The sequence below is a fragment of the Paenibacillus sp. J22P169 genome (genome assembly GCF_059691995.1).
On the sequence record NZ_JCAUAO010000002.1, the window covers coordinates 403,699 to 519,041 of the forward strand.

Sequence of the window (115,343 nt, forward strand, 5' to 3'; positions counted from 1 at the left end):
TCGCCGGTAAACCTGTTAAGGAGAACCTTACCTTATATTATGGAGTCAAATCTTTATGTTTCCGCAAGAGAATTCGCTAGTTGGGGATTACTAATAACAGGACTAACAATTTTAGTTATTCCGGAATACAATCTTGTTGTAGCGAAAATGTTTAATAAAAGGTATAACTACTAGCAACATTATTGTTGTTTCACATAATCTTCGTATTGTTCTTTTGAACCAATAAATAATGTTGCAACTGTTTGATTATCTTCGCTTCCACTATGCGAAGACACCCCGTGAAATTGTTCATTGCTTACTTTCTTACGCTGACCCTGATTGTCAACATAGTATACCTTAACAGCTCCACTTTCCATGGTGTTTGAGGTTTTCAACTTACCTGACTTAGGTATGTTATAAATAAATGTATTTCTTTCTTTGGGAAGTGGTGGGTAATCCGATTGGTCAAAAGTAACTTCTACTTCTCCAACAATATTTTCGGGTAAGAGGTAAATATGGAGTGGGTTTTTATTTGTTGTAGGTAGTAGAAAGATTAAGCCTACTACCACAAGTACAATGATTGTTAATGCTACAAATACATACTTGTTCAATGAAACTCCCCCTTTCAATGAGATAGTACATTATTTTTGACGCACAAATATATAAAAAGTTACCAATTTCTAAAATAAGGAGTTTTGTGGACAACAATACGTTGTAAATTGGTGAAAAACCAATAAACTAACAAAGAACGATAGCTGAATAAAACAGCAGAAGGATCCGCCGTGGCGGATCCTTCTTACATCTTCTCAAATTATTGGGCAGAATAGCGAACTAATTTTGGTTAAAAAGAAGTTAGCGACGTAAACTGTGCGGAAAATTATTGTTGTAAACAATTAAAATGCCGCAATAACCTGCGGCTCTCATCAAGTGGTTAGTTTTCTCCAGATTCAACTAGGCCATTCAATTGTTCGGCATAGGCACGTATCAGATCGTAATCGTGATTAATCTCAACTTCTGCTATGCGTACAGTCTCTTGCTCTTGTGAAATTGTTGTCTCATCCTCCACTCTGTCCACCCCTTCCTGATATTAGGGGATAGGATCTCCTATATCGGATTTGATATCCATTCCCTTAAGAGAATGTTATTCGAGGAACGCCGTAAATAATCCATCATTAGGAAACTAAAACCGATGGATTTCCCCGCCAATAACGGGAATCGATTGGATAATCTGATATACTTCAACTTTCTCAACAAGAGCGGAGGAAGCCATTTCGATACAGAACAGTAGATCGCCAGGTGGTCGTGATATTCCGCTGGTATGACGTTGATGGAGAAACCGTAATTGGTGTGTTTCATGGTGGAGGAAAGTAACAAAAAAGCATGTTCATGTGTTACGCTAACGGAAAACGTTTGTTTAAACTAAAGGGAATTCAAAAACATTGGTTGCGCAAGTGTTCCGAATCAGCGATCGAACAAAAATAGAAACGTTTTCCATTTAATTCAGTTATATAATATATATATAGCGTTCGAATGGAGTGATTCATACGGGGACATTTGGAAGAGGATGTTTATACATTATTGTAGGTATAGTCATTATTACTATTCTTGCCTTCATTACAAGTAGCACAATAAATATACCTTGGTTTATTTTCATTCCACTCATTATTCTGGCGTTCTGGGTTGCAAGTAAGAAAAGTAAATGAATATGTAAAAGAACAAGAAAAAGGCAGCCGACCTAGTGTTCGGTTGCCTTTTCTCAACTAATGGGCAGATAAACATATGTCCACATGGCAGTAACGAAAACTGTGATTGTAACCTGCATCTTGGATCCAAGCTAAAATTAATATGATTGAAATAAACAATATTGCTGATGTGTTCCATAACTTACCAGGTTTTCAATGAAAGGCTAAACGAAAAGATCATTTACTAAGCTATCGCGAAACGATAGTGCAATAACTTTTGAGAGTCATTGTCTGTATAATAATAATTACTTCCGTGGTTACAATACAATACTGGGCGAAACATGTGTTAATCAAAGTAATGTTGTATACTTTATGCAATAAATCATCTATAAATAATTTTTTATTGGAGGAAATATGAAACTGGGCGCATTCTCTGTAAGTTTAAGTGTAAAGGACATTTACAAATCAAAATTATTTTACGAAAATCTTGGATTTCTAATCTTAGGAGGCGATATTACCCAAAATTGGCTCATTATGAAGAATGAAAGCTGTATAATTGGTTTATTCCAAGGAATGTTTGAAAAGAATATTCTGACCTTTAATCCAGGATGGAATGAAAATGCCGAAAATCTTAACTCGTTTACGGACATTCGAGATATTCAAAGACAGCTGAGAGCAAACGGAATTAAATTACAAACTGAAGCAGATGAAACAAGCGAAGGCCCAACAAGTTTTACAATCGAAGATCCTGATGGTAATCCCATTCTAATAGATCAACACAGATGAAGTTGAGTACATCAGTGCTTTCAAATAGAAGGATATGCAGGGAGCAGATCGCCAAGGGCAGCTGCTCCCTGTTCAATAAGTTTGAGAAAAGTTGAGTTGAGATGAGAGAGGGAGCTGAGATGAGCCGATTTAAAGGTGTTTTTTTTGATTTGTGACGGTACTTTAATTAATAGTGAGGGACTGGGTACAGAAGTCCTGTTCCTTTATTACAATTAGCTGAAAAACTTAATATACAGCCAAAGCAGTGTTTGTATGTTGGAGACCAGCCGACAGATATACAAGCCACACATGCCGCAAACATGACTAGCGTTGCGGCTCTTTGGGGAGAAGGTAAACTTGGAAGGCTTATAGACAGATTATTGCAAGGGTCATTGGGAAATAAGAAAAGCCCCAGTTTAGGGCTTTTTGCATTTTAATTATGTATCGGAGCCTTACCCCTTATTTACTTGAGGCTATCTTCATCAGCGATATCAGATTGTGCAGTCCGCGCTTCTGCTAATTGTGCATGGGCTTGGTCAAGTTGCTCGTTCGCATTTTGTATAGACTGTCGTCGATTATTACTTACCGATTGTGCTTGATTCAATTCGCTTAATGCATCAGCTACGGCATTATGAGCCGCTGTTACTGCATCTTGCTGTTCGGATTGTTGGTCAGACATATATACACCTCTATTTCTTGATTATTTGTGCAATCTTAATTTTTCCAAAATTTCACTGATTTATTCAGCACGAAATATATTGGAAATGACATTCACCAATAAGCTTTGTGTGAATGTAAATTCAGTAAGAATCAATGAAGTACGAGAGCTAAAAGGTAACGATCTGAACACTGGGTGCTGAATGACAGAAGCAGCTTTCTCAGCTAAGGTTCAGTATAACGGAGTGGTACAAAGAGGAATTTGATTGGTGTATGATGGTATTAATAATATATCTTGTTGTTTTTTGGAGACAGTAACTTCCATTATAAATGTCATTTCAGAGTTGGATAAAAATCTTTTTGATTGGAAGGGAATTTGTGAGAACAAGAGGGAAGTACCTTCTAGCAGTATTGGTATGCATAATGCTTGGGATCGGTTCGAGGATGAATACCTCCGCGCTGCCCGATTTTGTGGTGAAACATTTCGGTGATGCTCTCTGGGCGGCTATGATTTATTTCGGCGTTCGTGCACTATTCATCCGTATGTTATCTATGAAAGCCCTGGTGCTTAGTCTTGGGTTCTGTTTTGTCATTGAATGCAGCCAATTGTACCAAGCAGAATGGATAATCAACTTACGAAACACTCTATTTGGCGGGCTAATACTTGGAAAAGGATTCCTATATGCAGATTTGGTCCGATATATTGTAGGCGCTATAGCGGCTTATGCATTGGACCGTTTGCTAAAAGAGACAGAACAGCCTTAAGGGCACAGTGAGTAAACTCTAATGATGCTTGAAGTAGAGTTAACCGTGTTTGACTAGCGGAAACGATAGTTCCATGACACATGCTGCCAACATCATAGATAGCCTAGTTTAAAAGTACTGGAGGAGAATAGAAATAGTGCGGACCAAGTTTCAACTATGGGTAGAAAACTGATCGCTAACGGCAATTCAGTTAGACGTTCCCTATTTTGCAGAAGTAACAGGTAATTTACCGCATTGACGGAATATTCAAGCAACAGTATACTTTTAGCGTAAGTAAAATAATACCAATTGGAGGGATTTGAAGTATGAGTCAGGAAGTTACGGCCTACATAGACAATCTGCCGAAATGGCAAGCAGATATCAGTTCGACCCTGCGGAACATGGTTCATGAGACGATTCCGGAAGCCGTAGAACGCATTCAGTACAAGAAACCACACTTTCTGAAGAATGGACATTATGCAGCCGTCATTTCGCCTTCCAAAGACGCGATTGCCTTTATGATCATGAATGCAAACGGAATTGACTTTCCGAAAGAATTCGAAGGTCCTGCTGAACGAAAGTGGATTAAATTAAAGGAAGGGAGCACTCCAGATCTCCTCACGTTGTCCGGGCTTCTGAAGCAAGCCTCCGTCACGTTATAAATTCGACCGTAGTAACAATGGTAAAATATTAAGGGAGCAGCTCGCCGCGGCCGGCAGCAGCTCCTTTTTCATTTAAGTAAACGGGCAGTTATGTTAAATGATGTATAAGGTTTTTTCGTTTTATAACAGTTAAAAGAATGCAGTATAACGGTTGCTTCTCTATAAACAGGGGAGTGATTTTTTGTTGTCACAAATTCAGAATTCCCGATAGATCAATTCTAATGGTAAAGGACTGATATACCGGTTATTCAAAATTCTTGATGATCCCGAAATCAAATCACTTTTACCGGAGGTAATACTACGTATTTATAAGAAGTCAGCAAATACACAAGCCATAATAGACTATACGGAATATGAATGTATAAAATTCATCAGAAGAGGAGGGGGAAGCTATTCTTGGCTCGACAGAGGTCATTTCAAAAGAAGCAGAACCAGCTCGCCCCAAAATTTCAGTTATCGTAACTGTATACAATACTGGGGAATTCCTCAGTAAGTGTTTGCAATCAATAATTAACCAAACATTATGGAGTGTCATGGAGTTAGTTATTATCAATGATGGTTCATCAGACCATTCTTCCGAAATTATTAAAGAGTTCGTGAGACAGGAGCCTGAACGGATAATAAGTATACACTATGCTGAAAACCAAGGTGTAGGTAACTCTCGGAATGTAGGGATTGCTCAGTCTAGAGGTGACTATATCGGTTTCGTTGATTCGGATGATTGGATTGCTAACAATATGTTTGAGATATTGTATACGAAAGCTTTAGATGGGCATGACATGGTGATTTGTGATTATTTTAGTAGGTATGAAGATGAAGATCTGACTATTCCAGAGAAGGGATACTCACAAGACATCTTTACGCAAAAACAGGCTATTCTTTACGCTCAAGTGGTTCCTTGGAATAAGCTCTACAAAAAGGAATTACTACAAAAAATTCAGTATTTGAATATTTGGTATGAGGATGTTGCATCAACTCCAATTTTGATCAGTCTAGCGAATATACCAGCTTATTTAAATATTCCCTTATATTATTATAAAAGGTCTAGACCAGGTTCTATCGCAAATAGCAGCGGACCCAAAGTGTTAGATATTTTACGAGCCTGGGACCGTTTAATCGAACATGCACACTTGAATGATAGTTTTAAAGAGGAAATTCTCTTTTTTGTAACCAAATGTATTAATTATTATATTGATTTCAAACCGGAGTATGCTGAGCATTTCTGGGATTATGCAAGGAAGCATCGAGAACTATTAAGCGGTGGAGAATACAATCGCAAAGCAGTTGAAACTAAAGAGATTCGTGACTTATTTGGTTTATTTAATAAGAGTACGCCAATGCATGCAACAAAGTATGAAACGAAATATGCAACAAAATATGCACCTCAAAAAAAGCGAACTTTGAGAATCATACAAGTCATTTCACCAATCTGTGAGCCTGTATCAGCTGTTGACACAGCTGGAACAGAGAAAATGGTTTACGAAATTACGCAAGAATTGGTAAAACGTGGACATAAGGTTGTTTTATATGCACCTAAGGGAAGTAAAGTTTCAGCAAAGTTAGTACCCTTCCCCAAATATTTCGAAGATCGCCACGTACCCGCATTTATTCGTAAAACAAGACCTTCGAGAGTAGATCTGATTCATGACCACACTTTTTCATCTATTGTCAGATTAAGAAGAATGGGAATTCCCGTGTTACCCACTCATCATTTACCTTCCAATAAAGCATTCCGTGATTCCGTTTATGTCAGTCACGCTGCTCGGGAAATTGCCAGCGCCAAGGGGCAAGTCGTTCACAACGGAATTAATCCGGATGAATACGAGTACAGCGAAGGAAAAGATGACTATTTATTGTTTATCGGGAGGATACTCCCCGACAAAGGTGTCATTCATGCAATTGAAGTGGCTGAACGCAATCACCAAAAGCTCATAATAGCCGGACCCATTAAAGATGAAGAATATTTCCGGAACATTTTACAGCCTCGTATTGATCGTAATGAAAACATTCAATATATTGGCGCTGTTGCAAGCAAACAAAAGCAGGAGCTCCTTAAGAGAGCTCGATGTGTCCTCTTTCCGTCTATTTGGAAGGAGCCTTTTGGACTTGTTTTGATTGAGGCTATGATTTCAGGCACCCCTGTATTAGCCTTGAACAATGGTGCCGCTTTAGAGGTACTTGAAGGCTTTCCTCAGTTAGTTTGCAATAGCATAGATGAACTTGCCCACAAAGCTTTAAATGAGTCATTCCCGCCTTCACATGCCCTAAGAGAATATGTGCTTAACAAGTTCACGACTTCTACAATGGTGGACCAATATATCACGTTGTATGAACAGAAAATTAATGAATTTATGAAAAGACGAGTAAAACTTAAACTGCTAAGAAGAAGAAAATTTAAATTGTTAAGAGGAAGAAAAAATTTAAAATTGCTAAGAAGAAGAAAAAATTTAAAACTACGAAGAAGAAAAAATATAAAACTGCTAAGAAGAAAAAGATACATCTTAAAGAAAAGGATATCAGCTAAACGAAGTGTAAGAAAGCGAATGAAAACAACTAAAAGAAGTGTAAGAAAGCGAATGAAAACAACTAAAAGAAGAGTTAACAAAGCAAAAAAGAGCATAAATAGACAAGTGAAAAATTAATAAGAGAATGTTTAAAAAAGCTCGCTATAGGGCTTCTTTTTTTTGAACATGTAACTGCAACCGCGCCTAATTCCAATATCACCCCCCAAAACGCTTCAGACTTAGCTATTGCGTATATGACATCATGGGGTTCAATGGTGAGGTTGAAGTTAGGAATAACAGAAAACTGCATTCTCTATTTAGGAGGAACGGTTTTTTTTATTCCTTCCATCAAGCAGCAATGACATATGTCCAAGCAATCACTATGTAGGGAGCATATGTGTATATCGTAATGAAAATTCACTGAGGGGAATGAGTAAATATGAGCGGAGTAGGTACTAGCGCAGCAGCTGTTTTGGTTCTTTTTATTCTTTTGGTAATCATCTTATCAGTAACTTGTGTGTTCTAAAATTCTTTAATCCAACACGAATATCGAGAAAAACAAAAACGGTTCCTATCGCGAATAGATGCGCCATAGGAACCGTTTTTTCTCGTTGTTGGAAACTAAAAAACACCTTCTCGTAAAGAGAGAGATGTTTTAAATGAGAGGCTGACAGAGACGAGTGTACTGGTAATATACAATATATGTTCAAGTGGATAGTTCTGCATTAGGTCAATACCCCATTTCGATACCCATTTCACTATTCCTTCCAACAAGCAGCTGTAGCCGATCCGATATCCCACCGCTTACCGTTACGATAAAATTGCTAATGTAAAATTTTTTTTTTGCGAATGGTGCCAACAATCCACAATAATAACGGTATGACTATGATATTTATAGGAAATATCACGGAAAGCCAAAACTTCGCGTAATTCATGGAGTCGTTAGTGTTTCGCGGAAGCAGAGAAATTACAAAGACAATAGGCGCTATCCACCAAATGGTATGTTTCCATTTCTTTATGTGAAAGAATTGTGCGGTACCATAACTGGTTATGAATAAATAAAGGGATAGTTTGATAAAAATACCGAGGATCCAAAGTGAGACAGCCAAAACATCGACGTTCTGGATAAATTCCATTACCGAAATATAGGTTACAGCGGAATAAAGAGGATAAATAAGTTTAGCCGGTAAATTCGGACCAAAGATCATAATTACTATCATTGTCATCGCCAAAACGGCGACTGAAGCGGCTGCAACCCCGAATAAGGAAGAGATCAGAGCTCGCTGGGGTTTAGACATAAAGGGTATTAACATGACCACCATAAAGGATTCTCCCAGGAAGGAGGCAGGACCTACGCTTCCTTTAATAATGGGTAAAATTCCCGTGTTGGAATAAACCGGAAGTATTCTTAACCAGTCCCAATCCTTCACACTAAAAATAATGATGAGAATAGTGCCTACCACGGTAATAGGACCGATGATTTCGCTGCAACGACCGATACTTCTAAGGCCTCCATTATAGGTGACATATACGATAGCACCTAACATTATGAGAATAATAATCCATAGTGGCGTCGAAGTAAATAAGGTAAGGTAGACAAAATCCGCAAATTCCCTTAAAATGATTCCGGTTACGGAAAGCCACATCAAAAAGTAAGGAATTAGCATGATTTTTCCTAGCCACTTTCCGAGAATCGACTGACTGTATTGAATAAAGGTTTGCTCCGGGTAAAGGAGGCTTAATTTAACTGCAACAAATGTAGTGAATAAGCTTATCAGGGTTGCGAGGATCATTGAAATCCAAGTGTCTTGTTTGGCAATTAATACAGTGCCCGTTAGGGTGAAAATTGCCGTCATCCCGAATTCCATCGTGAAAATCAGCCAAAATAGCTGGTATCCGGATATTTTCATTATTTAATCTCACTTTCCTTAAATTGGAGCGGTGGCCCGACTAAGCCAATATATTTTAAATTCATATTCACATTGACCGTGACTTCTATGTCTGGAAAAATAGTATCCCACTGTCCCTTTAATTTGTTCCATTCACTTGGATGCTGACGATTCAAGGTTTGATTGAAACCTAATACATCAGTGCCATATTGTTTTTGAACTTTAGTAACCATTTCAAGAACATGCTTGCTAGTTTCCTTGTTGATTTTGTTCTGTACAAGTTTCAAATTTTTCTGCTGGCTAAGATCCCAATTCGTATTGTTCTCTCCAACTTGTCCCAGTCCACTTAACTCTATCTCCATCTTTACCTTATTGTCAGGTGATATGCTGCTCTTAAGTTTGCTTCCAAACTTTGTAACAATGACGCCAACACTCCCACCTGCTTCCGGAATACGTTCCTCTAAGTCAAAGTAAGATATTCCTTTGAGAATCCACTGCCTATAAGCGCCTTCAACAAAATTTAAATAACCAACTAATTTATAATCGTGGTTAAATATAGCGCGACCATAAAATAGGATCGTTTTTTGCGAAGAGATCCCCTTTACGATGTCTATTACAGGTAAAGTTGGGCAGCTTCCTTCGGCACTAGAGGCCATCATAAAGTCGAGATAGGAAGTGCCGGTAGTACCTCCAATAGCATTATATATTTTGACTGGTGCAACAGAAGGAATTTTCTCCAGAGGGTAGGGTACTTGCAAAGCTTCCAGACCTGTATTTCCCTTGACTACCCACATGTCCATTCGAATTCGATTGCCCGGATCTCGAGAGAATGCATCCAGCATATCTTTAATTCCATTTTTAGCTAGATCCTCTCCTATGTAATAATTGCGTCTATGACCACGGGTTATGATTCGAGAAAGCTTTTGTCGAGCTTTTTGAATGGATTCAAGAGTGCTTTTACCGCTGCCTGTCTCAATAAAGTAAGGTTTGTCGCCACCGGCTTCTCCTTTTGAGTCTACTTTGGAGGGGACTATAAATTGACCGGCCGTTAAATACGTTCCATCTTTGTTCAGATCTGCCGAGGCGGCAAGATTAAATGCTCGGTCTGAAAGTTCTACACGATCCCAACAACCTGTAGTAAAAGCTAAACAGAGAAGCAATAAAATCAATGCTGTCGGGCGATGGTTCATTCTGCTTCGTCTCCTTGCTTCGTACTTGGCTTTTGACCTTTGGGAATTCGCATTTTTTTTCGGGTAGAGCCGGATAACGGGATTGTATGCATACCCCACCTTGGCGCGCGGATTAATACATCCTTTAATTCAGTTCTTGTCAGTGGAGCTATCGGACTTAAATAAGGGACGCCAAATGACTCCAGATTCGTAAGGTGAATGAGAAGGAATAATAGTGCCATAGTAACTCCATATAATCCGAACATCCCTGAAAAAATGAGCATTGGAAAACGGAGCATTCGAAAAGCCATTCCCATACTGTATCTGGGGGTGATGAGAGAAGCAACTCCTGTCAGAGAAACAACAATGACCATCGGAGCAGATACGATCCCTGCTTGAACGGCTGCTTGGCCAATAACTAGAGCCCCCACAATACTAACTGCTGAGCCACCGGGCCTCGGCATTCGTATTCCAGCCTCGCGTAAGCCCTCAAATAAAAATTCCATCATTAAAGCTTCAATGACCGCCGGAAAGGGAACCCCTTCACGAGCAGACGTAATGCTGAGCAAAAAATTAGTGGGTAACAATTGTGGATGAAACGTCGTGATTGCAACATAAATAGAAGGTAAGAATAGCGAAGTTATAATCAATAGCATTCTCAACCAGCGGATAAGGGTTGCGTATATAAATCGCTCATAATAATCATCAGCCGACTGAAATGCGGTCCATAAGGAACAGGGGACGATTAGCACAAAAGGTGTGCCATCGATGAAAATCGCTACTTTTCTTTCTGCGAGGCTTGAGGCCACAATATCCGGGCGTTCGGTGTTCTGCACTTGTGGGAATAATGTGAACGGGTGATCTTCTATGAACTCCTCAATATAATTCCCGCCAAGCACGGTATCGATTTGAATTTGACTGATACGTTTTCGAACTTCTTCGATGATCGAATCTTTTGCAATGCCTTCTATGTAGGCGATGACAATAGTAGTTTTCGATAGAGTGCCAGCGGTCAAGGACTCCATTTTAAGCTTAGGGCTATGAATTTTCCTGCGAACTAGGCTTGTATTCACAGAAATGTTCTCAGTAAAGCCCTCTCTTGGACCCCTAATAGTAGTCTCACCTGAGGGCTCTTCAATGGCTCGCTGCTCGAAGCCCTTCAATTCAGCGATAACTGCTTGGTTTACTCCATCTGATAAGATAACTACATTTCCAGTCAAAATACTTTGTACAACTTCATCCATTATCTCTGTTGTTTTTGTTTTTGCGATGGAAACCAGCTGTTGTTCTAACATCAAATGTACAGAGTTTAGCTCCACCAATCCTGGTCGGGGAGTTTCTAGCATCCAAGGTTTTAGCAAAATGTTATCTAATGCCTTGGTATCCACCAAACCATCCAAATAAACCAATAAAACATGGATTTGACCGAAAATTTGTACACGTCGATAGGCAATATCATAACAATTAGTAAATGTATTTCTGATAATGAGTTCATTTTTCTCTAAAGATTCGCTTATTGGTTCACAGAGTGCGTTTTCAGGAGATGTACTGTTAGAACTTGAATTATGTGCAGTAGGCATGGCATTCCTCCTCCATTAGAACGTATGCGATACAAATGAACTGGTGATTATTAGAAATATTTTTTTATTCTTCCACAAACAACTTTGGACTATGCATATTTTGGAAGAACGAGTTTGACATCCCATTTTAATTTGGCGCAAAGTCTGACCGTCCCATATAGCACTTAGGTAACTTCGTGTCGTTAAATCTGACATGGATTGAGGAGACCATTCGGGGAAAGATTTTATCGTTGGCTACCACGTAATGGGGGATAGGCCTATGCCGGTTCCTTTTTTTTCTGGGCAAATGTCGGATTACATAAGATTCTATAGGTTCACCTTATTATTTAAGTAGATCAATTGTCAGTTTACATAACAAGAAGTTTACATAACAAGAAATTTACATTAATAGAGATTCATCGAAGGGGGGGTTCCATTGATCTCATTTCGTCAAGTAGAGAAGCATTACGGCGATTTTCATGTACTCAAAGGAATTAATCTTCAGATTCAGCAGGGCGAAGTCGTTGTTGTCGTTGGTCCATCCGGTTCAGGCAAAAGTACACTGCTAAGGTGCATTAATCGTCTTGAGACTATCACAAGTGGGGAACTTGTCGTGAATGAGTACAAGGTCAGCGACAAGAAGATAGATATGAACAAGCTGCGTCGAGATATCGGCATGGTATTCCAGCATTTCAATTTATATCCGCATAAGAAAGTGATCGATAACATTACGCTTGCGCCGATGAAGGTGCGAGGTATGACTAAGAAAGAAGCCGAAGAGGTCGCGATGTACTATCTGGATAAGGTAGGTATTCAGGATAAGGCGCACAGCTTTCCTTCGCAGTTGTCCGGTGGTCAGCAGCAGCGTGTTGCCATTGCAAGGGGGCTTGCGATGAAACCGCAGATCATGTTGTTCGATGAGCCGACTTCAGCCTTGGATCCGGAAATGGTTGGTGAAGTTTTGGATGTAATGAAAACGCTCGCCCATGAAGGGATGACGATGGTTGTGGTCACACACGAGATGGGTTTTGCCCGAGAAGTAGCCGATCGCGTCGTATTTATGGATAAAGGTCAGATTGTCGAAGAATCGCCTCCAGATGAATTTTTCGTTAACCCGCGTGAAGAAAGAGCGAAACTATTTCTGAATCGCGTACTTAACCATTAAATAAGGAGATGAACGAAACTATGATGTCAAAAAAGTGGAATTTCATGTTTATGTTGGTAACCATATTCGCATTGGCAGGGTGTGCCTCTACAACGAGTAAAACAGGGGGCGAATCGAGCACTCCGGCAGCAAGCACTGCTCCAAGCACTACGAAGCCAGCTGGTGGGACAACTGTTCTGGATGAGATCAAAAGTAGAGGCAAAGTCGTCGTTGGTGTGAAATATGATACAAAGCTGTTCGGTTTGAAAAACCCGACCGGAGGCGAGGTTGAAGGCTTCGACATCGACATCGCAAAAGCACTAGCCAAAGAAATTCTCGGCGATGAGAAGAAAATTGAGTTAAAAGAAGTAACGTCCAAGACACGCATTCCGATGCTCGATAACAAAGAAATTGACATGATTGTTGCGACAATGACGATTACCGAAGAGCGTATGAAGCAAGTTGAGTTTTCTCAGGTGTATTTCAAAGCGGGACAGTCATTGCTCGTCAAAAAGGGCAGCCCTATTAAGAGTGTCGACGATGTTAAAAAAGGAACGAAGGTACTGGCTGTAAAAGGTGCCACATCCGTTGCCAATATTAAAGCGAAATCTCCGGATGCCACCATACTGGAGTTTGATAATTATCAAGATGCATTCAGCGCTCTGAAAGCAGGTCAAGGCGATACATTGACCACGGATAACGCCATCCTCTATGGCATGATGGAACAGGATAAGAACTTCGAAGTAGTGGGTGAACCGTTCACAGATGAACCTTACGGTATCGCGATAAAAAAAGGTGAAACAACGCTTCAAGCCGCAGTGAATGAAGGACTGAAGAAGCTGGAGTCAAGCGGTCAATACGCGAAAATTTACGAGAAATGGATCGGCAAAGCGCCATCCAAATAACAGGAATAAGAGGAGAGATGGGTGGCTGCCGCTGCCCATCTTCTGTCTATGAGGGGGGAGCGCATGCTGGATTTCTCGATTTTTACCGACTATTTTGATATCTATATGAAGGGCTTCTTTAACACGATCATTGCCAGCGTTATAGCTTTAATTGGCAGCTTTGTGCTGGGTACGATCATTGCAATTTTTCGTATCGGATCGGTGAAACCGCTGCAATGGTTAGGTACGGCCTATGTGGAGTTCATTCGAAACATTCCACTCTTGCTTGTTGTTTTTGTGTTCTTCTATGGGTTGCCCTCTATGGGCATTACCCTTAGTGGATTCGTATGCGGAACTTTAGGTCTTACGGTATATACGGCATCTTTTATCGCGGAAGCGATCCGAGCAGGTATTATGTCAGTGCCTAAAGGTCAGTCTGAGGCTGCACAATCCTCTGGACTAACGTATCTTCAAACGATGTGGCATATCGTCCTTCCGCAAGCAATCAAAATTGTGATCCCCCCGCTCAGCAACCAATTCATTAACCTAGTTAAGAACTCGTCCGTACTAGGCGTATTCGCAGGCTTTGATCTCATGTATTTCGGCGATCAGGTTGCAAGTGAGACTTTTGCTACGTTCGATACCTATATCTTTGTTGCTGTGCTTTATCTGATATTGACGCTGCCTTTAAGTTACATGGCTTTGCGACTGGAACGTAAATTAGCTCGTACGGACTGACTTTAAGAGGGGGTGAACGAATGGATATTATGCATGCTTTTTCAGCAGATAATGTAAGATTTGTATTTGAAGGCTTCTACATGACGCTTAAAGTCGCTGCGATCTCTATTGTTTTGAGCTTTATCGTGGGATGTGTCGTCGGCACAATTCGGTATACGAAGCTGACGGTGGTATCCCCAATTCTAGCCATCGTGGTCGAGCTCATACGCAATTTACCTTTACTGTTAATCATATTTTTCGCGCGATTCGCCTTACCGGATATCGGTATCAAGCTTGGAGCCATGAATGCAACTATTGTTGCTTTAACGTTATTTGAAGGCGCAATGATCGCAGAGATTGTGCGAAGCGGCCTAAATTCCATCGATAAAGGGCAGATTGAAGCGGCGCGTTCTTCAGGACTAGGCTATGTACAAACACTCTGGCATATCGTCCTCCCGCAGGGACTGCGCCGTATGGTGCCACCACTGGTGAGTCAATTTATTTCCTTGTTGAAAGATACTTCTCTTGCGATTGTTATTTCCTTGCCTGAATTGATGCATCATGCGAAAATAGTAATTGGACAAAACTATAGTTATACCATGCCCATTCTATTTTTAGTGGCTCTTCTGTATTTTACTGTGAATTATGCACTATCGTTAGCAGCTCGCAGGATGGAATCAAGAATGGTATAAGATGTATGGGATTTACTGTAGGGGGTGAGCGCCTGGGACGATTGAAGAATGAAGGGCTACAAATGATTCTCATCGCTATTGTGACGGCAATTGCCGGGGAGTTTAAAATAACACCTTTCAGTGGTGAAGTGTTTCGCATCGGACTTGGCAGCAGTGCCTTTCTTCTCTGCTTGTTGTTGATGAGGCATCTGCCTTATGTGTATACAGGTATCATTACTGGCATCACTGTTCTGCTATTTCGGATGATAGAGGATGGCATTATTTCGCATGGAGCCCTATCTTTCAGCGCGAGCGCGCAAATGCATTTATCAGCCACGTTCTATTATATAGCCTATGCGGTTGCCATGAGCTTGATTAAGCACAAATGGGAACACTTCCATCCCTTTATATTGGGATTATTCTTATCTGTTATTGACCTCATGTCAAATGAGCTGGAATTACTGGCGCGCAGCTTCATTTTTCATTCACCTTACATGTTTTCGGAGCAATTAGTGTTCATTACCGTGACCGCTGTCGTACGAAGTTACTTTGTGGTCGGCATCTACAGCAGTGTAACCATTAATCAGATGCGTGTCCTGCATAGTGAGCAGCAGAAGCGAATTGAGCAAATGCTAAATACGAATAGCGGTTTGTATGGCGAGGTATTTTACTTACGAAAGTCAATGGAAACCATCGAGCAAATAACGGCGAAGAGCCATAACTTATATGAAAAAGTTAATGGTACGGGGTTAAAAAGCTATGCTCGCACCATCTTGGGAATTACCCAGCAAATTCACGAAGTAAAGAAGGACTCTCAACGCATCCTAGCTGGTTTGTTAAAGCTGTTTGATCGGGATTTCGCTGCCGAAATGAGGTTGGCTGAAGTTGTGGAATTCGCCATCAAGTCCAACCTTGGATACAGTACCATGATCGGAAAAAAGATTCAAATTACAAGCGACATTCAAACGGACTACTACTCGGATCAATATATCCCGCTTTTAACCGTACTCAATAATCTCGTATCTAATGCTGTGGAAGCCATTGAAGATCAAGGATCAATCCGTGTAGGGGCTTATGAGCAGGGTTTTGAGACCATCTTGACCGTATCCGACACGGGTGTTGGCATTTCTGAGCAGGATAAAGAGATGATTTTTGCACCTGGTTTCACAACGAAATTCAATCAAGAAGGCTTTGCAGCGACAGGGATTGGCCTCTCTCACGTTCGAGATATTGTTCATTCTTTAGGTGGGGACATTCTTTTGCGCTCTGACGAGCTGGGTTCTCAGACCTCTTTTGTGATTACCTTATTGACCAATACGTTGAAAAAAGGAGCATAGAGATCATGCTGTCATTCGGAATAGTAGATGATGATGCGGTAAGCAGACGGATGCTGCAAAAGATCATTGAAAAAGGTGGTCTAGGCGAAGTCGTAGGGACAGCAGATAGCGGCAGCGAAGGAGAAAAAGTTCTTCTGGAAACGACGCCGGATGTCGTGCTCATTGATTTACTAATGCCGGATCAAGATGGAATTGAGACCATTATTCGATTGAAGGAGCGCGGTTATCAAGGGAAGTACGTAATGATTTCGCAAATTGAAAATAAAGAAATGATTGGTAAGGCTTATCAAGCTGGTGTTGAATTCTATATTCAGAAGCCGATCAATAAGATTGAAGTCGAAGCAGTGCTGTCCAAGGTTAACGAGCAGTGGAAGATTAGCCGCTCCTTAAAGGAAATTCAGGAATCTTTAACCAAGCTAAGTCTACTGCACACAGGTTCTGAGAGTACGCGTAAAAAACGAGGCGTCCGTGAAATCCTACAGCCGATTCTCATGGATATAGGGATAGTAGGTGACAGCGGCAGTCGCGATGTGATGGACATTATGGAGCATCTCATTCGTCATCATAAAGGGGATGGAATCCCACCGCTGAAGGAACTTTATGAAACTGTGGCCCGCTGTCACAAGGTAAATGAAGCGGACGTTGAGAAAGAAGGCAAAGCTGTCGAACAGCGAATTCGTCGAACCGTCATGGCTGCGTTAACCCATATAGCGAGTATCGGCTTGACCGATTACGGCAACCCCAAGTTTGAGCATTATGCACCTCTTTATTTTGATTTCCAGGATGTGCGTATGAAGATGAAAGAAATCGATGAGAATTGGAAGCCGGAGAAGTGTAAGGTTAATGTTAAAAAATTTCTCCAAGTCCTCTACCTGGAAGTCACCGACAAAATGCGCAGCGAGCATTAGATTTGACATTTGTTTGATATCAAACTATAATGTTGCTATGGACACTAAAGATGCAATTTCATTAATATCCAAAGTTAGGGAAAAGGTAAATCGGCTTATTGTAACTGAGATGATGAAGTATGGAATAGAGGGTATTGGCACTTCGCATGGTGATATCTTCTATGCGTTATTTAAGAATCCAAGACTCACTATGGCGGACATTTCTAAAAAGATTAATAAGGATAAATCTACAGTCACAGCACTTGTTGACAAGTTGGTCCGGCTTGGATATGTGAAAAAGGAAAGGGACACAGAGGACACGCGGGTTGTTTATGTTGCTTTAACCTATAAGGGGAGTGAACTTAAACCGATCTTTGAATCCATATCTAATGAATTGTTAGATGTGTTTTACTTAAACATATCTGAGAAAGAAAAAGAAGATCTGGTTAACGTTTTAAAAAAGATATATAGCAACTTATAAATTTTTTTAACTAAATAGTTTGATATCAAATTAAATTATGAGGAGGAAATAATAGTGAGAGATTATACGAAAGAATTGCCCGAACATGCGGTGAAATACATCGGAGAAAATGATTTGTTTTTAGAGATATTCGAGGGGGAAAACCTCCCGAAATCAACGAAACAAAGACCCCCTTTGCTTTTTGTACACGGTGCCTACACAGGAAGTTGGATGTGGAGCAAATACATTCCTCACTTCATCAGTGAAGGATGGGAATGCTATGTCATGAACTTGAGAAGTCATTACAAAAGCAGATTGCAGGATATGACTAAGATAACTTTCGAGGATTATTTGGAGGATATTAAAGAGGTTATTGCTGAGTGTAGTGTTCCGCCGATTCTTATCGGATTTAGCATGGGGGGGATCTTGTGCGAGAAGCTGGCTGAAAGCGTAGAGATTGCCGGGTTGGTGTTAATCGATTCAGTCATAAGCAGAGAAGTTTTTGAAGTAGTACCATATAAAGAATTAAACCAGATGATACCTAGTCTTATATTGCCTGCACCAGTCCGTGTAGAGCGTTCAAGCATGGATGAAAACGCAGATGACATTGAATTTCAAAGAAAGTATCTGACAATGGAGTCATCGAAGGCATTTAGTGCTTTTGTTTTCTCAAAAGAAGCAAAGGGTATATCCATAGACAGCAGTTCGATTACTTGCCCATGCTTGGTTGTCAAAGCAGTAAACTGTTCCGATGACGATCGTCGGGGTAGCGTGACAGCGGAGCACCTCCGTGCTGAGTATAAAGGCCTTTGGAACACAACCCATACCGGTGTGCTCGTAGGGCAGAGATATATGGAATCGGTAGATACAATCATGGATTGGTTAAAAAGATTATAAAATGAGCGCCAAGCTAGTTGATATAGAAAGTGGTAAGACATAACGATGGCTGAATCGGCGTCCACACGATCTGGGAAAAACATCATAAGCTGAAACCAAATAGTTATTTAGCTAGGAGGTTCAGACCGATGATGAAAAAGGACCAACGCCCTGTAACGAATCGGTATATAACAATTGCTATATTACGTCAAGCAGCTGCACGAATGATTCCCTTGTATATTCGAATTGCGCGTAATCGAAAATATGCGGAAGCCTGGACAGCAGCCTTACGGAAAGGAGACATACCCCAACGCTTGTTAGATAAAATTGGCATAAGTCTTAACGATAAGGACATTTTCTCCTTTGGTGGTACCTATAATTCCTATTCCGTTGATTTCGAAGCACCTTATCCGATCGTTGCCTTCTCCACTGGCATTTCAATGAGCCGTAATGCTCCGAGAACATCATTCAAAACCAGCCATCATCAGATAATTGCGGGTGCCATTCTCCCTTTATACCATAAAATTGCTGCTAATCAAGCTTTTGCTAGAAGTGTGGTTAAAGCGAATAAGACTGGAAATCATGAGCTATTGTTGCGATTAGTTAGAAGCAAAGTGAACTCGAAAGCATTTCGCGCTGTTCAAATTACGAAGACAGGCTTCCAAATCGTTTTTCAATTTGGGGCAAGTCCAATTGCTTATTATAACGAGTTTTATCGCGGGGTAGATTTTTAGGGATAAAGCCATAACTAACGGAAGACCCTCAGCCCGGTGCTGGGGGTCTCCTTTTGCTAATCACTAATGGCCAGTATATTTGAACAATAATACAATTTATTTGTTTAGTACGACCTTGGAAGGAATATCCTTATTGTAAGGGAACTTAATAATTCGGTTAATATAAATGGGATTGGCGGTGTTACTGTGATTTTCCATAAATTAAAAGTTATTGAAACGATGACTGAAGGAAATGGACTATGTAATGTATTTGATGACCTCATGATTCAAGGGGTTTCCATTGACTCTAGAACAGTACAGACACGAAATTTATATATCCCAATCATAAGAAAATTGGACGGTCATGATTACGTGGAAGAAGCAATATCCAAAGGAGCGATAGCTTCTTTATGGCAAAACGATCATCCTAATCCTCCTATTCATTTACCGCTAATTTATGTTGATGATTGCTTGAAAGCACTTCAAATTCTGGCTGCTAATTATCGAAGGGAATTATCAATAAAAGTAATTGGTGTTACGGGTAGCAATGGTAAGACAACTACAAAAGATATGATAAATGCTGTGTTGCAGACCAAATACCGAGTTCATAAAACAGTAGGGAATTTAAACAGCCAAATTGGAGTTCCCTTGACCATACTAGAGATAGATAGGAACTCAGAAGTTGCTGTGATTGAAATGGGGATGAGTGAGCGTGGTCAAATAGATCGACTCTCCCGTATAGCTCAGCCAGACGTTGCTGTCATAACAATGATTGGTGTGTCTCACTTATCTAGTCTTGGATCAAGGGAAGAAATTGCTGCCGCGAAATTAGAGATTGTAAATGGTTTGCAAGATAATGGTGTTCTAGTCTACAACGGGGATGAACCGCTGTTAACCAATGGTCTTAAAGAAATTAGTGCCAAGAAACCGCTCTCTGCTATTTGCTTTGGGGAAGGCGATACTAATGACTATTACGTCGGAACCACGCAAACAAACTCAGAAGGGTCCTTCTTTACAGTCGGTGACGATAAGTTTTACATACCTCTTCTTGGTACACATAATGTCTCAAATGCTCTAGCGACAATTGCTGTCGCATCAATAACAGGTATAGGTTCTACCGAAATGGATGCGGGTTTTAGAAATTTGAAAATAACCGGTATGAGAATGGAGAAAGTAGTCTCACCATTTGGATTTACCATAATAAATGATGCATGGAATGCTAGCCCCAATTCCATGACCGCTGCAATAAAAACCTTTGAAGAATTAACCGGTTACGCAAGAAAATTTTTAGTCATAGGAGATATGCTTGAGCTAGGTGAACAAGAGCAAGAATTTCATCGGGACATAGGGAGGAATATTAATTCGACAAAAATTGATTTTATTTATACGGTCGGCACGCTCGGGAAGCATATCGCATTAGAAGCAGAAAAAAGGTTTCACAACGGCAGTGTCCAGGCATTTTTGGACAAAGAAGAGTTAACTAAGAAATTAAAGAACATGGTAAAGCAAGACGATGTAATCCTGTTGAAGGGATCGAGGGGTATGCAATTGGAGACGATATTGCAGAATTTATTGTAATACAAAGCGACTCGATGTGTACCTTGGGGTCAAGGGTGTTTAAGGAGAGAGATGGATAAAATGGCAGACAGCGGGAGAAAGTAAATGGGGTGAGGTAAACTTTATTGGAATTGAGAGAGGACGAAGTTAACATGCCAGATATTCAGTCACAGATGACTCAAACAACATCCGATCGCAATGTACTTACAGACAAGGAACTCTCCTACGTGAAAGACTTTTTGTCTTGGGAGCTGCTTGCGATGAAAAAATGCAATGATACCGCTAATCGGTGCACAGATCCGCAAATTAAAGCTCTTATCAACCAAACTGGACAAAAACATCTCGACCACTACAATTCGCTGCTTACACTGCTTCATTAGTAATTTGCGACATCTACAGGAGGTAAAGCTATGAGTCAAGAGCTCGCCATGCCCCAATCGGGACAACTTCCGCAAGTAAAGGGGCCGGAATTAAACGATCGCGATTTTTTAAATGAGATTTTAACAAATGAGAAATACTTGTCCTCCGGGTACAATACGGGACTTCTGGAAATGCAAAATCCAAAGTTACATGAAACGGTGCAAGGCATTTTGAGCGATACGCATAATACACAGTACCAGTTGTTCAACCAGATGTTTCAAAAGGGCTGGTACAAAATGAAAGTCGCGGATCAACAGGAAATTCAGCAAACGAAAACGCAATTTACGAATTATCAAACGCAGTTTCCGACGTTTCATTAGTGAAAAAAACGGAGCCGTTGCACCCAAGTGCAGTGGGTTCCGTTTTTTTAGTAAATAAAACAAAGAACAGTATATAACGAGAAATACTGCTCTTTGCTATACATGGAAGAGATTAAGTTATTAATTCAGGTCGAAACGATCCGCATTCATTACTTTTACCCAGGCAGCTACAAAGTCGCGAACAAACTTTTCTTTGTTATCATCTTGCGCATAAACTTCTGCAATGGCACGCAGAATGGAGTTTGAACCGAACACGAGGTCAACCGTAGTCGCTGTACGAACGACTTTACCAGTATTGCGATCGCGTCCTTCAAATACATCTCCGCCTATAGGGTTCCACTGTACGCCCATATCGAGCAAGTTAATAAAGAAGTCGTTCGTGAGAGTGCCTGCACGATCCGTGAATACACCGTGTTTAGTGCCTCCGAAGTTTGTGCCTAGAACACGCATGCCGCCAACGAGAGCTGTCATTTCTGGTGCAGTCAAGTTCAGCAGGTGTGCCTTGTCTACAAGAAGCTCTGCTGAGCTTACACGATATTGCTTCTTCTGATAATTACGGAACCCATCGGCAATAGGCTCTAGAACGGCGAAGCTTTCTGCATCGGTTTGCTCTTCTGATGCATCACCGCGACCAGAAGTAAATGGAACTGTTATAGGAAAGCCTGCATCACGTGCAGCTTTTTCCACTGCGGCGCTGCCACCAAGCACGATCAAATCAGCGAGGCTCACTTCAACATCCAGGTCTTCTTGAATGCCTTCTAGGATCGTAAGTACTTTAATAAGTTGATCTGGTTGATTCACTTCCCAATCATTCTGTGGTTCAAGCCGAATGCGAGCACCGTTCGCGCCGCCACGCATGTCAGTACCGCGGAAGGTGCTAGCCGAAGCCCAAGCCGTAGTTACCAGTTCACTGACTGTAAGGCCAGAGTCAAGAATCTTTGTTTTAAGATCTTCTACTTCAGAGTCAGTCAATGAATATGTAACTGCAGGCACAGCATCTTGCCAGATCAGAATTTCTTCAGGAACTTCCGGCCCAAGATATCTTGCAAGGGGACCCATGTCACGGTGTGTGAGCTTAAACCATGCACGTGCAAATGCATCTGCAAATTCTTCTGGATTCTCATAAAAACGACGAGAAATTTCCTCGTATGCTGGATCCACACGCAATGCCATATCCGCGGTAGTCATGATTGTCGAAACACGAATAGATGCATCTTCTGCGTCTGGTGCGAGATGCTCTTCAGCTGGATTAACTGGCGTCCACTGATGTGCGCCTGCAGGGCTCTTCGTAAGCGTCCATTCGTATCCGAATAGAAGTTCAAAATAACCATTATCCCACTGTGTCGGATTCGCAGTCCAAGCCCCTTCAATACCACTGGTGATGGTGTCGCGACCTTTGCCTGAGCCGTGCGTGCTGAGCCAGCCTAAGCCTAGTGCTTCGATAGCAGCTGCTTCCGGCTCTGCACCTACATGCGCAGCATCACCCGCACCGTGTGCTTTGCCGAATGTATGTCCACCGGCTACGAGGGCAACAGTCTCTTCATCGTTCATACCCATCCGTTTAAATGTATCGCGGATGTCGCTAGCACTTGCAAGCGGATCTGGTTTGCCGTTCGGACCTTCTGGATTCACATAGATAAGTCCCATCTGAACGGCAGCAAGCGGATTCTCAAGCTCGCGATCGCCTGTGTAACGCTTATCTCCCAGCCATTCTGTTTCTACTCCCCAGTAGATATCTTCTTCGGGGTGCCACACGTCCGCACGTCCGCCGCCGAAACCAAATGTTTTGCCGCCCATCGATTCAATAGCGACATTACCAGTTAGAATGAACAAATCTGCCCAAGAGATTTTATTGCCGTACTTTTGCTTAATCGGCCATAGTAGTCGACGAGCTTTATCTAGATTGCCGTTATCAGGCCAGCTGTTTAGTGGAGCAAAACGCTGTGTGCCGGTTCCAGCCCCTCCGCGACCGTCACCTGTACGATAAGTCCCTGCGGAGTGCCAAGCCATACGAATAAAGAAGGGACCATAATGTCCGTAGTCAGCAGGCCACCAATCTTGACTGTCCGTCATGAGATTACGAAGATCCTGTTTAAGTGCTTGGTAGTCTAATTTTCCGAATTCCTCGGCATAATCAAAGTCGTCGCCAAGAGGGTTCGATTTACGATCATGTTGGTGAAGAATGTTCAAGTTCAACTGATTTGGCCACCAGTTTCTATTCGTCGTACCACTAGATTTGTGACTTGTAGCGCTTCCATGCGAGAACGGGCATTTTCCTGAGTTAGCAGTATCCATAGAATTCATTTCTACCTCTCCAATCAAATTAAATTAATTTTTAAATAATAATTATTATAAATAAATATATAATACAATTGGGGCAAAAATCAACGACTTTTTTGTACAAACCAAAGCCATTTATCTCTTCATAATGGTTGTCTCTCCAAATTATATTGCTATAGTTGAAAATGAATTCCTTATTATTAAACTATTCGAATTTCGAGTTCCTGTTGTAGTGAGGGGGAGTGTGAATTAGCGCTCATCTCTCTAAATTCCTGAGGCGTTAAGCTGTTGCTTCGCTTTCTCTATCCGCATATCACTGATAGTGTGGTGAACGCAACGGTGACGAATGATGTGTATGAATTGCCGCGATACTTCTCAAAGCGGATGAACGGCAGGTGAGTGCCTTTTGTTTGCGAGAGAGTTTCGCTTAAAACTTAGAATTGTAGCAATACCCAAAAGAAGCTAGAATGAAAAATATGGTAATTATTGATAATCGAATTGGGGTGGATGCAGTGCAACGAATGTCCGATAAATCTGAGCAGATTCTGCAACAAGAATCCTTGGTTAGTTTCTGGGATTTTCAAGAAGCGGCTGGTGAGGCGCGAGTAGCTAAAGGGTCTTTTCCCTATGCGCTGCAGGAAATGGAAGGGCCAATCGAGCGGGTAGAAGAGGGAGTGTTCGGGGAATATGCGGCTAAGTTAGCATTTGGTCAATGGTTCAATTTGGTGAGAAAAGAATGTTCTGCTCTTGATTTCTATGGACCGGATGCAGAACTAACGACCTTGGCCTGGCTCAAACGAGACAATCGCGACAATCAACAATGCCAAGCCATTGCCGGCATGTGGAATGAAACAGAGAAGAAGCGCCAATATGCAATGTTCCTTGACTTGAGGATTTGGCAAAGTGCCAATCAAGTAGGTGGACATGTCTCCGCAGAAGGAGGACCGACACCGGGACATCCCTGGTGTATGTCAACCGCAATTGGAGCTACGCCTCTTTTGAAAGAAAAGTGGTATGCACTTGCGTTCACGTACGATGGCACTTATGCGAAAGTATATATCGATGGCGTACTCGACAGACGAGATGTGTACAACCCATACATATACGACAAGGGCTTATTTGATGGTGGATCCACAGGTGCTGACTTTACGGTTGGCGCTGTGCATCGGTCCGGAGAGATGGGCAATTTCTTTGCTGGTCTGTTGGGTGGATTGGCTGTATTTAAGAAAGCTTTAACAGACGAGGAGATTATGTTGCTATCCAAGTAAGAGTGCCAGGAGCCCTTCATACATCCGCGAATGCGGGCTGCGATTTACGGGGCATTAGACTAACCGAAACTGTGGACCTGGCCTTATTGGCTGGGTCATTTTTGTGTATAGTTCCTCCCCTTATGGAGGAACTAGTGGTGTGTCTAAGGAGGAAGACCTATTTATTCCAAATATGAAGTGAAATAGGAGGATACTCTTTACAGCCGCTCAGAGTTAGCTTAGGATGTAGAGAATAGTGAAATGATAGCGGTTACTTGGAAGTAACATCCAGTGGGGAGGGATTCAGGGGATGTTAAGAACGGCGGATGTGCAAAAAAAGAAGTTTTTCACCAAAGTGTATCTCATATGCATCTTGATTGTGTTTTTATACGCCAGTATTGCTGTTGGCTTCCTGATCTATAAGAATATGGAGTCCCTCAACCAGAAGTGGGATGCTAATGCCACAAGATCCGTGGAACAGATGCGGGAACAGATGGATATTCGGCTGCAGGTGGCCTTTAATTTGGTGTACCAATTGAAGCGAACGGAGCATTTTCTGAATTACAGCAACGATGCAACGCGCAATTACGCCAACATTACGTTGGTGCTGGAACAGCTAAAGAAAAATAGGGAAGCTTTTGAGAACTATGGCTATCGTATCGATGTGATGAAACCTGATGACAATTTGGTTATTACGACGTTTGGAACCATCGATAAGGACAAGTACTATAAAGAAATGGCGTTGAAAGGCACAGACATTGAGCAGATCGATGGGTACATCAAAGATTCGAAGTACTCCAATGTCGTGCTGGTACAACAACGATTGTCCGAAACGGAGAACTACGGGTACGATACGATCTCATTTGTGAAAAAAGAGCTTACCGGCAGGAACGATCTCATGTTTGTTATTTCCTTTTTCCAGGGTGGGTTTTACCCGGACTTACTCAAATTAGATACCCAGGTGAACCGTATCGGCGTACTATCTGGTGATCAATTGGTGGATGTCAAAGAAAATGAGGCTAACGGCGGGATTCCAGATGAGGTGCTGGCTCAGGTGAAGGAGCGGAGAGCTCCTTATGTCGAACAATACGGCGATGATCAGGCGCATCTCGTGAGTTCTTCTGTGCTGCCGAATGTCAGATATCTGTTTATGCTGTCGGGGTATGCTTGGCAGCCGCAATTGTCCGGCCTGTTGTTTCATTCGTTATTGTTGTTCGGGCTGCTGCTTGTGATCGGTGCCGGGGTAGCTTTCCTGGCTTCACGAAATATTTACCAGCCTATTCATAATGTGCTGACGATTTTCAAGGGATTGGATCAGGGCAGGAGAGGTGTCGGCGAGGAAGCGCTGGAGAGCACCGATGATATGTCCTTTATTACGGCAACCGCTGTGAACATCTCCCGCATGAACGATAGCCTGAAGGAAACCATCCAGAACAATCGGTTGTCCCTGCGTGATCATTTTTTACGCAACATGCTTTATGGGATTACCGGGGAGGCGGAGGTCAGGAACAATGCGGATAAATACGGGCTGGAGCACGTGCAGCATGACGTTACCGTTGTCGTGATGGAGCTCGTGGACGCACAAGACTTGGAGGCGCAGTTCCCAGTTGAGACGGTGCTAGAGATCAAAGCCGGGATATTCCGGATGATTCTGGAGGCTGTGAAGAAAGAATTTGACTACGAACAGGTAGAGCTGGAGCACAAGCGGCATGTTCTCATCGTCAAAGAGCAGCAGATTGATCGGATGAAACGGATTTTCACCCATATTCTGTCCGGCATTGAAGCCGACACGGAGATTCGAGTGGTCGCTGCCATCGGCCGTCCGGTGGTTTCCTTAGGAAACAGCGCCGAGTCTTACCAGGATGCAGTACATTTACTGGAGCGACGGTTCTCGCTGGAAAAGAATACAGTCATCACCGTGAATGATGTAGTGCTGCAAAGTTCAGATATGTACACCTATCCACTAGAGCTCGAGCGTGAACTGATTACCTTTGTCCTACAAGGGAAGACAGACCAGGTACAGGCTATTCTGTCTCGTATTCTGGATGAGCACATGGAGGAAAGGTACACCGGCGGCGAGAAGCTGGCCCGCTTTGTGCTTGCTGTCGATGTAACGGTGCATCGGATACTGAATCAGATGAATAAGAGCTATAGGGAGTTATTTGGCCAAGACTCACTCTATGACGAGCTGAAGCAGGCTGGGAACCGCAAACGGGTGCGGGAAAGAATCTATGAAGTGTTTGCCGTCATTATGGCGAGTATGGCCAACCGCAGTGAGAAGCAAGACCATACCGTAGCAGAGCAGCTTCTGGCGCACATTCATGCACATTTCAATGAGGATATTTCGCTGTCTGATATTGCTGAGCAATTCAACCTCTCATTGGGCTACATCAGTCTGTTGTTCAAAAAGTTCACGGGGGAGAATTTCAAGGAATACTTGAACCAATACCGAGTAACGAAGGCGAAGGAATATTTAAATGCCGAGGAAGTATACAGCATCAATGATGTGGCAGGCAAAGTAGGCTGTAACAACGTCAATACCTTCATCCGCATTTTCAAAAAATACGAGGGTGTATCTCCTGGCCAGTATGCCAAGCGAAATGAAATAACCTAATGTAATAGAAGTTATGGAAACCAAGCCCCGGCACATGCCGTGGGCTTTTGTGTATAGAAATAGCAATGCCGAATTTAATGTAAGCGCTAACAATAAAGTCGAGATGATCAAAATAATCATGATTGTGCTCCAATCAAAATTATCGAGATACAGTAAAATAATAAGGATTTACTGATAATGGAAGCCGATGCTACACTTCAACCGTGAGAACCAAGCAGCATGAGTAAGAGAAGGAGTGGGAAGTGTCCATGAGTATGAAAACTGCAATATGGGAACCAGGAGCACATGCGAGGGCAAGCACACGGCACAGGATTTTGCGCAATCTAAAAAGAGACCGCTTTCTTTACTTGCTTATTGTTCCTTTTATCGTCTGGTACATTGTCTTTCAGTATTATCCTATGTTGGGGTTGCAAATGGCTTTCAAAAAATACAGTATATACAAGGGACTATCTGGAAGTCCTTGGGTAGGTTTTGATAATTTTGTAACTTTTTTCAAAGGTCCCTACTTCTTAAGAACGTTAAAAAATACGATCTTGATCAGCGTATACAGCCTAATTTTCGCTTTTCCGGCGCCGATTATATTGGCTTTGCTGCTGAATGAAGTGAAGAGCATGCTGTTCAAACGTACTGTACAGACGCTCACCTACTTGCCGCATTTTATATCCATTGTCATCGTAGCGGGTTTTGTTACTAACTTTTTATCTCCGACTAATGGGATTATAAACCTGCTGTTAGCGAAGCTGGGCCTGGAAAAGCTGTACTTTCTGGTGGTCCCGGAATATTTTCGGACCATCTTCATCTCCATGAATATATGGCGGGAAGTCGGGTTCGGCTCCATCATTTACATTGCTGCGCTCTCCGCTATTCATCCTGAACTTCATGAAGCCGCTGTCATTGACGGGGCAAACAAGTGGAAGCGAGTGCTGCACGTAACCCTGCCAGGCATTATGCCTACGATAATGATTATGCTGATTCTGAAAATCGGCAATTTGTTGGATGTCGGATATGAGGCCATCATTTTATTGTATCAGCCCTCTACGTATGAGGTTTCCGATGTGATCAGCACGTATGTGTATCGGACGGGATTGCAAGATGGCCGTTATGATATCGGCACCGCCGTAGGCTTGTTCAATTCGGTTGTCGGCCTTGTGTTGGTGATCTGTGCGAACAAATTAAGCAAAAAATATACCGAAAGCGGTTTATGGTAGGAGATGACCTATGAAATTCCTGACACCTGGAGAAAAGGTTTTTACATTGTGCAACTATATATTTCTATCCCTTTTGGCTGCAGCTACCTTGTATCCATTCCTGTATGTCGTCTCAGCCTCTTTAAGCTCCTCAACTGCCGTTTTATCTGGAGACGTGGTGCTGTTTCCCAAAGAATTGACGCTGCAGGCTTTCCGGCAGGTTTTGACGGAAGCGGGCATTTGGCGGGCATATGGGAATACGGTATTCTATACGGTAGCTGCAACCTGTCTGCAGATCGTCTTCACCATTATGGGAGCGTATCCATTATCCAAAAAAAGATTCATGGGCAGAACCCCGATCAGTTTCTTTATCGCATTTACCATGCTATTCAATGCGGGGATGATTCCTTTCTATTTGACAATCAAAGAGCTTGGCCTGTTGAACACCAGATGGGCATTACTGATTCCCTTTGCCGTAACCACCTTTCTGGTCATCCTGCTGCGCACGAACTTCCAGTCCGTACCGGAAGAGATGGAAGAGGCCGCTAAGGTGGACGGAGCGTCAGATTTTCAAATTTTGACCCGCATCTATTTGCCGATATCCAAGCCTGCTTTGGCCACCATTTCACTGTTCTATGCAGTGGGCACTTGGAATTCCTATTTCTGGGCCATGGTGCTGATCCAAGATGAGAGCAAGATTCCGTTGCAAGTGCTTTTACGCAGACTAGTCGTATCTATGAATCCTACGGAAGGCATGATGGCTACGACCGATACAACCGTGCTGTTCTCTCAAGAAACCGTTATTTACGCAACGATTGTTATCGCCATCCTTCCAGTTATTGTTGTCTACCCTTTTATTCAAAAATATTTCACCGCCGGCGCTATGGTGGGCTCCGTCAAGGGGTAAGTGGAAGGGACTCATGAACAGAAAGGGAGGTGGTGCCTCCTCGAAAGGCACTAGTCGTAGAGAAATTTGATTATAATCTTTTTATACATTCCTAGGGAGGTTGCATGTCAATGAAACGCAAAGCATGGAAGACCGCAGCAGCTGCAGCTGCATTATCCGTCAGTATGATCACAGGTTGTTCATCGGACAAGGAACAGACACAAGCTTCTCCATCTGCACAGGCATCACCACAATCCGCTTCGGCTGCTCCGGCAAGCCCTCAATCCTCACAAGCCAGCTCCAAACCGATTACTTTAAGCATTCATATGCACTACGGTAATGGCGGTGGCGGGGATAAGGTTTTCAATGACGAGTGGCCTGTCTTCAAGAAGGCGGCGGAGCTAACCAATGTTACCTTAAAGGGTACCGCTTCCAAAACACTGACCAACAGCGCTGAAGCATATAATCTGATGCTGGCGTCAGGTACGTTATCCGATATTATTCATTTCGGCAAGAAAGAAGATGCCAACAAGCTTGGAGGCGAGGGAGGCCTCGTTGCGCTTAATGATTTAATTGATAAAAATGCGCCCAACATCAAGAAGTTTTTGGATAGCCGCCCGGACGTACGCAAATATTTGACTTCCGCAGATGGCAAAATCTATTATGTCTCCTTTGTTCCAGACGGAGCGGCCTCCACGGGATGGTTTATTCGCCAGGATTGGCTCGATAAACTGGGGCTTAAAAAGCCGACTACCGCAGATGAGTATTACAGTGTCTTGAAGGCTTTCCGGGATAACGATCCGAATGGAAACGGCAAGAAAGATGAGATTCCTTATTTTAACCGTCAATCCTTTGGGGTGTACTCGCTGCTTAACCTATGGGATGCCGGTACGGGTTATAAAGTAGACCCGAAAACGGATTCCGTTGTCTATGATCCGATCAATCCTACCTACAAAACGGGGATGACGAACCTAGCCAAGTGGTATGCGGAAGGGCTGATCGACAAAGAAATTTTCACCCGCAAAGGCGACACTAGGCTGGTTATGCTATCGGATAACCTCGGCGGCTCCACGCATGACTGGTTCGCTAGTACGTATGGCTACAATGTGAAAGCTAAGGATAAAGTGCCGAATGTGAATTTGGCGCCAATCCCGCCTGTGGCCAGCATTACCGGGGATACCTCCTGGTTCGATTACCGTGCGACAGTGAGTCCATCTGGCTGGGGAATTGCCAGCTCCAACAAGAATCAAGTAGAAACAATTAAGTACATGGATTTCTGGTTCAGCGATGAAGGGCGTCGACTTGCGAACTACGGTTTGGAAGGTCAAACCTATGACATGGTAAGTGGCAAACCGGTTTTCAAGAAGTCGCTGCTGGATACTGGTAACGTGCTGCTCAATCTGCAGAAGATGGGCGCGCAACAAGAAATCGGCTTCTATCAGAATTTTGATTATGAGAAGCAATTTACGCCAGAAGGTGTATTGGCTTCCATCGATGAGTATAACGCGAAGTATATTAAGAAAGTCAGCGTGCCGAATCTGAACTTTACTGTGAAAGAGCAAGAGCGCTTGAAAGAGTTGGAAGGTCAGATTGAAACTTACCGCGTGGAGACGGGGCAGAAGTGGTTGTTAGGTGCGGAATCCGTTGAAGCCAAATACGACGATTTCGTCAAACAACTGAAAACACTGGGAATTGACGAAGTATTGAAGATTAAGAACGATGCGTACGCGCGCTATAAGAAAGGCTGATCAATCAACTTGTATCCGGGCTGTGCGTCTTGCGGCAGCCCGGCTGTGCGATGAACTCCACCAAAAATGAGCATTGGGGGGAAAATGAGGATGAGAAGGACAATTGCAATAGGTCTTGTATGGGTTATGATTCTTGGATTGCTTTCACCTGGGTTCGGGTTCATGTCGTATGCTGCAAGCGATGCCGATGCTAATCCAAACAACAGTGTCACTACTAGTGTAAATGAAAGCGTGTACAAAGAGATGGGGCTGAAGCCTTCAGCCGATACCTACATCCAGAGAGGCACACGGGATATCAATTACGGGAATGAATCGCTCTTGTCAGTCAGATGGCAGAACTCGAAAGGAGCCAGCAATCAGAATGCTTATCTGCAATTTGACCTTTCCCGGTTAAATCGGCTGAATGCCCATTCTGTAGCGGAAGCGAAAGTACGCCTGTATGTGGACAGCATGACTGCCGCAGGAAGCAATAGGATGCGAGTCAGCGCTGTAAATAGCAATTGGACAGAAAGCGGGATTACCTGGAATAGCACGATTCCTGATGAAGGAGGCACACTAGCTGTTAATGTGGCTGGCGGCAGCTCGCTGTTCACGTCAACGCTGCCAGCAACGGCAGGACAATGGATCGAACTGGGGTTGACCGATTATGTGAATAGCCAGCTCGCCTTGAATAAGTCCGTTTTTTCATTGGAGTTATCCGCCATTGATGGCTTTACGGCAAAGTTCGGCTCCAAGGAGAATGCGAATGCCGCTGAATTGGCCCTTCGTTTGTATGGACCCGAATTAACAGCGCTGACCATCGCCAATCCGCCTGTCAAAACGAGTTATTATGCAGGCGAGACGCTGGATTTGAGTGGTTTGGCCCTTACGGGGACGTATGCAGACGGTGTAACAGCCCCGGTATCTTCCTACGTTGTCTCTGGATTTGACAGCAGCACGCCTGCCGAGAATCAGACGGTCACCGTTACGTCGGAAGGTAAATCGGCTAGCTTCTCCGTGCGCATCCAGCCGCTGTCGCTGAGCTCTATTGCGATTGAGGCGCCGCCAGCGAAGACAATCTACAATGTCGGAGAATCTCCGGACTGGACGGGGCTTGTCGTTAAGGGCATTTATATCAATGGTACTTCGGCCGTATTGACGAGTGATCAGTATCAGTTGACCGGTTTTGACAGCAGCGCTTCGGTAGCGAATCAAACCATTACGGTAACGGCACAAGGTCAAGCGACACAGTTTCAGGTACACATACTAAAGCTGCAAGAACGACAGTTATTGCCTGCGGCAGATTCGTATACCTTAGTCTCGCGTGCGGATACGAACTACGGCACTTGGGATTTGCTTGTCTTAAAGAAGGATAACAGCAATGCGGCAACGCGCAAAATTTATACGAGGTTCGCGCTTGCGGACCTGGGTATTCGCGATCCTCAGAAGGTTGTCAGCGTCACGCTCCAGGTTTATCGAACAGATACTACCGGGACAACCGGAGGTGTAGGCGTGTATCCGGTTAATGATAATTCCTGGCAGGAACTGGGGATTACTTGGAATAATGCGCCTGCCAATGTTGCCGATCCACTAACTGTAGTCACGGTAGGACCGGCAACCAAGTTCTATGAATTCGATGTGACAGACTATGTGAAATCCCATTGGCAGGATGAGGCCTTGTCCTTTGCTTTCTTAGGACAGGTGCATGGTCAGCAGATCACCTTTGCCTCCAAGGAGCAGAATGCGGCAGGAGTGGGCAAAGAACCGCGGCTTGTCATGAGGACTGCACAAGCTCCTCTCACAAGCATTCAAGTCGCCAATCCGCCGATTAAAACTGTCTATTATCCGGGTGATAAGCTGGATCTGACGGGTCTTGTCGTCAATGGTCTTTATGAAGATGACTCAACGTATCCACTGACCAGCTATACAGTGAGCGGCTTTGACAGCAGCGCGCCAGCCGCAGAGCAGTGGATTACTGTAACCTTCGAAGATCATACAACCGTTTTCCACGTGGAGGTTCGCCCGCCATCTGGGGTGAATGTCCCTACGTGGCCGGTCGGCAGTATGCTGACGGCAACTGGCACGTCCAAGACGAAAACAATTCTGGCTTGGCCTCAGGCATTGGATAATGAGGATGTAACCGGCTATCGATTGTTTGACGGCGAGAACATCATTCGTACACTGAGCGGTGATACGCTGTCGCTGCAGCTCACAGGATTAACACCTTCGACAATGCATCACTTCCGTATCGAAGCTGGGGACAGCGAGGGGAATTGGACGCCGGGTCCGGAGTTGGACGTATGGACAGAACTGAGTCCGCCGGCGCTGCCGCAGGTAACTGCGATTGCGAGCGGCGCATTCGATCTGGCTGCTTGGGCTGTTGCTGTGAATTCCGACGGCAAAGGGGTATGGGAAGCGACAAGCGGCAATCTCGCTTTAACGACATATGCGGGCGCAGGGTCTGATCCGCTCCGCAACGTGATTGTTCATAAGACGCCGTTTATAGGTGACTTTGTATGGACCGGCAAGGTGATGGTGACACCTCGAAGCGATTGGGACGATCTAGCTGTCGTGTTCAACTATATTGATGAGAAGAACTACTGCTTTGTCTCCTTGAATAAAAGCAATGACGACGCGACGAACGGCATTTTCCGCGTGGTGAACAATTCGCTTGTTCAACTCAAGGATTTTAACCTTGGCCTGCTGAAGCCTGGCACGGCACAGGAACTGCGGATTGACCGGTTAGGCTCGATCATCCGTGTGTATTTGGACAGCGATTATATCGGAGAGGCGGAAGAGCCTCAGTATGTTAACGGCCAAGTAGGTTTTGCCAGTGCGAACGATCGGGTCACGCTTTCCGAAATGAACGTATACGGGACAGAGCTGATTGATCTGCTGCCGCCAGTCTCACCAGGGCAGTTTACAGCGGGGGCACAATCTTCGAAAGCCATTCGTTTAGCGTGGACGGCTTCCACGGACGATTCGGGCATCAAGCTCTATTCCGTTTATCGAGACGGCGAGCTGCTGGGTACGACGAACCTGACCGCTTATGTGGATGAGGGATTGACGCCGCAGACCGCATACAGCTATTACGTGACAGCAACTGACATGTCCAATAAAGTGTCAGAGCCAAGCGCGAGTGTGTCTGTGACGACCCTGGCACAGGATCTGCACGCCTTCCCGTTCAGTCACAAAATGATCGACAGCGCGCTCCGCGAGCCGCTGCTTCAATATCAGCTAAGTCTGGAGTGGACGTCGCACAGCCTGCGAAGCGGTACCGCCCTGATGTATCTGACGACAGCTGCTTTATATGATCCTTCCTATAAGGGCAGCGACGGTACGATGATTAAAGACCGGATTCTGGCGAATATTCGCAATATGCTTGTACCTGGAAGCAAGCGGGAGCCTGGCGCATCCGGTTCACTGGATACATCGGCGACATCTCTCGCGATTCAAGCGCTTGATCTCGCTTCGACGATTCCTGCGGTCTGGAATGATCTGACTTCGGAGGAGAAAGTCAAAATCACCCTCATTATGCAAGCGCATTTGGTATCGGCGCATTGGGGACATGATGATGACAACAATTTCTCAACGGGGATCGATCAGTTGGGCAATTTCAACAAAGGCTGGAATCCAAATTATGTGGAAGGCGCTATTGCCAGTGCACTAGCTACGGTCCGCTATCTAGGTGGGGCCGACAATGCGAACGAATTCCTGCTCAGTTTTGATTATGACAGCTTTATGAGCAAGCTTCAGGCAGCGGGGCTTTCCAGCATTGCCTGGACCTTCCGTCAAACAGGTAAGACCGCGCTCGAGGCAGCTGTGAAGAATGAATTTACGTTTAGAGGCCACACGTTGGATCAGCCGTTCGAATGGATGAAAGAACGCGCGCTGATTATGTACAACAAAACGGTGAAAGCACAATTATACAGCAACGATACGCTGCGGGCTTTTGTAAACAATCCGGAAGGCTTACCTAATGTAGGTGTGATGGGAATGGCACAGGAATTCGACTCGGTGGATGCGAATGGCATTCGAAGCGACCTCGATTATGTGACAAGGGGCTGGAATAACAGCATTCTTAGTTTGCTGGAGGCCTATTATTATGGTGTTGCGACATCGGGTTCTCCGGAGGATCTTGCATTGATCCAATCGCGATATGCAATTGGCAGTACAGATCTAATTTATAAAGCGGTAAATGGGTATTCAGGTTATGCGAAAGGTAAGTCGCTTGGCATTCGGGATGAATTCACCGCAGACGCGAATGTGGGCTACTATTGGCTGAAAGAGCTTTGGGAGAATGTGATTAGCCAGCCGTCCCAGATTCCAGTGCGGAATGTAGAGCCTGTACTTAATGACTTAGCCGTTGCTAAACCTGGTACTGTCGTACTGTCAGACGACAATGGGCAGGATACGGGTCTGCTGGATGGTAATTATAAAATTTCAATGAATATGTGGTATGGCGATAATGGCACACTTTACAAGCTCTATGAGAATGATGTGTTAATTGATACACAGGTTCTTACGGACAAATCGCCTAATGCGCAATCTACGGCAACTTCCATAACTAACAAGCCGAATGGTACTTACAAATACTACGCTGAGCTTACGAATAAGTTTAGTATGAGCAAAAGCCGAGATTTAACCGTTACAGTTAAACATGCAGCTCCTGCTAAACCAGTTCTTGCTAACGATAATTGGGATGGTGACGGAAACTTCAACGTTAACATGAACATGTGGTGGGGAACCAATGGTGCGACATATAACCTGTATGAAAATGGCGTCCTCATTTATTCGCAAGCGTTGACTGTGAATACGCCAAATGCTCAATCAGCTGTGGTAATCGTAACGAATAAAGAAAAAGGTACGTATGAGTATCGTGGTGAACTTGTAAACTATGCGGGTGCCACATCCAGTGATACGATGATTGTCAAAGTAACGAAGCACTGAAGAGCACTGAAAGCTATGTCATAATCATCTATTAGGATATAACACGCTAGTCCGTGAAGGACGGCGTATGAGGAGATGACTTGATGAAGAAGACTATGTCTATGTTCGCTTTCTGTCTGGTTGTTCTGTTTACAATCGCTTGTTTACTCCCAGGGTGGGAAACACCTGTTCATGCATCAGGGAATCTAGCTCTGGGCAAAAGTGCTGTCGCTAGTTCAGTAAAGAATAGTGCCTTAGCCGCCAATAAAGCTACGGATGGTGACAGCACCACAACCCGCTGGGGCTCGAACTATACAAGCAGCGAATGGATGTATGTGGATCTGGGCTCATCGCAAAATGTAGGCAGCGTGACTATCCAATGGGAGGGCGCCTACGCAACGGCTTATAAGATCCAGCTTTCCAGTAATGCCTCCACTTGGACGGATGTATATTCAACTACGAGCGGTGATGGTGGAGTTGACGCCATTACGCTTGCAGCAGCAGCCACAGCCAGATATGTGCGCGTACAGGGGATCACCCCTGCGACGACGTATGGCTATTCCATCTATGAATTAGAGGTTTATGCACCGTCGGGAACGACAGATCCTGGTCCAGACCCAGGCGATGAGCCAGAGCGCGATGCCTCTTTTGGACCGAACGGTACACACTGGCCATCTCTGATTCCCACCCCTTTTATGTATGACACCTCGGTAACGAACATTATCGATGTCAGCAACTCTTGGTCGGCAATCAGCACGGCGATGGCGGCTGTGACGCCTGAACAGGCAGCAGCAGGGGTCCTGATCCGCGTCGCTCCCGGCACATTGACAGGCAACGGGGCCGGTTCAGGAAATACGCCGGTGCTGCAAAATCTGGGCTCTTCATCCTGGACGAAGCGAATTACAGTGGCTCCTCGTGACGGTTATGGTACGGTGGTCATTACAGGAGGAGCTTTGATCAAGAATGTGCGAGGTGTGGCCTTCGCCGGACTGATCGCTGACCAAATCAAGCTTGAAGGCTGCGACCGCTCAGCCTTGGCTTGGACCAAAGTGACCCGTTGGTTGGCAGGGTACGGTATCGCGAACCAGACAACATCCATGGTAGAATTCAGCGAAGTTGTCATGCCGGAATCTCAAGTCGTCGATGGTGATGCCTCTGATTTCTATTCCGTGTCGTCCGGCCCTATTGACGGGTGGCGCTTCGACGGCATCTATCTTGCGCCTCATTTCTTTAATCCAGCTACCACACCGAAGCCGCATACGGATACGATGCAATTCGCTGGCTCGGCAGCTTATTCCAATATGACGATCCGCGATTCCGCCATCTTCTCCAGCAACAACTGCTCCATTCAAACAGGTAGTTTGAACGGGCTGGTCCTCGATCATAGCTATCTTGCAGCGGGAAGCGTAGCACGAAGCCGCTATCCTTTCCTTGCTGGAGGAGCAACGGAAGCGGGAACAGCGGCGTTTAATGGCAATGGTACGAATTTTGTAGCACTGGATTCGGTCATCATCGGTGGAATGGGCTCGGCTTCTTGGTCATCGGCAACCAACACGAAAACCAGCTATACCTATCAAGCTTCCCAGCAGCCGGCCAGCGGTGCATGGACAGTCGATACGACGTTGTCCGCCACCAATCCGACCATGCCGCCTATGCCAGATGATACGTATTTGAACTCGATTTGGGGGAACTGAGAGAGAAATGGAAGAAGACCTAGCTGCTAGGTCTTCTTTTTTATGCTATTTGACGATCTTCTATGCTTCCGGCAAATAGATGGATTTTCTACAGTTAAATCTTTCGATTTTCAGAGCAAACGCAGGATAGATGGATAACCTACAGTTAATTTTAACCATATTAACCTATCTGAACAAAAGAGGCAGAATTAACTACATGTTTTCCATGTAAATCGACTTTTTGAGGGGAATTCTAGTAAATAGTTGTACTTTTTCCAGTTAATACAAGTTGGGTAGCGCACGAGCCGCTCCTTATACTAAAGCTTCTTCATGACTTCGAAAATACGCAAATCATTAATCGTGTGGATAACGACAGCTGAATCGGGCATTTGGAATTTCTTGAGAATGGAATTGATTTGCTTCTTGATCGTTTCATACTCAACGCAGCGTTCTTCGGCAATTTGCTTCCGCTTCTTGCCTTCGCATAGCAGCCTTAGCACCTGCAATTCGCTGGGCGTAAGCTCCGAAATGATTTGAATAATATTCAGCAAGGAGCTTTCTGCTCGCTTCACCCGTGCAAATTCTTCGCGTATCTTCTCGGCAATCATGGGGCGGATAGGCGATGCATTCATGTACGCTGATCGTACAGCTTCCATGATTTCGACGTCAGCAGCATTTTTAAGCAAATAGTCGGTGATGCCCGTCTGGAAGGCCGCGAAAATGAAGTTCTCATCCTTGTGAACGGTGAGTACAATGATTTTCATTTGAGGGTATTTTTCGTTAATTAATTTCGCCGCTTGAATACCTGCAAACTGGGATTCCATCTCGATATCCATGAGAATCACATCCGGTTGGTGCAGCGCTGCTTGAATAACCGCATCGTGACCTGATGAAGCGCGAGCCACACAGGCAAAATCATCATGTCTGGCAAATGTCCTTTCCAGCCTTCTGAGGTGGGCTTCCATGTCATCGGCGATGAGAATACGGATAGGTTGTTGTGTCATTGTGCAGTCCTCCCCTTTCGTCAGCTGTCCAATCCTTTAGATAATCGGCAGGAACACCGTAAAGGTCGTTCCTACGTCTTTCTTACTTTCTACGACAATCTTGCCATCATGGCCTAAGATGATCTTATGACAGTAGGACAAGCCGATCCCCCAGTTATTTACCGAAGCTTTCGTGGTGAAGAAAGGATCGAAAATCGCCTCCAAATGCTCCTCGGGAACGCCAGGACCGTTATCAGAAATCCGGATGAGCGCCCAGCCGTTCTGCTGGCTCCGTTCGACCACAATGCGGCCGTTATCTCGGAACTGCAAGGATTCGCTGGCATTGAGGAGCAAGTTATAGATGGCCTCGGTCAAATGGCCCGAATCAATATAGCTATTAGCCGGCAGCGTGCCAGGGGAATAGTCAATTTGGCAGCCGATGGCTTGTTCGCTTAACCGAGCAATAGCCTGTTGAACCGGAAGATCGATGGACATCGGCTGGAGATTCAGGTTCATATTTTTTAATTTATCTGCGGCATCGTTAATACTGGTGAGCGCCGACTGCGACGATTGTAAGATGAGGTCAAGGCTATAGAGGGACTCGCTGTCCGCCTGATGGCGCTCTTTCAGATAGGTCGCTTCGGACTGTATGCCGATCAAATGATTCTTGAGCGCATGGGTAAAAGCGCGCGTTCCGAGCGTAGCCGTGTCGATGCTTTTATTGATTTGAATATCGCGGTTTTTGCGGTAATTCTCAATCGAGTTAAATTTGTACACCAGGTATATCATCAAAATTAGGGTTAAATAAATGGCAAATGGAAACACAGGAAGTAAGATCGACTGATAGCCAAGGGGAGGCTGCAGATAGTTGAAATACCCTTTCAAATACGTTTCCTTGACCAATACTTTCGGGGCCCATGAGAAAATAAATAGATGAATCACGACAAGCGGAATAAAGAGCAGAACATGATACAATGTTAAATTTTTGATAAACCTAATTTTCGGATAATTCAAATAATAGTTGATGAGCACGCCAAAAGCAACAAAAAGTATGAGGTAGCGAAGGCTCATTAAGGCAATTTCGATCGTGTTCAAGAAAAGCAGGCTGTCGATCCAATTGCTTAGTGCGATATGAAAAGCGGGATCATAGTAAGCCGTCTCGATAATAAAAAAGATGGAGATGCTGCCATAAACGAACCGCTGCTTTGAAAGGCTAAGACTGCGGGTGAAGGCTATGGCAAAGCCAAGCAGCGAGCAATAGAACAGTCCTACGCCGATGTTCAGCATGCGAATGAGCCAATTGGGATTGAATTTGGTTAAAACCAAATAATTCCAGGTGCCAGGACTGAAATCAAAGAAGCCGTGAATGACATTGTAGTAGTAATTGAATTTACTCAGGTACAACGTGAAGGATACGAAAGATAGCACCCAGCCGATGATGATGCCGTACATGAAGCGGGTTGACGCATGATTTAGCTTTTTGTACGTGAACAATATGGTGAAAATAAGCAGGACAAGCGTAACGAACAGCATCGGATCACTTCCTTCTCTTCCGCCAAAAGGGGGAATAAAACATTCATCTGTCAGACTCCTTGGCATCTACGTATAATTCAAATTAAGAAAACGCAAACAAATCATATCAAAAAAAGGGTGAGTGTCCAATGAAAAAAAGTTTGAAGCTTGGTGTGACCGGCACATTGCTGATGGGATTACTGGCAGGATGCGGCTCCGCTGGGACAACGACGGGAGATAAAAATACAACTTCCCCGGACGCCAAAGCGGCACAAGTAAATTTGAAAGCAACTGTACTTCCGGATGATTTGGAAACGTTTAAAACGGCTTATGCCGAATTTAGCAAAGAGAATCCGAATATTCAAGTGCAATTCGAAACGATTCCACAAGCACAGTATTACGAGAAGCTACGTATGCAGCTGTCCTCGGGTGAGGATATGGATTTGTTCGGCGGCACGATGGACGTGTTCTTGGATACTGGCATACTAGAGCCTTTAGACGATTATGTCAAAAAAGCGAATGTCGATGTATCCGGATATGGCCCGTTGTACGATGCGTTAAAAGTGAACGATAAAGTGTTCGGACTTCCGTATCGGAAATCCAATTGGATGCTATTTTACAACAAAACGTTGTTCGACCAAGCAGGCGTTGCTTATCCGAAAGCGGATATGACATGGAACGATTTCCGTGAGCTAGCGAAGAAGATGACGAAAGGCGATGGCACGAATAAAGTGTATGGTGCATTCGTACATCCGTGGGCACAAACGTGGTACATGCAAGGCGTTCAAGCTGGCGCTTCGATCATCGATAAAGACTTATCCGCATTTAAGAAGGGGCTTCAATTCCGAATGGACATGGAAAAAGACGGCTCGATCATGGGCTGGGCAGAGCAAATTACCACGTCCGCTCATTACAACTCCGCTTTCCAAAAAGGAAATGTAGCGATGAATTTGATCGGGGATTGGCATGTGGCTCAACTTAGACAAGCAGAAACGGAGAAGAAAATTAGCTTTGATTGGGACGTTGTACCGGTTCCGCATCCAGATGGCGTAGCTGCTAACACAAGCTTGGCGACTCCTGTATCGTTGATGGTCAGCAAAAACTCCAAACATAAAGAAGAAGCGTTCAAAGTGGTTCAATTCATGACCGGTGTGAAAGGCGCTAAGCAATTTGCGGCAAAAGGCTTCCTCACAGGCTTTATCAATGACGATATTCGCAAAACCTATATTGGCGACGGCAGCTTGAAGCCTAAAAACATCCATTATTTCGTGGAACAAAAGGAATATCCGGAATATCCGCTTCTTCCTGGTGTGAAAAACATATTGGTGAACAGCGTCTACAAGCAAGAAGGCGAAATGGCTTTAACAGGCGCTCAAACCGTCGATCAAGCGATTCAGAAGATCGGTCAGCGCGTTGCTTCCGAATGGGCAGATAAATATGCCAAGGATTTCAAAGCAGGCAAGAAATAAGGAATAGAACAGAAACAGTCGGGTTTCACTGAATGAAAGTGAAGCTCGATTGTTTCAATAGGGGTGAGGCAGATGAAGGTTTCAAGCAAAGCATTACGACGTAATCGATTGACAGGGTATACATTTTTGCTTCCCAATATACTTGGATTTTTAATTTTCATTTGCTTGCCAGTTTGTGCTTCCTTCCTCATGAGCTTTACAGAATGGAATGGGTTTGGCGAAATTAAATGGGCTGGAATTTCGAATTATACGCACTTATGGCATGATGAAACGTTCCGTATCTCCCTGCTCAACAGTTTAATTATGACAGCTGTTTCCGTACCGGTGACATTGTTCCTTGCAATTTTGGCAGCAGTCGCCCTCAATAAAGGTTTGAGAGGCGTTAAAATATTCCGAACGGCGATTTTTCTGCCGCACATTACAGCAACGATTGCCGTAGCCGTCGTGTGGCAGCTGCTTTATAACCCGACCATGGGTCCCATTAACGGGGTTCTCAGAAGCATCGGGATCGATAATCCGCCTATGTGGCTTGCTTCAACACAATGGGCGCTCGCTTCGGTGATCATCGTCAGTATCTGGCATTCCATCGGTTATTACATGGTACTTTATCTAGCAGGCTTGCAGGGGATTCCTAAGGATCTGTATGAGGCAGCTGAAATCGATGGTGCAGGCAAAGTCTCACAATTTCGTAAAATTACGGTGCCGATGCTGTCGCCTGTTATTTTCTTCACGGTGATTATGGGCATCATCAATTCGTTCAAAGTGTTTGATTTGGTGTTCGTCTTGACCAAAGGAGGGCCAGGTCGTTCAACGCACATGTTGGTTTACGATATTTATTACACAGCCTTCCAACGCTTTGAATATGGCTATGCCTCTGCGATGGCTTACGTGCTATTTACGATTATTCTAGTTATTACGCTGATTCAATTTAGAGGACAAAAACGTTGGGTGAACTATTCCTAACGAGCTTATCGGGTTAGAGAAGGGAGAAGCCAGCATGAGTATGCAAATAGAATCAAGTCAGATAACAATGAGGCTGTCGAGGCGCCCACATCTTGGCGCAGTAGTCAGAAAAACGTTGTTATATCTGGTCGTTACCGCTGTTGCCTTGTCCATGGTTGTTCCTTTCCTTTGGATGCTTTCAGCATCCGTGAAGTCCGAAGCGGAAATATTTAGCTTCCCCATTCAGTGGATACCGAGCCACTTTTACTGGTCAAATTATAGCAAGGTATGGACGCAGCTTCCTTTCTTCACTTATTACTTGAATACGATCAAAATTGCCGTACTTACTACGCTGCTGCAAATTATTACATGTTCCACGGCGGCGTACGCATTTGCCAAAGTGAAATTTCCCGAACGGGATAAACTGTTCTTCTTATATGTGGCGACGATGATGGTGCCATACCAGGTCATGATGATTCCACAGTTCATGTTAATGAAGAAAATTGGGCTAATCGATTCGCATTGGGCGTTGATTCTTCTAGGGGCTTTTAGTCCATTCGGTGTGTTCTTGTTCAGACAGTTCTTTATGGCCATTCCGGAGGAACTCTCAGAAGCGGCCAGAATCGACGGACTGAGTGAATTCGGCATTTATTCGCGGGTCATTCTACCGTTGATTCGACCGGCAATTGCCAGCTTGACGATTTTTACCTTCATGCATGCGTGGAACGATTTCCTCGGTCCTTTAATTTACCTGAATTCGGATAAGTTGTTTACGCTCCAGCTCGGCATGCAGCATTTCCAATCGGAGCATGCTACGGAGTACGGCCCGTTAATGGCAGCTGCGGTTTGCGCTATTATTCCAACCATTCTAATTTACTTTATGGCCCAAGACCATTTCGTTGAAGGGATTTCCGCAGGAGCGGTTAAAGGGTGAGTCGATTATGAAACCAAATATCATTTATATTTTTGCAGATCAATGGCGTAAGCAAGCTGTAGGTTTTATGGGGGAAGATCCAGTCATCACCCCGAATATCGACAATTTCGCAGAGGAGAGTCTAGTGTTTAACCATGCGCTCTCTTGTACACCGCTATGCTCGCCGCACCGGGCAGCGCTCATGACAGGCAAGTATCCGCAATCGACGGGGGTCTATACGAACTGTAAAAACGGTGCAGACGTTATGCTGAGTCCTGAAGAGGTATGTATCGGGGATCTCCTTAAGGCAGCGAGGTATCAGACGGGGTATATTGGCAAATGGCATCTGGATTTACCTGAGCAGAATGGGTGCCCGGAGCCTCAATCTGGCGCGCGCGAGTGGGATGCGTATACACCGCCAGGTTCGAAACGGCATGGCTTCGATTTCTGGTATTCCTACGGTGCGTACGATCATCATCTAAAGCCGCATTATTGGAAAGACACGCCGGAGATGATTCAAGTGGACCAATGGTCATTGGAGCATGAGACCGATGTTGCGCTGGACTTTATCCGGGCAAAAGGGAAAGAGCAAACGGATCCGTTTGCGTTATTTGTCTCTTGGAATCCGCCTCACAGCCCCTTTGAGCTTGTACCTGAACGTTACAAGGAACTCTATAGCGGAAGAGAGCTCAGCTTGCGTCCGAACGTGAGCTCGGAGCAGCTGGCAGCGCATACAGGCGAGCCTTTTGAGAGCGGGGAAGAGGCATTGCTCCGGTATACGCGAGACTACTTCGCAGCGGTATCCGGCATGGACGAGCAGTTCGGCCGAATTTGGCGTGAGGTTCAGGAGCTCGGAATCGCGGAAAACACGCTGATCGTGCTCTCGTCGGATCACGGTGAGCTTATGGGCTCGCACGGCTTCATGGCGAAGCATTCTTGGCATGAGGAATCCATTGCGATCCCTTGTTTGATGAGCTGGAGCGGCACGGTTGGGAAGGGCAGCACGAATCTGCTTTTTAATAGTGTGGATATTATGCCTACGCTGCTAGGTCTCGCCGGGGTCCCTGTTCCTGCGTCTGTAGAAGGACTTGATCTGTCCGGAGATCTTCTTGGTACGAGCCATACCGACATTTCTTCTGCTTTTATTTGCGCCTTTCCTGGAAGAAAGGATGCAATTGAGCTCTTCGCCTCCGCTGGTTTAGACAATCGGAGATTTGGCTGGCGGGGAATCCGCACAAGCCAGTACACCTATGTCGTGCATAAAGGGTATGTGCCCGGCGCGGAAGTGCAGCGCTTATTCTATGAGCATGAGAAGGACCCGTATCAGCTCAATCCTGTTGTGTTCAGTGAGCGGCCACGGACAGAGCTTCTGATGTCATTAGAGGAAGAACTGCAAAGCTGGTTAGATCGTACGGAGGATAAGTTTGAACTGGTATGAGGGTTGAAATAACGAAAAGGAAACGGGCAAACAGAGAGGATGACAGCAATGTGGCGTGAAGCAATTGAAGATGCAATCGGCAAAATTCGCCGGAACTTGGAACAACATTCAGGCACTTTTCCGCATATCACCAATGATAAGCGTTATGCATGGTCTGCGAATGAGGATTGGATTGAAGGGTTTCATACAGGCCTAACTTGGCTGAGCTATGAATATAGTCAAGATGCTTTTTTTCAAGTACAAGCGAAGCAGCAAATTGCAGATTTTAAAAAGCGGCTGGAAGCGAAAGTATGCTTAGAGCATCACGATATCGGCTTCCTGTACGGGCTATCCGCATTAGCCGGATGGATCGTGGAGAAGGACGAGAGCGCCCGTGATCTTGCTTTGCAGGCGGCGGATCATTTGTTAGGCAGATGGCGTGAGCAAGGCGGCTTTTTGCAAGCATGGGGTCCGGAAAACGATGAGAAAAATGGCGGTCGGATCATTATTGATTGTTTACTGAATTTGCCTTTGCTATATTGGGCTTCCGAAATAACAGGGCAACCGAAATATGCCGAAATTGCGTACAAACAGGCCGAGCTGTCCAGACGGTATCTGGTGCGTGGTGATGACTCTTCTTATCATACGTTTTATTTTAATCCGGAGACAGGTGACCCGCTTGGCGGAGGCACCCATCAAGGATATACGGATGGCTCGACTTGGACGCGCGGTCAGGCGTGGGGCATCTACGGCTTCGCACTTTCTTACCGATACACGAAGGATCCAGCTTTCCTTCAAACGGCTAAACGGTTGTTATCTTATTTCCTTGATCATTTACCAGAAGATCATGTTGCTTATTGGGATTTCAACGTGCCGATTGAAGCGAATACAAGTCGCGACAGCTCGGCATCGGCCATTACGGCCTGCGGGATGCTGGAGCTGTTGGAGCTGCTGCCGGAAGAGGATGAAGATCGCAGCTGGATCCAGCAAGGACTGGATCAAACGATGCATTCCCTTGTTAGCAAGTATGCAACCATTGGCGAACAAGCGGAAGGCTTGCTGAAGCACGGCTCCTATCATGTTAGAGGCAATAGCGGCTTGGATGATTATATGATTTGGGGCGATTATTACTACTTGGAAGCATTAATGCGTATGGAACGCGGGATTCCAGGTTATTGGTATGAGCGGAAGACGAAGTAAATGGCCAAGTTTTGCGAGAGGCATTTAGATTGAATAGAAGGGCGCACAGATGCTAGAATGTGCGCTCTTCTTCCACGTTTAGGGGGTATAAAACATTCACCTATTGGATTATGGTGAAACTATGCATAATGAAAGGCATAAGTTCATGTCACAGCCCAAAGGATGAACGTAAGCAAATATGATGAAGTCTACGATTTATAGACACAGGGTTTTGACGGTTTTTAACCGTTATTTATTTTCATTTACATTGCTTCTTTTATTGCCAATGCTTTTTTTGGGAATTACAGGGTACTATCAATTATCAACGATTGTGGGGGACGAAGTTGAGAGAAACAATCAATCGCTTCTGAATAGCCTCCAGCGCGAAGTGGATAACAAACTAATTTTGATGAATAAAATTGCTAATCAGATTACGGAAGCCCCGGAGCTGTCACCTTATATACTGGCAGAGGATATGTTCAGTACCTATCAGGGAAAAAAGATATTGGAAAGTAAGGTTGTCGATGACAGTATTCGTGAAATTGTCCTCCATATCCGCGGATCTGAGAAGTTATATACTTCGTTAAGTACCTATAAGGTCAATGACTTTGTGAGCAAATTTTACCACTTTGCCGAATGGACCGAAGAACAATTTAATAATGATTTGACTCATGTGAACACCACCATGCTTCGGCCAGCAGAGGAAGTTAGGATGGAGGGGTTACCCCCACAACGTTTGATTACTTATCTCGTGCCGATTCCGATAAGGAACCAAAAACCGTATGGTACGGTTTTGTTTGAGTTAAAAGAAGACACATTGCTCAAAGGACTTAATGCAGATCAGCTGCTGCAGAATGGGAACGCAATCGTTTTCGATCAGTCAGGCAGACTAATTTCCGCCTATAAACAAGAGGATTTCTTGAAATCCGTCGACTTTTACAAGCAAATCATGAATGGGGTGGACAAACGACATATTCAAGAATTTCAACATCAAAAGTTTGTTGTTTCCTTTCAGAAATCAACGCAAAGCGGTCTGACCTATGTCATCATGCTGCCTTATGCTTCCGTCGTTGCACCCGTAAATCAAGCCATCCTGAAGTGGATTAGTTACTTGCTGTTCATTTTGATCATTGGCTGCGCGTTCGTTTATGTTGTTATGGTATTTAATTACAATCCGGTTAAAAAGCTAGCTGCTCTCGTAGAAACAATTCGAGGTCAATCGATCCACAAATCAAACGTATTCGAAGCAATTGGCAGTATGATCAACGATATTGCCGATTCGAATCGAACCTTAGGCCACAAGTTGGAAGAAAATCGTGCAGCTGTAAGAGACCATTTTCTAGGTAGCTTACTGAAGGGAGAATTTCAAACACTGGACGATGTGAATGAACGGGGCGAAGAGGTTGGCGTTACGTTCCCTTTTCCAGATATCACGGTGATGATCCTAGAGCTCCCCGTTTCCCAGTTATTCTACAGGGCGCAATTGATTGCAGAAGTGGAGCAGCAGTTCGGGGGAGATGCCGTGGGACATGTAAAGATCAGCTTAGAAGAACGAAGAGCGATTTTTATTGTGTCCTGGGGAGGCAGTCCAGCGGATCAAAAGCTTTGGTTAAATCGTTTACATGACCATTTGAGTATGACGTTTGACATACCGATTACACTGGGGATCGGAAACGGATATCGGGAACTTTCGCAAGTGGGGCGTTCGTATTTGGAAGCCTCAACGGCGATTGATTATAAGATGATCAAAGGCAATCAGCGAGTGATCTTCTTCGATGACCTCATGGCACACGACCATGCTGATTTATTAAACCCCAGACGTGTTCTGGACGAGTTGGAAATCGTGCTGCAGAGTGGTGAAGCATTTCGGATTACCATGGGTGTCCAGCAAATCGCCATAAAAATGAAACAAAGCGGAATGACACTGTTTATCGCCAAAGAGCTTTGTTATGACATGATTCATAAATTTATTACATGCCTGGAAAAGCGAAGACCAGGAAGCTCAATGGATAACTTGCCGGACATTTTAGCTTTGACCGACTATACGACATTAGATGAAATTGCTGACTTACTCACAACCGCTTGCACAACATTATGTCAGTCCCTTGATCTGCCAAAGTCGGCATCCCCTGCCGTAATGATCGACCAAATCAACCAATATATGTTGCAAAACTATAGTGAATATGATTTTTCTGTACAAAAGATTGCCGAGCATTTTTCACTCTCCCTGTCCTATTTGAGCCGTTATTACAAAGAGCAGACAGGTCGAACTGTCATGGAATATTTGAAAGAGGTACGGATCGAACAGGCCAAACGGTTGCTTCGAGACAATAACAGTTCCGTTAAGGAAATTGTACAACAAATAGGCTACTACGATGTGTCTAGCTTTATCCGTACGTTCAAACAGCAAGTTGGTTTAACACCTGGCGAATACCGAAAACAAGTTAAGTAGGTAGACAACGTTGAAAACAGCATATATAAGGTTCAAATTTGGCATATCGGGTTGAAATTCGTGCAGATCATAAATTTCGCATAGGTGGATTGGCGATCTCACTTATTTACCGGATGTCGTGTAGATGGTTAGATTACAACTATGAAGGCGGATTTAATACTAGGAATTGCTTCAACAACAAATAAGATCCAGCGGAGGTGAAAACAAAATGACTTTAAAGTCGAATGTGGTGGATGTCAAAATGGTAGGCAACGGTAACAATCAGCAAACGTCCAAAATCGCACTTCCGAAAATGGTAAAAAGAATTGTTCGCAACTACGATTTATATTTGCTTCTGCTGCCGACGCTTGCCTACTTTATTATTTTTCATTATATCCCGATGTATGGTGTGCAGATCGCATTTAAAAATTTCAATCCCATAAAAGGGATCATGGGCAGTCCATGGGTTGGCTTCGATAACTTCGAACGGTTCTTTCAATCGTATCAATTGGGCACAATTATTAGTAATACGCTGGGGATTAGTTTATATGAACTTCTCGTGGCATTCCCAGCTCCAATTCTATTAGCGTTAATGATTAACCAATTGACAAACGAGCGATTTAAACGTCTTGTGCAAACGGTTACATACGCGCCGCATTTCATCTCCACAGTTGTTGTCGTCGGAATTGTGTACTTGCTTCTGTCTCCCAAAACAGGTGCAGTGAACAGCCTGCTGGCTGTTTTCAAGATCGAGCCCATCTTTTTTATGGGCAGTGCCGACTGGTTCAAGACCGTTTTCGTCTTCTCCGGTATTTGGCAAAATATAGGTTGGGGAACCATCATCTATCTGGCAGCACTGACGTCTGTTAATCCTGAATATCATGAGGCAGCGGTTGTCGACGGAGCAACAAAGCTGCAGCGCGTCGTCCACATTGATATCCCAGCGATCATGCCGACTGTCATCATCATGCTGATCATGAACATGGGTCATATGATGAGTGTTGGCTTCGAGAAGGTGTATTTGATGCAAAATCAACTGAATATCGATTCATCAGAGACGATTCAAACCTACGTGTATAAAGCAGGACTTGTACAAGCGCAGTATAGCTATTCTTCTGCGATTGGTTTGTTTAATACTGTCATTAATTTCATCTTATTAATCAGTGTGAACCAAATAGCTAAATCGTTAAAACAAACGAGCTTATGGTAAAAGGGTGGAGGGGGATCTATGAAGCTGGCTAAAAATAGGACGGATATTACCTTCGACGTAATCAACTATTCGTTGATTGTGATTCTACTCCTACTTGTTCTCTATCCGCTTTATTTTGTTGTTACAGCTTCTGTGACAAATCCGGATTTGGTTTACTCTGGGAAGCTGTTGTTTTTTCCTCAACAAGTGACATGGGATGGCTATAAAAGGCTGTTTTCCGATGCGACCATTTGGGTTGGTTTCAAAAATTCGTTATGGTATACGGTTACCGGAACGACACTTAATGTTGTGCTGACGGTTATGGCCGGCTATGCGCTTTCCAGAACGGATTTGGTTGGAAGAAATATATTCATGTTCCTGCTTGTATTTACGATGTTTTTTGGTGGCGGGCTTATCCCAACCTACCTGCTGGTCAAAGACCTTGGCTTGCTGAATACGACATGGGCGATGATTCTTCCGAATGCGGTTTCCGTATTCAATGTCATCATTGTCCGTACATTTTTCCAATCCAACGTGCCAAGTGAGGTACTCGAATCGGCCATGATTGACGGCTGCTCGAATGTGAAGTTTTTTGTGAAAATCGCTATTCCTTTGGCAATGCCGATTGTCGCGGTGATGGTGCTCTTTTACGCCGTAGGACATTGGAATTCCTATTTCCAAGCATTGATTTATTTGAAAAGCAATGGCTTGCAGCCCCTGCAAATTATTTTGCGGAACATTTTGATTATGAATGAAGGCTCTGACTTACAAAATTTAATGGACGGCTCACAAGAGCAACAGAAAAAGCTAGAGTTGATGAAATACGCGATTATTATCGTTTCCAGTTTACCGATGCTGATCTTGTACCCGTTTCTTCAAAGATACTTTGTTAAAGGCGCGTTAGTTGGTTCATTAAAAGGATAGTCACGGATTTCATATTTGATCATGTAAGATATTATCTATTCGGAAGGTATGGTGCTGGCATATGAATCATAAATGGGGATTAGGTACAGTTGCACTCACATTAAGTATGGCTGTTGGACTTGCAGGCTGTGGAGATAAGCAGGCTGTATCGGTTGACGACAAAAAAACGACGACAGTTCAAGTACCAAGCAATCTAAACGTAACCGATTTTCCAATTGCCAAAGAAAAGCTGACATTAAACATTGCTGCTTTCAAACCACCGTCAGGTAAAGATTTGAATGATTATAAGTTTTTCCAGGATATCGAAACGAAAACGAACATCCATATCAATTGGAACCTGACACCGGGAAGCAGCTGGCAAGAAAAGAAAAATCTGCTTTTTGCTGGCGGTGAGCTGCCTGATGCCTTCTATGCACATGGTATATTGAACGAAGATACGGATATTGTTAAATATGGTTCGCAAGGTATTCTCATTCCGCTGGAAGGCTATATCGATACGTACGCGCCGAACTTAAAGAAGTTGTTACAGGACAATCCTGTCTACAAGAAACAGTTGACGGCTCCGGACGGACACATATATGCCCTACCGACCATTGACGAAACGTATTCTAGAACGAAATCAACGATGTTCATCAACAAGAAATGGTTGGATGAGCTGAAGCTTCCAATGCCGACGACGACTGACGAATTGTATGCAACGTTGAAGGCTTTCAAGGAAAACAAGAAGGATCAGATCCCGATGTCATTTCTGCAAAATTGGAATAACGACGTGAATTCCTTATTCGGTGCTTTTGGTCGTATTGATCGTGATGTTCACAAAGCAGGTAACAATCACCTGTCCGTTGAGAATAACAAAGTGATATATACGGCTGTTCAACCTGAATACAAGGCAGCGATCCAATATGTCAACAAGCTGATTTCCGAAGGCTTGATCGATCAGGAAAGCTTCACGCAGGATGCCAAGGTATTCAATGCCAAAACGGCAAAAGGGAGTGTAGGCGTTGCTTTTGACTGGAATCCGGCTAATCAGGATTACGTTTCGCTTCCACCGCTGAAAGGACCGAATGGACAGAAGCAAGTGTGGGCGGAGTATCCTGCGGGAATTCTGCTGAGGGGTTCGTTCGCGATCACGAATGTGAACAAAAATCCAGAAGCAACCATTCGTTGGATTGATAATATGTATGATCCGAAAAATTCCATGCAGCTAAGCAAAGGCGTGATTGGTGGGCAGAGCCTGAAAGAACGCTCTGACGGCAAGTATGATGTCGTGGCACTTCCACAAGGGGCGAATGAGGACGATTTCAAACAAGTACCTCCTACTGCTTACTCCGTTTGGGCAACCACGAAGGCAGTTGCTGACATGGCCGTAGCTGCATCTTCAGGTAAACGGACCAAAATCGATATTGATAACGTTTATGCACCATTTCTTGTCGATGATTCATTTCCAAAAGCCTATTTCACTTCGGAAGAAAATGATCAAATTTCCCGTTATTTGACGGATGTGGATGCGTACGTTAGTAAAATGTATGCGAAGTGGATGATGACTGGCGGCATTGATAAAGAATGGGACGACTACGTGAAGAAGTTGAACGAAATGGGTCTCGATAAAATGATGAAGATCTATCAAACGGTGTATGACCGCTATCAGGCAACAAAATAACGACGGTCGATTCTCACTAACAACTTGAGGGAAGGACTGTCCCATAGTCGAAGGACGAAGGGATAGTCTTTCTTTTTTTTTAGTTAGAAAATGCATGTAATCGTACGTGAATAGGAGATTAGAATATGAAAATATTTACTTTTGAAAATGAAATCCCACCGCAATTCTCAAGTGATAACGGCTCACAATTATCGATAAGCGACCAGCATTACAAATATGGTACACGTAGTCTGTTATGGGCATATGCCTCAGATTCCTATTTGAAAATTAATGAGCCTAGTCTTTATCGTCCTTTTCATGAGGGATCGATCAGTCAGGAACGTGATTCGTTCGTTATTTGGATTTATAACATAGAACCAGTATCAGATGTGCTTACCTTTCAATTTGGGAAGAACGATGAGGTGAATTGCCAATTTGAGTTTCACCTCAATTTCCGCGGGTGGCGGACGGCTTGGGTTGCTTATGAGCGAGATATGCAAGGGGAACCGCATCCTGAAATGGACACCTTGATCATTCGCGCACCGAAGACAATCGGTACAGGGAAGCTGTACATCAATCAGCTTATGCTGAACACACGAATTGATCCTCGATTTCATACGCGGGATAGGCAAGTACCGTTCGTAAACCAGGAGGCCGATCAGAAAGCTAACGCACATTGGCTCAGCTTGTATGCTTTTGAGGAGCTGGAGCGGACGCATTCGGTGCCTGAAGTTGTTTCATCCGAGCAGTTATGGGCGCATGCAGTTATGAATGAGCGCTTCGAGAAGCTTTTTTTACAAGAACGATCAGTCACCCATGAAGACATGATGCGAATAAAGGAGAATTTCTCCACCTTCGGAATTGCACGAAAGGGGGATGTGATCTCGGGACGGCCGATCGACCTTCCTTTCTTTGACCATTTTCCAAAGTTGGAGAAAGAACGATTGAAGGAGCTGGCGAACAGTGTACAGCTATCTGCTTACTCGGATTTCATATTGGAAATTGCCGTCTGCTATCGTTCCACAAAACATTCAAGTTGGAAACAAGATCTGCAAGTCATGTTTATTGATTTACTGGATCATATGGACGAGCAAGGGTGGACCTATGACAGCTCCCAAGGGACTGTTCATCATTTCGGTTACAATTTCAGGAGTTATTATCCGGCAGTTTTTCTGATGCGAGATGTGCTGGAGCAAGAGGGTCGACTTGAACGAACACAGCAAACGATGTACTGGTTCAGCGGCGCAGGACGCATTCATACCCCACTGGAAGAAATTGAAGGAAATATCGATATTTTCAACACGACACTGCATGGCATATTGGCAAGTCTGCTGATCATGCCCGATTCACCAATGAAAGTGCGTGAGCTGTCTTCGTTCAGAGAATGGCTCAGCCAATCTCTATTACCCGCACCAGGCCTAAGGTCCGCCTACAAATCAGATGGTTCTGCCTACCATCATGTTAACCATTACCCAGCGTATGCAATAGGCGGCTTCCTTGGGGTTACGCCAGTCATCTATCTTCTAAGCGGTACCGTATACCGAATTGATGAACGAGCTCACGCGTCTGTTCGTAAGGCACTGCTAGCTATGCGATTGTACACCAATAAATACGAATGGCTGCTAAGCCTGTCGGCGCGCCATCCTACGGGGAAAGGCGCATTGGAAGTAGAACCGTTTAAATATATGGCGTTATCGGGTACCACGGATGGATCGAAGTCGGTTGACGAAGAGGTGGCGTCTGCCTATTTGCGGCTGCTCCAGCAAGAGGAGAAATCCGAAGCAGCTGAACGATTTGCAGCGATGGGTATTACACCGGAAGAGGATCCGAGTGGGCATTGGACGATGAATTTTGCAGCGCTGGCCATCCATCGCAGAGATTCTTGGTTAGTCGGCGCAAGAGGTCATAGTCGTTATTTGTGGGCGAACGAATCGTATGTCAGCGCCAACCTCTATGGTCGGTACATTTCGCATGGTCATCTGCAAATCATGAGCCAGGGCGAGCCCATCAATAATGAGGCTAGCGGTTATCATCACGATGGCTGGGATTGGAACCGCTGGCCAGGGACAACCACTGTGCATAAACCGATACCAGAGCTTCGCTCGAATGTTCGGAACGTGGATACGTTTAGTGGCTTCGAAGAGATGCTGCTTTCAGATGAAACGTATGCCGGAGGATTGAACTTGGAAGGTAGGAACGGTATGTTCGCGATGAAGCTGCACGAACATCCGAAATATGAAGGCAGCCACCGTGCACGCAAATCTGTCTTCTTTTTCGATAATCGCATCATTTGTCTGGGCTCAGATATTGAGAATACGAACACGGCCTATCCAACCGAAACGACACTGTTTCAGAATCACCTCGCTGAGCAGGGAAGTCCAATCTACGTGAATAACAACACCTCAATTTGCGAGTTTCCATATGCGTTTCAGCGTCTATTGGATGAGCCAATGTGGCTGCTTGACCATTTGGAGAATGGCTATTATGTCCCAGCAGGACAAATGTTGTCCTTATCCAGAAATGTTCAGTATTCCAAGCATCAAGCAACGGATGCGGATACTCAGGGCGATTTTGCGACTGCCGTGCTTGGGCATGGATGCGCACCTCAACATGACAGTTACGAATATACGATACTGGTAAAAACAGATCTTGGTGGTATTGAAGCATTTTGCAACAACATGAAAAGCTTGGACACGGCGGCATATATCGTGCTTCGCAAAGATCGCAGCGCACACATCGTGAAGGATAATGCTAACCGAACCACGGCCTATGCGTTGTTCGAAGCGAATACAGGCATTAATACAGGCTGGGTTCTCGCTGTCGACTCACCTGCGATGATCATGATTCGGGAAGCAGGTGCTGAACTCATCGTAAGCGCCGTCGATCCTGATTTACGCTTATATGAAGGCTTGGAAGCCGATCAGTATGATGAGGATGGCAACCAAGTAGAAGTTAGCGTGTACTCTAGAGAGTGGATCAACGCTGAAAGCATTCCGTCCACGATGAGGCTCACCTTGAGAGGAAATTGGATCATGAAAGAAGACTATTTGGGTTGTCGACTCGCAGGAAATGGAGACGATCATACAACAGTAATCGAAATTGCGTGTAAGGATGCAATGCCACGAGAGTTTGTTTTGCAGATGAAAATATAAAAATGGGGGCGAAGTATGAGACTTTCGATCAGTGAACAAGGCGATCGAACTAGGCATTCTTTCAGACATCTCGAACGAGCGCTTCTCTCCTTCTTCCACAGCCTTACGAATGGAAACGGCTGAAGCGTTATATAATTTTTTATAAAGAAATAGGTAAAAACGAAGGAAAAAAGCAGCCGAGAGATCGGCTGCTCTTTCCGCTATCTATGATAGTGATTCCATATAGAATAACCAAATACAACCGGTCATTAGAGATATTCTTGCAGCTGTTGTAACGAATATGTTCTCCTTTTCCTGTATTGTTGCTAAAAGAGAGAGTATGTTACTATTGGGGAGACTACCATTACTTACCGAAGGGGAATACGTATGGCCCTTACGCAATGGATCCAACGGCTGATTGCCGCTGTGCCGAATATGAAGTTGAATCAGAGGTTTTTGGCTAGCTATCTCTTTGTTTGTATTATTCCGCTATTAATTGTAAGCACGATTATTTATTACCAATCTGCTAACAGTTTGGAAGAAGCTTCGCAAGAGTTTGCTGCGCTATATACGTCGCAGATCGAATCGTCGATGAATGACTTTCTTCAGGAGTATGACAGGGTGACCAAGACTGTCCTGATTGACAACGATATACTCTCTCGTTTAGGCGAAGAAAAGCTTCCGATGGCAGAACTGATTGTCAATAATAATATGATCAACCGAATTCTAATGAGGATCGCATTGCTCAAGCCGGAAATCAGCTACTTGACGCTTATCACGAAAGGGAATAATGTCTATCATTACTCCAATACCTCCAGCGTGGTGAATGAAAGTATCTTGCTGCAGCAGGATTGGTATAAGAAAAATATTGATCCGGAGGAGACGTTGTTCATCACAGCCTTGCACGATCGTTCCTACTACGAGGATAAAGGTGAGGGCGCGGTTCTAACGGTCGGCAGAGTGTTGCTTAACTCTAACGGTTCCTACGCCGGTGTCCTATTGCTTGATATGGATCCTTCCCATCTGCTGAAGCTGAATGAGAATTTTATCGTGGCTCGAGACCGTTACGATATGCGTGTTATCGTCAGTAACAAAAAGGGAGAGATGGTTTACCACTCCGATCTGACCAGCGGCAAGACGAACTGGAAACAGCTCTCTGCCAGACAGAGCAACCCTGCAATGGATAAGAATGAGGAGAAGATGATTGTACTAACCGGCAGCATGGCATCTAACCAGTTAGTGGTAAGAACGGAGATTCCTCGTGATAAATTGTTGCTGAAAATCGGGAATATGAAAGTATCGACCATCCTGGTCATTGCAATCAGTTTTTTGTTTATTATGGTTATCTCGATTGCAATGAGTTCTTACATCACGAGGCCTATTATGAATCTTCGCAGAAGCATGAAGCAAGCGGAAGCAGGGCTATACCATCCGATTGAGCTAAAAATTTCTAATGACGAAATCGGGAGTCTGATACATAGCTATAATAAGATGATCATCACGATCAAGACGCTTATTGAAGAAGTCTATCTGGCGGAAATCAAGCAAAGGCATGCCAAGTTCCTTGCGCTTCAGCACCAGATCAATCCACACATGCTATACAATACGCTCGAATCCATTCGGATGAAAGCGCTTGTAAAGGAGCAGGATGAAATCGCCGGCATGATCAAGATTCTCGCCCGTATGTTCAGATTGTCATTGGGGAAAGAAGCAGGTCTTCATTTGGTCAGCAATGAAGTGGAATATACGGTGAACTATCTAAAACTTCAAAATATTAGGTTCGACGACCGATTCAAGTTACATGTCCAAATGAGCAAAGAAGTCTTGCAATGCCGCATTCTGCCGCTTGTATTCCAGCCTATTGTCGAAAATAGCATCAACCATGGTTTTCACGACTATAGCAAGGTGATGAATATCTACCTTGAAGGAACCGTTACGAATGATAACGATATCAGGATCCGAATTTCGGATGACGGGGTGGGCATGGATTCGTCTCAAGTAGAAGAACTGAACAAAAATCTGGCGGAGGCAGAAGCGAATAAGTTGAAGTTGGATGATTTAATAGAAGCTTCTGGGATGAGCATAGGCCTGAGAAATATTGCGGAGCGGATCAAGCTGCAATATGGAGATCGGTATGACATGACGGTGAATTCCTTACAAGGAGAAGGAACAGTTGTTGAATTTCGTATACCCAGACGACAGTAACAAGGAGAGACTTTGAGCACCGCTCAAAGATCCCTATAATTCCCCACAAAGTGACGCCAAGCTCTGAAGCATATTCCGTCCGCATCGAGCTTTAGCTCGATCGGCGTCTAAACTTACCAATATAAGCGGTCATGCTTCCTCGAATTAGCATCGAATAGAGTTTAGACATTACTTTGCGGGGGCCCCAAAAAAACGCGAAGGGGAGTTAATATGAGGTTGGTCATTATAGATGACGAGAAAGGGATTGTAGATGGCTTGAAAACCATTGTGAGGCGCTATCTGCCTTCATGCGAGGTGGTCGGGACGGCACACAATGGGATCGAGGGTTGTAGGCTTGTTCAGGAGTTGCAGCCGGACATCGTGATAACGGATATCCGAATGCCGCAATCTGATGGGTTAGAGATGATTCGCAATCTGACATCTTCCGGCTGTAAGACCAAGTTCATCATCTTGAGTGGATATGCCGAATTTGAGTATGCCAGAAAAGGGATCGAGCTGGGAGTGAAGTTTTACATCACCAAGCCTGTCGAAGAAGAGGAACTCGAAGAATGCGTAACCAAAGTCATTGCAGAGATCAACATGGAGAATGTGCAAGCACGGCAAGGGAATGAATTGATGCTAAAAGATATTCTGATGACTGGATATAATCATGCTGCCCATGAGAGTCAAATATTGAGTTTGCTGCATTTGCCTGTTTCTGGCCATCAATGCGTATGCGCGCTATTGGAATTCGGGTGTGAGCCAGGCAGGCTGCAAGAGGAACGTATCCTAAGCAGATTGAGGGACGACTTAAGCCACTACGACCAGGTGCAAGCATTCCGTTATGAAGGATCTCAGTTTGCAGTCATTGTAGTGAATGTGAAGAGTATCGATGAATCAAATCTGCTTCGTGATCTGAAAACACTGCAAGAATGGTTCAACCAATTATGGGGGATATCGGTATCGGTGGGGATCGGTCAGCCTTACCTAGCGCCGGTAGGATTGAGCACTTCGTTTGAAGAGGCACAGCAGGCACTGCGTTATAAGTTGATTAAGGGCATCAATGCAGTCATTCCATACAAGGAGACAGAGCGGATTTCCGACAGCAGCATAATCGTATCGGAAGAGGATATGGCCCTGTTGGAAAAATGCATTGAAGATATGGACGCCGAAGGTAGTAGCGTCGCCATCGAACGGATCTTTCGGACCATCGAAGCGGAGGATAGTTTGAATCTTGCCGACCTTCAGCATCAAATCTTGATTATTCTATTATCCAGTATGAGACGAATGTCTTTTATGCAACTACAGATGAACGACTTCCTTGGCAAATACATTCTCTCCCAGGATGAAATATCCCGTTTTAACACAATGGAAGAATTAAAATTATGGTTGATTCAAGCGACTGAACGCATCATTGAGCACAAATTGATTCGAAGTACGCCGAAGAAAAAAGATGTGATATCCGATATCAAGGAGTACGTAGCTGTCCATTATAATAGCAACATCACCTTGGCGGACTTATCCGCCAGATTCTTTATTAATCCGTATTATTTGAGCCAGCTGTTCAAGGAAAAGACTGGGGACACATACTTAAGCTATGTGATGGGAATTCGCATTAAGAAAGCGAAAGAGTTGTTGGAAGAGACTGACTTGAAGATATATGAAATTTGCCAAATGGTCGGTTACGCGGATACGACTCATTTCAGCAAGCTGTTCGAAAGGATGAACGGTTGTACACCAACCGAATATAGAAAAAAGTGTAAAATATAACGAATTAAGTAGCGCCCTTTCTCCCCCTACCAAGGAGAGAAGGGGTGTTTTTTGTCGGAAAACTTAAAAGTACCCTAGTGTAAACTTAAAAACCCCCCTTTGAGCTTTTATCAGAATCAAGGTATATTTTTAACATGAAAACGGATTCAATTAGACAGAAATTCATGAAGGATGTGGAGAGAACCAAATGAACAGCACAATGTCTGTTGCTGGTAAGGAGAAATTGGCAAAGCGAACGGGAGTAGGTCCTGTCTCATTGCTTTGGCACAATATAAGAACCTATTGGCCGCTTTATGTGATGGCTATCCCTGGTATTGCTTTTATTATTATTTTTAAGTACATTCCGCTAACCGGATCGCTTATCGCTTTTCAGGATTATTCGGTGTTTAAAGGTTTTATGGATAGTCCTTGGGTTGGTCTCAAGCACTTTAAGACTTTGCTTGATTACCCGGATTTCAACCGAGTGTTTACCAATACGCTCATTTTAGGCATATTGAAGACGCTGTTCGTATTCCCCGTACCGATCCTGTTGTCCCTGATGATCAACGAGGTCAGGAAGGCAGCACTCAAGAAAGGGATTCAAACCGCTTTATATATTCCGCATTTTCTGTCGTGGGTCATCGTAGCGGGAATCTCTTTTGATTTGTTCGCGATGAGTGGATTATTTAATATGGTAATCGGTTGGTTCGGCTATGATCCTGTTTTGGCCATGCAAGAGAGTTCGTATTTCCGGCCGATTTATGTGCTTACCGGACTATGGAGGGACGCTGGCTGGGGCACGGTCGTCTACATGGCAGCGATCAGTTCAATTGATCCTCAGCTGTATGAATCGGCTATGATGGATGGCGCATCGAGATTTAAACAGATGAAATATGTGACATTCCCGTTGCTGCTTCCAACGATACTTGTTCTGTTCCTACTGGAAATCGGAAATTTTATGGAACTAGGCTTCGATCATGTATACAATCTTTTGACGCCAATGACATACAGCGCTGGTGACATCTTAGATACCTATGTGTTTCGGACGGGCATTCAGCAAGCACAATACAGCTTTGCGACAGCCGTTGGCTTATTTCAATCGATCATCGGATTTATCCTGGTCTACACGTTCAATCGATTGTCCAGGAAAGTTTCGGATGGGGGGCTCTGGTAGCTATGTATTTGTCCAAAAGTGAAAAGGCGTTTGGATATGGAATTCTGATATGTCTCTGCATCTTCTCGGTCATTGCCTTGATTCCTCTCCTGTCGGTTATCTCCATCTCATTCAGCTCGAGCCGGGCCGTCGATTTAAATATAGTGACGATCTGGCCCAAGGAATTCACGTTTGACTCATGGTCGTATTTGCTGGCGCGCTGGGACTTGTGGAGATCCTTTATCTTGACTGTGTTTACAACCGTTATCAGCACATTTCTCGCCTTGCTGGTCACTGCACTCTTAGCTTATCCTTTATCTAAAAAAGAATTTCTGCCCGCAGGTATTCTGATGGTAGCGGTGGTCATTACGATGGTGTTCAAGGCTCCAATCGTTCCATATTTTCTTACGGTTCGAAGCATCGGCTTGTATAACAATCCGTTGGTGCTGGTCATACCCCATATTTTGAGTCCTTTTAATTTAATCATTATGAGGACATTCTTTAAACAGTTCCCGAAGGAACTGGAGGAAGCGGCTTTTATGGAAGGTTGCGGCTACTTCCGAATGTTGTTCTACTTCGTGCTCCCGCTATCCAAGGCCGTGCTGGCGACACTGGCGTTATTCTATGGGGTTGTGGTGTGGAACCAATTCCAGCATCCGCTCTTTTTCATCCAGAATCCGGATTGGTTTCCACTGCAGCTGAAGATCAGACAGTTTATTACCGATCCGAACGAAATGCCTTTTGTTGAGTCGATTATGGATATTAATTATAGTGAACGCACATTGAAATCTGCTACTGTCGTATTTGCCATTATCCCAGTTGTTCTCGTCTATCCTTTCGTACAGAAATACTTTGTCAAAGGAGCCATGATCGGCTCTGTGAAAGGGTAACCCATCTCGGTTTAGAAGCCCCAAGGGCTATTAAATATGAATACCAATATAGGGGGAATACACGAATGTCATGGAAGAAGCTTAGTGTAATTACGTTAACTGCGGCAATGGCGGTATCCGTATTTAGCGGCTGTGCTAAGAAGGAAGAGGCGGGCAGCCAAGGTCAATCCCATAACCCATCTGCAACAGCTGCAAACGAGGAATTGGTGGATCTTGAAGTCTGGTACTCGAATCTCGGATTTAAGCCGATTGAAAAAGGCAGCAAGCTATATGAGTTTTACAAAAAAGAGCTCGGTGTAGGAGTCATCCACCCTTATGTGGAATGGAACGGCGGGACATCCTATCTGAATCAGTTGAATTTGAAAATTGCAGCGAATGAAATGCCGGATATGTTCTTTCCACAGCAAGGCATGGAAGCAAGCCTAGCAAAGAATGGCGCCATTGCGGATTTGACGGAACTCCTTCCCAAATATGCACCCAATCTATGGAATGCTATTCCCAAGGATGTGTGGGATATTGTGAAGGCTAACGATCCTACAGGTCAAGGTCGCATTTATTATGTACCTGGTGTGCTGGATTATGGAAGAATGGGTGGACTGATCCGCAAAGACTGGCTGGATAAAGTCGGCCTGCCGATGCCAAAGACGCAAGATGAGTTTGTAAAAGTGCTGGAAGCGTTCCGGGACAAGGATCCGAACGGTAACGGCAAGAAAGATGAACTTCCGACAGGCGGCCGTGAGCAGGCGGCATGGATGGATGAATTGTTCGCCATGTATGGCGTTGCAATGAATGAAGGTAAACCTGACTGGGACATCTACGACGGGAAGTTGACTTACTCAGCTGTGACCCCAAATATGAAGGCATCGTTGGAGTTTATTGCCAAGCTGTATAAAGACGGTTTACTGGACAAAGAGACCCTTTTGAATAACAAGGCTCAATGGGACGGCAAAATCGACTCAGATAAAGTAGGCATTTATTATCACTGGGCTGAGGATGCTGGTGGACATGTGGAGAAAATCTTCAAAAACACCAACATGAAGGGTGACTACTCCGTTCTACCTATTCCGGAAGTTCCGGGCTTCAAAGGGTTCTATACCTTGAAAAAGATGCAAAGCCCTATCTGGGTCGTGAAGAACAATAAGGATCAGAAAAAACTGATGGCTACCATGAAGCTTCTGAATAATCTGTATGACAAAAGCAAATGGGAGAATCTGTTCTATGGTGCTGAAGGCATGCACCATGAAGTGAAGGACGGCAAAAAAGTGTCCATCGCCCCAGATAAGAGCACGCAAGAGAATAAGCTGTTTCAGCCATTCAACGATTTAGATACACTGGAATACAAAACCAATTTGTTGAAAACAGCTACTTCTCCTGAGCGTGTATGGGCGTTGGGGCAAAACACAAGAAACATGGCGGACAATCAGAAATATGTGAAAACGATTGCTGGAGACGGTTTACCTGCTAGCATCTATGATGGCTTTGCGGATATTAATAACCGTACACTGTATGTCGAGTATGCAACCAAGATTATTCTTGGGCAATATCCGATTAGCAAGTTTGACGAATTCGTCGAGAAGTGGAATAAGTCCGGAGGGGAAGAAGTGACCAAGCGAGCAAGGGAGTGGTATTCCAAAGTAAAAAAATAATTTATTACGGATGGTGAGTTCCATAAGAGGCAGTCCTATGATATTGGGCTGTCTCTCCATTTTAGAAACGGAGAGCCTGGACAAACCCGCCACGTTTTAGTGAAGCTGAAAGAAACGTCAATAGAAGTTTTCTCCGGGGATAACAACAAACCTATCCTGCCACCCGTTGGGTGGCCTTTTTTGCATGAATTAAGGCATCGAGAGAGTTAAATATTTACAAAATTAACAAATAAAATTGTAACTAGATTTAATACTCGTTAACTATCATTAAATAAGTGATGACATCACACCAAATTTTGATAGAGAGTAGGAGAGAAATTATGAAACTAGTACTGATGGGAGATCTACATTATCACCAGGTTGATGAAGCAATTCCAGGATGGTTAGAAGCTCGTAATGATTTCTATCAAACGTTTTTGGGACGATTTTTAGAATTAGAAGCGGATGTTCATATTTCATTAGGGGATCTTACTAATTATGGGTATTCCTCGGAGCTGCAGGACGTCTACGCAATTTTACGAAAAGGTGAAAGAACGTTTTATCATGCTTTGGGAAATCATGATCTTTATGCGCAAACTAGGAGAGAAGTACTTGAAATAAGCGGTCAAGCTCGCTATCACGCAGTTACAACGGAGCAAGCCATACTGGTATTTTTAGACACAGCGAAAGAGATGGATTTTGAGGATTGGGGAGGATGGGTTGACGAAGAGCAAATGACATGGTTTGAAGATATCATTAAGGCATCTGGGACAAAACCTGTACTCGTGTTTGCTCATCATCCGGTACATAATACGACAACTAATTCGGATAAAGATAAAGGATCCATACATCCTAATATTGATATGTGGAAGATTTTAAGCAAGAAAGAAGGAGTAGGCCTATATTTCAACGGTCATACGCACATTGACTCGATTGTTAAGCAGAATAACTGGACATTTGTTCAACTATCAGCGTGCCTTGATCAGCAGGGTTTGCGGATTGTGGAGATTGAACAAGAAGAAATACGTATTTCAGCTGTTGACCTATTGGACCCAGCTCTAACAGAGAATGTAGAGATGTTGTACAACAATATGAAGCATTTTAGACACAATCCTAACGCGCGTGGTAAAGATTCGGATCGCGAATGCAGCGTTTCTTTACGGATAGCGGCAGAGCAAAAATAGTTAATTTTTGTTCTGAATAACAGGCTAATTAGGAGGTGCTGATGGATGAAGAAGCTTAAGCATGATGAAGGTGCAGTATTCTTTGAAAGATTAAGCTCTCACCGGATGGTGGCTTCAATCAAGGAACCGAAACAAATTGAAATTGCCTTGTCGCTCAGAAACCAGTTAAGCGGCGTATTTCTGCTAACAGGACATATTGGGGTAATTAAAGGCTATGTGGATGTATTCAAAAATCACCAGTTACCGGTATTTTTGCACATGGAAAAGATAGGCGGATTAAGTACCGATTTTTATGGGATGGATTACTTGGCTAAAGTGATTAAACCAACAGGGATCATTACCACGAAAACGAATGTCGTAAAAACAGCGAAAAAAATGGGGCTATTCACCATTCAACGCTTTTTCCTGGTGGATACCGAAGGGATGGAGAACATATCCAAAAGTCTTACTCAAATCGAACCTGACATCATTGAGGTCATGCCAGCGAGAAATCCAGAAATGATCGGGGAGATCAAAAAGTTTACTGCCATTCCAATCATTACCGGTGGCTTGTTGTTTGAACGAAGTCATGTAATGGAAGCTTTTAAGTATGGAGCAACTGCAGTATCTTCCTCTAAATCGGAATTATGGCGTGAAACGTATTCAGAGGAAGAACAGAAGCTTCGACATATTGTGTAAAAGCATGAAACATATGATCTGTGAATTTTCAAAATATTAATAGCCATTTAACACTCTGTTGATACTGGGCGATTATGATGAACATGACAAGTAAATAGCAGTAGGTTGGAGTAATGGAGAAGCCTGATTAACGGTCGACTTGAAGTCGGCGGTTGATTTAGGCTTCTTTCTTTTTGGGTTGATATGAAAAACGAGGAGGAAAATTAAAATGATTAAGAAAAAATTGGTATCCATTCTTACGCTTAGTTCAGTATTCATGCTAGCAGCATGTGGGACGGGTGGCACAGACAACAAGACCGCCACGGGTGCAGCAAGTAATTCCGCCTCTTCAGAAGGCAAAGTTGTCATTAAATACTGGACAGCTAACGGTGGGAAGATTGAGGAAGCGAAACAAAACCTTGTGAAAAAATTTAATGAATCGCAGAGCAAAATTGAAGTGCAGCAAGCAAACCAAGGGACTTACGACGATCTTCATGCGAAAGTGCAAGCTGCATTTGCTGCAGGGAACGCGCCTGCCGTATTCGATCTCGAAATTTCTTCTACAGGGATATTTTCCCGCTCAGGCATGCTCGTAGATCTAACCCCACTTGCAGCAAGGGATGAGGCACAAGTCAATATTAAGGACTTTAATCCAGGTCTTATGGGGAACGCCTATGTAGATGGCAAGCTATATGGTATTCCTTTTATGCGAAGTACGCCGATCTTTTATAAAAATGTCACGATGTTAAAAGATGCTGGCTTGGATCCTGCCGGTCCAAAAAGCTGGGAGGAATTGGAGCAATATGGTCGAGTATTGAAAGCGAAGGGTAAGACACCATTGACGATGGCAGTCGGCGTCTGGGAATACGAGGCACTCGTTGCACAAAGCGGTGGTAAGGTGCTGAGCGAGGATGGAAAAAAAGCAACCTTTAACTCTCCTGAAGGCGTTGCGCCGGTGGAGTTTTGGAAGAAAATGTCCGATGAAGGTCTAATCAAGTTTGTAGTTGGAAAGACAGCAGGTGCTGATGCAGACAAGGATTGGACCAATCAGATTTCCGCATTTAAAATCGGATCAACCGCGGGCGTCTCTGCGAGCATTGAGGTTGCTAAGGGTAATAATTTTGAGATGATGACCAGCTTTATGCCTGCTAATAAATCGTTTGGTGTGCCAACCGGAGGATGTCATTTGGCAATCACATCAAAGCTAACTAACGCAGAAAAAGAAGCAACTTGGGAATTTATTAAGTTTATGACATCTAAGGAAAATACGATCTATCAGCATAAGTATGTCGGCTACTTGCCGAACCGACTATCTGCTTTGCAAAGTGAAGAGCTACAAAACTATTATAAAGAGTTTCCGCAATACAAGGTTGCTTCGGATCAACTACAGTATGCCGTACTTCGCCCGAACGCCAATGCCTATACAGAAATTTCCAAAACGATTATCGATGCCATGACCAAAGCTATACTCGAAAAGGATGTAAAGCCGCAGGATGCGATGAACGAAGCTGCGGAAAAAGCTAACAAATTGTTGAGCAAGTAAACCCTGAATGGGGAAAAGGAATCACTGTTAGTCCATTAGAGAAGAGCCGGCTTCCGTACACGGAAGCGGAAGCTGGCCTGCTATCACTTCATCAAGAAAGGCTGATCATACCTGTGGAATGGTTATCTAAGATTAAAGTAATTATTTTTGATATGGATGGAACTCTCTATCAAGAAGACACCTTCATGGATCGTTATATCCGCTATTTATTAGAAGGTACGGAATGGGAAAATGAGGTGGAAACCTCAATAGATGCATCAAGGAAGATCTTGTCTGGTAATCACACGATAAAATTAGGTCATTTCTATCATAAGCAAGATGGGGTGGCGCTTGTCCATAAATCCGGGAGATTTGTTCATGGATTTTCAGAGAAGGGCGTTGAGCTCGAAGGGCGAGAGTTTGCTGAGAAGTATTCATCCCTATCTATGTATGATTCCAATCTCATCTATATGGGGGATCCATGGGGAATTGTAATGGCAACCCGTCATAAGTACAAGATTCCTGATGAGAAAATGAAAGTTGCTTTTGAACAAGTTCGTGAAGAAATGATCCTTGAGCCGTATCAAATTGGACTGCATAAAGAAATGTTTCTAACCATTCAGAGCGTAACTGCTGTAGATAGAAAAATATTAATGACAAATACCTACGAAAAATCCGGTATCGATTTTTTGCACTATATGCAAATACACCACATGTTTGACGAAATCTACTGTGGTGCTGATAAACCGTTTGGCATAAAAAAGTACATGGCGACGTTACTTGAACAGGGATTTCATGCTCATGAAATCTTATCGATTGGAGATAATCCTTGGAATGATTTATACCCTGTCCAACAAGCTGGAGGCAGAACATGTTTTATTTCGCCTTACCAGAGCGGGGACGAGCAGCAATGGGATTTACGTTTGTATGCTTTGGATGAGTTGACTGAGTTGATGCATGCTATTCAGAATAACAGAAGCATAAAAGCAAAGGAGATGAACGTATGGCAAGGATCCAATTAATCAATATTGGTAAAAAGTATAAAGAGGAAACGATTATCAGCGGTTTAAATCTTACCATTAAAGATGGGTCATTTACTGTTCTCGTCGGCCCGTCCGGCTGCGGCAAATCAACTACCTTGCGCATGATTGCAGGTCTTGAAAAGCAGAGTGAAGGACAAATATGGATTGGTGATAAATGTGTAAATGAAACGCAGCCAGGGCTTCGAGATGTAGCCATGGTATTCCAAAACTATGCGTTATATCCAACAATGACCGTACGTGAAAATATTGAATTTGGTCTCAAAAACAGAAAAGTACCCAAAAGAGAGCGAGAAGCGCTCATCCATGATATTTGTGAAATCGTCGCTTTAACGGCATATCTGGATAAGAAACCGCAAAACTTATCGGGAGGACAGCGCCAAAGGGTCGCGCTAGCTCGAGCGATGGTCAAAAATCCGAAGGTATTTATTTTGGATGAGCCGCTCTCCAATTTGGATGCAAAGCTGCGCAATCAAATGAGAACGGAGTTGATTCAGCTTCATAAAAGGCTAGGCACGACCTTTGTCTATGTCACCCATGATCAAGTAGAAGCCATGTCAATGGGCGATGAGATTGTTCTTATGAATAAAGGGATTATTCAGCAGTCGGATTCACCTTTGAAACTTTATAACGATCCGGTTAATGTGTTTACAGCACAGTTTATCGGGACCCCGGCTATGAATATCTTTCCTTTTGCTGATGTACAAGGGTTAAAATTCGCGACGGCTTCGAAGATTGGTTATATTGGCTTCCGGGCTGAGCACGTGATGATGTCCCCAAATGATGTTGTAGATGGGTTTGTGGTTGAAGGAGAGATCATAACCAGAGAGAGCCTAGGCTCGGAAAATATTTATCAGATCAAATCCGAAATGGGCATATTCTTCGTAAAGACCTTTCTTTCTGCTTTGCAAACGGAGAATCATATCAGAACAGTGATTCCCTATGATAAGCTTTACTATTTTGATCTGGACGGCGAAAGAATTCGTTCAATAGAAGCTCGGAAGCTGGACGTGTTAGAGATAAAGGCAACACCAAAAGAAGCAGCACGACAAGAAAAAATGCTTGTGACTGGCGGCGGTGTATAAGATGACTATGTGGGAAAAACTGCGTCCGTACGCCATGGTTGCGCCTGCGATTACTGTGTTTTCATTGTTTTTTATTTATCCGATCATTTATATGATCTACCTAAGTATGTATGATTGGAATTTTATTAGCCCTACGAAGAACTTTGTTGGTTTACAAAACTTTACGGATCTACTTACTGAAAAAGAATTTATACAAGTAATAACAAACTCAACGATCTACACGGTTTTAACCGTTACATTTATCATTGTCCTCTCCTTATTCCTAGCCCTCTGGTTGAATAAAACGAGTGTATTTCAAAGTTTTGTCCAAGGTGCGATCTTCAGTCCGCATATTGTTTCATGGGTCTCCATTTCCATGATCTGGGTCTGGGTGATGGATCCTCAGTATGGCTTATTAAATTGGTTCATTGGTTTGTTTGGCTTCGGAAAGCTGGCTTGGCTGTCCTCTCCGAATACATCTCTGATTTCTTTAGTCATCGTCGCTGTCTGGAAAGGACTTGGCTATAACACCCTGGTTTTTATCGCCGGTTTACAAAGCATTCCTAAGGATATCTATGAAGCGGCAGCCCTGGATCGTTCCAAGCCTTGGACTACCTTTTATAGATTAATTCTCCCTATGCTCTCGCCAACCATCTTTTTCCTGGTGATCATCAACATGATCGGTTCGTTTCAGGTATTCGAAACCATCGCGATTATGACTCAGGGAGGACCCGTTAACTCAACGAATACGCTCGTATATTATATCTATGAATATGGTTTCCGATTCTTTAAAATCGGCAGCGCTTCTGCAGCGGGTGTCATTTTACTGTTTATTGTCGGGATATTAACCATTATCTACTTTAAAATGATGTCAAAGCGCGTTCATTATCAATAGAAAGAAGGGAATGCATTGAAAGCCGAGCAGACAATTAATTCTGATCGTACCGTGATATATGTAAGAAGCAAAGAAGAAATCATTTCAAAAACCTTACATTACATAATCAAATTCGTAAGTGTGATTTGCATGATTGCTTTAGTACTTGTTTTTGCAATGCCATTTGTATGGATGCTTTCGACCTCTCTGAAGACGCTGCCTGAAACCATGATATTCCCGCCTAATTGGATTCCTAAACATTTCATGTGGAGCAATTATACAAAAGCCTGGAGCTCAGGTCCGTTTTTACACTATATTACGAACAGTTTCATTATTTCAATAAGCATTCTCGCTGCGCAGATGCTCACGATTATTCCTGCGGCTTATGCTTTTGCTCGCTATAAGTTTAAGGGGTCAGGTATCTTGTTCGGCATGGTTATGGTGACGTTAATGATTCCATCTCAATTGATTTTCTTGCCCGTATATTTACAGTTGAGTGCATGGAAGCTGCTGAATACACATCTAGCCCTGATTCTTCCATTTGCGTCCAGCGCCTTTGGCATTTTTCTCTTGAGGCAGTCATTTAAACAAGTTCAGGAAGAACTGATAGAAGCAGCTCGGTTGGATAGTGCAAAAGAGTGGCAGATTATTATTAAACTAATGGTGCCTATGGCAAAACCAGTATTGGCGACCTTTGCCCTCTTTAGCTTTATTGCACATTGGAATGATTACTTCTGGCCACTTGTCATGACGACAGATGATGTCGCGAGAACGTTGCCTTTGGGAATTGCTAAGATCCGGGAAGAAGAAGGAGTAGCCAATTGGAATGTATTAATGGCTGGCAACATGATGCTGGTAACACCAATTCTGATCGCTTTCTTTTTTGCACAAAGGCATATCATTCAGGCATTTGTGTATACGGGGGTAAAATAATTGAAATGGAGAGCCATTGTACATCATGGTTCTCTTTTTTTTCATCCAGTCATAGGAGAAAAATGAAACATAGGCGGAAAAATGGCACATACCTTGGTGGGCTGAAATGGTTCATGATAGGGCAATTTGGTGATGTTCATCACTTTGAAGAGGCGCTTATACTGAGATTGCACCATCCAAATAATCTTTGAACAGAACATCGTGAAAGCAAGGAGTGAGGCAATTATGGATCCGTTAACTATGCGAGGTATTATTACGGTTTTAAACACCCCGTTCACCATACATAACGAGCTTGACGAGGCTTCGCTGCGGCGGAATGTCCGGTTGGCGATGGACGCGGGAGTCGTGGGCTTTCTCGTGCCTGGTCTAGCTGCGGAATTGTATCACTTGACGCCAGAAGAAAGGCTGCGCATGACACAGGTTGTGGTGGAGGAAGCAGACGGACGCGTTCCTGTTATCGGAGGAGCAACAGCCGCTTCTCCCGTTGAAAGGTTGAAGTATGCAGAACAATTCACATCCCTTGGGTGTGCTGGAATCCTTGTGAATATTCCGTATCAGGATGACCGGCAATACGAGCGGGATGTGCGGGAGATTGCCGGTGTTAATCCTGGCTTTTTGATGCTGCAGGACTGGGATCCTTCCGGTTTCGGTGTGCCTGTACCGCTGATCGCTAAGCTGTTCCGCGAGATCGAGGCGTTCCGCAGCTATAAAATTGAGGTGGTTCCAGCAGGTGTAAAGTACAGTCAGATCTTGGAAGCGACGGGCGGCGGTCTGCATGTTGCTGGAGGATGGGCTGTGACACAGTTTATTGAGGGTTTGGACCGTGGGATTCATGCCTTTATGCCTACTGGCATGCATGAAGTGTACACCGCGATATACAGATTGTACGCGGAAGGGAAGAGAGCGGAGGCTGTTAGGTTATTTTATCGGCTGCTGCCCGTTTTGGCGTTTGCAAACCAGCATCTGGACGTGTCGATCCACTTTTTCAAACGACTCCTATACAGGCAAGGGACTTATGATACCCCACGCGTGAGAGAACCGATCTTACCGTTTGATCCATGCCATGAGCGGATTGCCGATGAATTAATTGCCTATGTCACTCATTTGACAGATGAACTTGAAGAAAAGAGGCGCTGAGTTGGGAAGCTCCATGTATCGGAAAATCAGGAATTTCAAATGCCGGATTCAGGACGACCTCAGGGTTAATGGTCTTCGGGCGATTACGCTTGAGAATGAAGTGTTGCAGATTACTCTACTTTTGGATAGGGGAGCAGAGCCAATCCGTTGGTTGCATAAGCCAACCGACAGCGATCTCATTTGGTTTGCGAGCAGAAACCTATTGCCGCAACAGCCCCTATTTTCAGATTATCAAATGTCCTATTTCGGCGGTTGGCAGGAAATGTTTCCAGAGGTCAGTGAAACGCATGTTTATCGAGGGGCGACGCTGCACCGTGGAGAGTCAACCCTTGTGCCGTGGGATTATGACATTGTGAAGGATGATCCAGATGAGGTCATCATTTTATTGACGACGCGGATGCAATCTATGCCGTTTCGGATTGAGAAAACCATTTGTCTGAAGTCTTTAAGCTCGAAGGTTCGGATAGACGAGAAGATCTATAATGAATCTCCTATGACACAGCTAGAGGCGAATTGGGGGCAGCATTTGGCATTCGGACCTCCTTTTTTTACGGAAAACGCCATCGTGGAGCTAGGAAAAGAGGCGGTTATCCATCATCCCGTGACTGGGCAAAGTTGGAAATGGCCTACGATGTATGAGGACAAATATCCCATCAATCTGTCCAGATTTCCGCCAATAGGAACGGAACGTGAACTTTTATATGTAACGACTCCTGATGGTGAATATAAGATCGTATCCTCAGATCGCGGGATTGCCGTTAAGATTCGTTGGGATAATACAGTGTGGCCTTATTTATGGTATTGGCAAAATTATCAAAGCGACCTCAATCATCCTTTTTTTGGGTGTGACTACAATATGGGCTTGGAAATGTTTAACGTCCCGCCAAAGCTTACGGTTCAGCAAGCAGTTGAGGCAGGATTGGCTCTAAGTGTGCCCCCGCTTGGAAGCTTGGCGTCCTGGCTTGAAATCGACATTGAGCTACTGTCATTCATTCATGAGAAAGGAGGCTCAACCTATGGATTACCGGACGCCTAAACTCACATTTGAGAGAATTAAGACGAATACGGTAAAGATTAGAACTAACCTTGTCACAATCAAAAACATGGCGAGGCCGAATGAAGGTCAGCCTGATCATTGGAAAGCACCTGAAGTCTTTAATGATCTGGTGGATCAGGTGCTTCTGATGAGAAAGCAAGGAAAGCCTGTCATTTGGTCGATGGGCGCACATGTCATCAAAAACGGGTTGTCTCGCTATATCATTGAGCTGGTGAAGGAAGGGATTATTACCCACGTTTCGGGAAACGGGGCGACAAGCATTCATGATTTTGAGCTAGCTTTCATGGGTGAAACCTCAGAGGATGTCGCCAAATCAATCGAAGACGGCTCCTTCGGAATGTGGGAGGAAACGGGACGCTATATGAATGAGGCGATTGGGCAAGGCGTCGCCAAAGGACTCGGATATGGTGAAAGTTTATTCGACTACTTATCCGCACATCCAGAAAGGTTCCCACATTATGACGATTGTGTTTTTGTACAATGCCAGCGCTATGGGGTGCCGTACACATGTCATATATCCATAGGAACTGATATTATTCATCAACATCCGATCGTGGATTTCGAAGCGCTCGGTATCGCGAGTGGCAGAGATTTTGAAACCATGTGCCGATCGGTTAGCCAGATGAACGAAGGCGGCGTTTTTCTCAATTTCGGCTCCGCCATCTCCGGTCCTGAAATCTTTCTTAAAGCGTTAAGCCTGTCTAGGAATGTTGGATTAAAAATGGATAACATTACGGCTGCCAACTTTGACATCGTACCCGTATCCGGCAGTGTAATTCCGGCGGATTCAGACCCGGATTATTTTTACCGACCGCGGCGTATTTTCATGGATCAATTGAGTGAGATTGGCGGCAACGGTTACTTGTTTCATGGACTTCATCAGGCAACGATCCCGCATTTTTTTCAGGAAATACTTAAGAGAAAACGGGAAATGGGCATGGATTTGTCTCCAACGCTAATGTTAAATAATGTAAGTGATTTTAATTTACTAAGCGCTCGGCTGTTTCCAATTCAGGAAAGAAGGAGCAAGCTGAGTGTGGAAGCGATTCAGCTTCCAGGGAAGACGGAAATTCCTGAATGGACGTCGGAAGGGTTCGAAGAATTCGTGTCGAGGTGGATGCATGCGACAAGTCTGAAAAAGCATGTTTTAGTATCACTTGGGGGAAATGTCGTCGGCAGCGGTGTCACATCCTACTTGAACGATTTGATCTGCAAGGGAGCGATTACTCACCTCGCCGTCAATGGGGCAGCAATGTTTCAGGATCTAGAGTTAGCTGCGTTCGGGCATACCGAAGAAATAGAGGATGGCTCGCTAGTGACTGGCCGAAGAGGGATGTGGCAGGAGCCAGGACAGATGATTCACAGGGCCTTATCGGAAGGCAGCAAATTGGGGTTGGGTTATGGAGAAAGTGTCATTCGGTATGCATCGAAGCATTTGGATGATTTCCCTTATTTGTCTCAAAGCCTAATGGGAGCGTGTATGGAAGCAGAAATCCCCTATACATGCCATATCACAATCGGAACAGATGATATCCAGCTTCATCCTGACGGAAACTTTGCGGATCAAGGGCGTGCGAGTGGACTAGATTTCCAGGCGTATTGCCACAGTGTAGCGAATCTCGAAGGAGGTTTGTTTGTTAATTTCGGTTCGACCGTAACAGGACCTGAGGTGTTCTTGAAGGCTTTATCTATTGCAAGAAATCTAGGAAATCCTGTCCATCAGATAACCACGGCTAATTTTGATATCGTTCGCTTAGGCAATTATCACAAAAAGGTTGGTTATGAGGACTGGGATTATTACTATCGGCCACGAAAAAATATCATACACCGACCGACCAGCTTGGGAGGCAAGGGGTATCATTTTGAAGGGCTTCATCAAGTAACGCTTCCAAATATTTGGAAGAAAATAACTGATATTAATTCTTAGGAGGGGGCTGACTGAGTGCAAGCTGTGAATGATGAGGATTACAGATGTATGGATGAGCCGCTCTCTTGCGAAACGCTGAACTCCATTTTATCCGACATCTCGAAATTGAAAATCGGCGTCATTGGAGACGCATGTGTAGATATCTATTGGCATGCTGATATGACCAAAAGTGAGCTCTCCAGAGAGACGCCACATCATCCCTTGCCCATTATACAGGAAAGCTTTTCGCCTGGCGCGGCAGGTAATGTGGCCCTCAATCTGAAGGCGCTGGGCTGTGAGGAGGTTTCGATCTGTTCAGTCATTGGGCCCGATTGGCGAGGAAATATTTTGCGTGATTTGTTTCTAAAGGCTGGAATAAAGGACACTTTTCTGCTGGTCGAAGACAACTGGATCACGCCTGCTTATTGCAAACCTATTCGATGGGGACTCCAGAACGCGAAGCAAGAGGATGCCAGGATTGATTTCATTAATATGAAGTCTTTGGATGATAAGCAAATGGAAAATCTTCTAGAGAAAATCGACCTCATTATGGAATCATCCGATGCAGTCGTAGTGACTGATCAATTTAAGTGCGGCATCATTGCTGCAGAAGTTCGCAAGAGGTTAACCGAATGGGCACGACGTGGCAAATTAATTGTCGTTGACAGCCGTGATCGCATCGGACTTTTTGAAGAGGTGATTGTCAAACCGAATGAGGTGGAAAGTATAAAGTGGCATCGTCCGGATGGCGATTTGCCTACTTCTACGTGGGACGATTGGATTGAAGCTGGTAAGAGGCTTTCCCTCAAGAATGGTGCGCCCTGCTGTATGACGCTCGGAGAACAAGGGGCGATTTGGTTTGACAAGGAAGCGTATATTCATGTGCCGACCAAACCTGTCGATTCACCTATTGATATCGTTGGGGCAGGGGATTGTTTCGCTGCTTCTCTGCTCTGTGTGCTCGCTATGGGTTTACAGGGACCTACTGCGATTGCCTTTGCGCATCTCAGTACAGCGGTTGTTTTGAAAAAGCTGGGGATGACCGGAACGGCCAATCCCGAAGAAATTCGTCACAGGTACGATGCAAACAGTATAGATTGGGATAGGAGAGATTAGATGAACACGACGACAAGATCTACCATTCGGGCTGTTTTGTTTGACTTCGACGGAACACTGTCCACGTTGCGAGCGGGTTGGGAAGAGATCATGGCTCCATTTATGAAAGAAAGTATTCTTGGAGCTCATGAGCTGAATGAGGAAGACGAGAAAAGATTAGAAGCAGAAATTGCTGCGTATATTGTGCAATCTGCTGGCATCCAAACTGTGTTTCAAATGGGGTGGCTTGCTGAGCAAGTCCATAAAAAAGGCTGGAATCCAGTCGTTTTGGATGCTTGGGATTACAAAGCCGAATACAACCGTCGTCTGCTCGAGCAGGTGAATGATCGTATTCGCAAGCTGCAACAAGGTGAGCAAAGTCCAGAAGATTTCTTGATGAAAGGGGCCGTCCAGTTTCTAGATGAGCTTCAGAACCGACACATTGAGATGTACGTTGCAAGTGGGACTGACCATCCAGACGTCCTCCATGAAGCGGAAGTGCTGGGTGTACGGCAATTTTTTAAAGAAATAGCGGGTGCCCCTGTCGGTCGAGCGGACTGCTCCAAAGAAAAAGTGATCAAGGATCTTCTGGAAGAGAAAGGTTTTACTGGAGGCGAGTTGGCTGTCATCGGCGATGGGAAGGTGGAGATTCGACTAGGCAAAGAGAACAATGCACTGACCATTGGATTGGCCAGCGATGAGGTTAACCGTGAAGGAATCGATTCGATGAAAGAAGAACGGCTATTGAAAGCGGGAGCGAATCATATTGCAGGTGATTATTCGGATCTTAGTCTTTGGTCGATGTGGCTGAGATGGTAGACGAATCATGGCAGCAGAATCCGATACATGCATGTACTAAGCCATTCCTAGGAATGGCTTTTTGGTGTTCCACGATGAAATGGTGGGAGAAATATGAAACATAGGCGGAAAAATGGAACATACCCGCTAGGAGTTAATGGTTCATGATCTAGCCATTTGGTGATATTCATCACTTTCGCGAGGCGTTTATACTGAGATTACGCCATCGAAATAGAGAGGGGCTTACCAGGTATGAACAGGATGAATTTCAGCACGTACTTTCCTCTAAGAAACAAATTGTTTCTGAGGATTTTGCTCTACTTCTTGTCCCTGCTATTACCGATTCTGGTCATTGGCTCATTTGTATTCATCAATTTCAGCAATAAGGCGAAGGACGATTTCAAGCATAAAATAGAGGCGAATTTACAATCGTCCGCGGACTTTATCGATATTTATTTGCAGACGGCCCAGCGGTCGAGTGTAAGCTTTTTTTACGATAAAAATATTATATCGCTTTTGCTTCCGTTCGATTTGTACAGTACGTCCGACAGAGTAAAACTGCCTAATATCTCTTACACGATATCACGGATTTCTGGCGATATCGGAGACCTAATCGATAACTTGTTTGTTTATGTGGATGATCAAAAAGTATATACGAAGGACGGCGTGGAGGATTTTAATTATTTTTTCAACGGCATCTATCGATTTGATTCGTATGACACCAGCTTTTGGAGAAGCCGATCAAATAAGGATACCTATTTGGAGCTGCTTAATCCCTCTAAGGTAGTCTTTAATCAATCGTTTGAAAAAAACGCGATTCCATTTGTGTATTCAAATATCGTTAACGGCCATCAGGCTAATCTGGTATTGACGATTTCTGTGGAGAGGATTTCCAGGGCGATTCGAGAAAATGCCATGTTTTCCACGACACGTTTTCTACTTTTGGACAGCAAGGATCATCTCGTTTGGAACGGCATCGGAATCGGTAACGAAGAGACGCCCCCCTTATTCACGAAAGAGCAGCTAAATAGCGGGGAAGTGACAATCAAGGGAAAGCCATATTTTGTCTCGCATATCGTATCTGGTGTATATGGGTGGAATTATTATTCGCTCACTCCGACCGTTGAATTCACGGCACAGACTACGAATCTATTCACGATGTTTGTGGCGGTTTGCTTGCTTCTAATCATTGGCGGATGCATTCTGTCCTTTGTTTTCGCCTTCAACCTCTTTAATCCAATTAAAAAGCTTCAAGATATTGTGCTTAACGAGGGGAATGAGCCGTCGACCTCATGGATGTCGTCAAACGGCAAACGGGAGACCGAACTGGATCGGATTGGAATGGGGATCCATCAAATCATTGAAAAAAACAATTCTTTCAAAAAAAAGCTCGACAGCATGTCCTTGGAATATATCGACCATATGCTGCTGCATGTCATGACGGGAAGCAAGCCAGTAAGCGATCAGGAGCTCGACAAAATCGTAAGGTGCGATCTGTCTTTCAAGAAGGATTACTTCATTTGCTGTACTGTAAACTTTTCCTATAAGACCGAATTTTATGATGAAATTCAAGATGTCGAGCGGCTGTTGATCATGAACAAGATCAAAAAAATTATTGAAAGTCTAATTGGGAAATATTTGCCGGTATACGTTTTTGAATCGAAACAAAACGTTTATGTGTGCCTAGTCAATGCGGATGAGACGGAAGGAATGAATGACTTCAAGAGAGCGCTGCGCGCCATTATCGGAGCATTCCAGCATGATGCTAGATATTGCAGCATTCATATCGGCCTTGGCAGTGGTTATTTTGGACTGGAGGGCATTCCTAAATCATACGCTGATTCGGTAGCTGCGCTGGAAGCCGCTGATCGAAGGCCAGATTTTCTAATCGTCGAGCTCCCTGATCCGGCCAAAGTAAAGAACACTACTTCGAATAAATCCGATCAGCTGGTTAGTACGATCGTTCAGTATATCCAAAGCCATTATCATCAAGATCTCTATCTTGAGAAAATTGCCGAACATATGGGGGTATCCTCGAAATACATTTCCAAGGTATTTAAGGAAAAGACGGACACGAACCTTACGGATTACATCAGTATTACGCGTATCAATAAGGCTAAAGAAATACTCGGGAGTACGAATTTGAATATCAGTGAAATTTCGGAGCGGGTCGGAATCTACAGCAGGACAACCTTCATTCGTTTGTTCAAGAAATATGAAGGTATTACGCCGAATGAGTTCAGAAAAGCAAGTAGAACATAAGGATTCATGCGGAAAACTGATACAGTGTGTTGGAATAGTGATACATGGTGTTTTAGACGGCTAAATGAAACAAAAGTGCAAAGATTGGACGTTTTGAATCGGATGCAAGCGTGATACAACTAAGTCAACTCAAACCGAAAGGAGGTATTCGTATCAGGCTGATTCGTCAAAACAAATATCTGTATCTAATGATGATCCTGCCCATGCTGTACTTTGCGCTTTTTAAATATGGTCCTCTATTCGGACTCCTGATCGCCTTTAAGGATTACAACGTATTTCAAGGCGTCTGGAAAAGCGATTGGGTGGGAACCAAATACTTCCGGGAGTTTTTGTCGGACCCTTATTTCTGGAAGCTAGTGCGCAACACCCTTTTGATGAATTTATATTTGATTATTTTCTATTTTCCAGCTCCCATTGTGTTGGCACTTCTGTTAAATGAACTCAAACTACTGAAATTCAAAAAAATTGTACAAACGGTTAGTTATTTGCCGCACTTTCTTTCCACCGTCGTTATTTGCGGAATGCTCGTCAACTTTCTGACCAACGACGGATTGATCAACCGTATTCTGGGGGGACTCGGATTTGAGAAAATTCAATTCCTGCTCAAGCCTGAGTGGTTTAGAACGATTTATGTCAGCTCGGAAATTTGGCAGGGGCTCGGTTGGGGAGCCATCATCTACTTGGCGGCGCTCACTGCGATTGACCCTCAGTTGTACGAGGCTGCTACGATGGACGGAGCCAACCGCTGGAAGCAAGTATTCCATGTGACGATTCCGGGGATAGCACCGGTCATTACGATTATGTTTTTACTTAATCTAGGTAACATCATGAGCATCGGTTATGAAAAAATACTGTTGCTTTATACCGGACCGACGTATGAGACAGCGGATGTTATCTCTACATTTGTTTATCGCAGAGGTCTTCTTGGAAGCGATTTCAGCTTCGCGACGGCAGTCGAATTTTTTCAATCCATCATTGTATTGTGCTTTGTAGTTACAGCGAATTACATTTCGAGAAAAGTAAGCGAAACTAGCCTATGGTAGAAATGAGAGTGACCCCTATGAGGAGAAACAAAGGGATCGCACCCTTGCTGTTTGACGGAGTCAATGTGTTCTTTATGCTCATACTCATGCTGGTGACGTTGTATCCCATTTATTACATGGCGATCATCTCAGTAAGCGACGGGTTTAGTGTGGCTAGGGGGGAGGTGAGGTTTTTTCCGTCCGGCTTCAACTGGGAAGCCTATAAAACCATTTTGGAAGACCCGACGATCGTCCGCTCCTATGGCAATACCTTTTTGTATACCACATTAGGTACAGCTATTAATCTTGCAATGACGGCTTTATGTGCCTATCCGTTATCTCGTAGTAATGTTCCTGGAAAAACATTGTTTACGGTGCTTATCGTGTTAACTATGTTTTTTCACGGTGGGATTATCCCAAATTATTTGGTAGTTCACAATTTGGGGCTGCTCGACTCGATCTGGGCCATTCTGCTGCCACCGGCCATTAACGTATGGTACATGATTATGATGCGGACCTTTTTTTCGGGTATTCCCAAGGAAATAAATGAATCCGCTCTCATGGATGGCGCGAACGATTTGACTATTTTTTTACGCATTGTTCTTCCGCTTTCTGTTCCGGTCTTGGCAACGATGACCATGTTTTATGCGGTGTGGCATTGGAACAGTTTTTTCCCTTCTATGATTTATTTGGATAATCAGAAGCTGTTCCCCATACAAATCATCATGCGTAAAATTGTTGTCGCTGGGCAGATGGGGAACCAGAGTATGGCAGCCAGCGGCTCGGAGGTTGGGGGAATGGTTACTGCGGAAACGATTAAGTACGCTGTCATCATCATTACAATTACGCCGATTTTGGCCATCTATCCGTTCATTCAGAAGTATTTTGTCAAGGGAGTTATGGTGGGGGCATTAAAGGGATAGACGCAGCAACTTAATTTAAATAATGAAATGGAGCGAATGAAATGGCAAATAAAAAGAAACAGGTTATTTCTTTGATTTCCACCTTGGCACTGACATCCGCAGCATTGCTCGGTTGCAGTACTTCACAACCCGCAGCTGAGACGAAACAACCGGACGCTACAAGCCAGCCGAGTGCTGATTCGAAGAGCACAGGAGGCAAGCTGCTGGACAAACCGATGACGTTAAAGGTTGCGCTACCGGATGCTGCAAGCCAGCCCCTTGTTCTGGATTCGCCTGCTATTCAGGAAATTAACAAAAAGACCAATGTCAAGATTGAACTGCAAGGTACGCCCGACACGAACTATTCGGAGAAATTGAAAACGATGCTGGCCACAAACAATATCCCGGACATTGTAAGAATCGCTAAAGCTAACTTGCCTGACGCCGTTCCGATGCAGAAGGCTGGAATGTTCCTTGCCGTAACCGACTATCTGGACAGTGCTCCCAATTTCAAGAAGGTGATGGACCAAAACCCTGAAATCAAGAAATTGATGGTGGATGGAAAGCTGTATGGGTTCCCGGTAATGGGAAAATGGAAGGTTCGGTACGGGCAGCTCCCGCTGGTACGGGACGATATTATGAAAAAACTAAATTTGCAGGCACCGACTACATTTGACGAGCTGTACCAGGTTTTGAAGAAATTCAAGGAAGCTTATCCGGATTCGTATCCGCTAACTTTCCGCAACGGTATCAAGAATTTCCTTCCGTATATGGCTTATGCACTGGGCTCCGGATATACGATTTACTTCGACCCGGATATCAACGGCGGACAATATGTGTATGGCCCAGCGCATTCGGAGGACTTCAAGCCGGTGCTCACTTATTTCAACAAGCTATATAGCGAGAAGCTGCTAGATCCAGATTATGCCATCAATACGCAGCAGACTTGGCAGGAGAAGCTGAGTACCGGCAAATCACTCTTTTATTACGACAACAATACGTTTGCGCTTGGGTTTACCAAGACGCTTCAGGCCAAAGATCCACAGGCTAAATTCGAGCAGCTTCGCATTATGAAAAACTCGAAAGGCCAAACCCGCAATTACGAGTACGCGAAAGACTGGTGGCACCTGTATGCGGTGAGCTCCAAGGTGAAGGATCCTAAGGAAGTCATCAAGTTTATGGATTGGATGTACAGCGATGACGGCGTAAAGGTAACCAACTACGGCATTGAAGGAGAGCAATACAAGCTGGAGAACGGGAATCCTGTCGTGCAGGACAGTGTCCTGAAAGCCTACTTATCCAAAGCGGATCCATTCCATGCCATGCAGTCCGCAGTGGGGACTGGATTACTGGCCTTCGCTACGTATGTCGACGAAAAACCGCTTGTTGCGATTTCGCCTCCTGAATTGGAAAAATGGAGCAAGTTGATGGATCAGGATAGCAAAGGCTATTTCCAAAATCCATTATTGGATCCGCCATTCACTAAGGAAGAAACGGATAAATTAAAACAGCTGAGAACACAAGTGGATACGTCGGTTGAGCAGGAAATGGATAAATTTATTATGGGTACGCGCTCTTTGAACGAATATGAAGACTTTGCCAAGCAGTTAGTCAGCAAGGGTGCATTGGAAATTGAGAAAATTTATAACGATGCGAATGCCCGTTTGAAAAAATAATGTTTGGAGGCTTGTATCCATGATCTACGATCATATTCGAAATGCTGGATTGTACACCGGTTTAAATGAGAAGTTCGCCGTTGCCTTTGATTATTTGAGCAGCAATAACGTGCTCGAGATGGAGCCTGGCAAATACGAAATTCAGGGATCTGAGCTGTTTCTGCTTCTTCAAAGTTATGAGACAAGACCGGACGATCAGGGCTTCTGGGAAGCGCATCGAAGCCATATCGACATTCAGATCATGCTTGAGGGGACGGAACGAATGGGAGTGGCGTATGCAGGCCACTTAAAGGTAACGGAAGATCATCTGGATGAGAAGGACTATAAGGTGTTGGTCGGAGATGGGGACTTTATGGATGTAAAGGCGGGCTGTTTCACGATTTTTTATCCCGACGATGCGCATATGCCTTGCCTCTCTCCAGCCGAAGGTTCTCAGACCGTGAAAAAAGCGGTATTCAAAGTAAAAATTTGATGAGGTGAACTATGAACAGTCGGGAGCTTTTAACTCAAATGAATGAAGGAGGCCGCATCTACGGGACGTTGATTATTTCAACGTCTCCCCGCTGGCCTGCGGAAGTAAAGAAACTCGGTCTGGATTTCGTATTTTTGGATACAGAGCACATGTCCATGGACCGCGATCAGCTTTCATGGATGTGCCGCACGTACGCAGCACTCCAGATCGCTCCTATCGTTCGCATTCCTTACCCCGATCCGCATCAGGCAAGCATTGCCATGGATGCCGGCGCAGCTGGTATCGTCGCGCCTTATGTGGAAACCGTGGAGCAGGTTCAAGCGCTGAGAGGTGCGGTTAAGCTGAGGCCGCTTAAGGGGCAGAAACTGCAGCGGATTATGGATGGCAGCGAGACACCAGAGCCGCAGCTCGCAGAATACTTACAGGAATTTAACAGGGAAAATATATTGATTGTGAATATTGAGAGCAAACCAGCGTTAGATGCATTGGACGATATTTTAGCTGTACCAGGACTGGATGGCGTGCTAATCGGGCCGCACGATCTATCCTGCAGCTTGGGTGTTCCCGAGCAGTATCGGCACCCGATATTTGTGCAGGCTATCGAGACGATCATCCGCAAAGCGAGAGCCGCAGGCGTCACAGCTGGCATCCATTACTTTTTCGGCGTTGATCAGGAGATCGAGTGGGGGAAGCTGGGCATGAACATGTTTATCCAGGCCTCCGATATGACAGCATTTGTGGACAATATGACGCGCGAGCTTCATGAAATTAAACAGGCGCTAGGCGATGCGGCACACAGTGCCGAAAACAGAATTCATATTTAGTCATTCATGTGAAAACGAAACAGGAGGGATCAAATGAGCCGCAATCAACAATCTGTTATTCAGAATACCGCTATCTGGGACTTATCGGACGCTATGGTGCTGATTCCCAATGGGTTAAATGCAGTAGAAGCAAAAGCGATTACTGTACTGATTGAAGAAGTGGAGAAACGAACGGGCATCACCCTGTCAGTTACTAATAAACGGCCGGAAGGAAGCAACCCGGTCATTGTTGCGGGGACCCGTCAGTCACTTAACGAACACATCCAGCCCTTTGCTGCTGCTCTGCAGCAATTGGAAGCTCCCGGCAAAGAAGGCTACCGGTTGCTGGTGCAGCAAGAGGATAAGCCGGTTGTACTGATTGTTGGCGAGGATGAGCGGGGTCTGCTGTATGGCATCGGCAAATTTCTTAGAAAAGCAAAACTGAAGCGGCAATCGATCTTGGTAGATGCCAATCTATCCATCTCGAGTACGCCTCAGCAATTATGCAGAGGACACCAGTTGGGCTACAGGCCAAAGACGAACGCTTACGACGCCTGGTCAGTTGAGCAGTTCGAGCAGTACATTCGCGAACTTGCCTTATTCGGTGCCAACAGCATCGAAATTATGCCTCCACGTACGGACGATGACCCGACGGGCCCGCTAATGAAGGTCGATCCGACGGAAATGATGATCCGTTTATCAGAAATCATCCATTCGTATGGTCTGGACACCTGGGTTTGGTACCCGAATATGGCGGACAATTATGCTAATCCAGAAACGGTTCAAGCCGAGCTGGCGGAGCGGGAAGAGATTTTCAGCAAAGTACCGCATATTGATGCGGTGTTCATTCCGGGGAGCGATCCCGGGGATCTCGAGCCCGACCTATTGTTTGATTGGTCAGAGCAAGTCGCTGGACTGCTGCGGAAATATCACCCACAGGCCAAGCTATGGCTCTCCCCGCAGGTGATGTCTCACGAATCGAAGCGATGGCTGGAAGGATTTCTCGCCAATGTTCTGCTTGAGCCTGAGTGGCTGGGCGGGATTGTGTTCGGGCCGCACGTAGATATTACCCTGCCGGATCTGCGCCGAATTGTGCCAGACCAGTATCCGATCCGCCGCTATGAAGACATTACGCATAATTTCCATTGCCAGTATCCTGCGCAGGAATGGGACCTTGCCTATGCCTTGACTCTGGGCCGCGAAAGTATTAACCCGAGGCCGCTTGCGCAAAAGCATATCCACAACCTGCTGGAGTCCTATGCTGTCGGTAATATATCGTATTCCGAGGGCATCAATGACGACGTCAATAAATTTATCTGGAGCGACCAGGATTGGAACTCTCAGACACCGGTAATTGAAACACTGCGCGACTTTGCTAGGTTTTTTATCGGAGACGATTATACGGAGGGCGTCGCTCAAGGGCTATTGGCTTTGGAGCGGAATTGGGAAGGACCACTGATTGCTAACGAGACCGTTGATGATACGCTGCGGCAATGGCAGCTGATGGAGCAGTCTGCGCCTCCGGAGGTAGCGGGCAACTACCGGTTCCAAATGGGGCTGCTTCGCGCCTACTATGACGCGTATATCAGACGACGTTTGATTTATGAAACAGAGCTAGAGAAGGAAGCAAAAGATTGGCTGAAAGCTGCCTCGATAGTGGGAACAGCTGCAGCGATTGAACGAGCCGAAGCTGTCTTGCAGAAGGCGACCGCTGCACCGGTGGCAGCGCAATACCGTTCACGCTGCTGGGAGTTGGCCGATGAGCTGTTCAAGAACATTGGCGCACAGCTCTCGGTGGTCAAGCATCATGCGATCGCGTTAGGTCGGGGGGCGTTTATGGACGCCATTGATTTTCCGCTGAACGATGCGATGTGGTTGAAATCACAGTTTACCTCCATTTTGAAATTAGAGAGTGAAGCGGAGCGTCTGGAAGCAGTTCATCAACTGATCCACCGCACCAATCCGGGACCTGGAGGCTTTTACGATAATTTGGGTTCGTATCAAGGATGGCAGCGGGTTCAGAAAGCGAAGGGCTGGGAGCTTGATCCGGGGTATCTCGAGTCGCCAAGAATGGCCCCTGCCATTTATTTGCTGCAAAATGAACGGACGATATCAGCGGGTCATATTCCGCCATTGGCCGCTGTCCGTCATGCTAATACACTTGCTGATACGCAACTTTCGCTGAGCTATGAGCATCTGGAACCCTCTTGCTCCTATATCATCAAGGTCAATTACGTGGGGGATACCATCGGGGAACATACCAGAGATTACCGAGTAACATTGACAGCGAATGATGAATGCACGATTCATGAGAACGTACTTGTGAAAGAAGGGCAGTGCACATTAATCGAATCACTGATTCCACTAGAGGCATTGACCAGCGGTACGCTCAACCTCACCTTCAAAAGAATCAGCGGTTTTAAACGATTAAACGTCTCTGAGGTTTGGATTATCCCTAGCAACTCTACCATGGCCAAGGCTCTATAAGCGAAAGCACGATATCTAAAAGGCTCCCTCCAATTCACGCTAAGGCTGATGTGAGTTAAGGGGGCCTTAACTTTCCGGATCCTTCGTATCCGGCAGCAAGGAGTGTTCAAACATGACGTCATCTTCGAAATCCATTGATCTCACATGCTCATTAATCATATGTTCAACTAGTGCTTCGGCTCATGAGAACAAAGCAATTCGCGTATTCATTGAAGAGATCGAAAAGAGAACTGGAATTACTTTGCCTACTAATCACAACACGACCACGCATTCCCAAGTCCCCAAAATCATCATCGTATCCGAGACCTCGCTTAAAGATTTATTAATATCCAAGCTTCCATACTCGGAGCTGTTGGGCGAGCTGCCTTCTCCGGGGGCAGAAGGATTCCGCGTTGCCGTGGAGACACAAGCCGGCAAACCGCCAGTTTTATGGGTTGTCGGCGCAGATGCGCGCGGTGTGCTGTACGGTATAGGCAAGCTGCTGCGAGAGCTGCAACTGACGCCGGGTCGGATTCTGCTGGATTCGCAGCTGTACATTTCCAGTACCCCTGCTATGAAGCTGCGTGGTCATCAGCTCGGATACAGACCTAAAACGAACGCCTACGATGCATGGTCGGCGGGACAGTTCGAGCAGTATATCCGCGAATTGGCCATATTTGGGTCCAACAGTATCGAGATTGTGCCTCCTCGTACAGATGATGAGGCCACAGGCATTCATATGAAGGTGCCTGCTCTGGAGATGATGATTGGGCTGTCTGAAATCATCGATTCCTACGGTCTTGATGTGTGGATCTGGTATCCGAATATGGCAACCGATTATAGCGATCCTGAAATTCTTGCATTCGAATTGGCAGAACGGGAAGACATATTCCGCAAGCTGCCTAGAATCGACCATATTTTAATTCCTAGCGGTGATCCGGGACATATCAAGCTGGATGAATTTTTTAGATGGACGGAACAAATTGCCGGTTTATTAAGGAAATATCATCCCCAGGCCAAACTTTGGTTCTCGCCCCAGCACCCCCAGCCTACGGATGAGTGGGTACAGGGGTTTATGGACGGGGTGAACCGCAAGCCGGAATGGCTCGGAGGTGTAGCGCATGGACCATGGGTCCGAAAGTCGCTGCACGAAATGCGGGAAATGCTTGATGAGGCAATACCGATACGCAATTACCCGGATATCACGCATAACTTCGCCGCCCAGTTCCCAATTCGGGAGTGGGATCTCGCGTTAGCCATGACGCACGGGCGTGAAAGCATCAATCCCCGACCGATGGCCATGAAACAGATCCATAACCAGATCTGCGCCTATACGACCGGCAGCCTTACTTATTCCGAAGGCATCTATGATGATGTGAATAAGTTCATTTGGGGTGCGCAAGATTGGGATCCAACCAAGGATGTGGCTGTCACGCTTCGTGAGTATGCGCGTTTCTTTATTGGAAGTGATTACACGGAAGCGGTGGCCGGCGCCATCCTGGCGTTGGAACGCAATTGGACGGGACCGCTCATTGCAAACCATGGCGTAGAAGTGACGCTCAGACAGTGGCAGGACATCGAGGACACCGCTGGGGCTGCTGTACGGGACAATTACCGATTCCAAATGGGCTTGCTGCGCGCAAACTATGATGCCTATATTCGGCGGCGTCTTCTGCACGAAACCGATCTGGAGCTGCGGGCCGTCTCCGCCCTGGAGGCCGCCCCCAAGACGGGCGCCTTGCCCGCTTTGGCGGAAGCGGAATCAATTCTGAACCTTGCCCGTACCGTACCGGTTGCAGCGAAGCAGCGCCAAGCCTGCGAAGAAATCGCAGAGCGTCTATTTCACTCGATCGGCGCTCAATCGTCTGTCGGCAAGTATCAGGCGATCGCTTGGGATCGAGGGGCATTTATGGATGATATTGACCAACCGCTCAATAATGCTGACTGGCTGCTAACCCATCTCGATCAAGCCCGGCAATTGACGGACGAGTGCAGCCGGTTGGAGGTCATCAACAAGGCGATACGTCGAACGGATCCTGGTCCTGGCGGTCATTACGATAATTTGGGTTCTGCCTCAAGCTGGGACCGTGTTGTTATGGTTCGTAGCCGTGAGGAAGATCCGGCATTCGAGAATTCAGTGTTTACTGCCTATTGCGTGCACTTCCTTCATCTCACGGAGCAAAGAAAACGGGAAATCGGCCCTGTTCCGCTAGCCTGGTTGACACAGCTGACTTCGTTTTATAAATCCCCGCTCACACTGAAATACGAGCATCTGGACAACACCTGTGATTACATCCTGAAGGTGACCTACAGCGGATTTATGACCGCGCGCAGCGGACCGATGCAGCTGATTGCCAATGATCGGTATGTGCTTACGGAGGGTTTCCGTGTGAGCGTGCCAATCCTGCAGCAGGAGTATCTCGTTCCTCGCGAGGCGATTATAGACGGTCGGCTTCTCCTGTCATGGAGCACAGCTCCAGATCGGGTAGGTCCTTATGCCGCTGAGGTTTGGTTAATGAGAGCAGGGGACCGATCAAAGGATCTTCCGTCTTTACAAGCGGCTCCGCGTTTAGCTGAAATTCAACGTGCTTCATTTAATGGAACGATGGGATAGAGCGATTGCCATGTGCAGAAAAGGAGAGACGCATGATGAAGCAAACAGTATGCAACGGGGTACAAGTGATCGATATTTCCGATGTCAGCATTTATGCGACGAAATCTATGTCAGGTAGAGGAATGACCGCTGTAAATATTATGGTCGAGGAAATTGAAAAACGAACAGGAATTCGAATCCCCGTGCTGGAAACGCCACCTGCAGATTCTCGACCGCTGATTACCGTTACATATGTAAACCATGAAGTCGATAAAGCGCCTGGTAGGGAAGGATTCAGCATATCCACGGATCAAAAGGGCAGGTTTACGATTACGGTAGAAGGCGCTGATGAGAGAGGTGTTCTGTATGGCGTAGGGAAACTGCTCCGATTGATGTACCTAACAGAAGCCAGTATTAAGGCTCCTTCTACGATCAGACTCTCTGAAACACCGCATTTCCCTTTGAGAGGGCATCAGCTTGGATACAGACCCAAAACCAATGCGTATGACGCTTGGACACCTGAAATTTATTCCCAGTACATCCGAGAGCTTGCCCTGTTTGGTGCCAACAGTATTGAAATTATGCCGCCGATCACGGATGACGATCGAACTGGACCGCTGATGAAATATGATCCTCTCTTTATGATGCAGCATGTATCGGAAGTATGCGACGCTATGGACTTGGATGTCTGGATTTGGTATCCAAATATGGGTTCTGAAGATAATTGGTATCCGGCTTCTGGCAGTGATGAGGAGTTTATGAAGCCCGAGTACCTGAAGCTGCAATTGGCAGAGCGTGATGAGATTTTTGGTTCAATGAAAAGAGTGGATCATGTCTTTGTGCCAGGCGGAGATCCAGGTGCATTAAGCGCGCAGGATTTATTCGATTTTATGGCGATGCAAGCCGAGGTGCTGCATAAACATCATCCCCACGCCAAGTTGTGGGTTTCCCCGCAGGCCTTTAATCCGACGGATGAGTGGCTGAATACTTTTTTTGAGAATGTTCGTAAAGAACCGGAATGGCTCTCCGGGGTTGTCTTTGGCCCGTGGGAAAAACATTCCTTGCCTGAGCTTAGAAAGCTTGTTCCTGAACGTATAGCCATCAGGAGCTATCCTGATATTACTCACAGCCTGAGCTGCCAATATCCTGTAGCCAACTGGGATACGGCGTTTGCGATGACGCTTTCCAGAGAATGCATTAACCCGAGGCCTGTAGCTCAAAAGCACATTCATAACTCAACGAAGAACGATGGGATTGTCGGCTCCTTAAGTTACTCCGAGGGCATCAACGATGACGTGAATAAATTTGTGTGGAGCGGTCAAGATTGGTGCCCGGATACGCCTGTGCTCGATACGTTAAAAGAGTACGCCCGGTTCTTTATCGGTCCGGAATTTGAACATGGGGTTAGTCAAGGCTTGCTAGCACTGGAGCGTAATTTCGAGGGGCCTGTGGCGACCAGTCACCAAATTCCTGTCACATTAAAGCAATGGATGGCCATTGAAGCGGTGGCAGACGACAAGGTTAGGAACAATTACCGATTCGAGCAGGGCTTACTGAGAGCGAACTACGATGCTTATATTCAAAGAAGATGGATGCATGAAACTGAGCTTGAGTGTAAGGCCATGGAAGTTTTGGCTCAAGCCGTTGAACTAGGCACATTAAAAGCCATGGAGCTTGCGGAACAAATACTGGATAAGAAAGTTACCGAACCTGTATGCATGGATATTAAATTGAAGTGCGACGAGCTGGCCGACCGGCTGTTCGAACATATCGGAGCGCAGCTAACCGTGGAGAAGCATAAAGCCATCGGAGTGATCCGTGGCGCGTTTATGGATGGCATCGATCTGCCGCTGAACGATATGGCGTTCCTTAAAAATTCATTTGCTATCATCAGACAAATGCCAGATGAACAAGAGCGATTATCCGCTCTTAACGACAGCATTATTAACCGAACCGATCCCGGAATAGGCGGCTTTTACGATAGTTTTGCGCTCAATCACTCTTTATCGAGAGTTGAATTTGCTCATTCGTGGGCCGACGATCCAGGCTTCTTGAGCACCGTGCTGCTGAGGCATAATCCAGCTCTTTTGCAAGCAGTATTGACTACCTCATCGACTACCACCTATACAAGGGTATGCAGAGAAGCACTGCATCGCATTTTACCAGGGTTAACCTGCCCGCCATTAGCATGGGTCACTTATCTGAATGCCTATTATTCAGCACCGATCAAGGTGACTTACGATGATCTGGATCGACACGCATCCTATGTCATTAAGGTGATGGGGCTTTGGGGTGGTCGCGTTCGGATGCTCGTAAATGGGAAGTATGTCGACGATGTGCAAGTGAAGTATCGAGGCTTGTTGGATGAGTATTTGGTTACCCCGGATATGATATCAGCTGGAAAAATGGAGATCGTCTGGGTCAATGAAGAATCGGGCGTAGGTCCATACATTAATGAGCTATGGGTCATGAAACATGAGGGACAAAAACCATGAGGAAGGATCAACGATATGAAACCGAAAGTACTCATAACCAGAAAAGTACCTGAGAATGCTCTTGCTGTTTTGCAGGAAGCCTATGAGCTGATCGTGTGGCCAAGGGAAGATGAACCAGCGCCAAGAGCTTTTCTCGAAGAACATATCGTGGAGGCGGAAGGCCTCTACTGTCTGATTACCGACAAAATCGATCAATCCCTAATGGCTCTTGCCTCAAAACTAAAGGTGATCAGCACGATGGCAGTTGGCTATAACCATATCGATATTGCCGAAGCCAATCGGCGGGGGATTATGGTGACGAATACGCCGGAGGTTCTGACTGAAACGACAGCGGATTTAGCGTTCGGGCTTCTGCTTGCCACGGCTCGTCGTCTTGTGGAAGCCTCCGATGTATTGCGAAAAGGTGAGTGGAAGACGTGGTCTCCCATGCTTCTCACCGGACAAGAAGTGTATGGCGCCACGCTAGGTATTATCGGTATGGGGCGGATCGGTGAAGCGGTCGCCCGACGCGCACGTGGCTTTGATATGAAGGTGCTGTACCATAACCGTAATAGGAAGCCTGAGGCGGAACAGATCTACGGGCTCGAATATGCGGAACTGAACCGATTGCTTGAAGTTTCTGATTTTCTGCTGCTGCTGATGCCGTATACGCCAGAGACGGCGAACATGATCCGCATGGAGCAGCTACAGCGGATGAAAAAGAGTGCCGTTCTCATCAACGTTGCGCGAGGCGGTATCGTGAACGAGGCTGACCTGTACGTGGCTTTGCGCGATGGAACGATCTGGGCGGCGGGTCTCGATGTGTTCAAAGAGGAGCCCGTCCAGACGAACCATCCGTTGCTTACGCTGCCGAACGTGGTCACGCTGCCGCATATCGGCAGCGCCAGCATCACTACACGGATGAAGATGGCATTCATTGCAGCGGAGAATCTGCTGCAGGGTCTGGAGGGGCAGCGCCCCAAATTTCTGGTAAATGCGGAAGCTTGGAAATAATCATGAAGCCCGGAACTTGCCTCTCGGCAAGCCTGGGCTTCGTTTATTTTTCAGGCTGTATCATTTCTCCCTAGAATACAGGCGGAATAAGGCTTTTTGCATCATAGCGGAGAAATGAATCATGATCCAAATAGCGGAAAAACGGTACTTTCACGCCAATTTGGCTATTCAAATGCTCAAAAATGGTGTGCTATGATCCTCGTGTAAGGCAAGCCAATTACATGGGGGGATTTATTCGAAGAAATCAAAAGAGAAAATTATGGTGATTCACTGATTGTTCTGTAAACGTATTCACAGGCAAGGATACAGGCAACAAAGGGTACTTTTTATTCACAATTTGAAAGGACGTGACCCACTTTGAAGAAGATGAAACGTTTAAGCCTCGTATTGTCTCTAAGTTTAGCTTTTAGTGTGTTTGGATCTGTAGTTGCGGATGCAACAGGTGCAGGAGCAGCCCCACAAGGCATTACTCATTCTAAAATGATGCCATTCGACACCATTGCTAATCACGGCTCAACGATGGTGGAACTGCCGGATGGCACAATATTCTCTGTATGGTTTAGTGGAGCCGGAGAAAGAGATGGGAATCAAACTAAACTACTCGGTGCTCGTTCTAATGATGGTGGGCTAACTTGGACACAACCATTTGTCGTTTATGATACATGGGATTTCCCTGATAACAACCCGGTTCTTTTTGTAGATAGCCAAGCAAGACTATGGTTGTTCTACGGTGTCATTTACAATGGACAATGGGTCTCTACGCAAACTAAGTTTATGTACGCTGATCCAGGCAGCTATGAGTATGCGGCTCGCAATGGCGGAAATCCGAAATGGCACTTCCCACAGCCATTGTACACCAATGTTGGGGACGGCATGGTTGGCAAAGGTTCGTTCTCCAATGGAACGTGGAACTATAGTATCAAAGGTTCTGAAATTAAGTATGTACTGCCAAGTGCAGTAAGTTCTACAGTAACTGACGCAACATATCTTGACCCTTCCAAGTATGTATCCGTAACTTCGAAATTTAATCCAAGTGATACACGTTACATTACAGATAGCTTTGTTGTTTCGATGAGAAATAAGTACGATCAGTACATTTCATATTTGAATGCCGCAAAACCTTACGACGATGTATATGCGGGTAGAACAGATGAAGTCATCAATTTGCTTACCACGGGAGTCTTTACGCCGAATGGTAGTGGTGGTTATTCCAAATATGAGCCGCCAGCTATTAAAAATTCAATAGAGCGCGCTGCTGGTGCGGATAATAACACTGCTGCTTTTGGGGCCATGTACCGCAGACTTGGATGGCAAACGAAAAATAAACCAATTGAAGTATCACTTGGAAATGGCAAAACCAGATTAATTTTACCGTTATATTCTGATTCGTTATCAAATTCAGTTTGCGCGTATACCGACGATCGTGGTATCACTTGGAAATTTAGTGACGCCATTGTTGGATCAGGTACCATTCAAGGCTCGCTGATTGAAAAGGCTGATGGTACGATTCGCGGTTACTTTAGAAGCGGAAAGTTAGATGGCAGAAACGGTCGCATGGCATGGCATACGACATATTCGGAGTCAACCGATAAGGGAGCAACGTGGAGTGTTCCGAAAGTCGACCCATATTTGAAAAACGATGGCGGCTTTGAACTTTCCAAGCTTCCAAATGGAGACTGGCTGCTAGCTACAAATCAAGAAACCTCACGCGGCGTAGTCAAGCCTCAACAAGACGGAAATAGAAGCTCTTTCACGTTATTGCTTTCTTCCGATGAAGGAAAGTCTTGGAAGCAAGTCATGATTAAAGATGGTATGAATAATGGCGAGACCTATGAATATCCATCAGTCGTCGTTGATCATAATGGGAACGCGTTGTTTAACTACACTTATAAACAACCTGGTCTCGCTTCGATTGGCTTCTCTAAAATCGCGAGCAGCGAGATTGAGACGTTATTAAATTCTGTTACGACAGCAACTTATGGCGCTTTAGTTACACCATCTATTGACAGTGTTACAAATTTGCCGACAATTGGATTGCAAGTTGGAGCAACTACGCCTATCAACTTCAACCTAACGATTGACGGACAATCGTCAGTTGCTGCAGTGAATTCACTTATTTTGACTTCTGACGCGCCTGCTGTAGCTACAATTAATACTACGACTGGGGTTGTGACTGCCGTTAAAGCAGGAACTGCAATGATTACTGCTGTAAGCATTAAATACGGAACCATTTATAAGTTCATCATTGAAGTTAAATAAGTTACCCAATGAAAGGAGTAATGTAGATGAAAAGGAATTTCAAGTTACTAACTACACTGACTGTTTTTGCAGCGATCTCTGTAACAAGTATTGTGCCAGCTGCCTTGGCTGCTCCTACGGGAACATTTAACTATACGGATAAAGCTGTTAGCATTTTCAATCCAGTTAAGGATAACGGTGCTACAGGAGACCACGTACACGGCTCCAGCATTGTAGAATTGCCAAGCGGTGAGTTGTTGTGTGTATGGTTTCAGGGAAATGGCGAACGAGATGCGACTACAACACGTATTATGGGAGCCCGTTCAGCGGACGGTGGAAAAACGTGGAATACACCAATTGTAATGACCGATGCCCAAGATATTGCTGATATCAATCCTGTCGTCTACGTGGATTCCGGCGACCGTCTCTGGTTTTTCTGGTATCCTGTATTGGCGGGCAAATGGGAATCCTCCCAACCTAGGTATGCATATGCCGAAAAAGGCAGCTACGAGTTTGAAAATATTGGAAACACCGCACCTAACTGGACATTTTCTGAAAATGTTAATATTAAAATTGGTAAAAATATTGGCGGTGTAGTTAACCCAGATAGTCCGGACGACTATATAAGTATTTCGTACGATGAAAGAGCTGGGCAAACAAAACCTTCTTGGGCCTCAGCACCTATTGTAGGGCGCCCAGAGTTGGCAAAAAGTTTCGTGAAAACACTGAAAGCCAAGCTTGATGAGCAAAAAACGTATTTGTTCAAGCCAGTTGCAGTAGGCGGAGCTGGTATGAGCCGTAAAGCGAATGAACCTAGTTTTGATGGACTAGTTTCACAGACTATGCAGCTCATTGGCGGCGACCCAACTAAATATCTGTACGCTCCGACCGTAGCGGACGTCATTTATCAAGATCGTTCAGGTTACCCGTATGCCCGTCGTTTCGGCTGGCAAACCAAAGATAAGCCGTATGAGGTAGCTCTTGGTAACGGTAAAGTTCGTTTGATTCTGCCCTTGTATTCAGATGCAGTAGAAATAAGCATTATGGCATTTACAGAGTACGATCCTTCCCAACCACTTGCGGATAACTCGGTTCGTTGGGAAATGAGCGAGCCAATTGTCGGGGTAGCCAACATTCAGGCCACGATGGCTCAAAAGAAAGACGGCACGATTGTTGCTTATATGCGTGATAACGGTCCAAGACCTTATCGTGTGGTGGCTTCCGAGTCCAAGGACAAGGGATTAACATGGTCCACGGTCAAGGACGTACCTGAACTGCAGGATCCAGGCGTAGGGCACGACCTTCTGCAGCTTAAGACCGGTAATTGGGCATTTGTTCACGTAGATACGGAATCGGGCCGGAACACGTTGGCTGTCGCCCTTTCGGACGATGAAGGGAAAACGTGGAAATACAGAAGACATCTTTCCCTGGATACAAGAAGCAGTACGGGAAGCTACCATTACCCTGCTATCACTGAAGCAGATAATGGGGATATCCTAATCAGTTTCAGCCGCTTCTACTCGTCGCTTGATAAGGACGCCAATAATCAATCCTTGTCCAACTATAAAAATGTTGCCTTCTCCAGAATTACCGAGGACTGGATTAAGCAAGGTGATAGTGTAAACATTGTCAGAGAATATGAAAGCATCGATCGTGAAATTGCAGTTCCTGCATCATTCAATATCAGTACGGCATCCGATAGTGAGATTAAAGCCCTGTTCCCATCTACAATTAAAGCATATACCTCCTACAAATCGGGTGCAGCGAACGGTGTGCTACCTTCAGTTGATTTGCCGGTAAATTGGGATATTGCAGCTATTAAAACGAATTACAAACTTAATTCTTTAATTACCAACATTACCGGCGTTGTTGATGAGACAAAGCTTCCGCAGGGTGTAACTAGTGATATGCTGCCGAGCTCCAAAGTACCATTGAGAGCATATCTCTATAATGATTCAAGTGCTGTGGCCTTGACTGGTCCTAGCTCTGTAACAACTGCTGGAAGCGTAGACCTGCAATTCGGTGTAAAAGGTGTTCAAAACGTAGCTGCTCAAGATGTTGTTATCAACTACGATGCGACGAAGTTTACTTTTGGCAGTGCAACTTCCTTAGATGGAATCTCAACGGTTGAAGCTTCAAATGATGCAACAACAGGCACATTGCATATGGTTGTCGTTCACCCAGGTGCGACAAATGCACTGAATGGCGATCATCCAGCACTTATTAAAGTGAACTTTATGCCAGTTGCGAACGCAACAGGAGTTGGTAGCTTTAGCGTACAAAAAGATATCCTTTCGGATGGAAACGGTATTAAAACGAATGCTGCTGTAACAGGAGCAACAGTATCTGTTGCGATCAGTAATGCGACTGCTTTAACGACAGCGATTTCTGCTGCTCAGGCTAAACTTGCGAATGCGAGAGCAGGGACTGCAAACGGTCAATATCCGGCTAGGGTAATCGATGCACTCCAAACAGCATTGACCGCTGCTCAAGGGGTCGCAGCTAATTCGGGCGCGACACAAACGCAACTGGACAACGCAGCCGCAGCTCTCAATACGGCAATTGTTGTATTTGATGGATTCGTCATTACAAGTCAAACAGGTGACCTGAACAGTGACAACGTAATTGATATCAGTGATATTGGTATTATTGCAGGTCACTATGGATTTAAATCCACAGACAGTGGATGGATAGCAACATGGGATCTTGACGGTAACGGTGAAGTAGGGCTTTACGAACTAGCCTTTGTAGTTAGACGTTTGTTAAACCGCTAATTATTCATGAAAGAAAGGTGGAGGGCGAGTTATTGTCCTCCTCCTAATTCCCTAGAAAGAAGGTGTCTTCGTGAAACGTGTTATGATTCTAAGTTTGACGCTCATCTGTTGTATCATTTTGTCCTTCCAAAGCACACCCGTACAGGCTAGTGAGCTAGCAGCATTCCATTTGACAACAAATGTGGACCAAATAAGCGTAAATGAGAGTTTTGCGATAACCGTACAGGCGAGCGGTGTACAAGATGTTTCTGCATACGATGTCACGCTGGAATGGGATCCTTCTTTTATTGAACCAGTAGGAGTACCTCAGAATAAGTTGTCTGGACAAGGGATACCTGTCAATAAAACAGAGAGCAATCAAATGATTTGTGCATTTGCGCTCAAGAGTGACCAACCTGCTGTTAACGGTAATCCGAAACTTTGTACGTTCGTATTTAAGGGTAAATCTGTTGGTCAAGCGAACGTGAAATTAGCTTCCGTGAAACTGTTGGATTCAAATTTGCGTGAAACGCAATATGTACCTAACAAATCGATCCAACTTGCCGTAACTAATAATAATGGAAATCCAACGAATCCAACGAATCCAACAAATCCAACAAATCCAACAAATCCAACGGATCCGTTGGAACCAGGCATTGTAACCATTGTTGCAACACCCGACATTCATGGCACTACGACAGCAAATATTCCATCAGATACCTTTGATAAAGCGATTCAATCTGCTGAAAATGACATAGTAACGTTGAAAGTAGAAGGAGCCGAGGCATCGAAACAAGTCGTTGTCCAATTTTCTTCCCAACAGCTTCGAGATGCGAAAGACGCGGGTATTGATAAAATCGAAATTAATACAGGTATAGCAACCGTTACGATTTTCCCTGAGTCATTGGCAGAAACAGGTTCCAAATCAGGTAATGTTGAGCTTACTGTATCTAGAGTTGAGGCTGCTACATTGTCGGATGCTGTGAAGAAGTCTATTGGAAATCACAACGTATATGACTTCAAACTGACTGTCGATGGCCAGACTATTAGCAAATTCGGAAATGGCCGTCCAATCGTTGCTATTCCATATACGTTGCTGCCAGGTGAATCACCACATCAAGTTGTTATCTACTACTTGTCTAACGATGGTAAATTAGAAATTGTCAAAAACGGGAAGTACAATGCAGTGACGGGCATGGTTGAATTTAAGCCAGCGCATTTTAGCCAATATGCAGCAGTAGATATGAAGTCTATGTTTATCGATTTAGGCACTGTACCATGGGCAAAAGATGACATTGAAGGACTTGAAGCACGCCAAATCGTTTCAGGCATCAGCGAAGGCCAATTTAGCCCTCAAAGCGAAGTCACAAGAGCTGAATTTATTCAAATGCTCATGGGAGCACTGGATCTACTCAATGACCAAGCCAAGAGTACATTTAGCGATGTAGAGCGGGGAGCTTGGTATGAGCAAGCCGTATCCAGTGCGCAACAACTTGGCATCGTTAACGGCAAAGAAGATGGCAGCTATGGCATTAACGAGAAAATCAGCCGTCAAGATATGGCCGTTATGATCTACCGTATTGCCCAAAAGTCGGGCACGAACTTGCCGAATACTGCGAGTTCTCAGGCATTTACAGATCAATCGAGAATCGCAGAGTATGCGAAAGATGCGGTAACAGAACTTCGTCAAGCTGGAATCGTAACTGGAATGGAAGACGGCAGCTTTGCACCAAGCGATTATACAACTCGCGCGCAAGCAGCTGTGATGATTTATCGCATTTTCAATTTGGCAAGATGATTCAGTTGATCGATTCAGATCCTGCTTCGCTTGATGTACGATAAGTGATGTTAAAACCCGCTAATGAAGCGGGTTTTTCTATGTGCACCATACTTGGAGATAAACTAGTTAGAGAAAGTTGGCTTATCGTGATTTTTTATCGTCCATTATGACATTTTGCATCATAGCGGAGAAATGAATCATGCTCCAAATAGCGGAGAAACGGTGCTTTAAACGCCATTTCGGATATTCAAATGCTCAAAAATGGTGTGCTATGATCCTCGTGTAAACAATCCAATTACATGGGAGGATTTATTCGATGAAATCAAAAAAGGGGATTATGGCAGTAACTGGTTCATTATTAGTGCTATCAAGTGTGCTTAGCGGTTGTGGAAGCAGTTCAACGACTTCAACGAATAATTCGGCGGCACCGGCAACGACTGCTGGAGCTGCAAGCACGCCTGTATCTGCTGAACCACTATCGTTGACTTGGATGAGGTACGAACATGCTTCGCAAGCAATCGTAGCCAATTCCAAAGCTGTACAGGAAATTGCCAAGCGTAAGAATGTGAAACTAAATCTTCAAAGTGTTCCACAAAGTAACTACGATGATAAAAAGAAAACGTTGATCGCCACAAATACACTGCCTGATGTAATGCTAGTCAAACAGGATGATATTCAGAATTTTGCAGACACAGGCGCATTCCTTGACTTGACTCCTTATCTGGATAAAATGCCAAATCTGAAGAAAGTCATTTCCCAGCAGCCTGAGATCAACAAAAACAAAATTGACGGTAAGCTGTATGGTTTCCCGCTTGTAGCGAATTGGCAAGGCGTTGGCGGCCAGCTTTCGATGATCCGTACGGACGTGCTTGATAAGCTAGGTTTGAAAAAGCCAACTACGTATGATGAATTGTATACAGTGATGAAGAAAATGAAAGAAGCGAATCCGGAATCCTATCCGTTTACGGCACGTGCTGCAAATGGACTTACAGGAACAGAAAATCTAATCAATCCAATTTCCTTCGCATTTGGCAGCGGATACACAACCTTTAATGGAACGAAAGTATACTACGAGCCGAAAGATAAACAATACAAATTCGGTCCGGCAATGCCAGAGTTTAAAAATGCGATCACATTCTTGAATAAACTCTACAAAGATAAGCTTCTTGATCCGGATTATGCGACAGCTACATCTCAAATTTGGCAAGAAAAGCTAAACTCAGGAAAATCCTTCTACTTCCAAGATAATAATGGTTTCGCAAGCACGTTTAATATTAATCTGCAGAAGAAGGATCCGAATGCAAAGTTCGATATGTTGGATACGATGACATCGCCGAGCGGTGCAAAGCGTAACCTGATCTATGCACTTGGCCACTTGTCGGAATCGTATGTCATTAATGCAAAAGTTAAGAATCCTGAACAAGTTGCTCAATTCATGGATTGGTTCTACTCCCCAGAAGGAATTGAAGTGACAAACTTCGGTATCAAAGGCGAAGATTTCACTGGCGAAAATGGAACTTACAAATTGACTGACGCTGTAGTTAACAAGTATAAGGACAGACAACCAAGCGCGATTTATGCCCTGCAATCGGAGTATGGCACGGGCTATCTGGGACTTGCGCTGAACAATGACGATCATTCTGGATTACCATTTAATTCCAAAGAATGGTTGGATTGGAACACGAAAGCATCTAAAGCTTTGGATGCAGGCGAAAATGTTCAATTCGTTAACGACCCTCCATTTACAAAAGAAGAGCGCGAGAAGCTGAAACAAATCCGTACACAGCTTGACGCTCACTTGGCTCAAAACATGGATAAATTTATTGTGACAGACGGTGCACTTAATGATTGGGATAACTTCGTTAAGCAACTCAAAGCAAAAGGTGCAGATGATATCGTCAAAATTTACAACGATGCCTTAGCCCGCGTGAAGTAACATTCGAAGTTCATGCAGTGAGAGGGCAGGTTGCTAAGACACACAGGGCAGCCTGTCCCTTTATTTTCCAGAGAGGAGTGGAGATATTTGAATCCAGTTGTTGAGATTAAGAAAAATACACCCGTTGTTGAGATTAAAAAAAATATCCGCAAGAGCATGCCTCTGTATCTCATGTTTCTATTACCGTTTGCCTATTTTATTATTTTTCACTATGCACCAATGGTAGGGAATTTGATGGCATTTGAAGACTATTCGATCGTCAAGGGTTTCTTTCATAGCCCGTGGGCTGGGACGAAGTATTTCCGCCAATTTCTGACGGATCCGTATTTTTGGCAAGTGGTTCGCAATACAGTACTCATTAACGTGTATTCACTCATTTTTTATTTCCCATCTTCTCTCGTGTTTGCTTTATTGCTAAACGAGCTGCAACAAAAGTTTTTCAAAAGGTTTATTCAAAGCGTCACGTATGTTCCGCACTTTCTGTCTACCGTTGTCGTCGTAGGTATGCTGGTTAACTTTCTCTCCATTGATGGGCTCATTAATGAAGTGATTAAGGCTTTTGGCGGAGAAGCGAAGACATTCATGTCCATGCCGCAGTGGTTTCGAACCATATATGTCGGATCTGAAGTTTGGCAAAATTTAGGATGGAACTCCATTATTTATTTGGCAGCATTGACCGCTATCGATCCGCAGCTGTATGAGGCGGCGACGATGGATGGGGCCAATCGTTGGCGTAAATTGCTTCACATCACATTGCCTGGGATTTCAACCGTCGTCACGATTATGCTGCTTTTGACGGTGGGCAAAATGCTTTCGGTCGGATTTGAGAAAATTTTATTGTTGTACAGTGGTCCGACGTATGAAACCGCAGATGTGATTCAAACCTTTGTTTATCGTCGAGGGTTGATCGACAGCGACTTTAGCTTTGCAGCGGCTGTAGGTATTTTCCAATCTGTACTGGCCTTTGCGCTTGTTGTATCAGCGAATCAAATTGCCAAGAAAATAAATGGATCAAGATTGTTCTAGCGGAGGGGATTAAGATGCAAAGTCGTAAGTTTTCTTATTTCGATACAATGAACATCATTTTTATGCTGGCTATGATCTTTATTACCCTGTATCCGCTTTATTATATGGGAATCATTTCGATTAGCTCTGGGTCATCGGCTAGCAGTGGTGAAGTATTTTGGCGACCTATCGATATTAATTTTAAAGCCTATAGTGTCATTCTTAATGATCCTGCCATTATAAGGTCTTACGCAAATACCTTTTTTTATACGGCCGCTGGTGTTGTAGTTAATTTGGCGATGACGGCTCTTTGCGCCTATCCTTTGTCACGTAAACATATGTATGGGCGCTCATTTCTTGCTTTGTTTGTTGTGTTCACCATGTTCTTCGACGGGGGTCTCATCCCGCGTTATATGGTGGTTCATGCGTTAGGCATGGTTAATACGGTTTGGGCCATATTAATTCCGACTGCGATCAATGTGTTCAATATGATTCTGATGAGAACATTTTTTGAAGATATTCCAGAAGCACTGCACGAGTCTGCGATTATGGACGGCGCTGGAGAATTTCGCGTTTTCATGAAAATTGTGCTGCCACTTTCGTTGCCTGTCATGGCTACGATGTTCCTTTTTTACGCGGTAGCTCACTGGAATAGCTTTTTCCCTGCACTCATTTACTTAAATGAGAAGGAACTGTATCCGCTGCAAATCATTTTACGTAATATCGTCATTTCGGGAGATATGGCTTCACAATCCGCACAGCTTGGCGCAGCAGAAGCGGGGCTGGCTGTCATGACAGAAAATATTAAATACGCTTGTGTTTTCGTTGCCATTTTGCCGGTGCTTGTCATTTACCCGTTTGTACAAAAATATTTTGTGCAAGGAGCCATGCTGGGATCTGTAAAAGGTTAAGTTTCAAATTATTAAAAGGATTGAAAGGTGGATATCATGACTGTTGAAACGAAGCTTCATTTAATCGGAAATGCTCATTTGGATCCGGTCTGGTTATGGCGCTGGCAGGAGGGGTATGCGGAGATCAAAGCGACGTTTCGTTCTGCTTTGGATCGCTTGAATGAGTTCCCTGATTTTGTATTTACATGTGCTTGCGCGGCTTATTACAAATGGGTTGAAGAGAATGCGCCTGAAATGTTTGCCGAAATTAAGCAGCGTGTTGCCGAAGGACGATGGGTCATTACAGGCGGTTGGTGGATACAACCAGACTGCAATTTGCCATCAGGCGAATCATTTGCTAGGCATAGCTTATATGGCCAACGGTATTTTAAGGAGAAATTCGGTGTAATGGCCCAGGTGGGCTACAACGTTGACTCTTTCGGTCACCATGGCATGATGCCACAGCTATTGAAGCAAGGTGGGATGGATTACTACGTCTTCATGCGTCCTGGGGCGCATGAGAAGACATTACCGCACGATTTATTCTGGTGGGAATCGGAAGATGGCAGCCGTGTGATGACATTTAGGCTCGCCGACAGCTACGGCAATTGGGCCAGCAATGGCATGGAAGATAAGATCATAAGCCACAGAAATGTGGCCGTAGCAAGCGGTCATGCCTTCATGTCTTTCTATGGTGTTGGTAATCATGGCGGGGGGCCGACCATTGAGAATATTAAACTCATTCATGAGATCCAAAAGCGACCTGATCTGGACGATATTCAACTAAGTTCTCCTAATCACTATTTTGCAGAAATGATGAAGATGGATCCGAATATTCCTGTGATTAAGGATGAAATGCAGATGCATGCCGTCGGTTGTTACTCCACCCACTCGGAATCCAAGGCCACTAACCGCCGAGTGGAGCACCGGATGCTGACAGCCGAGAAGTTTGCTACCCTTGCTAATTTGACGCTTGGTTTACCGTATCCGCTAGAAGCACTTAACCGAGCATGGGAAAATGTCATGTTCAACCATTTCCATGATATTATGGGCGGCTGCAGTATTAAGGAAGCTTATGAAGATGTTCAAGAATTTTATGGTGAGTCATTAAGCATTGGGGCAAAAGCGATCAACGCTGCGCTTCAAAAGATATCCTGGTCGATTAACACCATGAAACCAGGTGTAACCTCCTTAAGCAAGGAAAAAGATTGGCAGCTTTGGGAGCAAGATGATCTGGGTTCACCTCTTGTGGTGTTTAACCCCTTATCGTGGGAAGTGGAGGCACCAATTGGTATAAACAAGAAGTTGGCTGGCGTGACCGATGCTGCAGGCAATCCCTTGCCAATTCAAACGATCAGGGCATCTCGGACAAATACCAGTGATAAATGGGATACGTTAATTACGGGGCGAATTCCGGCGTTTGGCTATCAAGTGTTTTGGGTATACCGCGATAAAGCTTGCGATGCGATGGAGCCAAAAGGCGCTGCTCGGGCTGAGGGATGCTTCTTAGAAAATAATAAGCTGTTCGTTGAACTTGATCCAGATACCGGATATATCCGACATATCATTGACAAGCTGCATGGTTGTAGAGAAGTGCTTGTCGGAGACGGAGCAGTGCCAATCGTCTTGGATGAGAGCCACAGTGATACTTGGGGACACGGTTTGACACATTATCGTGAGGAATGGGGACGCTTTTGTAACGCAGAGTTGAAAGTGCTTGAAACAGGGCCTATGCGAGCGACAATTAGGGTAATTAGTCATTTCGGAAATTCTGTCCTTAGTCAGGATATTAGCTTATTACATGACAGTTCCGACTTGCATGTCAAGGTAAAGCTGGATTGGAGAGAGCAGCATAAAATGCTGAAGCTAGCCTTTCCTGTCAATGTCGAGCAGCCTCGTGCCGTGTTTGAAATTCCTTACGGGTTTATTGAGCGCCCGACGAATGGGAACGAGGTGCCGGGACAAATGTGGGTGAATGTATCAGGTAATGAATCTAGTACAGCTGAGGGAATTGAACCGTCTGCGGTATTCGGACTATCTCTGGTCAACGACACCAAATATGCTTACGATGTGCTAGACAATGAATTAAGGATGACTGTCGTGCGAAGTCCGATTTATGCAGACCATTTTGGTGAGCGTGATGAACAGTCGGAATATATGGATCAGGGTGTGCAGGAGTTTAACTACCTACTCTCGCCTCATGCAGGTTCCTGGCAGGATAGCGGCGTTGTACGTAAGGCTTACGAATTACATACTCCGCTGCAGCAGGTATGGGAAACGTACCACGAAGGAAATTTACCGCAAGTTTCCGAGGGGATTATGATTTCTGCCGAAAATGTGGTAGCTGTGACCTTTAAACCAGCGGAAGACGGGAATGGCTGGATTTTACGCTGTAATGAAACGTATGGAAGAGAAGTGGAGACAGATCTATACCTACCAGTCTTAAATCGCAGTTGGCGAAGTACCTTTGGCAAGTGTGAAATTAAAACGTTTTTTATACCTGCAGTACAACATGAGAACATCCAAGAAGTGAATTTTGTGGAATTGAAAAATATAGATGAGAGAGTGATGTCAAATGAAGATTAATAACCCTAACGGTGTATGGCCAACGATGATTACCTTGTACAACGAGTCTGGCGAAATTGATTTTGATGCGATGGGACGTATGGTGGAATGGTTTATTCAAAACAAGGTTGATGGCTTATTTGCTGTTTGCCAGTCTAGCGAAATGTTCTTTTTGAGCTTGGAAGAGCGTGTGAAGCTTGCCGCTTTTGTCGTGGAGAAGGCAGCAGGAAGGGTTCCGGTCATCGCTTCGGGGCACATTTCCGACTCGCTTGAAGATCAGGTTCGTGAATTGACAGCGATGTCAGAGACGGGCGTTGAGGCCGTCATCTTGATTTCGAACCGATTGGCAGGAGCAGATGAGTCTGATGACGTGTGGAAGGCTAACGCTCAGAAGCTAATTGAACAGCTGCCGGATCATATTGCGTTTGGTATCTATGAATGTCCATTTCCATATAAGCGTCTATTAACACCATCTGTCTTGAAGTGGTGTGCGGATACCGGAAGATTTTTCTTCTTGAAGGATACTTCTTGCGATGTGGAGATGATCAAAGAAAAGCTGGAAGCGATTAAAGGATCTTCCTTAAAGCTTTACAATGCCAATACAGCAACGCTTCTGGAAACATTGAAGCTTGGCGTTGATGGTTACAGCGGCGTCATGGCTAACTTTCATCCAGACCTGTATGCATGGCTTCTGCATAATTGGGAAAAGCAGCCGGAAGAAGCGCAACGTTTAAGTGATTTACTGAGTGTAGCTTCTTTTATTGAGCGGCAGTTGTATCCGATTAACGCTAAATATTATCAGATGAAGGAAGGCATCAGTTCGAATTATCGCTCGCGCGCGCGGAATCATGATGAGTTTACTGCCACGAATAAAGCGGAAGTCGATCAGTTATACCGTCTTTCCAAGGAGTTATCGAAGCAATTCTCAGCTGTTGCGGCTAAGAATTAACAGAGGAATGAGGAATAGCCATGCTCGCCAAAAGTATTCATTTAGCTGATAAAAAATTAGAAAAACGAATTTCCGAATTGGAGCCATATCGCTATATCGATCATCGACCAATATCTAGTTATCAATTCTGGGAGGATCAAGAAGCAGCCGTAGCGGCTATGCCGCCACAGAATGCGGAGTGGCGTACTATCTCACTTGGTGAACGATGGAGCGGATGGGATTTGACCGCTTGGCTGAGAACCGAGATAACGATTCCCGCGGAATGGAAAGGGAAGAAGGCACTCGGACTGTTCGATTTCGGCAAAACGGGTGCTGGGCACAATTCAGGGTTCGAATCGCTCGTTTTTCTTAACGGAGAGCCGTTTCAAGGTGTCGGAGGTAACCATCCTGAAGTATTTCTTCCAGAGAAGCTGGTCGGGCAGAAGGTTGAGCTGCTGTTTAAAGTTTGGACTGGTTTGAACGGAATGACAGGGGATAAGAGTGAGCTGGAGCATAAAATTCAGGTTTCCACGCTTGCTCTGCTGGAGGAAGAGACGGATGATCTGTATTACACGGCGAGTGCGGTATTACAGACCATTCAATTGCTAAACGATAACAGTTGGGAACAAAAGAGCCTGTTAAGGGCGTTGGACCTAGCTTTTCAACGCATTGATTGGCGCGTTCCCGGAGATGCCAATTTTTATGCCAGTGTCAAAGAAGCAAATGCCAAGTTAAAGGAAGAGCTGTCGGTCATTCCCAAAAACAGTGAAGTGACCGTTCGCTGCATTGGACATACTCACATCGATGTTGCTTGGTTGTGGCGTCTCAAGCACACGAGAGAAAAATCTGCGAGATCGTTCTCCACCGTTTTGCGCTACATGGAACAATATCCTGAATATACGTTTCTGCAGACACAACCGCAGTTATACGATTATTTGGAGAAGGATTATCCCGAACTTTACAGCCAAATCGCCGATCGTATTGGGGAAGGACGCTGGGAAGCAGGCGGTGCCATGTGGCTGGAGTCGGACTGCAACGTACCTTCAGGAGAATCTCTGGTTCGTCAGCTGATGTACGGAATGCGCTTTTTCGAGCAGCGCTATGGAGCCAAATGCGAATATTTGTGGCTTCCCGATGTGTTCGGATACAGCTGGGCTCTTCCGCAAATTTTGCTTAAGGCTGGCTTGCGCTATTTTATGACGACGAAGATTAGTTGGAATGTCTATAACCGATTCCCGCACGATACGTTCTATTGGCAAGGAATTGACGGTAGTCAAATTTTGACGCATTATATCACGACGACCGCTCCGGACGCTGAGCCTGGCACTACTTTTTATACCTATAACGGCCTAGTGACGCCAGAAACGGTAACCAGTGTATGGGAAAACTATCAGGATAAAGAGTTGAACCGTGATATGCTGCTTGCCTTCGGCTATGGAGATGGCGGCGGTGGGCCTACACGGACGATGTTGGAAATACGACGCAGATTAGAACATATGCCAGGATTACCCAAGGTGACGATCGGTCGTGCTGACGAGTATTTCAACCAGCTAGAAGAGACCGTATCGAGTACGGATCGTTATGTCCATAAATGGGATGGAGAGCTTTATCTGGAGCTTCATCGCGGCACCTACACGTCTCAAGCGTACAACAAAAAAATGAACCGACGTATGGAAAATCTATTGCATGACGCGGAAATGATTTCAACTGTCTTAGGCTCACTGGCAGGCTTTGCGCATTATCCACAGACGCAGATCTATGAGAGCTGGAAGATCGTACTGCGCAACCAATTTCATGATATTTTGCCAGGGTCGTCGATTGCGGAAGTGTATGAGGATTGCCGGATCGAGTATGCGGAGGCGGAAGATTTGGCTGCGAGAGCGAAATTAGGAAGCTTACAGGGACTCGCAGGGCTTGTAGGTAACGTGACTTCGCCTAGCTGGATCGTCATGAACACGTTACCGTGGAGCCGCAATGATCTCATTCAACTTCCATGGGAGAAGCGATTCGAAGGTAAGGAATGGTACGACGCAGAAGGTCGCATACTCCAGACACAGATGGTTAAAGATGCCGATCAAGGTAACGTCCTGTTGATTGAAGTAGACCAGATTCCAGCATTCGGGTATACAACGATTCACTGCGATAATGCCACCGAGGCTATGCCTGCGAATGCGAATCAGATTATCGCAACAAGCTGTTCGGCGACAACCCCCTATTATGAAATCGAATGGAACGAGAAAGGGCAATTGACTCGGTTATTCGATAAGCGGGTGGATAGGGATGTGCTCGCACCAGGCGAGATAGGAAACCGATTCGACGTCCATGAGGATAAACCACTTGCCAACGATGCGTGGGATATCGACCTTTTCTACCTAGAAAAGGTTCGGAACATTACAAACTTAACCTCGGTGGAAGTCATCGAGCAGGGTGTTCTACGCACAGTCGTCCGCTTTGCTTGGACCTATGAAAAATCCGAATTGATACAAGACATGGTGCTGTATCCGGACAATCCCAGAATTGATTTTGTTACCCAGGTGAATTGGCAAGAGCGGCAGCAATTGCTTAAGGTGGCGTTTCCGATCGATGTACGAGCTACGGCAGCGACATATGAGATCCAGTTCGGGAACGTAGAACGTCCAACCCATTGGAATACAAGCTGGGACTTTGCCCGCTTTGAAACTTGCGCTCACCGCTGGGTCGACCTATCGGAGCGAGGTTTCGGCGTTAGCTTGTTGAACGATTGCAAATACGGTCATGACGTGAGGGACAATGTGCTGAGGCTAACGTTAATTAAATCGGCGATTAATCCCGATCCGACGGCTGATTTAGGTGAACACCAATTTACGTATTCACTGCTGCCCCATCATGGAGACTGGTTTAAAGCGGGCACAGCGATCGAGGCACACAAGTTGAACATCCCTACATCAGTCTCGGAACTGCCCACAAGAAGCAGCGATTCGCAAGCTCAATTACCTGACTCACTCAGTTTTTTTGCTTGTGATAGCTTGAATGTGATCGTTGATACGCTTAAGAAGGCGGAGGATTCTGACGAGTGGATCGTTCGCTGCTACGAATATGCTGGCCAGCGTGGAGCAGTAGGTTTCAACTCCCACTTTCCAATTGGAAAGGTGGAGGAAGTTAACCTCATGGAGCGCGAGGAGCAAGCAATGGCGCATACAGGCAGCGGCTTTCAAGCCTATTTCAAACCGTATGAATTGAAAACGTTCCGTATTCTTTTGGCTTAGGATATCTATTCAGTCAAAAAATTGAAATAACATGGCTATTCGTATAAACGGTTTGCTTCTAAAAAATGAAGGTCACATAAACTCGCTCTACGTTGTAGGCGGCTTCATGTGGCCTTACTTCGTGCTTAGTCAAGTACCTAATCCCATGCCATCATGCTTTCAGAATGGTAAAAGATAACAATAATTATTAGGGGAGGATTTCCTATAGAATGATCCGAATAGTACATAGAGGGCAATGTTACAAAGTACCTAAGTTGGGATTTCTGAGAAGTGGAGGGTGTAGATTGATTTGAGGGTAGAGATGCTAAGTTGCATCATACATGGGGGGATTAAACTTGAATTGGAAACATCTGAAGCAATCGTTGGATAAGAACAGGCTATTTTTTAAGATTCTGCTTTATTTCACTTCTTTATTAATTCCAATTGTCATTATTGGCATCATCTCTTATTTTAACGCAGATCAACTGATAAAGAAGGATGCCTCAGAGAAGCTTACGGATAACTTGATGGCCTCTTCCAAGACCATTGATATTTATTTAAGTATGGCTCAGGCAACGAATAACAGCTTACTATTGAGTGAGACGATTCAGCAATATTTACGACCGGATTCCTTACTTACGGATGAAGAGAAAATCAAAATGCCATCGATTGTGAGATCTATTGCGGGAAATCGCAATCCAATCAGTCATTTTGTTGATAATATTTTTATTTTTGTGGATGACAAACGCGTGTATCAAAGTGATGGCATCGTTAATTTTGACATTTTCTTTGACAAATTTTATAAATTTGATGAGTATAATAAAGACTTTTGGCGTAAACGTTTACAGCAAAGCAGCTTATTCGAATTATTGAAGCCTACCAAAGTGGTCAACGCTGATATGAATTCTTACCGCGAGGTTATCCCGAGTATTACGACACAATATGTGAATGGGCATTTGGCAACGATGGTGACAACGATATCGATTCCTACCATCATGGCTACATTGCAAAACAACTCGATATTCGCAGCTACACACTATCTTGTACTGGATAAAAACAATCAGATTATTCTGCAAAGCAGTGGGATAGATGAGAAAGCAAAACAGGAAATCATTGCTGGATTTTCTTCGGAGGAGCGAAGTAAAGGGGCGATTCGGATTGGTGAAGAGCAGAACTGGCTAGTTCAAACCACGTCCGATTTTGGGTGGAAGTATGTTTCAATGACCCCTGTGAGTTCATTTAACCAGGAGTCAGCAAGTATTTTTAATTTGATTATCTGGATATGCATTAGCTTACTTATTATTGGCGTCGTTTTTTCTTTTATATTCAGTGTTCGCTTATATAATCCGATCAAAAATATTCGAGATATTTTACAAGAAACTGAAAAAGTAGATGATTGGAACAATGATACACACCACAGCAGCGAACTTCAAAGGATCGGCAATAGCGTCAATCAATTGATACAGCAGCATCGGGATGACAATATTAAAATCAATACGTTTTCCGATGAAATTCTCGAGCAGTTTTTCACGAATTTAATTAAAGGATATCGAGGGGCACAGCCTTATTCTGTTAATCAAATCTTAAATGAAATCGATTTTAACTCAGGGAGTTATTTATGCTGCTGCTTCATGATTCAGTTTAGGGATCGATTTTATTATGAGATTGTGGAAGCAGACCGGTTATTGATTTTAGAAAAGATGAAAAATGTGCTTTGGGGCATTATGAAGAAGTACGTGAATTGTTATTTGACGGAATATGAGCCTTACTTATATGTTTGCATGGTCAATTTGAAGAGTGAGGAAGACCGCGGGCAACTAGACCAAGCGTTAGAGATGATTAAAACGACCTTTGCCTATGATATGATTTATTGCGAATTAATTATTGGTTTAGGAAAAAAATACGATAAAATCGATGATTATTCGAAATCCTATAGTGATGCTATTACAGCCATCGATAAACGGACGGACTCATCCAAGATGGTTATTTTAGATGCGGATCATTTTGTTATCGATCAGAACTACTATTATTCCTTTCTCGATGAGAACAAAATTGTAAACGCTTTGAAATCAGGTGACATGGGTGGGTTGAAAGTAGAGTTGGAGGCCATTATTAGCTTGAATAAAGAAAGGGGAGTCTCCTATCACTTTCTAGGGGCTTTGCTTGTTGAATTCTTTAATACGGGAAATCGCTACATTACGGAAAAACGACTGAGTGTTTATGATTTTCTGGATGCGAACGAACATGCTTTTTTGAGTCGAAAGGAGCTCCTGCCCAGTGAGTTTGATGGCAGATTGAAAGGGATCCTCGAATTTTACGATAAAATTATTGCAAAAACGTTATATAAGCCTGAAAGCAAATCGGGCGCGGTTGTCTCCTTCATCACCGATTATATTGAGAAGCATTATGAAAAGGACTTGTATCTCGAAGTGATTGCGAACGAAATAGGACTGTCCGCCAAGTATGTATCCAGAATGTTTAAAGAGTCAACTGGGACGAATATTTCGGACTATATCAGTCTTATTCGAATTGCCAAAGCGAGAGAATTGTTAGCACATACAGATTTGAAAATTAGTGAAATCGCCGATCAGATTGGCATATTTAGCCGCACAACCTTCCTACGTCTATTCAAAAAGTATGAAGGCATTTCCCCAAATGAGTATCGTAGTAGCCATGGGAACAAGCAAAAATAGGTTGTAATGGACTATTGAAACAAGTGGGAATAATGACTCATCGCGATGAATGTGGAATAACGGTTCATTAAACACTTATTTGGTTCTTTCAAAGAGAGCCCGCTAGCCTATAAAATAAAATTGCCAGAAACAAATCCAGATGATTAAGGAGGAACAACATGGTTATTCAAAAAAAAGGAATAGTAACCGTCTGCTGTTCTTTGGCCTTATTGGGGAGTTTATTGGCAGGTTGCAGCAGCCCAGATAAGCCAAAAGGTACGGCAAGCACATCACCAGTTCCTGCCAAACGCGTAACGCTTTCATGGATGAGATATGAGCATTCTTCGCAAGCGTTAGATGTCAATTCAGTCGTTGTTCAGGAAATTAATAAAAGAAAAAATGTGAAGCTAGAATTACAAAGTGTTCCACAAAGTAATTATGAGGATAAGAAGAAAACGCTAATTGCTACAAACTCTATACCCGATGTGATCATGGTGAATCAAAATGATCTTTCGAACTACGCGGATTTGAATATTTTCCTAGATCTCACACCGTATCTGGATCAAATGCCGAATTTTCGAAAATTGATTCAACAGAAGCCTGAGATTAATAAGACAAAGGTCGATGGCAAGTTATATGGCTTTCCGCTCGCAACCAAATGGAGTCTGCAGTCGGGTCAGCTTCCGATGATACGTGTAGATTTATTGGCAAAGTTAAACTTAAAAACGCCAACGACCTATGAAGAACTCTATCAGGTTCTAAAAAAGCTTAAGGAAGCTTACCCAGACTCTTATCCTTTTACTAGCCGTGCAGCGAATGGGAAAACGGGAACAGAAAATTTGATCAATCCAATTGCATTCGGTTTTGGCAGTGGTTATACCAATATTACGGGTACGAAGGTTTATTATGAGCAAGCCACAAAACAATATAAATTTGGTCCTTTTTCACCTGAATTTAAAGATGCGATTATCTACCTTCATAAGCTCTATAAAGAAAAACTTCTCGATCCGGATTATTCCGTAGCAACTTCTCAAACGTGGGTGGAAAAATTAAGTACGGGGAAGTCTTTCTTTTACCAAGATAACAATGGTTTCGGTGTAAACTTTAACAAAGCACTCCAAGCCAGTGAGCCCAATGCCAAGTTCGAATTGTTACCTGTCATGGCCAGTACAAAAGGGGTTAAACGCAACAACGTATATCAACTTGATCATCTGGGTGAAATGTACGCAATAAGCTCCAAAGTGAAGAATCCTGCAGAAGTTATCAAGTTTATTGACTGGCTGTATGGAGACGAGGGGACCAATCTGACAAGCTTTGGTGTAGAAAACGTTGATTATACACTACCTGGCGGCGAATATAAGATTTCTGATGCGACGCAAGCGAAGTTTAAAGATAAACAAGATCCTTTCCGGGCGATGCAATCTGCACTTGGAACTGGTTACCTTGGCCTAGCACTTCATTCTGACGACCATCCTCTTGTTCCCTCTTCTTCACCGGAACTTATTAAATGGTCTGAAAAGGCCATTAATGATCTTGCTAATGGTATTAATTTCAGAGAAGTCAACGATCCGCCATTTAATAAAGAAGAACGAGAACGTCTTAAACAGCTACGCACACAATTAGATGCGCATTTAACGGTGAATATGGATAGATTCATCATCAATGATGGGGCATTGAATGATTGGGATAGTTTTCTTCAACAATGTAAAGAAAAGGGCGCAACTGAAATTGAAAAGATTTATAATACGGCGCTGGCAAGAGTAAATCAATAGGACTGATGCTAGGTTAACCAAATAAGCCATTTATCCCTTTGTGAAAAAGTACGTTGTTCAAGGTGCTTTCATAGGTTCACGAAGGGGGTGAACGGCGGCACATTGTTGTATACATATTACAAAATTAAACAAACGAGTTTAGGAGATGGTGGGTAATGATGATGAAATCAGGTTTCAAACGCTATGCGATTGGTGTTGATTATGGAACGGAATCTGGCAGGGTGCTCCTCGTAGATATCGACAATGGGGAAGAAATAGCAACGCATGTGACACCTTATCCTCATGGTGTGATCGACGAGCGTTTACCGAATTCCGATAGGTTGTTGGAAGCTAATTGGGCTCTTCAGCACCCAGACGACTATATGGAAGTATTAAGAAAGTCAGTGCCAGCCGTAATAAGAAGCTCAGGCATTGATCCGAAGCAAGTGATCGGAATCGGAATTGATTTTACAGCATGTACGGTTCTTCCAGTTGATGAGAGTGGCGTTCCTTTATGTTATCAAGAGGAGCTTCGTGATGAGCCTCATGCTTATGTCAAGCTGTGGAAACACCATGCAGCGCAGGAAGAAGCAAATCGCATTAATGAGATGGCGGAACGCCTGGATGCTGACTTCTTAAGTCGGTATGGCGGCAAAACATCCTCGGAATGGATGGTGGCCAAGGCGTGGCAGATTCTGAATGAAGCGCCTTCGATTTATGAACAAACGCATCGTTTGATGGAAGCAGCGGATTGGGTTGTTCTGCAGATGACATCGAATGCGATTCGAAGCAGCTGCTGTGCGGGGTATAAAGCATTTTGGCACAAAACAGAGGGCTATCCGTCAACGGATTTCTTTAGCGCCTTGGATCCAAGGCTTGAAACATTCGTGGAAACCAAATTGCAGGGAGACATTACTTTGCTTGGCTCTAAAGCGGGTGAACTGACCGCCGAAGCAGCTGCGATGATGGGGCTTCACCCTGGAACAGCGGTAGCTGTTGGCATCATTGACGCACATGCGGGTGTTGCTGGTGCAGGGGCCGTGCACGCTGGTCAAATGGTCATGGCCATGGGCACCTCATTGTGTCACATGCTGCTGAGTGATAAGGAAATACATGCGGAAGGCATTTGCGGAGTCGTAGAAGATGGGATTATTCCTGGCTTATATGGCTATGAAGCGGGC

81 protein-coding genes and 1 pseudogene (1 of these 82 running past the window's edge) are annotated in these 115,343 nt (G+C 44.5%); 73 read left to right on the top strand and 9 right to left on the bottom strand.

Translation table 11 applies throughout. The features are described 5' to 3' along the window. Nucleotides 1-179: 179 nt before the first annotated feature. Together AC58QG_RS16240 and AC58QG_RS16245 are read right to left on the bottom strand one after the other, a co-directional pair. A complete protein-coding gene (locus AC58QG_RS16240; protein ID WP_497363158.1) occupies nt 180-590 on the bottom strand; it encodes a DUF6843 domain-containing protein in 411 nt (136 codons plus the stop codon). Nucleotides 591-910: 320 nt separating this feature from the next. Then, complete coding sequence (locus tag AC58QG_RS16245; protein WP_497363159.1) at nt 911-1,045, bottom strand: hypothetical protein; 135 nt, start codon at nt 1,043-1,045, stop codon at nt 911-913. A 1,030-nt stretch (nt 1,046-2,075) separates the two neighbouring features. Here AC58QG_RS16245 and AC58QG_RS16250 point away from each other — a divergent pair. Further along, nucleotides 2,076-2,447, top strand: coding sequence for a VOC family protein (locus tag AC58QG_RS16250; protein WP_497363160.1), 372 nt, complete (start codon nt 2,076-2,078; stop codon nt 2,445-2,447). Between the two features lie 206 nt (nt 2,448-2,653). Further along, nucleotides 2,654-2,863: pseudogene (locus AC58QG_RS16255) on the top strand (HAD family hydrolase); the annotation flags it as partial. A 26-nt stretch (nt 2,864-2,889) separates the two neighbouring features. Here AC58QG_RS16255 and AC58QG_RS16260 read toward each other — a convergent pair. After that, on the bottom strand, nt 2,890-3,105 hold the full coding sequence (locus tag AC58QG_RS16260) for a hypothetical protein (RefSeq protein WP_497363161.1): 216 nt from the start codon (nt 3,103-3,105) through the stop codon (nt 2,890-2,892). A 422-nt stretch (nt 3,106-3,527) separates the two neighbouring features. On the opposite strand from AC58QG_RS16260, the gene AC58QG_RS16265 reads away from it, so the two are divergent. The 3 genes from AC58QG_RS16265 to AC58QG_RS16275 all read left to right on the top strand — a co-directional run bounded on the left by AC58QG_RS16265 (nt 3,528) and on the right by AC58QG_RS16275 (nt 7,131). After that, on the top strand, nt 3,528-3,848 hold the full coding sequence (locus AC58QG_RS16265; protein WP_497363162.1) for a ribosomal maturation YjgA family protein: 321 nt from the start codon (nt 3,528-3,530) through the stop codon (nt 3,846-3,848). 305 nt (nt 3,849-4,153) lie between these two features. Then, nucleotides 4,154-4,489 (top strand): DUF1801 domain-containing protein, encoded by a 336-nt coding sequence (locus AC58QG_RS16270; protein ID WP_497363163.1) that lies wholly within the window; start codon nt 4,154-4,156, stop codon nt 4,487-4,489. A gap of 446 nt (nt 4,490-4,935) precedes the next feature. After that, a complete protein-coding gene (locus AC58QG_RS16275) occupies nt 4,936-7,131 on the top strand; it encodes a glycosyltransferase (protein ID WP_497363463.1) in 2,196 nt (731 codons plus the stop codon). 686 nt (nt 7,132-7,817) lie between these two features. Here the strand turns inward: AC58QG_RS16275 and AC58QG_RS16280 are convergent. From AC58QG_RS16280 to AC58QG_RS16290, 3 genes are read right to left on the bottom strand one after another with little or no spacing between them, the layout of a single operon-like run. Continuing rightward, complete coding sequence (locus AC58QG_RS16280; protein WP_497363164.1) at nt 7,818-8,903, bottom strand: GerAB/ArcD/ProY family transporter; 1,086 nt, start codon at nt 8,901-8,903, stop codon at nt 7,818-7,820. Further along, a complete protein-coding gene (locus AC58QG_RS16285; protein WP_497363165.1) occupies nt 8,903-10,072 on the bottom strand; it encodes a Ger(x)C family spore germination protein in 1,170 nt (389 codons plus the stop codon). The genes AC58QG_RS16280 and AC58QG_RS16285 overlap by 1 nt, the downstream gene beginning before the upstream one ends. Next, nucleotides 10,069-11,631: a spore germination protein gene (locus AC58QG_RS16290; protein ID WP_497363166.1), complete on the bottom strand. Its 1,563-nt coding sequence runs from the start codon at nt 11,629-11,631 to the stop codon at nt 10,069-10,071. The genes AC58QG_RS16285 and AC58QG_RS16290 overlap by 4 nt, the downstream gene beginning before the upstream one ends. A 415-nt stretch (nt 11,632-12,046) precedes the next feature. On the opposite strand from AC58QG_RS16290, the gene AC58QG_RS16295 reads away from it, so the two are divergent. The 12 genes from AC58QG_RS16295 to AC58QG_RS16350 all read left to right on the top strand — a co-directional run bounded on the left by AC58QG_RS16295 (nt 12,047) and on the right by AC58QG_RS16350 (nt 21,596). Beyond that, nucleotides 12,047-12,775: an amino acid ABC transporter ATP-binding protein gene (locus tag AC58QG_RS16295; RefSeq protein WP_497363167.1), complete on the top strand. Its 729-nt coding sequence runs from the start codon at nt 12,047-12,049 to the stop codon at nt 12,773-12,775. Nucleotides 12,776-12,795: 20 nt separating this feature from the next. Then, the gene (locus AC58QG_RS16300; protein ID WP_497363168.1) at nt 12,796-13,659 is read left to right on the top strand and encodes a glutamate ABC transporter substrate-binding protein; all 864 of its coding nucleotides are present in this window, start codon (nt 12,796-12,798) and stop codon (nt 13,657-13,659) included. Between the two features lie 63 nt (nt 13,660-13,722). Continuing rightward, complete coding sequence (locus tag AC58QG_RS16305; protein WP_497363169.1) at nt 13,723-14,376, top strand: amino acid ABC transporter permease; 654 nt, start codon at nt 13,723-13,725, stop codon at nt 14,374-14,376. 20 nt (nt 14,377-14,396) lie between these two features. Continuing rightward, nucleotides 14,397-15,047 (top strand): amino acid ABC transporter permease, encoded by a 651-nt coding sequence (locus AC58QG_RS16310; RefSeq protein ID WP_497363170.1) that lies wholly within the window; start codon nt 14,397-14,399, stop codon nt 15,045-15,047. Between the two features lie 5 nt (nt 15,048-15,052). Beyond that, nucleotides 15,053-16,363 (top strand): sensor histidine kinase, encoded by a 1,311-nt coding sequence (locus tag AC58QG_RS16315; RefSeq protein ID WP_497363171.1) that lies wholly within the window; start codon nt 15,053-15,055, stop codon nt 16,361-16,363. A 5-nt stretch (nt 16,364-16,368) separates the two neighbouring features. Next, nucleotides 16,369-17,271: a response regulator gene (locus AC58QG_RS16320; RefSeq protein ID WP_497363172.1), complete on the top strand. Its 903-nt coding sequence runs from the start codon at nt 16,369-16,371 to the stop codon at nt 17,269-17,271. Between the two features lie 37 nt (nt 17,272-17,308). Further along, complete coding sequence (locus tag AC58QG_RS16325) at nt 17,309-17,731, top strand: MarR family winged helix-turn-helix transcriptional regulator (RefSeq protein WP_497363173.1); 423 nt, start codon at nt 17,309-17,311, stop codon at nt 17,729-17,731. A gap of 54 nt (nt 17,732-17,785) precedes the next feature. Beyond that, nucleotides 17,786-18,607 carry an alpha/beta hydrolase gene (locus tag AC58QG_RS16330; protein ID WP_497363174.1) on the top strand — a complete coding sequence of 274 codons (822 nt, stop codon included), beginning with the start codon at nt 17,786-17,788 and terminating at the stop codon, nt 18,605-18,607. Nucleotides 18,608-18,735: 128 nt separating this feature from the next. Further along, nucleotides 18,736-19,320, top strand: a complete 585-nt coding sequence (locus AC58QG_RS16335; protein WP_497363175.1) for a hypothetical protein — start codon at nt 18,736-18,738, stop codon at nt 19,318-19,320. Nucleotides 19,321-19,506: 186 nt separating this feature from the next. Beyond that, nucleotides 19,507-20,877, top strand: coding sequence for a UDP-N-acetylmuramoyl-tripeptide--D-alanyl-D-alanine ligase (locus AC58QG_RS16340; RefSeq protein WP_497363176.1), 1,371 nt, complete (start codon nt 19,507-19,509; stop codon nt 20,875-20,877). A 104-nt stretch (nt 20,878-20,981) separates the two neighbouring features. After that, nucleotides 20,982-21,236 (top strand): hypothetical protein, encoded by a 255-nt coding sequence (locus tag AC58QG_RS16345; RefSeq protein WP_497363177.1) that lies wholly within the window; start codon nt 20,982-20,984, stop codon nt 21,234-21,236. Between the two features lie 30 nt (nt 21,237-21,266). Next, entirely contained in the window at nt 21,267-21,596 is a 330-nt protein-coding gene (locus AC58QG_RS16350) for a spore coat protein (RefSeq protein WP_497363178.1), read from the top strand. Between the two features lie 120 nt (nt 21,597-21,716). Here the strand turns inward: AC58QG_RS16350 and katG are convergent, their stop codons facing one another. Beyond that, entirely contained in the window at nt 21,717-23,900 is a 2,184-nt protein-coding gene (gene katG / locus AC58QG_RS16355; RefSeq protein ID WP_497363179.1) for a catalase/peroxidase HPI, read from the bottom strand. Nucleotides 23,901-24,343: 443 nt separating this feature from the next. On the opposite strand from katG, the gene AC58QG_RS16360 reads away from it, so the two are divergent. The 7 genes from AC58QG_RS16360 (at nt 24,344) to AC58QG_RS16390 (ending at nt 38,160) form a co-directional block, all read left to right on the top strand. Next, nucleotides 24,344-25,144: a LamG domain-containing protein gene (locus tag AC58QG_RS16360; RefSeq protein ID WP_497363180.1), complete on the top strand. Its 801-nt coding sequence runs from the start codon at nt 24,344-24,346 to the stop codon at nt 25,142-25,144. A gap of 289 nt (nt 25,145-25,433) precedes the next feature. Beyond that, entirely contained in the window at nt 25,434-27,737 is a 2,304-nt protein-coding gene (locus tag AC58QG_RS16365) for a helix-turn-helix domain-containing protein (RefSeq protein ID WP_497363181.1), read from the top strand. Nucleotides 27,738-27,985: 248 nt separating this feature from the next. Beyond that, nucleotides 27,986-28,945: an ABC transporter permease gene (locus AC58QG_RS16370; RefSeq protein WP_497363182.1), complete on the top strand. Its 960-nt coding sequence runs from the start codon at nt 27,986-27,988 to the stop codon at nt 28,943-28,945. A gap of 10 nt (nt 28,946-28,955) precedes the next feature. Continuing rightward, the gene (locus AC58QG_RS16375; protein ID WP_497363183.1) at nt 28,956-29,831 is read left to right on the top strand and encodes a carbohydrate ABC transporter permease; all 876 of its coding nucleotides are present in this window, start codon (nt 28,956-28,958) and stop codon (nt 29,829-29,831) included. 110 nt (nt 29,832-29,941) lie between these two features. Beyond that, nucleotides 29,942-31,558: a type 2 periplasmic-binding domain-containing protein gene (locus AC58QG_RS16380; RefSeq protein ID WP_497363184.1), complete on the top strand. Its 1,617-nt coding sequence runs from the start codon at nt 29,942-29,944 to the stop codon at nt 31,556-31,558. 90 nt (nt 31,559-31,648) lie between these two features. Further along, nucleotides 31,649-36,487, top strand: a complete 4,839-nt coding sequence (locus tag AC58QG_RS16385) for a CBM96 family carbohydrate-binding protein (RefSeq protein WP_497363185.1) — start codon at nt 31,649-31,651, stop codon at nt 36,485-36,487. A gap of 83 nt (nt 36,488-36,570) precedes the next feature. Next, nucleotides 36,571-38,160 carry a discoidin domain-containing protein gene (locus AC58QG_RS16390; RefSeq protein ID WP_497363186.1) on the top strand — a complete coding sequence of 530 codons (1,590 nt, stop codon included), beginning with the start codon at nt 36,571-36,573 and terminating at the stop codon, nt 38,158-38,160. A gap of 296 nt (nt 38,161-38,456) precedes the next feature. Here the strand turns inward: AC58QG_RS16390 and AC58QG_RS16395 are convergent, their stop codons facing one another. Continuing rightward, a complete protein-coding gene (locus tag AC58QG_RS16395; protein WP_497363187.1) occupies nt 38,457-39,143 on the bottom strand; it encodes a response regulator transcription factor in 687 nt (228 codons plus the stop codon). Between the two features lie 36 nt (nt 39,144-39,179). Further along, the gene (locus AC58QG_RS16400) at nt 39,180-40,655 is read right to left on the bottom strand and encodes a sensor histidine kinase (protein ID WP_497363188.1); all 1,476 of its coding nucleotides are present in this window, start codon (nt 40,653-40,655) and stop codon (nt 39,180-39,182) included. A 128-nt stretch (nt 40,656-40,783) separates the two neighbouring features. Between AC58QG_RS16400 and AC58QG_RS16405 the strand changes: the two genes are divergently transcribed. The 49 genes from AC58QG_RS16405 to AC58QG_RS16645 all read left to right on the top strand — a co-directional run. Then, complete coding sequence (locus AC58QG_RS16405) at nt 40,784-42,103, top strand: ABC transporter substrate-binding protein (RefSeq protein ID WP_497363189.1); 1,320 nt, start codon at nt 40,784-40,786, stop codon at nt 42,101-42,103. 72 nt (nt 42,104-42,175) lie between these two features. Then, nucleotides 42,176-43,066, top strand: a complete 891-nt coding sequence (locus AC58QG_RS16410; RefSeq protein WP_497363190.1) for a carbohydrate ABC transporter permease — start codon at nt 42,176-42,178, stop codon at nt 43,064-43,066. Between the two features lie 34 nt (nt 43,067-43,100). Then, nucleotides 43,101-43,979: a carbohydrate ABC transporter permease gene (locus tag AC58QG_RS16415; protein ID WP_497363191.1), complete on the top strand. Its 879-nt coding sequence runs from the start codon at nt 43,101-43,103 to the stop codon at nt 43,977-43,979. A gap of 7 nt (nt 43,980-43,986) precedes the next feature. After that, nucleotides 43,987-45,396, top strand: coding sequence for a sulfatase family protein (locus AC58QG_RS16420; RefSeq protein ID WP_497363192.1), 1,410 nt, complete (start codon nt 43,987-43,989; stop codon nt 45,394-45,396). 48 nt (nt 45,397-45,444) lie between these two features. Then, on the top strand, nt 45,445-46,575 hold the full coding sequence (locus AC58QG_RS16425) for a glycoside hydrolase family 88 protein (protein ID WP_497363464.1): 1,131 nt from the start codon (nt 45,445-45,447) through the stop codon (nt 46,573-46,575). A gap of 211 nt (nt 46,576-46,786) precedes the next feature. Then, nucleotides 46,787-49,006 (top strand): helix-turn-helix domain-containing protein, encoded by a 2,220-nt coding sequence (locus tag AC58QG_RS16430; RefSeq protein ID WP_497363193.1) that lies wholly within the window; start codon nt 46,787-46,789, stop codon nt 49,004-49,006. Nucleotides 49,007-49,247: 241 nt separating this feature from the next. Next, the gene (locus AC58QG_RS16435) at nt 49,248-50,195 is read left to right on the top strand and encodes an ABC transporter permease (protein ID WP_497363465.1); all 948 of its coding nucleotides are present in this window, start codon (nt 49,248-49,250) and stop codon (nt 50,193-50,195) included. 18 nt (nt 50,196-50,213) lie between these two features. After that, entirely contained in the window at nt 50,214-51,098 is an 885-nt protein-coding gene (locus AC58QG_RS16440) for a carbohydrate ABC transporter permease (protein WP_497363194.1), read from the top strand. Nucleotides 51,099-51,159: 61 nt separating this feature from the next. Further along, nucleotides 51,160-52,758: a type 2 periplasmic-binding domain-containing protein gene (locus AC58QG_RS16445; RefSeq protein ID WP_497363195.1), complete on the top strand. Its 1,599-nt coding sequence runs from the start codon at nt 51,160-51,162 to the stop codon at nt 52,756-52,758. 125 nt (nt 52,759-52,883) lie between these two features. Further along, nucleotides 52,884-55,889: a chondroitinase family polysaccharide lyase gene (locus tag AC58QG_RS16450; RefSeq protein WP_497363196.1), complete on the top strand. Its 3,006-nt coding sequence runs from the start codon at nt 52,884-52,886 to the stop codon at nt 55,887-55,889. A 366-nt stretch (nt 55,890-56,255) separates the two neighbouring features. Next, nucleotides 56,256-58,073, top strand: a complete 1,818-nt coding sequence (locus AC58QG_RS16455; protein WP_497363197.1) for a cache domain-containing sensor histidine kinase — start codon at nt 56,256-56,258, stop codon at nt 58,071-58,073. Nucleotides 58,074-58,283: 210 nt separating this feature from the next. Continuing rightward, a complete protein-coding gene (locus tag AC58QG_RS16460) occupies nt 58,284-59,822 on the top strand; it encodes a response regulator (protein WP_497363198.1) in 1,539 nt (512 codons plus the stop codon). Nucleotides 59,823-60,120: 298 nt separating this feature from the next. Beyond that, nucleotides 60,121-60,975 carry an ABC transporter permease gene (locus tag AC58QG_RS16465; protein ID WP_497363466.1) on the top strand — a complete coding sequence of 285 codons (855 nt, stop codon included), beginning with the start codon at nt 60,121-60,123 and terminating at the stop codon, nt 60,973-60,975. A gap of 2 nt (nt 60,976-60,977) precedes the next feature. Next, nucleotides 60,978-61,844, top strand: coding sequence for a carbohydrate ABC transporter permease (locus AC58QG_RS16470; protein WP_497363199.1), 867 nt, complete (start codon nt 60,978-60,980; stop codon nt 61,842-61,844). Nucleotides 61,845-61,909: 65 nt separating this feature from the next. Continuing rightward, on the top strand, nt 61,910-63,490 hold the full coding sequence (locus AC58QG_RS16475; RefSeq protein ID WP_497363200.1) for a type 2 periplasmic-binding domain-containing protein: 1,581 nt from the start codon (nt 61,910-61,912) through the stop codon (nt 63,488-63,490). Nucleotides 63,491-63,810: 320 nt separating this feature from the next. Further along, complete coding sequence (locus AC58QG_RS16480) at nt 63,811-64,653, top strand: metallophosphoesterase family protein (protein WP_497363201.1); 843 nt, start codon at nt 63,811-63,813, stop codon at nt 64,651-64,653. 45 nt (nt 64,654-64,698) lie between these two features. After that, complete coding sequence (locus AC58QG_RS16485; RefSeq protein WP_497363202.1) at nt 64,699-65,331, top strand: glycerol-3-phosphate responsive antiterminator; 633 nt, start codon at nt 64,699-64,701, stop codon at nt 65,329-65,331. A 208-nt stretch (nt 65,332-65,539) separates the two neighbouring features. After that, a complete protein-coding gene (locus AC58QG_RS16490) occupies nt 65,540-66,853 on the top strand; it encodes an ABC transporter substrate-binding protein (protein WP_497363203.1) in 1,314 nt (437 codons plus the stop codon). Between the two features lie 113 nt (nt 66,854-66,966). Further along, on the top strand, nt 66,967-67,854 hold the full coding sequence (locus tag AC58QG_RS16495; RefSeq protein ID WP_497363204.1) for an HAD family hydrolase: 888 nt from the start codon (nt 66,967-66,969) through the stop codon (nt 67,852-67,854). Further along, complete coding sequence (locus AC58QG_RS16500) at nt 67,836-68,957, top strand: ABC transporter ATP-binding protein (protein ID WP_497363205.1); 1,122 nt, start codon at nt 67,836-67,838, stop codon at nt 68,955-68,957. Before AC58QG_RS16495 ends, AC58QG_RS16500 begins: the two co-directional genes overlap by 19 nt. A gap of 7 nt (nt 68,958-68,964) precedes the next feature. Further along, nucleotides 68,965-69,831 (top strand): carbohydrate ABC transporter permease, encoded by an 867-nt coding sequence (locus tag AC58QG_RS16505; protein WP_497363467.1) that lies wholly within the window; start codon nt 68,965-68,967, stop codon nt 69,829-69,831. 129 nt (nt 69,832-69,960) lie between these two features. After that, entirely contained in the window at nt 69,961-70,743 is a 783-nt protein-coding gene (locus tag AC58QG_RS16510) for a carbohydrate ABC transporter permease (protein WP_497363468.1), read from the top strand. Nucleotides 70,744-70,968: 225 nt separating this feature from the next. Next, nucleotides 70,969-71,880: a dihydrodipicolinate synthase family protein gene (locus AC58QG_RS16515; protein ID WP_497363206.1), complete on the top strand. Its 912-nt coding sequence runs from the start codon at nt 70,969-70,971 to the stop codon at nt 71,878-71,880. Between the two features lie 13 nt (nt 71,881-71,893). Next, nucleotides 71,894-72,916, top strand: coding sequence for an aldose epimerase family protein (locus AC58QG_RS16520; RefSeq protein WP_497363207.1), 1,023 nt, complete (start codon nt 71,894-71,896; stop codon nt 72,914-72,916). Further along, nucleotides 72,897-74,864 (top strand): GSU2086 family protein, encoded by a 1,968-nt coding sequence (locus AC58QG_RS16525; protein ID WP_497363208.1) that lies wholly within the window; start codon nt 72,897-72,899, stop codon nt 74,862-74,864. Before AC58QG_RS16520 ends, AC58QG_RS16525 begins: the two co-directional genes overlap by 20 nt. 15 nt (nt 74,865-74,879) lie before the next feature. Then, on the top strand, nt 74,880-75,959 hold the full coding sequence (locus tag AC58QG_RS16530; protein WP_497363209.1) for a bifunctional heptose 7-phosphate kinase/heptose 1-phosphate adenyltransferase: 1,080 nt from the start codon (nt 74,880-74,882) through the stop codon (nt 75,957-75,959). Further along, nucleotides 75,960-76,757 (top strand): HAD family hydrolase, encoded by a 798-nt coding sequence (locus AC58QG_RS16535; RefSeq protein WP_497363210.1) that lies wholly within the window; start codon nt 75,960-75,962, stop codon nt 76,755-76,757. 231 nt (nt 76,758-76,988) lie between these two features. Further along, nucleotides 76,989-78,998 (top strand): AraC family transcriptional regulator, encoded by a 2,010-nt coding sequence (locus tag AC58QG_RS16540; protein ID WP_497363211.1) that lies wholly within the window; start codon nt 76,989-76,991, stop codon nt 78,996-78,998. A 110-nt stretch (nt 78,999-79,108) separates the two neighbouring features. After that, the gene (locus tag AC58QG_RS16545) at nt 79,109-80,041 is read left to right on the top strand and encodes an ABC transporter permease (protein ID WP_497363212.1); all 933 of its coding nucleotides are present in this window, start codon (nt 79,109-79,111) and stop codon (nt 80,039-80,041) included. A 17-nt stretch (nt 80,042-80,058) separates the two neighbouring features. After that, on the top strand, nt 80,059-80,943 hold the full coding sequence (locus AC58QG_RS16550) for a carbohydrate ABC transporter permease (protein WP_497363213.1): 885 nt from the start codon (nt 80,059-80,061) through the stop codon (nt 80,941-80,943). Nucleotides 80,944-80,984: 41 nt separating this feature from the next. Continuing rightward, the gene (locus AC58QG_RS16555) at nt 80,985-82,598 is read left to right on the top strand and encodes an extracellular solute-binding protein (protein WP_497363214.1); all 1,614 of its coding nucleotides are present in this window, start codon (nt 80,985-80,987) and stop codon (nt 82,596-82,598) included. 19 nt (nt 82,599-82,617) lie between these two features. Continuing rightward, nucleotides 82,618-83,070 (top strand): NanQ anomerase/TabA/YiaL family protein, encoded by a 453-nt coding sequence (locus tag AC58QG_RS16560; protein WP_497363215.1) that lies wholly within the window; start codon nt 82,618-82,620, stop codon nt 83,068-83,070. Nucleotides 83,071-83,081: 11 nt separating this feature from the next. Then, nucleotides 83,082-83,894, top strand: coding sequence for an HpcH/HpaI aldolase family protein (locus AC58QG_RS16565; RefSeq protein ID WP_497363216.1), 813 nt, complete (start codon nt 83,082-83,084; stop codon nt 83,892-83,894). A gap of 33 nt (nt 83,895-83,927) precedes the next feature. After that, nucleotides 83,928-86,360: an alpha-glucuronidase family glycosyl hydrolase gene (locus tag AC58QG_RS16570; protein ID WP_497363217.1), complete on the top strand. Its 2,433-nt coding sequence runs from the start codon at nt 83,928-83,930 to the stop codon at nt 86,358-86,360. Between the two features lie 112 nt (nt 86,361-86,472). Continuing rightward, nucleotides 86,473-88,953 (top strand): hypothetical protein, encoded by a 2,481-nt coding sequence (locus AC58QG_RS16575; RefSeq protein ID WP_497363218.1) that lies wholly within the window; start codon nt 86,473-86,475, stop codon nt 88,951-88,953. A 32-nt stretch (nt 88,954-88,985) separates the two neighbouring features. Continuing rightward, nucleotides 88,986-91,427, top strand: coding sequence for a hypothetical protein (locus AC58QG_RS16580; RefSeq protein ID WP_497363219.1), 2,442 nt, complete (start codon nt 88,986-88,988; stop codon nt 91,425-91,427). Between the two features lie 15 nt (nt 91,428-91,442). Further along, entirely contained in the window at nt 91,443-92,420 is a 978-nt protein-coding gene (locus AC58QG_RS16585) for a 2-hydroxyacid dehydrogenase (RefSeq protein ID WP_497363220.1), read from the top strand. Nucleotides 92,421-92,807: 387 nt separating this feature from the next. Next, nucleotides 92,808-94,679, top strand: coding sequence for an exo-alpha-sialidase (locus AC58QG_RS16590; RefSeq protein ID WP_497363221.1), 1,872 nt, complete (start codon nt 92,808-92,810; stop codon nt 94,677-94,679). 26 nt (nt 94,680-94,705) lie between these two features. Beyond that, nucleotides 94,706-97,432, top strand: a complete 2,727-nt coding sequence (locus tag AC58QG_RS16595) for an exo-alpha-sialidase (RefSeq protein WP_497363222.1) — start codon at nt 94,706-94,708, stop codon at nt 97,430-97,432. A gap of 70 nt (nt 97,433-97,502) precedes the next feature. Continuing rightward, nucleotides 97,503-99,209: an S-layer homology domain-containing protein gene (locus AC58QG_RS16600; protein ID WP_497363223.1), complete on the top strand. Its 1,707-nt coding sequence runs from the start codon at nt 97,503-97,505 to the stop codon at nt 99,207-99,209. Between the two features lie 298 nt (nt 99,210-99,507). Beyond that, nucleotides 99,508-101,127 carry an extracellular solute-binding protein gene (locus AC58QG_RS16605; protein ID WP_497363224.1) on the top strand — a complete coding sequence of 540 codons (1,620 nt, stop codon included), beginning with the start codon at nt 99,508-99,510 and terminating at the stop codon, nt 101,125-101,127. Between the two features lie 87 nt (nt 101,128-101,214). Beyond that, nucleotides 101,215-102,153 (top strand): ABC transporter permease, encoded by a 939-nt coding sequence (locus AC58QG_RS16610; RefSeq protein WP_497363225.1) that lies wholly within the window; start codon nt 101,215-101,217, stop codon nt 102,151-102,153. A gap of 14 nt (nt 102,154-102,167) precedes the next feature. Continuing rightward, entirely contained in the window at nt 102,168-103,043 is an 876-nt protein-coding gene (locus AC58QG_RS16615; RefSeq protein ID WP_497363226.1) for a carbohydrate ABC transporter permease, read from the top strand. Between the two features lie 36 nt (nt 103,044-103,079). Next, nucleotides 103,080-105,608, top strand: a complete 2,529-nt coding sequence (locus tag AC58QG_RS16620) for an alpha-mannosidase (RefSeq protein ID WP_497363227.1) — start codon at nt 103,080-103,082, stop codon at nt 105,606-105,608. Further along, entirely contained in the window at nt 105,598-106,536 is a 939-nt protein-coding gene (locus AC58QG_RS16625; protein WP_497363228.1) for a dihydrodipicolinate synthase family protein, read from the top strand. The genes AC58QG_RS16620 and AC58QG_RS16625 overlap by 11 nt, the downstream gene beginning before the upstream one ends. A 20-nt stretch (nt 106,537-106,556) precedes the next feature. Beyond that, on the top strand, nt 106,557-109,760 hold the full coding sequence (locus AC58QG_RS16630) for an alpha-mannosidase (protein ID WP_497363229.1): 3,204 nt from the start codon (nt 106,557-106,559) through the stop codon (nt 109,758-109,760). Between the two features lie 335 nt (nt 109,761-110,095). Then, nucleotides 110,096-112,432, top strand: coding sequence for a helix-turn-helix transcriptional regulator (locus AC58QG_RS16635; protein ID WP_497363230.1), 2,337 nt, complete (start codon nt 110,096-110,098; stop codon nt 112,430-112,432). Between the two features lie 158 nt (nt 112,433-112,590). Then, entirely contained in the window at nt 112,591-114,183 is a 1,593-nt protein-coding gene (locus AC58QG_RS16640; protein WP_497363231.1) for an extracellular solute-binding protein, read from the top strand. Between the two features lie 161 nt (nt 114,184-114,344). Further along, nucleotides 114,345-115,343 carry the 5' portion of a ribulokinase gene (locus AC58QG_RS16645; RefSeq protein WP_497363469.1) on the top strand. The gene runs 696 nt beyond the window's last position, so only the first 999 of its 1,695 coding nucleotides appear in the window; its start codon is at nt 114,345-114,347; its stop codon lies beyond the right edge, outside the window.

Excerpts from the sequence above, each read along its gene's own strand:
- AC58QG_RS16250 (WP_497363160.1), top strand. The coding sequence starts at position 2,076 with ATGAAACTGGGCGCATTCTCTGTAAGTTTAAGTGTAAAGGACATTTAC.
- AC58QG_RS16260 (WP_497363161.1), bottom strand. The coding sequence starts at position 3,105 with ATGTCTGACCAACAATCCGAACAGCAAGATGCAGTAACAGCGGCTCAT.
- AC58QG_RS16265 (WP_497363162.1), top strand. The coding sequence starts at position 3,528 with ATGAATACCTCCGCGCTGCCCGATTTTGTGGTGAAACATTTCGGTGAT.
- AC58QG_RS16270 (WP_497363163.1), top strand. The coding sequence starts at position 4,154 with ATGAGTCAGGAAGTTACGGCCTACATAGACAATCTGCCGAAATGGCAA.
- AC58QG_RS16280 (WP_497363164.1), bottom strand. The coding sequence starts at position 8,903 with ATGAAAATATCCGGATACCAGCTATTTTGGCTGATTTTCACGATGGAA.
- AC58QG_RS16285 (WP_497363165.1), bottom strand. The coding sequence starts at position 10,072 with ATGAACCATCGCCCGACAGCATTGATTTTATTGCTTCTCTGTTTAGCT.
- AC58QG_RS16290 (WP_497363166.1), bottom strand. The coding sequence starts at position 11,631 with ATGCCTACTGCACATAATTCAAGTTCTAACAGTACATCTCCTGAAAAC.
- AC58QG_RS16300 (WP_497363168.1), top strand. The coding sequence starts at position 12,796 with ATGATGTCAAAAAAGTGGAATTTCATGTTTATGTTGGTAACCATATTC.
- AC58QG_RS16305 (WP_497363169.1), top strand. The coding sequence starts at position 13,723 with ATGCTGGATTTCTCGATTTTTACCGACTATTTTGATATCTATATGAAG.
- AC58QG_RS16310 (WP_497363170.1), top strand. The coding sequence starts at position 14,397 with ATGGATATTATGCATGCTTTTTCAGCAGATAATGTAAGATTTGTATTT.
- AC58QG_RS16315 (WP_497363171.1), top strand. The coding sequence starts at position 15,053 with ATGGGATTTACTGTAGGGGGTGAGCGCCTGGGACGATTGAAGAATGAA.
- AC58QG_RS16320 (WP_497363172.1), top strand. The coding sequence starts at position 16,369 with ATGCTGTCATTCGGAATAGTAGATGATGATGCGGTAAGCAGACGGATG.
- AC58QG_RS16325 (WP_497363173.1), top strand. The coding sequence starts at position 17,309 with ATGGACACTAAAGATGCAATTTCATTAATATCCAAAGTTAGGGAAAAG.
- AC58QG_RS16335 (WP_497363175.1), top strand. The coding sequence starts at position 18,736 with ATGATGAAAAAGGACCAACGCCCTGTAACGAATCGGTATATAACAATT.
- AC58QG_RS16350 (WP_497363178.1), top strand. The coding sequence starts at position 21,267 with ATGAGTCAAGAGCTCGCCATGCCCCAATCGGGACAACTTCCGCAAGTA.
- katG (WP_497363179.1), bottom strand. The coding sequence starts at position 23,900 with ATGAATTCTATGGATACTGCTAACTCAGGAAAATGCCCGTTCTCGCAT.
- AC58QG_RS16360 (WP_497363180.1), top strand. The coding sequence starts at position 24,344 with ATGAAAAATATGGTAATTATTGATAATCGAATTGGGGTGGATGCAGTG.
- AC58QG_RS16365 (WP_497363181.1), top strand. The coding sequence starts at position 25,434 with ATGTTAAGAACGGCGGATGTGCAAAAAAAGAAGTTTTTCACCAAAGTG.
- AC58QG_RS16370 (WP_497363182.1), top strand. The coding sequence starts at position 27,986 with ATGAGTATGAAAACTGCAATATGGGAACCAGGAGCACATGCGAGGGCA.
- AC58QG_RS16375 (WP_497363183.1), top strand. The coding sequence starts at position 28,956 with ATGAAATTCCTGACACCTGGAGAAAAGGTTTTTACATTGTGCAACTAT.
- AC58QG_RS16380 (WP_497363184.1), top strand. The coding sequence starts at position 29,942 with ATGAAACGCAAAGCATGGAAGACCGCAGCAGCTGCAGCTGCATTATCC.
- AC58QG_RS16385 (WP_497363185.1), top strand. The coding sequence starts at position 31,649 with ATGAGAAGGACAATTGCAATAGGTCTTGTATGGGTTATGATTCTTGGA.
- AC58QG_RS16390 (WP_497363186.1), top strand. The coding sequence starts at position 36,571 with ATGAAGAAGACTATGTCTATGTTCGCTTTCTGTCTGGTTGTTCTGTTT.
- AC58QG_RS16395 (WP_497363187.1), bottom strand. The coding sequence starts at position 39,143 with ATGACACAACAACCTATCCGTATTCTCATCGCCGATGACATGGAAGCC.
- AC58QG_RS16400 (WP_497363188.1), bottom strand. The coding sequence starts at position 40,655 with ATGCTGTTCGTTACGCTTGTCCTGCTTATTTTCACCATATTGTTCACG.
- AC58QG_RS16405 (WP_497363189.1), top strand. The coding sequence starts at position 40,784 with ATGAAAAAAAGTTTGAAGCTTGGTGTGACCGGCACATTGCTGATGGGA.
- AC58QG_RS16410 (WP_497363190.1), top strand. The coding sequence starts at position 42,176 with ATGAAGGTTTCAAGCAAAGCATTACGACGTAATCGATTGACAGGGTAT.
- AC58QG_RS16415 (WP_497363191.1), top strand. The coding sequence starts at position 43,101 with ATGAGTATGCAAATAGAATCAAGTCAGATAACAATGAGGCTGTCGAGG.
- AC58QG_RS16420 (WP_497363192.1), top strand. The coding sequence starts at position 43,987 with ATGAAACCAAATATCATTTATATTTTTGCAGATCAATGGCGTAAGCAA.
- AC58QG_RS16425 (WP_497363464.1), top strand. The coding sequence starts at position 45,445 with ATGTGGCGTGAAGCAATTGAAGATGCAATCGGCAAAATTCGCCGGAAC.
- AC58QG_RS16435 (WP_497363465.1), top strand. The coding sequence starts at position 49,248 with ATGGTAGGCAACGGTAACAATCAGCAAACGTCCAAAATCGCACTTCCG.
- AC58QG_RS16440 (WP_497363194.1), top strand. The coding sequence starts at position 50,214 with ATGAAGCTGGCTAAAAATAGGACGGATATTACCTTCGACGTAATCAAC.
- AC58QG_RS16445 (WP_497363195.1), top strand. The coding sequence starts at position 51,160 with ATGAATCATAAATGGGGATTAGGTACAGTTGCACTCACATTAAGTATG.
- AC58QG_RS16450 (WP_497363196.1), top strand. The coding sequence starts at position 52,884 with ATGAAAATATTTACTTTTGAAAATGAAATCCCACCGCAATTCTCAAGT.
- AC58QG_RS16455 (WP_497363197.1), top strand. The coding sequence starts at position 56,256 with ATGGCCCTTACGCAATGGATCCAACGGCTGATTGCCGCTGTGCCGAAT.
- AC58QG_RS16460 (WP_497363198.1), top strand. The coding sequence starts at position 58,284 with ATGAGGTTGGTCATTATAGATGACGAGAAAGGGATTGTAGATGGCTTG.
- AC58QG_RS16465 (WP_497363466.1), top strand. The coding sequence starts at position 60,121 with ATGGCTATCCCTGGTATTGCTTTTATTATTATTTTTAAGTACATTCCG.
- AC58QG_RS16470 (WP_497363199.1), top strand. The coding sequence starts at position 60,978 with ATGTATTTGTCCAAAAGTGAAAAGGCGTTTGGATATGGAATTCTGATA.
- AC58QG_RS16475 (WP_497363200.1), top strand. The coding sequence starts at position 61,910 with ATGTCATGGAAGAAGCTTAGTGTAATTACGTTAACTGCGGCAATGGCG.
- AC58QG_RS16480 (WP_497363201.1), top strand. The coding sequence starts at position 63,811 with ATGAAACTAGTACTGATGGGAGATCTACATTATCACCAGGTTGATGAA.
- AC58QG_RS16485 (WP_497363202.1), top strand. The coding sequence starts at position 64,699 with ATGAAGAAGCTTAAGCATGATGAAGGTGCAGTATTCTTTGAAAGATTA.
- AC58QG_RS16490 (WP_497363203.1), top strand. The coding sequence starts at position 65,540 with ATGATTAAGAAAAAATTGGTATCCATTCTTACGCTTAGTTCAGTATTC.
- AC58QG_RS16500 (WP_497363205.1), top strand. The coding sequence starts at position 67,836 with ATGGCAAGGATCCAATTAATCAATATTGGTAAAAAGTATAAAGAGGAA.
- AC58QG_RS16505 (WP_497363467.1), top strand. The coding sequence starts at position 68,965 with ATGTGGGAAAAACTGCGTCCGTACGCCATGGTTGCGCCTGCGATTACT.
- AC58QG_RS16510 (WP_497363468.1), top strand. The coding sequence starts at position 69,961 with ATGATTGCTTTAGTACTTGTTTTTGCAATGCCATTTGTATGGATGCTT.
- AC58QG_RS16515 (WP_497363206.1), top strand. The coding sequence starts at position 70,969 with ATGGATCCGTTAACTATGCGAGGTATTATTACGGTTTTAAACACCCCG.
- AC58QG_RS16520 (WP_497363207.1), top strand. The coding sequence starts at position 71,894 with ATGTATCGGAAAATCAGGAATTTCAAATGCCGGATTCAGGACGACCTC.
- AC58QG_RS16525 (WP_497363208.1), top strand. The coding sequence starts at position 72,897 with ATGGATTACCGGACGCCTAAACTCACATTTGAGAGAATTAAGACGAAT.
- AC58QG_RS16535 (WP_497363210.1), top strand. The coding sequence starts at position 75,960 with ATGAACACGACGACAAGATCTACCATTCGGGCTGTTTTGTTTGACTTC.
- AC58QG_RS16540 (WP_497363211.1), top strand. The coding sequence starts at position 76,989 with ATGAACAGGATGAATTTCAGCACGTACTTTCCTCTAAGAAACAAATTG.
- AC58QG_RS16550 (WP_497363213.1), top strand. The coding sequence starts at position 80,059 with ATGAGGAGAAACAAAGGGATCGCACCCTTGCTGTTTGACGGAGTCAAT.
- AC58QG_RS16555 (WP_497363214.1), top strand. The coding sequence starts at position 80,985 with ATGGCAAATAAAAAGAAACAGGTTATTTCTTTGATTTCCACCTTGGCA.
- AC58QG_RS16560 (WP_497363215.1), top strand. The coding sequence starts at position 82,618 with ATGATCTACGATCATATTCGAAATGCTGGATTGTACACCGGTTTAAAT.
- AC58QG_RS16565 (WP_497363216.1), top strand. The coding sequence starts at position 83,082 with ATGAACAGTCGGGAGCTTTTAACTCAAATGAATGAAGGAGGCCGCATC.
- AC58QG_RS16570 (WP_497363217.1), top strand. The coding sequence starts at position 83,928 with ATGAGCCGCAATCAACAATCTGTTATTCAGAATACCGCTATCTGGGAC.
- AC58QG_RS16575 (WP_497363218.1), top strand. The coding sequence starts at position 86,473 with ATGACGTCATCTTCGAAATCCATTGATCTCACATGCTCATTAATCATA.
- AC58QG_RS16580 (WP_497363219.1), top strand. The coding sequence starts at position 88,986 with ATGATGAAGCAAACAGTATGCAACGGGGTACAAGTGATCGATATTTCC.
- AC58QG_RS16585 (WP_497363220.1), top strand. The coding sequence starts at position 91,443 with ATGAAACCGAAAGTACTCATAACCAGAAAAGTACCTGAGAATGCTCTT.
- AC58QG_RS16595 (WP_497363222.1), top strand. The coding sequence starts at position 94,706 with ATGAAAAGGAATTTCAAGTTACTAACTACACTGACTGTTTTTGCAGCG.
- AC58QG_RS16605 (WP_497363224.1), top strand. The coding sequence starts at position 99,508 with ATGAAATCAAAAAAGGGGATTATGGCAGTAACTGGTTCATTATTAGTG.
- AC58QG_RS16615 (WP_497363226.1), top strand. The coding sequence starts at position 102,168 with ATGCAAAGTCGTAAGTTTTCTTATTTCGATACAATGAACATCATTTTT.
- AC58QG_RS16620 (WP_497363227.1), top strand. The coding sequence starts at position 103,080 with ATGACTGTTGAAACGAAGCTTCATTTAATCGGAAATGCTCATTTGGAT.
- AC58QG_RS16625 (WP_497363228.1), top strand. The coding sequence starts at position 105,598 with ATGAAGATTAATAACCCTAACGGTGTATGGCCAACGATGATTACCTTG.
- AC58QG_RS16630 (WP_497363229.1), top strand. The coding sequence starts at position 106,557 with ATGCTCGCCAAAAGTATTCATTTAGCTGATAAAAAATTAGAAAAACGA.
- AC58QG_RS16640 (WP_497363231.1), top strand. The coding sequence starts at position 112,591 with ATGGTTATTCAAAAAAAAGGAATAGTAACCGTCTGCTGTTCTTTGGCC.